Source organism: Streptomyces capitiformicae, assembly GCF_002214185.1.
Taxonomy (GTDB): domain Bacteria; phylum Actinomycetota; class Actinomycetes; order Streptomycetales; family Streptomycetaceae; genus Streptomyces; species Streptomyces capitiformicae.
The window spans coordinates 9,163,660-9,279,002 of record NZ_CP022161.1 but is presented as its reverse complement, the minus strand read 5'-3'; the positions used below and the strand labels follow the sequence as shown (position 1 = coordinate 9,279,002).

Genomic DNA, 115,343 nt, shown 5'->3' with positions numbered 1-115,343 from the left:
GCGACCCGTGACGCGGGTGCGCACGCGCACCATGCGGTCAGTGCGCCGTCTCGGCCATGTCGCAGGTGTGGCACACCACCCTGCGTGCCGGGATACGGCCGGACGCAGCGCCCATGCCGACCTGGCGGGTGACCTGTACCTGACGTACGCGGGCGTGGTTCTCGCAGGTGGCCAAGCCGCAGCGCGAGCACACACCGATGCCGGTGGTGTCGCTGCGTGCCTCCTGGAGGCAGTCGTAGCACCTCATGTCCAACTCCGATTTCAGCAAGGGCCGGGTGTGGCGGCCGACCAAGACGAACAAAACCATCCAGGCCGCGCACACCTGCTCAAGGAGCTTGAAAAGTAGGCTCCAGTTTAGACTTTGTCAAGATTAAGATTCGATCGTGATCGTATGGCCGGTGGCGATGCGGTGCAGCAAACGCCGGCACGGTGCGGACTGCGCCGCCGAGGTGCAACTCCGACCCGTCCGCCAGGAGCGTTGAGGGCCGACGAGCCGCCGGCCGATCGACGAGAACAGACGACTCGGCGAGACCCTGGGGCAGTGCCGCGAGGCGTTCCCGGCCTACCGCGAGCCCGGACGCGCCGGCATCAAAGCCGCCGCCAACGACCCCGAACCCTCAAGCAGGAGGCGCCACTCAGACCTGGCCTCAGATGGCCTATGAGTACGTGAGCGGTGCAAGTCAGTTCTGGTGTCCGTCGAGGGAGGTGAGGCGTCCTCAGGGCAGTCGTCGTCGGCGGGCCGGTAACCGCAAGGTCGAGGGAGCGGGCACTTCGTGGCTTCGCCCTGGCTGCCCATGGCGGGCAGTTGCCTCCGGGTTCTGGCCGGCCTGGCCTACCGCACACCGGCGCTTCGCCCAGCGGGCCGAACCAGGGGCAGAACCGGTGGTGGCGGTGACCTGCCTGGATGGCCCCCGGCGCGACATCGTCACCAGCCGGCGCTGTGCAGACCGGTTCCTGCACTCACGCGGCCCGCGCGGCATGGAGCCGGAGATCCACGCCCTGCCGACGACACCCAGCTGAAGTTTTTCCCGGGGTGATCGAGCGCACCGGAGTCGACGCCGACTGCGCCGCGGGAGAAGCCGCGCGTATGCAGGAGGCCGCCACAACCCGCCGTCCCCTGGAAAAACGGACCCGCCCGCGCAGCTAGCCGCGCAGCCGTAAACGCCCCGTCGCCCCTAACCACCGTGCCGGCGGTCGGCAACCGCAACCGGCAACCGGCAACCGGCAACCGACAACCGACAACCGACAACCGACACTCAAGATTCGCTACAAGATCGCGTCGACAGTGCGAGCTTGATCCTCGACTTTTCGGCATGAGTCTGCAACGTCACCGTGGCGAGCCGGCTCGGACACGTCACGCACGCCGGCATGGCCTCATGCATGCCGGGGCGCGCGTTCCCCCGGATCTGCCGTCTGGGCCCCCAGCCCCATGGGGAAATGGGCAGCCAGTTCCTGGCGGAACGCGTCCGTGTCGCCTCCCAGGGCGACGGCGGCCAACCTCTCGTGCTCGACGACCAACTGATGCGGGTCGTCGCTGTAAGTGCGGTGATCGACGCTGAGGTGGAGGCGCAGCTTGGTCTCCCAGCCGTTCCAGAGACTCTGCAGGACGCCGTGGCCCGAGAGATCGTAGAAGAGCCTGTGGAAGCGGAGGTGCGCGTCGATGCTGGCCGGGATGTCGTCCTTCTCCATTGCCCGGCGGAGATCCTCGACGGTTTGCAGCAACTGGGGCCGCTCAGGACCGCGCAGTGCTTCGGCCGAGAGCTCGGCGGCGTACGGCTCGACACGTAGCCGGATCGAGTCGATCTCGGCGACCTCACGAGCACTCACCTCTACGACGAACGCCCCGCGGTAGGGGATCTTGACGACGAGCCCTTCCTCCTCCAGCTTGGTCAGCGCCTCGCGCAGCGGGGACCGGCTGATCCCGAGATCGGCGGCGATGTGCGCCTCGCGCAGCTGGCCACCAGGAGGTACGGTCCCATCGAGGATGGCGGCACGCAGTGTGCGGTAGACGCCGTCCGGTGTCGTCGTCCGCCGCTCCTGCCACTCGAACTTGTGGTCCACCCCGTTGCCCTCCCTCGACACTTGTCGACCATTTGGTCGTTTGTCGACTATACCTCTGCTGTTTTGCATCCACACGTCAAGTCGCTTGCCAGGCGTGGAACTCACCGAATTCACGGCGGTGTCCCATCCGGCTCACGGGTCGCGGTGACAGGTTGGTGTCTCGGGTGGTGCGTTTGGTTGTCAGGCCGATGCCGGTCCGGCGACGCGGGAGCTTGTGGACGTGAAGCGGGACACAGCCGACCAAGGGGAGGAGCGCGGTGGTCTATGGCTCGGCGGCCCAGGGCGCGCGACGCAGCACCCTCGCGTCTCCGGACGCCGGCTCTTCGGCCATCTTCGCCCAGTCGGTACCAGGTTTTACGTGAGAAGCCGAGCACCTGGCCGGCCGGTGACATTGCCGTTTGCCGATCCTCGCAGCCTGCTCGATGAGCCACACCCGGCGCTCGCACACCCTGTCCTGGCGGGTCACGGGATCGCCTTCTGCTACTCCACGCCGAACCTGCGCATGGTCCGTTCCAGAGTGTGGACCACGACCTGATGGAAGGGCTCGCACTCGCCGAGGCGCTCGTCGATCCGGTACTGGTTGCCGGTCCGCTCGAACTCGGAGGCGACCTCGGCCGAGAGCCGATTGCGCCCGACCCGGCGGATCACCTCATTCATCCGGAAGTGGATCAGCGCCGGATCTGTCCGAGGCGCTCCTCTGACGCCTGTTGACAGCCGAGACCTAGTTAGTCGACAATCGACCAACCAGATGGTCGACAATCGACCAGAGCGCCAGGCTGCTCCACTGAAACACTAGGAGGACCAGTGGGATTCGACGTCAAGCCCAAGTTCGTGACGTTCGACATGAACGGAACGCTGATCAAGTTCAGCATCAACGACACCATGCGTGAGGTCCTGGGCGACCGACTGCCGGCCGAGGCCGCCGATGAGTACCTGCGGATCTGCAAGGCGTACCGGATCGACGAGTGCACGGGCGCCTACCAGCCGTTCCACCAGGTCGTCGCGCGTTCCATGGAACGCGCCTCGCGCTACGTCGGTCTCGAGTACCGCGAGGACGAGGCGCGGGCGGTGTACGAGCGCATCCCCACCTGGGGCCCGTACCCCGGTGTCACCGAGGCACTGAACCGCCTGGCCGAAGAGGTCCCGTTGGTGATCATCACGAACAGCGACACCGCGCACGCCGTGCGCCTCGCGGAGAACCTCAAGGCCCCGTTCGAGGTCGTCATCAGCGCCGAGGAGATGGGCGTCTACAAGCCACGACTCCGCGCGTTCGAGTACATGTTTGACAAGCTCGGTGTGACACCCGACGAGCTCGTGCACGTCTCCGCGAGCCCCATGTACGACCATCGCCCCGCGGCGATCATGGGCATCGAGAACAAGGTGTACATGGACCGCGGCTGGGAGCACGACGAGCACTGGCTCGGCTACGAGCGGATCACCGACATCGCCGACCTCCCCGTCCTCTTCGGCCTCCCGCGCCCCTGACGCCTGAGCCTGAGCGGAGAACTGAGGAAATGATCCACAGCAAGACGGTGGCGGCATGACTCAGCCCCTGCCTCAAACCGTCAAGGGTGACTCGGCTTCAGAAAGGCTCCAGGCCCTGGGACTGAAGCTACCCGTCCTCGCCGGCACCACGTACCTCGTGCCCCACCGGATGGTGGGCTCCACCATCCACCTCTCCGGCCAACTCCCCTTCAAGGACGGCGAGCTGCTGGGTCAGGGCGTTGTCGGCCGGGACGTGGAGCTGGAGACCGCGCAGGAGCTCGCACGCCATGCCGCGCTCAACGCGCTCGCTGCCGCTGTGCAGGCGGTGGGCGATCTCGACCGGGTCAGGATCGTGCAGATGCTGGTCTTCGTGGCCAGCACGCCGGACTTCGGTCAGCAGTCGAACGTCGCCAACGCGGCCAGCGAACTGCTCATCGAGGTACTGGGTGAGAACGGACGCCACGCCCGCACCGCGATCGGTGTCGCCGGGCTGCCTCTCAACACCCCTGTCGAGATCCAGGTCATCTGCACCGCTGTGTAGCGGCGAGCCCATCATGAGCAGTGCGGCGGTGGCCCGGCTTCAACAGGCACTCGACGCCCTCGGCCAGCACGATCGACACCCCGGTGCAGATCCTGCTGGCCGACGCGACGCAAGACAGCGTCGACCGAGTCATCGAGGCGTCCTTGCGGCGAAGGTCCGACCCCGAGGCCACCCGCCGTGAGCGTGCGGGGCAGATCCAGCTCAGGCGTCTCGCCCCTCCCGAAGAGATCGCCGACGCCGTCCTCTTCCTCGCGTCGCCGGAGTCCTCGTACATCCCCGGGGCAACGCACCCCGTCGACGGCGGCCACACCGCCTTTCAGCAGCGGCCCACGCGGTTCCCAGAGACAGATGAAGGACACACCATGAACGCCCTTGCGGCACCACCCCGAAACGGAGAGCTCGGCTTCTGGGTGGCCCAACTGGCCGACAAGAGGCCCTCGTTCCCCCGCTTCACCGGCCAGGACTCCGTCGACTTGGCCATTGTCGGCGGCGGCTATACCGGCCTGTGGGCGGCGTACTTCGCCAAGAAGCTCGAGCCGTCGCTCTCGGTCGCCGTCTTCGAGGCCGAACAGGTGGGCTACGGCGCGTCAGGGCGCAACGGTGGCTGGCTCTCGGCGATGCCTCCGGGAAACCGTGCCACCTTCGCCCGCGCCGGGGGAGGGCTGGAAGCGAGCCGGGCACTGCAGCAGGAGTTCGTCGCCGGCGTCGACGCGGTCCTGGACATCCTCCAGGCCGAAGGCATCGATGCAGATCAGCACAAGGGCGGCGCGCTCGTCGCCGCTCACACTCGGGCGGGGCTGGGCCGGCTTGTCACCAGGCGTGATGCCGACCTGAAGTACGGGCTGACCGACGACGAAGTCCACATGCTCGACCGGGACGAGTTCCGCAGCCGGATCAACATCTCCACCGTCCACGGCGGGCTCTTCTACCAGCACTGCGCAAGGATCCACCCCGCGAAGCTCGCCTACGGCCTCGCCGACACCCTGACGTCCATGGGGGTCAGGATCTACGAGGGCAGCCGAGTGGACAGTGTCGCGGACAAGGCCCTCACCCTGGCCAACGGACGCGTCACCGCGGCGAAGACGTTCATCTGCACCGAAGGCTATTCGGGACAGCTGCTCGGCCGCCGGACCCTGATCCCGGTCAACTCCTCGATGATCGTGACCAAGCCCCTGCCGCAGGAGGCCTGGCAGCAGATCGGCTGGGACGGGCCGCAGTGCCTCAACGACTCCGCGCACACGTTCATCTACGCCCAGCGGACGGCGGACGGCCGTATCGCCATGGGGGGCCGTGGTGTCCCCTACCGCTTCGGGTCCGGCACCGGGGGAGCCGGTGCGACCGCCCAGTCCACCATCGACCTGATCTCGCACAAGCTCAGTACCTTCTTCCCGGACATCCCCTTCGAGGTGGACCACGCCTGGTCGGGAGTCCTGGGCGTCACGCGGGACTGGAACGGCGGCGTGCACTGGGACCCGGCGTCCGGGATCGGATCGTCCTCCGGCTACGCGGGACACGGCGTCACGGCAGCCTACGTCGGCGGCAGGACCCTCGCTGAGCTCGCCTTCGAGCAGGAAACCGAACGGACCACTCTCCCCTGGGTCGGCTACCGGGCACGGAAGTGGGAACCGGAACCCATTCGCTGGCTGGGTGTTCACGCCATGTACCGGCTCTTCGGTATCGCCGACCACTGGGAAGAGCGCAGGGGCTCTAGCAAGACCTCACTCCTGGCCAGATTCGGCAGCCGCCTCGCCGGACTTCACGAGTAAACGAAAAGGGAACTGCTGTCATGGACGCAAAGCTCGCAGTCATCGGCCTGGGCAGCATCGGGAGCATGGCCCTGTGGCAGGCCTCCCGGCTGTCCGACTCGGTAGTGGGCTTCGAGGCCGCCACCCCGGCCCACGGCCGCAGTGCCGTCGGCGGGGACACCCGCCTGTTCCGCATGATCTACCTCGGCAGGCCCGAGTACTACCCCATCATCGAACGCTCCCGCGGCCTGTGGGCCGAGCTCGAAGCGGAAACCGGGCAGGACATCCTCACCACTACCGGCGGCCTGTCCATCGGGACCGCGAACGGCAGCTACATCACCAGCCTCCTCGAGGCAACACGCATCACCGGAGCCGAGCACAGCGTCCTCAGCCGGGAGGAGATGGCCGAACGCTACCCCCAGCACAACCTCCGCCCCGACGACTGCGCCGTCTACGACCCCCGCGCCGGCGTGCTGCGCACCGACCGCGCCGTCAGCGCCGCCGTAGCGGCGGCCCAGGCGAACGGCGCCACCGTCCTTCAGAACACATCCGTGGACCACATCACCGAAACCGACCACGGCGTGGTCGTCACCTCGGGCGACAGAACCTGGACGTTCGAGAAGGTCATCGTCGCCTCGGGCGGCTGGTCCCGAAAACTCATGCCCGACCACCTCAAGGCCGTCACCGAAACCCATCGTCTCGTCCTGACCTGGTTCATCGCCCAGGACGGCACCCAGTTCTCGCCGGAGAACTTCCCCGCCTTCAGCCGGTGGTACGAGGATCGCTCCATGTACGGCGCACCCGCCGTCGACGGCGTGACGGTCAAGGCATCGGTGGACGGACCGCTGGCCGGGCGCGCAAGGGCAACCCCCGACCCGGACGCCGTGCCCAGAGAACTCACCCGGGAAGAAATCGAAAAGGTCACCGAGATCGTCACCGAATTCTTCCCCGGCCTGATCCCCACCATCGCGCGCTCCGACGCCTTCCCCGACCTCTTCACCCAGGACAGGCATCCCCTCATCGGCTGGCTGGATCAGAACAGCAGCATCTACTGCGCCACCGGATTCTCCGGAAAGGGCTTCAAAATGGCCACCGGCTACGGCCACATCGCCGCACACGAGGCGCTCGGCAAACAGACCATCGAAGGCCTGGACTTCGTGCGTCCGGACCGGTTCAAGACCAGGTAGCCCACCCACTTCCGCCGCCTCGGCGCAGTAGCGCCGGTATCGCCATTCGGCTGACGGTCGTTGCGGGACTCATCTCTTGATGTCCCGCCGCCTTGCGCTCGTAGCGGCGGTGCAGGCGTAGGCAGCCGGCGAGCCAGGACGTTGGGGCGGCCGCGCGGCAAGGTGCCTGCCGGGGCAGGTCCTGTTCCGCGCGGCCTCCCGCCGAACCGGACATGACGGTTTCCGTCTTCGCTCTGACAGACGCTCGGGCAGGGTGGCGTCCCGACTGTGCCCAGCGACGAGTGACGGCACGTACTGCGTGTGGGTGCCGGGAGTCACGGCACTTGTCGGCTCTCATCTGTGTGGTCCCATCGACGTGGAGGAGTTCGGCGAACTCACCGACGCTCTGCGCCGCACCCTGTACCTGTGACCGGCACCTGCGGTGGCCCCGTTCGGCGAGGCCGGCGACAGCAGGCAAAACAGAGATCCGGGCCCGGGCGGTTCAACCGCCCGGGCCCGGAAGCTCGGTGTCAGGCCCGTATGAGCCGCGCGATGGCCTGGGATGTCTCGCTGACCTTCGCCTGGGCCTGTTCGCCGCCCTCCATGATGGTCTCTGTGACGCGGCCGTTCAGGTACGAGGGACGTCGGACGATGTCGTCCTTCTGGGCGTGGTATCCGGTCACGGTGGTCTCGCTCTCCTGGTGGGCCACTCAGCGGTCGGCGGGCTGGAAGCCGCGCAGGCGCAGACTGTTGCCGACGACGAAGACCGAGGAGAAGGCCATGGCCGCCCCGGCGATCATCGGGTTGAGCAGGCCGGCCGCGGCGAGCGGCAGGGCGGCGACGTTGTAGGCGAAGGCCCAGAAGAGGTTGGACCTGATGGTGCCCAGCGTCTTGCGGGCCAGGCGGATGGCGTCCGCCGCGACCCTCAAGTCGCCTCGTACGAGTGTCAGGTCGCCCGCCTCGATCGCGGCGTCCGTACCCGTGCCCATCGCCAGTCCCAGGTCGGCCTGGGCCAGTGCGGCGGCGTCGTTGACGCCGTCGCCGACCATCGCGACCGAACGGCCCTCGCTCTGCAGGCGCTTGACCACGTCGACCTTGTCCTGCGGCAGGACCTCGGCGATCACGTGCTCGGGTGCGATGCCCACCTCGGCGGCGACCGCCTCGGCGACAGCCTTGTTGTCACCGGTCAGCAGCACCGGCGTCAGGCCGAGGGCGCGCAGCCGCTTGATGGCCTCCGGGCTGGTCTCCTTGACGGCGTCGGCGACCTCGAGGACCGCGCGGGCCGCGCCGTCCCAGGCGACCGCGATGGCGGTACGTCCTGCCGCCTCGGCTTCGGCCTTGGCGTGCCGTAGCTCCTCCGGCAGGGAGATGACCCTCCCCCACTCTCGGCTTCGCTCGAGCGGGGGGACCCCCATGTCCAGCAGCTTCTCGCGGCCGACGAGGACCGCGTGGCCCTCCACGATGCCCTGGACACCGAGGCCGGCGATGTTCGCGAAGTCCTCCGGCGTGGGCAGCGTACCGACCCGGGCGGCGGCGCCGGAGGCGACGGCCTGGGCGATGGGGTGCTCGGAGGCGTGCTCCAGGGCGCCCGCGAGGCGCAGGACCTCGTCCTCGTCCGTGTGGTCAGCGGTGTGCACGGCGAGCAGCGTCATCTTGCCGGTGGTCACGGTGCCGGTCTTGTCCAGGACGATGGTGTCGACCTTGCGCGTCGACTCCAGGACCTCGGGTCCCTTGATGAGGATGCCGAGCTGGGCGCCGCGGCCCGTACCGACCATGAGCGCGGTCGGGGTCGCCAGTCCCAGGGCGCACGGGCAGGCGATGATCAGGACGGCGACCGCGGCGGTGAAGGCGGCGGTCAGGCCCGCGCCGTTGCCGAGCCAGAAGCCCAGGGTGCCGAGCGCCAGGGCGATCACGACCGGGACGAACACCGCGGAGATCTTGTCGGCGAGCCGCTGGGCGGCGGCCTTGCCGTTCTGCGCGTCCTCCACCAGCTTGGCCATGCGGGCGAGCTGGGTGTCGGCGCCGACGCGGGTGGCCTCGACGACCAGGCGGCCGCCGGCGTTCAGCGTGGCGCCGGTGACCGCGTCTCCGGTGCCGACCTCGACCGGCACCGATTCGCCGGTGAGCATGGAGGCGTCCACAGCGGAGGCGCCTTCGACGACCACACCGTCGGTGGCGATCTTCTCGCCGGGGCGTACGAGGAACCGGTCGCCGACCTTCAACTCGCTGACGGGGATGAGTTCCTCGCGGCCTCCGCGCAGCACTGTGACTTCCTTGGCGCCCAGCTCCAGCAGGGCCTTCAGTGCCGCCCCCGCCTTGCGCTTCGACCGCGCCTCGAAGTACCGCCCGGCCAGGATGAAGGCCGTGACACCCGCCGCGGCCTCCAGATAGATGTTCCCGGCGCCGTCGGTCCGGGCGATGGTCAGCTCGAAGGGGTGTGTCATGCCGGGCGTACCGGCCGTACCGAAGAACAGCGCCCACAGGGACCACAGGAACGCCGCCGATGTACCGACGGAGATCAGCGTGTCCATGGTGGCTGCGCCGTGCTTGGCGTTGGTCCAGGCGGCCTTGTGGAAGGGCCAGGCGGCGTACGTCACCACGGGCGCCGCCAGCGTGAGCGACAGCCACTGCCAGTACTCGAACTGCAACGCCGGGATCATGGCCATCGCGATCACCGGCACGGCCAGGGCCACGGCGGCCGTCAGGCGCTGGCGCAGCGGCCGTAGTTCCTCGTCCTCCTGTTGCGCGGTGCCGTCGCCTGCTTCCGGATCGGCGCGTACGGGCTCGGGCTCGGGCTCGCGCGCCGTGTAACCGGTGGCCTCAACCGTGGCTATCAGGTCGGAGACGGTGACGTCCTCGCGGTAGGTGACCTTGGCCTTCTCGGTCGCGTAGTTGACGGTGGCCTCGACCCCGTCCATGCGGTTGAGCTTCTTCTCGATGCGAGCGGCGCACGAGGCGCAGGTCATGCCGCCGATGGCCAGTTCGACCTCGGCGGCACCGGGTGTGGTGGTGGTCATGTCTGCTCCTCGGAACTCACGGGCACGATGTGCGACGGCGGGGACAGGGGGCCGCGAAGAAGGCGCGGCCCCCTCCCGGCGGGTGGGTCAGGCGGCCACGCGGCCGGCGAAGTCGTAGCCGGCCTCGTCGACGGTCTTGGCGATCAGGGCGTCGAGCGCCTCGTCGGGCTCGGTGGCGGTGGTCACAGTGACCAGGCCGGTGCCGATCTCGACGTCGACCGCGGTGATCTCGTCCAGGCCTTCCACGGCCTTGGTGACGACGCCCTGGCAGTGGGCGCTGCCGACGCCGTCGACCTTGTAGGTGGTCTTGATCTGCGCGCTGGTGTTGCAGCTTCCGTCAGGGGTGCAGCAGTTCGACATGGGATTCTCCACAGTTGGTGAGCAGATACCGGGTGGGGGTATCGGGCAACGGCTCATGTATACCCCCCTCCCGTATCTGCCGCAAGGGGTGACTGCACTTCGTTATACCCCTATGGGGTATGTCGACGTGCGTGTCGGTGTCGATCGATACGAGGTGAAACTCGATGGCGACCTGACCGCCGGCAAGGCTGGTGACGTGACGCTGACGGGCATGCGCACTGAGGCGCGCGGCCCTCACCGGGCTCCGGTGCGGGCCGCGCCCGAAGGCTCCTTCCGGAGGCTGCCGCGGCATGCTCGCCGCAGCAAACAAGCCATTCGCTTGACGAGTTAACCCAGTGTTTCGGGACTGGTGGTCGATCACTGCCGACGAGCCGCTAGGATCACGGCATGGTTACGGCTTGGTCGCTCCGGCGCATCGTCAGGACCCGCTCCGGTGCGGGTCCGCTGCTGCGTGTGCTGGCCCTGGCCGTGCTCCTGTTCGGCTTCCTCGTGACGCACGGCGTCCATGTGGAGAGTGTCCAGGGACACCTCTCCACCAGCGCAACCACCCCCGCCGCACTGCAGGCCGATGGCGTTCACCATGCGGCCGGCGAGCCTGCGCGGCTGTTCGCCGCCGATGCCGACGATCACCATGGCGGCCATGAGACGTCACACCCTGGCGAGCACTGTGCATCCGGGCAGCCGCAACAGGGTTCCGCCCTGGTTTCGCCCTGCTTTGCAGCGTCGGTTCGTGAATCGACCAGTGCCTACGACGACTCAACCGTGCGCGGGCCGGCCACTGGTAGGCCCATGGACGGTGCGTCTCCCGTGGCTCTGAGAGCGGTCTCCGTGGTGCAGCAGGTCTAGGAGTACGAACTCCTCAAACTGGCCTGCCGACTGTCATCGGTTCGGCTGGTATCGCGCGACGAGCGTCCTGTCCCGTGCTCATGATGGGACCTCACGTTCGTCGAAGCCGTCCTGCCCCACCCATGTCTGCGCCGCTCTCCGACGTTGCCGGAGACGTGGCGGCAGCGCGGAGGACCTGTGCCGACACATTCCCGTACGCACGCGCACGCCCCATGGGCCCCATACGGCCCACCCCTGTGGCGCCGACTCGCCTCGGCGATCCGCGGCGCCTTCGTCATGGCGCTCATTCTGTGCGCCGTCATGCATGGCGCGTCTGAGGAGACGCACGCGTCGGCGTCCGTGCCTGCCGGATTCTCGGCGATGGCAGCAGACGAGGACCCTCACGGCCCCCACGCTCCCCACGGGGCCGAGGCCTGCGCGGCGGACGTGATCGTGCGTACCGCGGCTGAGTCGAGTGAGGATCTTCCCCTCGGCGCGCTGGCCGTCGTCGTACTCCTTGCCGTGTCCCTGTCTCTGGGACGACCCCTCGTACGGCATGAACGCCGTAGACGTCGCAGCGCACGCACCGGCCGCATGGCGCTCGTCCGTACGTCGCGGTGGCGGATCTAGACCACTCGCTCGCAGCCGACAGACTTCGCGGCTGCCGCGTGCCCATGCCTGAGCGCGGACTCTTGGTCTGCCTGACGGCCGTGACACGCGAGATGAACCCGCACCCGGTATTCATCGAGCGAGAGTGAACACACAGACATGCAGTCATTGACCAAGGCCACGGTCGACCCGGGCCGGTCCGCCCTGTCCGGCCTGGTGGGCAACACCCCACTGCTGCGGGTGTCGGAGCCGCTGGCCCCGGCCGGGCGCGGCTTCTGGGCCAAGCTCGAGGGCTTCAACCCCGGCGGCATCAAGGACCGTCCGGGCCTGCACATGGTGGAGCGGGCCCGGGCCCGGGGCGATCTGCGGCCTGGCGGACGGATCATAGAGTCCACCAGCGGGACCCTGGGCCTGGGGCTGGCGCTGGCCGGGATGGTGTACGGCCACCCGGTGACCCTGGTCACCGATCCGGGGCTGGAGTTGTCCATGACCCGGTTGCTGACGGCGTACGGCGCCCAGGTCAACGTCGTCTCCGAGCCTCATCCGACGGGCGGCTGGCAGCAGGCCCGCCGTGAGCGCGTGCAGCGGCTGCTGGAGCAGCACCCCGACTCCTGGTGCCCGGACCAGTACAACAACCCTGACAACGTGGCCGCTTACACTCCGCTGGCTCTCGAACTCGCCTCCGAGATGGGCCACATCGACGTGCTGGTGTGCAGTGTCGGCACCGGCGGTCATTCCGCGGGCGTCTCCCGGGTGTTGCGTCAGCTCTACCCGGAGCTGACCGTCGTGGGCGTGGACACGACCGGTTCGACGATCTTCGGCCAGCCCGCGCGGCCTCGTCTGATGCGCGGACTGGGCTCCAGCATCTATCCCCGCAATGTCGCCTACGAGAACTTCTCGGAGGTGCACTGGGTGGCCCCGGCCGAGGCGGTGTGGACGTGCCGCCAACTGGCCGCCTCCCACTACGCCACCGGCGGGTGGAGCGTCGGCGCGGTCGCGATGGTGGCCGGCTGGCTGGCCCGGACGATGCCGGCGGACGCACGGATCGTCGCCGTCTTCCCCGACGGCCCGCAGCGTTACCTGGGGACGGTCTACGACGACGACTACTGCGCCGCCCACGGCCTGCTGGACTCCCCACCGGCACCCGAACCGGAGCTGATCGGCCGCCTGGACGAGAAGGAGGTCACGCGCTGGACCCGGTGCACCACCGTGGTCGATCCCCTCACTCTGCAAGGCGCGGAGCACGACGTCGCCGAGGCCGCGCCGGCTGTCGAGTCCGACTCCTCCGAGGAGGGCCGGTGAGAGGGCTGTTCACCCAGGTCCGGTCGTACGAACGCAGCGTCCAGCTGTTGATGGTGAACCAGTTCACCATCAACCTTGGCTTCTACATGCTGATGCCGTACCTGGCCGCCCACCTGTCCGGAACGCTGGGCCTGGCCGGCTGGATAGTCGGACTCGTCCTCGGCGTACGGAACTTCAGCCAGCAGGGCATGTTCCTGGTCGGCGGGACGCTCGCGGACCGGCTCGGCTACAAGCCGATGATCGTCGCCGGTTGTGTGCTGCGTACTCTCGGCTTCGCGACGCTCGGGCTGGTGGACTCGTTGCCCGCGCTGCTGGCCGCGTCCGCGGCCACCGGGCTGGCCGGGGCGCTGTTCAATCCGGCCGTACGGGCGTACCTCGCGGCCGACGCGGGGGAACGCAGGGTCGAGGCGTTCGCCCTGTTCAACGTGTTCTACCAGGCCGGCATCCTGCTGGGCCCCCTCGTCGGTATGGTCCTGACCGGGGTCGACTTCCGCGTCACCTGCCTGGTGGCGGCCGGGATCTTCGCGCTGCTGAGCGTCGTACAGATCCGCGCGCTGCCCGTCCGGCGGGCCGAGGACGGCAAGCGGCAGGAGAGCGACGGTGGTCAGGGCGTGCTCGCCCAGTGGCGCGGCATCCTCGCCAACCGGCCGTTCATACTGTTCTCCATCGCCATGATCGGCTCGTACGTCCTGTCCTTCCAGGTCTATCTGGCGCTGCCGCTGGAGGTGCGCCGGCTCGGCGGCGACGGGGAGTTCGGTACGGCTGCGGTGGCGGTGCTCTTCGCCGTGTCCGGGCTGAGCACGATCCTCGGCCAGACGCGGGTGACGGCCTGGTGCAAGGCACGGTACGAGCCCGGGCAGGCGCTCGTGCGGGGGCTGGCGGCCATGGGCCTGGCCTTCGTGCCCCTGCTGCTCGCCACCGCCCTGCCCGTACCGGAGTCCGGGATCGGGCTGTGGCTGCTCGCGGCAGTGCCGCCGACGCTCGCCGCGCTGCTGCTGGCCGTCGGCACGATGATCGCCTACCCGTTCGAGATGGACACCATCGTCCGCCTCTCCGGTGACCGCCTCGTCGCTACCCACTACGGGCTGTACAACACGATCTGCGGTATCGGCATCACTGTCGGGAACCTGGGCACGGGCGCCGCCCTCGACGCCGCCCGCGCGGCCGGGATGCCCGCACTGCCGTGGATCACGCTGTGTGTGCTGGGCCTGGCGTGCGCGGCCGCTCTGTACGGCCTGCATCGCACCGGCCGACTGGCGGCGCAGCCCGCCTCCGAGCCGCTCGCCGCGACCGTCTGACCCACCGGCCCACCGGCCCACCGGCCCACCGGCCCACCGGCCCACCGGCCCACCGGCCCACCGGCCCACCGGCCCACCGGCCCACCGGCCCAGGGGCGGGGCACCGCACGGTGCCCCGCCCCTGCTGGGCCTGCCTCTTCCAGGAGCCTTCGATGCCCGCCCCTGCCGTTTCCCTTCCCAAGCCGACCCCGTTGCAACTCCGGCCCTTCCGGGCAGTGCGCTACGAGGCGGACCGTGTCGGCGACCCGTCCGAACTCCTCGCCCCGCCCTACGACGACCTTGACCCAGCCCGGGTCCGCGCGCTCCGGCGCCACCCTCACCACGTGGCCCGCCTGCTGTACGTGGACACACCGCAGGGCGCCGCCCGCGAACTGGGGCGCTGGCTGCGACGCGGCGTACTTCGGCGCGACGAACGGCCCGCCCTGTATGTCTACCAGCAACAGCGCGGCGCCCGAATCCTGCAACGTGGCCTGATCGGCGACCTGTTGCTGCCACGCCAGGCGGGACAACTGCTGCCGCACGAAGACGTCTCGGCCCATGTCGTCCGGCAGCGCGCCGCCCATATGTCAGGGCTTCGCGCCCAACTGGAACCACTGCTGCTGGCCCACCGAGGCGCCGAGTCGACGACTGCCCAACTCGTGGACCACGTCACCCGCCGTACGCCGGTCGCCGTCGCCCGGATCGGACAGATCACGCACACGTTGTGGGTCTGCGATGACCCGGCGGAACTCGCGTTCCTCGTCAGTGGTCTGGCCGTCGGGCAGGCACTCATCGCCGACGGCCACCACCGCCACGCCGCCTGCCTCCAGCTGAGCGGAGACGCGGCAGGGCCGTGGGCCAGCAGCCTCGCCCTGCTGGTCGATACCGTGACGTTTCCTCTGCGGCTCTCCGCGATCCACCGAGTGCTGCCGGCACTGGAACCGGAGAAAGCCGCACGCAACGCGGCCGAAGTGGCCCGCGTCCTCCCGCTCCCCGGAGGCCCGCGTCCGCCCGAGCCCGGCGAACTCATACTGACCGGCGGGGGAGAGGCCTGGAGCATCACCGATCCTGACCCCGGGGCCGTGCGAGCAGCGCTGGCAGATCATCCCAGCCAGTGGGCGCAACTCCCCGCCGGCGTCAGTGACCACCTGCTGCTCCGTCACGCCTGGTCCGTACCCGACTTGCCCGGTGCCATGACGTATCTCCATGACATACGTCAGGCCGCGGCGGCCGTGTCCGCTCCGGGCAGCGGCAGCGCGCTCCTGCTGCCCGCGATCAGTCAGGACACGGTGTGGGAACTGGCCGGTGCCGGAGTGCTGTTGCCCCGGAAGTCCACCTCGTTCGGACCCAAGCCGACGGCCGGTCTGGTGATGCGTGTGCTGGGCCTGTCGTAGCGCCGTTCCGGTGCCCTCGACGCGGATGTGCCGCTATGTGCTCTGTGGGCTGTAGTGCTCCAGGAACATGTCGACGCCGCTGGTGATGAGACGGTCCGTCAGGTCCTCGTCGATATGTGTGCCGTAGGAGCTGAAGACCATGTGAGGGAAGACCAGGAGCCCGTAGAACTGGATGATCGCCACCTGCAGGTCGGGGATGGCGAGTCGGCCCTGTTCGGCCAGGGCGCGCAGGGCGCCCGCGACTGCGGGGTGGTGGCTTTCCGTGCCGCGGTGTCTCCAGGCCTCGCCCAGCTCGGGGAAGCGGTGGAGCTCGGCGGCGACGAGGTTGCGCAGGGCGGTGACCTCGTGGTTGGTGCGGACGGCGTGGACCCAGGTGCGGGCCGCCTCGACGAGGGCGGCCCGCAGGTCCTCGGCATCGGCCAGGCCTTCCAGCGCGGCTGACGACTCCCCAGCGAGCGGCTCGTCGAGTGCGCTCGTGATGACGGCCGTGAACAGGGCTTCTTTGCTGCCGAAGTGGTTGTAGACGGTCACCTTCGACACGCCGGCCTCGGCGGCGATGGTGTCCATTCCGACGCCGAAGCCCTCCCGCAGGAACAGCTCGCGGGCGGCTCGCACGATGGCCTGCCGCTTGAGCTCCGCGCGGGGTCCGCTGGGTGGCTGTTTGACGCTGTCCACGCTCATGAGTCGACCCTAGCACCCACCTGAACTGTACGGTTGAGTTCATATGAACTGAACAGTATGGTTCAGATTGGAGCGTCGGCCGAGCAAGGCCGTGCGCGAGAAAGGGGATCTCGTGCCTTCTGTGACTCATCAGGTGACCGCTTCACCGCAGACTGGCGACCCGCCGGTCCGGCGATGGCTCACCCTCGCCGTCGTAAGCGTGAGTCTGCTGGTCGTCGGGCTCGACACCACCGTGCTGCACGTCGCCCTGCCGACGCTCGTCGATGAACTCGACGCCTCCACCAGTCAGTTGCAGTGGATCGTCGACAGCTACGCGCTGATGTCCGGCAGTTTGGTGCTGTTCTGCGGCAGCCTCGCGGACCGGCTCGGACGCTGGGGGCGCCCCCGGGGCTGCGGCTCGGTCCCGCCGCGCTCGCGCTGCTGGTCGCCGGGCCACTGGCGGGCGTGCTCGCGCCGCGCCTCGGCATGCGCACGGTGTCGGCCCTCGGCCTCGCCCTGCTGTCCGCGTCCGCCGCGGTGCTCGCCACCACCGAGGCGACGGACGGCTACGACCGGGCCCTTGTGGCGATGCTGCTGCTGGGCGCGGGCGCCGGGTTCGTCATCACCGCCACCAGCGACGCCATCGTCGGCTCACTGCCCGAAACCGACCTCGGCGTGGGCTCGGCCACCAACAGCGCCGCCATCCAACTCGGCGCGGCGAGCGGAGTCGCGGTCATGGGCAGCCTGCTGTCCGACCGCTACCGCAGCGGACTCGACGCCCTCCCCGCAGCCGGTGTCGCTCCCGAGCGCCTCCTCGATTCCGCCAAGGAATCCCTGAGGGCCGCGCTCGCACTCGCCGAACGCCTGCCCGGCGAGGCCGGAGCCGCGTTCGCCGAAGCCACCCGCCGCGCGTTCGTCGACGGCATGGGACCGGCGATGTTCGCCGGGTCCGGCGTCACCGCGGCGGGCGTGCTCCTCGCCCTTCTCCTCGCCCTTCTTCTCGCGCCGTCCCGTGGCGCGGACATGACCGGAACAACGCACCAGAAGGACTCACCATGACCCACTCCGCAGCCGGTGCCCCGCACACGGCCGAACACGACCACCACCCGCCCGCCGACCCGCGCCGCTGGGCAGCCCTCGCACTGATCTGCCTCGCTCAGTTCATGTTGATCCTCGACGTCACCGTCGTGAACGTCGCCCTGCCCGACATGGCGGCCGACCTCGATCTCGGCCGGGAGACGCTGACCTGGGTGGTCACCGCCTACACCCTGTGCTTCGGCGGGCTGATGCTGCTCGGCGGCCGACTCGCCGACGCCCTCGGCGCCCGCCGCACCCTGCTCGCCGGACTCGCGCTCTTCACCGCCGCCTCGTTGGTCACCGGGCTGGCCCAGAACGCCCCGACACTGGTCGGCGGCCGGATCGGCCAGGGCGTCGGCGCAGCCCTGCTGTCACCGGCAGCGCTCTCCCTCGTCACCACCACCTTCCACGGTGCCGAACGCAACAAGGCGCTCGGCGTCTGGGCGGCCATCGGCGGCATCGGCTCCGCGGCCGGTGTGCTCCTCGGCGGAGCCCTGACCGATGGCCCGGGCTGGCAGTGGGTCTTCTACATCAACGTGCCCGTCGGGCTGCTCCTGCTGATCGCACTGCCTACTCTCGTCCCGGCCCGCGCGCCGCAGCCCGCGCCACTCGACATCCCCGGCGCGCTGCTCGTCACCACGGGCACCGCCGCCTTGATCTACGGCCTGGTCAAGGCGGGGGACACCGGCTGGGCGGACACCTCGACCCTGCTGCCGCTCTTCGGTGCGGCGGCGGCGTACGCGGCCTTCGCGGCCGTCGAACGAGCAGCCCGGGCCCCGCTGATGGACCTGCGGATGTTCACCCGGCGGCCGGTGCTCGCAGGTGCCTTCCTGATGCTGATCGCCACGGCCCTGCTGATCGCGTTCTTCTTCCTCGGGTCGGTCTACCTCCAGCACCTCCGCGGCTTCAGCCCGCTGAGGACCGGGCTGGTGTTCCTGCCCGTCGCCGTGGCCACCGGTATCGGCGCCCACCTCGGGTCCCGGCTCGTCGGCCGGATCGGCAGCCGCCCGACCGCCGTCGCCGGCATGGCCGTCGCTGCCGCCGGAACCCTCCCGCTGACCCGGCTGTCGGAGACCGGCAGTGTGCATGCCGGGCTCCTGCCGGGCTTCGTGATCGCCTCCCTCGGCCTCGGCGCGGTCTTCGTCACCGCCACGACCACGGCCCTGGCCATGGTGGAACACCGGGAGGCGGGGCTCGCCTCCGGGGTCGTCAACACCTTCCACGAGGTGGGTGGCTCGATCGGCGTCGCCATCGTCTCCACCGTCGCGGCATCCGGCTTCGAGCGAGGCTCGGTAGGCGGCTTCGCCGACGCGTTCACCCTGTGCGCGACAGCGGCCGCTGTCAGCGCCGTCATCGCCCTGGGCCTCGTACCGCGGGGCAAACCGCAGTCGACCGGCGGACCGCACGTCCACTGACAGGGCGGGCCGCCGACCAGGAGCAACCAGCCCGGTTCTTCCTCCGTGTGTCGGGAGCCGCCAGAGCTCACCCGCCTGACAGCTCCCGACCGCGGACCTCCGACTCAGTGGGCGTGCCCGTCCTCCGCGTGGCCGGCTTCTCCTTCGCCTGCGCCACTTCCGGTGCTTCCGGTGCTTTCGGCGCTGGGTGAGGCGTCGGGCGTCTTGGTTCCGGCGTCCTCGGTGTGGCTGTCAGCAGTGTGGCTGTCCTCCGTCACCGCCGTCTCCGAGTCGCTCGTGCCCTCCTCGCCGTGACTGTGGCCGTGGCCGCCACCGCCGGACTCCGCGGCCATGTCGGCTGCGATACCGCGCAGCCCGACGAAGGCCACCGCAGCGGTGACCAGCACCAGCAGCCCGGTCGGGCCGATGATGCTGCGCCAGCGCGCGGCGTCGTAGCGCAGGACGTACGCCACGAAGGACAATGCCAGCCCGAACGGGATCAGCATCGCCGCCCGTTCCGGGAAGTCCTCGAAGTGCTGCAGCCCGCCGCTGAGCATGCCGATACCGAACGACAGCGCCAGCGAGGCCAGCACGATCGCGACCACCGTCGAGGCACTGGGCCGCTGCCGCTTGAGGACGAACTCGTTCAGCAAGGTCGCGCAGAGGAAGACGCCCGCGCCGACCAGCGCGATCACCGTGTACCGGTCAGGGTCCAGCGGGTGGTGCACCACCGCGCCACTGATCAGCCCCGCCCCCACGAACGTCGTGGCATACCCCAGATAGTCACCGATCACCGGTGTCCGCTTCTTCGCCCGCCGACGCGCCCGACGGCCACCGGCCGGGGGAGCGGTGTCGGACTCGGAGGACCGGCTGCGACGGGGCGCGGGCTCCGAGTCCGAAGAGGCCGGGTCCGGGGCCGGCTGGACATCGGGCGTCCCTTGGCTGTCCGGGCGGACATGGACACGGGCCCGTTGGGGAGCCTGCGGGTGGGGCTGATATCCGAGGTGCTGCTGGTACTGCTGCGGGTGAGTCTGGTACTGCTGCGGGTGAGTGGGGTGTGCCTGCGGCTGGGCGGGCATGCCGACGCGGTCGGCGAGGTGGGGCTGGGTCACGAATCGAGGCCTTTCGCGGGTGGGACGGGCACGCGACAGGGCATGCCGGCCCGCCGGGGGCGTGCGTGGCAGGGATGCGTCGGGTCAGCGGCAGGAGTGACGGGTTCTTCGCCCGGGCCGGACCTCGGGGGTGCCGGTCTTCGAGCGATGCCCTGCCTCGTCCTACGACGAGGTACGACGGGGCCACGGCTGCGCGCTGTGACGGCGGCCTAGATCCGCAGGACAGCCGGCTGCGCGATATTGAAGCTTGGCGAATGCCTCGGACGGGGTGGTCGGTACAGGCTGTACCACGAGGCCTGAATGCGCCGCCTGAGCTGCCCGAACAGGGTGACGCGACGCCCTTGGAGCCGCCGACCGCCGACTGCCAGGAGAGCACAACAGCCGATGACGGCAGCACACAGGCCGAATTCCGCCGCGTCCGAAGTGCCGTGACGGCTGTGCCCGTCGGAAGCCGTCGCGAGGGGCGGAGCCGCTCCTTCATCCTGTGCGGTCGGCTCCGGATGAACGGCGTGAGCGTGGGCGACGGTCCCCTGTTCGGGGCGCGCGCCGGCGCTGCCCGCGTGGGCCAGGAGGTGCATCAGGCCGAGAGCGAGGAGCAGCAGGAGGAGCAGTCGGCCGACCGCCCCTTGCCCTGCTCTTGCTCCGTTGCTCATACGCTCCGTCATCTCGCCGTGGCGCCGCCGCGACGCCTCCACAACCGTCGCGGCGCATCAGAGTACCCGTGAGCGATGGTTGAGCGGCAAGCGGTGAGTGACGGAAATCGCTCAGCGGGCAGCACGGGCGGGGTCGCCGCACACGCAGGTTTTCCGGGCCGAAGCCGCTCCGGAATCCATGAGGTGAGAGGCCGCGGCCTGGAGCAGTGCCGCCGCCGTGAGCCTGACGACGGGATGACCGACAGCCCGGCGCAGCGGTTCCGCCCGCCAGGTCACTGGGTCTCTCCGCCCACGAGCTCGTAGCCGGCCTCGTCGACTGCGGCGGCGACGGCGGCGGAATCCAGCGGCTGCTCGCTGGTCACCGTGACCTTGCCCGACGGCAGATCCACCTGGACGTCCTCGACCCCGGGGAGGCCGCCGAGTTCGGAGCTGACGGCCTGAACGCAGTGAGCGCACGTCATGCCCTGGACGTCGTACACCTTCTGAACCATGTGCTGCTCCTTCCCAAGAGAGAGCAACGATGATACCCCCAGGGGGTACGTGCCCGCCGGGCGGGACTGCCGCCGGTGGCTTTGGCCCTGCCTCCAGGGCCTGAACCAGCCGGTCGGCACCGGTCCCTTCGCCGGCGGTCTCAAGCCGGGCGAGCACGCCGTGTCCCGATTCCATGTGCGCGGCAGTCGTGGAGATGTTCCTCTTCCTCGGCATCCTGTTCGCGGCGGTGGCATACGCCTGGCATGAGGGGGCTCTGAGGTGGACCTGAGAGGCGCTCTTCGGCGTACGGCGATGAACCGCCCGGCGGTGCTGGCGGTGACGCTGCCCGGAGCGACGGAACTTCGGCTGGAGGCCGAGGCGGCGTTCGCCAGTGGGAATGGCCCGTCGTAGATGCTCAGGCCGCCGCGGATCTGCTGCTCGGCGGCATCATCGTCGGCGCGGCGGCCGTCTGGCGCTACATCGCCCCGGCCGCCGCCGACGGGCAGGTGCTGGTCGTCCTGGCGGTCACGGTCATGGCGGTGGAGATGGCCATCGGGTTCGCCGTGGTCACCGCGCTGTTCCGATCCCGCGAAGTCGACATGACCGACATGGCAGCGGAGTTGAAGGAGTGAGCGCGCCGCCGTGGGCGCTCGTCGCGCTGCCGCTGACCGTGGGGACGCTGCTCGCGGTCGTCGGCCGCCCGGCGAACCGGTACGCCCCCCGGTGTCGCGGTCGGCACGCCGTCGCCGCGCTCGGCCTCGCCGTCGCGGTGGCGGTGTGTGGGAGCCTGCCGGGACCGGTCGGCAGTTCGCCTTTCCAGGAACCGACTCAGTAGCATGTCCGGCATGTTGCGTGTGAGCGGTCGGCTGCGTGTGGGAGGGGCCTTCGGGTACCTCCTGCTGGTTGCCGCGCTCACACTCGGCGTGTTCGCCATGCACACGATGGGTCATCCGGAGCACTCGTCAGGCCCAGGAACAGGCGGCGCATCCCATGCCGTGGCCGGCTCGCACCAGGGCGACATGGCCCAGGGGCCTGCCGAGACCCGGACCTCCACCGAGCCCGTGGCAATGGCGGACCATGGGGCGGTTGCACCGACCCCACCGACGGCGGACGGGCCCATGACGGGCATGGACGTGCTGTCCGTATGCGTGGCGGTGCTCACCGGCTGGCTGCTGTGGTTGTTCCTGTGTGCGGCGGCTCGTCGGAAGGAGCGCCTGACGGCCCTGCTCGTCCGAGCGATGGCCGTGCTGCCTCCCCTCCCACCACCCCCCAGACCTCTCCTCGCACAGCTGTCAGTTCTGCGGATTTAGGCCGGACCCGCAGCGCGGGCTTCGTCATGCCCGCGCACGCCGCGCGTACCGCCACCTTCACTGACAGAACTGATCAAGCGAGGTATTTCGTATATGACCGCCCACAACTCTGCCCTGCGCCGCCGTCTTCGTCGCCGTATGGCAATCGTGAGCACCGTTGCGGCAGGCGGGCTACTGCTCGCCGCCTGCGGCGGGGACGACATGGAGGGCATGGACCACGGGAGCGGCAGCTCCGCCTCCGCCACGTCCACCCCGACGGCGGGTGACAACCCGGCGCCCGGCGCCTTCAACGACGCGGACGTCATGTTCGCGCAGATGATGATCCCGCACCACGAACAGGCCCTGGAGATGGCCGAGCTCGCGGACGGCCGGGCCTCCGATACGGAGATCAAGAGCCTGGCCGCGGACATCGAGAAGGCCCAGGACCCCGAGATCCAGACCATGAAGTCCTGGCTGAAGGCCTGGGGCAAGCCGGAGTCGGCCGAGGAGAGCATGCCCGGCATGGACCATGGGTCCGGCGGTATGGATCACGGATCCGGGATGTCCGGGATGATGTCCGAAGAGGACATGCAGAAGCTCGAGGCCGCCAAGGGCACCGAGTTCGACCGGATGTTCGCGGAGATGATGATCGAGCACCACAAGGGCGCGATCACCATGGCGGAGGACGAGCAGAAGAACGGCCGTAACGCCACGGCCAAGAAGCTCGCCGCCGACGTCGTGAAGACCCAGTCCGCCGAGGTCGAGAAGTTCGACAAGATCCTCGACCGGCTCTGATCCGCATCACCCACTGACCGCCCAGGGCTCCGGAGCGCGCACCCGAGGGCCCGGGCGGTCATCTCCCCATGCCGCCACGACCGTGATCGGCCGTCGCCGCTCCGGTGCACCCATACGCTCCGAGGAATCATGAACAAGCGCCCTGCCGCCGTGGCAATCACTGCCCTGGCTCTCGCCCTCACTCTGGCCGCCTGCTCCGACAGCGGAGACAGCGGAGACAGCGGAGACAGCGAGGACTCGACCGGCAAGTCCGCAGCCGGGACGACGGTGAGCCATATCCACGGTCTTGGTTTGGACCCCGCCGACCAGCGCCTCTACGTCGCAACCCACGAAGGCGTCTACACCCCCGACGCCAAGGGGAAGCCAGAGCTGGTGGGCGACAGCAAGGACGACTTCATGGGCTTCACCCTGGCCGATGACAAGACCTTCTACGCCAGCGGCCACCCGACCTCCGGCGGAAACAAGGGGCTCATCAGGAGCACCGACGCGGGCAAGACCTGGAAGTCCCTGTCCCTGTCCGGCGAGTCCGACTTCCACGCTCTGGACTTCGCCCACGGCACGGTCTACGGCTACGACTCCACCAACGGCCTGGTCCGTACGACCAAGGACGGCGTCTCCTGGAAGGACGGGGCCCGGCTCGAAGCCCTCGACATAGCAGTCAGCCCCACCGACCCCGGCGTCATCCTGGCCACCACGGCCGAGGGAGTCGCCCGAAGCAGCGACGGCGGGAAGACCTTCACCCAAGGGCAGAAGCCCGTGATGGCCTTCCTCTCCTGGAGCACGAAGGACGCCCTCTACGGCATCGACACCTCCGGTGGCCTGAACCGCAGTACGGATGGCGGCACCACGTGGAAGAAGGTCTCCACCGTGCCGGGCGGCCAGCCACAGGCACTCACCGCTGTCGCCGCCGAGCACGTCCTCGCCGCCACGCAGACCGGGGTGTTCGAGTCGAAGGACGGAGGCAAAACGTTCGAGGAGCGCCTGGCCGTGACGTCGAGCGGCGGCCACTGATCGGTCGAGCGCCGCGACCTGAGCAGCCAGGTGAGACTCTCGGAGCGGGCGTGACGCCGGAGGGACCGCGACGGGCGGTCAGTCAGTCAGGCGGCCATCATGACGACCATGGCGCACATCGTGCCGCCCATGCACGCCGGGAATCCAGAGGGAAGCGATGACAGCACCGGGAGCCTTGGCCCCGCCGACCCGTGCCTCGCACGGCGTCGTCCGCTGGGCTCATGCTGCCGTCATCACTCTCCTTACGGCACTCGCCGTGCTGATTCACCACGAGTCGGCCGCCGTGGCGATCGGCCCGCCTTCTTCGCCCGCCGCGCATGTGATGACGCCCGGCATGGTGATGTCGGGCACCCATGCCGCACCGGCGACGGCCATGTCCGGGCATGGGCACGGAAGCGCCACAGCGCAGACCTCGAAGCCGACTGCGGCCACCGTGCCGACGATGATCCCTGCTGATGGCCCGGCGTGCGACGGCATGGCGATGCAGCACTGCTCGACCGCGAGCCTTCAGGTCGTGAAGCTCGCACCGCCGACCCAGTCCCTGGCGCCGCAGGATCTTGCCGCACACGAAGTGGTCCCCTCCGGGGCGAGGGCCGCCGGGACGGTGGGCCGAGCGCCCCCAGACCTGTCTGTCCTGTCTCAGTTGCGCATTTAGGCCGTGCCCAACGGCTTCCTCGTGCCCTTGTCATGCCGAGGAGCCGTCCCAGCACGCCAACTCCCGTATGCGCACACTGAGATCGAGGACATCCATGCACAGCATCAACCGCCGCTCCGTCCTGCTCGCCGGGCTCGGCGTCGCGGGCGCCGGCGCGCTCGCCGCCTGCAGCAGCGGCTCCGACGCGACACCCGCCCTGGTCAGCCCCTCCGGCTCGGCGGTCGCCGCAGCCGAGAAGAAGCGGAAGGGCACCGGCAGGACGCAGAACGTGACCCTGACCGCAGCGCCGGCCATGCTCGACCTCGGCGGGGGCGTCATGGCCAAGAGCTGGGCCTTCAGCGGCCAGGCTCCCGGCAAGGAGATCCGCCTGTCCGTCGGCGACACCCTGGCCGCCGAACTCTCCAACCAGCTGCCGAACAGGACCACCACGTCCATCCACTGGCACGGCGTCGCCATGCGCAACGACATGGACGGCGTACCCCCGGTGACCCAGCAGGCCGTCCGGGCGGGTGCCAACTTCACCTACCGCTTCATCACCGACGCCCCCGGCACCTACTTCTTCCACCCCCACGTCGGCGTCCAACTCGACCGGGGCCTGTACGCGCCGCTGATCGTCGAGGACCCCAGGGAACCGCTGTCATACGACGACGAATGGGTCGTCGTCCTTGACGACTGGGTCGACGGGGTCACCGGCACCCCCGACGAGGTCCTCGCCGAGCTGCGGCAGGGCATGGGCGGTATGGGCACAGGCGGCCACTCCAGCTCCAGCGGTCACGAGGGCCACGACATGGGTGACATGGAGGGCATGAGCATGGACATGGGAGACGACTCGCCGTCCCCGTCCGCCTCCCCCTCGTCCGGTGGCATGTCGATGAAGTTCATGCTGATGGGCGCCGAGAGCGAGCTGCTCGGCGGCGACGCCGGCGACGTGAAGTACCCGTACCACCTGGTCAACGGCCGTGTTCCCGCCGACCCCGCCGTCTATCAGGGCAAGCCCGGTCAGCGGATCCGACTGCGCCTCATCAACGCGGGCGGCGACACGGCGTACCGAGTGGCGCTCGGTGGCCACAAGCTCACCATCACCCACACCGACGGATTCCCCGTCGAGCATCAACAGGTCGACGCCCTGCTGATCGGCATGGGGGAGCGGTACGACGTCCTGGTCACCCTCGACGACGGCGTCTTCCCGCTCGTCGCGCTGGCCGAGGGCAAGGACGCCACCGGCATGGCCCTCGTCCGTACGGGATCCGGTAGCGCACCGAAGGCGACCGTCCGCCCGAAGGAACTGAACGGCAACATCCTTACGGCGTCCCAGCTGCGCGCGGCCGACGACTTCCGCCTCACTTCCAAGAAGGTGGACCGGGTACACCGAGTCGAGCTCACCGGCGGCATGGACAAGTACAACTGGGCCATCAACGGCAAGGTCTACGACATGGATGACCCGGCCGCGAATCCGCTCACGATCGAGGAAGGGCAGAGGGTCCGGCTGGACTTCGTCAACACCACCGAGATGTGGCACCCGATGCACCTGCACGGCCACACCTACCAGCTCGGGGACAGTGGCCCGCGCAAGGACACCGCCATCGTCCTGCCCAAAAAGAAGCTCTCCGTCACCTTCGACGCCGACAACCCCGGCCAGTGGATGCTGCACTGCCACAACGCGTACCACGGAGAGGTCGGCATGATGGCGCTGGTCGCCTACCAGGACTGATTGTCACCGCTGTGCTCGGTCCGGGGCCGGTTCGTCCGGCCGGCCCCGACACCGGGAAGTGAAGGCGGGCGGAGATCGACAGACTGCGCGAGGAGGTCAGTCGCCTGCGTCGCGAGGTGGAAACCGGCACCCGGCACGCCGACTCCGCCAGGGGTGCCGCTTCACGCCGAACACCCGTGCCTGAGCGAGACCATGGACCTATGGGGTTTTCCTCCCCGTCGTCCAAGGCATCGCAGCGGACGAGCAGCCGCGAAGGAGGGCGTATGACCACCACCGGCCGCAAGGAGCTGCAACACCCGCGCTTCGCCCGCCAGTATCTGAAGATCGCCACCCAGTCCGACCGGCGCGGCGGCGCCGCACACCGCGACCGGCTGCTCGCCTGGCTGGCCGGTCGAGTGCTGGAGGTGGGCGCCGGGCAGGGCCGCAACTTCGGGCACTACCCGGATACCGTGACCCAGGTGGTCGCGCTCGAACCCGACGACACCCTGCGCTCCGTCGCCGAGAATGTCGCGGCCTCGGCACCGGTGCGGGTCACGGTAGTGCCAGGTGAAGCCGCCGAACTACCCGACAAGGACGGCGAGTTCGATGCCGTCGTCGCTTCGCTCGTGCTGTGCTCGGTCGACGACGTGCCCGGCGTTCTGACGGAGATCGCCCGCGTCCTGCGGCCCGACGGTGAACTGCGTTTCTATGAGCATGTGCGCTCGCCCCACCGCTGGGCAGGCTGGCTCGAGGATGCGATCACCCCGCTGTGGAGCCGGGCCGGAGGAGGCTGCCACCCCAACCGGGACACCGAGACCGCCATCCGTGCCGCCGGATTCACCATCACCGACATCGACCGGTTCGGCTTCGCCTTCTCTCCGTTCGTCCCGAAGACCCTGCACATCGTGGGGACAGCCGTACGATCGTGACGGCCGGGTGCCGCAGCGCAGCCCTCGGCCCAACGCCTTCTTGGCCCCTCCGAGGATGCGGCCGGTGCGGCGGGCCGGAGGCTTCAGCCTTTTGTTCTTGTCCGTCATGCTTCTTGCACTCCTGGGCGAGATCCGGGACCGTGGCGCCGGCCCTCTACCGAGCCCGCAGAGACAGCGCCAGCTTGTGCCGCTCGGCGGTCAGCAGGCGCACGCCCGGAGGCGGGCCCCCTGCTCCTGCCCGTGGAGCAGCGGGGATGATGGCGAGAACGGCTGCCAGGGGCCACGGTCCGGGGCGCCGTACCCACGCAGTGCCGTTGCCGTGCCCTGCCGCGCGGCCGGCGACGGTCCGCGGCTCGGATCTCAGTGCGGGTCAGGCTGGGGGAGGGTCTGCGCGCACCAGATGGTCTTGCCGTTGGTGGTGTGCCGGGTGCCCCACCCCTGGGTGAGCTGGGCGACGAGCAACAGGCCCCGGCCGCCCTCGTCGAAGGCGCGGGCCCGGCGCAGGTGTGGAGCGGTGTTGCTGGCGTCGGAGACCTCGCAGATCAGGGACGTATCGCGAATCAGCCGTAGCCTGATCGGCGGCTCGCCGTATCTGATGGCGTTGGTGACCAGCTCGCTGACGACCAGCTCGGTGACGAAGGCCGCCTCCTCCAGACCCCAGGCGTCCACCTGGTCGACGGCGAACTTCCTGGCGCGCGGCACCTGCGCGTGGTCGGGCTCCACGGCCCAGTCGGCGACATGCCGGCGCGCCAGCGCGTGAGTGCGAGCCAGCAGCAGCGCGGCGTCGTCGGTGCGGCGATCGGGGAGCATGGCGTCCATCACCGTGTCGCACAGGGCTTCCACTGAGGTGGCCGAGTGGTTCAGGGCTCGCTGCAGTTCGGCGATCCGCTGGTCGACGTCGCGCTCGCGGCTTTCCACCAGTCCGTCGGTGTAGAGGGCGAGCAGGCTGCCCTCGGGCAGCTCGAGCTCGGCGCTCTCGAAAGGCAGCCCACCGATGCCGAGCGGCGGTCCCGGAAGGGCGGGCACCGGGGTCCTGGTGCCGTCCGGGGAGATGATCAGCGGCAGGGGATGGCCGGCGCTGGCCAGCGTGAGGTGTCGGGAGACAGGGTCGTAGACGGTGTACAGGCAGGTCGCCCCGGACTCGCCGGTCTGCTGGAAGTGGCCGGTGGGCTGGAGGTCGCTGGCGAGGTGGAGGACCAGGTCGTCCAGGTGGGTCAGCAGCTCGTCCGGCGGCAGGTCGACGTCGGCGAGGGTGCGGACCGCCGTACGCAGCCGCCCCATGCTGGCCGAGGCGTGCAGGCCATGGCCGACGACATCGCCGACGACCAGGGCGACCCGGGCGCCCGACAGCGGAATGACGTCGAACCAGTCCCCGCCCACCTCCACGCCGGTCCCGCCGGGCAGGTAGCGGGATGCCACCTCGACCGCCTCCTGGTTCGGCAGCCCCTGCGGCAGCAGGCTGCGTTGCAGGGTCAGCGCGGTCGTGCGCTCGCGCGAGTACCGGCGGGCGTTGTCGATGGCGACGACTGCCTTGGCGGTCAGCTCTTCGGCGAGGATCAGGTCGTCGGCGGTGAAGGCCTCGGGCCGGTCGAGGCGGGAGAAGGCGACGACGCCGAGCAACGCGCCGCGCGCCCTGAGCGGCACGGTGATCCGGCCGGTCAGCCCCTCCGTGGCAAGGGACTCGTCGATCAACGGGTTGCCCGGTGGCCAGTGGGCCGGGTCGGCGGCGAGCCCGGGCCCGAAGGCCCATTCGCCGCCCTGGCCGGGTTCAGCGGCGAGCTCAACCGTGGACCTGCCGGTGGCCATGCAGCGGGCGGCGACGGAACCGGGAGCGTGGCTGACCGGCGTCGTGGGCCCGGGAGCCCGGTCGGTGTCCTCCCTCGCGCTGTGCTGGGCGGCACGACTGAGCACGATGGTCTCGCCGGGGGTGAACGCGGACACGGAGGGCGGCTCCTCTCCGCGCAGCACCTCGTCGAGGAGATCCACGGTGACGAGGTCGGCGAATCCCGGTACCGGGGTCCTGGCCAGTTCCTGGGCGGTGCCGATCACGTCGAGTGTCCGGCCGATGCCGCCGCTGGCCTTGTTGAGGATGAGCAGGCGCTGCCGGGCCCAGTACTCGGCGCTCATGTCGAATCCCCAGTTGGCGACCGCGAGGACCCTGCCCTCGGCATCTCGGACGGGCCATATGCTGGTGGCCCAGGCGTTGGCGTAGTTGCTGCCGAGCGGGCGGAAGACGGTGATGAGACGCGTGGGCTCGCCCGTCCTCGCCACTTCGGCGAGCGCGTCGGTGTAGGGCTTGTCGTCCCTTTCGGGAAACAGCTCGCGGTCGAATTCGGGAAACAGCTCGCGGTACTTCTTGCCGAGCACTTGCTCCTCGGAGTGTGCTATCACCCGGCCCGAGGAGGCGTTGATCCACAGGAACCGCAGTTCAGGGTCGTAAACACCCAGAGCGAAGGGGCACTGCTCGAAGGCCCGGTCGGCGATCACCGGGCGGCGTCCCCAGCGCTGGATGGTCACCACGTGGCCCAGCGCCCGCCTGTCGGGGCCGAACAGCGGGTGAGCCGCCACCACGGCGTCCACCGTGGAACCGTCCCGGTGGCGCAGGGGGATGAACCCCGTGGGGTCGGGGCCGGCGTCGTAGCCCTCGGGGAAGCCGGGGGGCGGGGGATCGACCAGCAGATCGGTCACGGGGCGGCCGACGGTGTCCTCTGCCGTCCAGCCGAGCAGCAGCTGGCACCCCTCGCTCCAGCCGCTCACCATGCCGTCCGGATCCACCACGGCAACGGCAGTCGGCGCGTCCTGCTTGTCGGCCATCTCCACGCGCCACGCCTCCGTCCGGGCATCCGGGCCCGTCAGGGCTGGTTTCCAGCGGCTGCTTCCAGCCTAGATCGGCCCCCGCGCTACGGCGCTCCGGCCGGTGCGTTCGGGGCGCCAGGTGCCGGAGCGACTGGGGCTGGGGCTTGCCCCCCGCTCGACAGCAGCCGCGGCGCGTCCGCTTGGCCCGTCGCTCGACGAGCCCGCCCGGCAGCCCGCCGGCACGGCGGCCGGGCCGCACCGCCGGCGTCCGTCCAGCGCAGCAAGAACCGCCCCGGCCTCCACGGCGGGGCCGCGGCCAGGGGTGAGACCGTCGCCGTCGGCGCGGCCATCACGTCGGCCGTCGCGCCCGCATCGACCGTTTCGCGGAAGGCGCGCAGGTCGTACTCGTGGAGGGTTGTTCGCCGCGCAGGCCGCGGGTGTCCGCGGTGGTGATGGCCGAGGGGAGTTTCGGGTCCTCGGAGTAGCCCTCCTCGCCCCGGCCCCACAGGGGATGGCGCAGCAGAGGTTGAGGCCCACACGGTCGTCGCGGGGCCGCATCGCGCGGGTCTCCGTGGAGACGGCCTCGCCGTCGACCGCCGCGACGCCGCGGTGGTCGACGGCGGGCGTGAACTGGTGCGGGATCCGATCTTTTCGTCGGGGGCGAGCCGCGACAGAAGGTCGTCGATGCGCTTGGCGAACGGCAGTCGCGGATCACGGAAAGGCGGTGGTGTGTGCGGCGTGTGTGTGGAACGTGGGATTTTATTGAAGTGGAAACATCTGGGACACCGACCACCACTACGAGATCATGCTCTGGGTCAACTGCAACGGAGCAGTCGGCCCGATCGGCAGCTATGAGGGCAACGTCACGCTCGGCGGCCACAACCGGAACGTCTACAAGGGCGCCAACGGATCGAACCAGGTGTTGACATCAGGGCCGAGGCCGGTCCGCGTCCTCCTGAGGCGCGGTCGACCTCGGCCCCGGATCAGTAGCCGTAGATCATCTTGTAGGCGACCTCCGGGAGGAACTGTCCGGCCGAGGAGCCGGTTCCCACGCCGCAGTTGCCGTCGGACTCGCCCGGGACCTTGATCCACAAGAGCATCTCGGCGCCTCCGCCCAGCTGGGTGGGGGTGCCGATACGGCGGCCTGAAGGGTTGCACCACTGGCCGTTGGAGCCGTTGCCGTTGCGGCTGGTGTCCACGACGAACGGCTTGGTGTAGCCGTACCGGGCGCCGAGTTCCCTGTTGACGGCGTTGCCGTACGCAGTGTTCTCGGCCGTGGTCAGGTAGTTGGAGACGTTGAGCGAGAAACCGTGGGCCTGCCGGAGGCCCGCTTCGTGAAGGCGCCGGGCCATGGTCGCCGCGCTCGCCCAGGCCGGGTTGCCGGCGTCGAGGTAGACCCAGGTGTTGGGAGCCTGACGGTTGAACTCGGCGAGCGCTCCGGTCAGCATGCTCTCGCGTTCGTCGATCTGCGCCTGGGTCATGCAGCCGTAATCCCCGAGGGAGTCCGGTTCGAGGACGACGACGGCCGGTCGGCTGGCGATCCCGCCCGCGAACTGGGCGATCCAGTTCGCGTAGGCGGACGGCGAGGAGGCTCCGCCTCCGGAGTGCCCGCCGCAGTAGTCGCGGTTGTAGATGTTGTAGGCGACGAGGATGGGCAGTTTGTCGCGGGCGTCCGCGGCGCCCACGTACGCGCCGGTGGCGGTGCCGATGGTGCCGCTCCAGGAGCCGAACCAGCGGGCCGTCGGTGTGTTGGCGATGGAGGCGTTGATCGCGGGCGCCCGGCCGTCGCCGGGGTTGGCGGCGACCCACCGCTTCGCGCTGGAGTCGGGGTCCACGTAGAACCCGTTGGTCATGGTCGTCGGGTCGGCCGCGTGGGCGGCCGGGGCGGCGGCGAGCGCCAGCGGCAGCGAGGAGAGTGCTGCCGCCAGGGCGAGAAGTCTGCGGCGCATGACATTACCTCGGCTTTCTGACAGGGGTGCGTCCGAAGGTCGGCGGCGAGTGTGGGGAGCGCTCCCACCGGAAGCGCTCCCCACGGCACAGTCGGTCAGCAGGTCGAGTTGGTCTGGGTGAGGAGGCCGAGCCGCCACGGGAGCAGGTTGTAGTCGCCGCCCGCGTTGGGGTTCATGCCCTGGTAGAGGTACTGGAGTCGGCAGGAGGGGATGGTCAGTGTCTGGTCGTAGCCGGCGCGGATCATCTCACCGTGGCTGACGTCCCTGGTCCAGGCCCCTGACGGGAAGGTGACGTTGTTGGCCCTGGCGAACGGGTTGCTCTCGGACGCGGCCAGTTGTGTCCAGGAACCGGCAAGGCTGCCCGAGGTCCAGGAGCGGAAGTAGCGTCGGCCGTCCGATCCGATCGCCTCGACGAGGAGCAGGTACTGATTGGAGCCCTGCACCTTGTACACGTTGCTCGCTTCGAAAAGCGCGTACTTGGAGTCCCGGGCGGCGATGACGGTGTTGGTGAAGCCGTTCGGGAACTGGCCGACGCTTGTCTGGGACCGGTAGAGATGCCCGTTGTCGTCGGACGAGAACAGGTAGCAGTTGGCGTTGTCGCAGATCACCCACATGTCGACCCAGTGGCCGTTGCCGATGTTCTGCCGGATGATGTCCGGCATCGACGAGTAGAAGTGGCGCGGTGCGCTCCACCCGTTCGGATTGCTGATGTCGGGATTGGTGGAGTACGACGCGTTGCCGGTCTGGTAGACGAGGTACCACAGGCGTTGCGGCGCGTAGTAGAACACCTGCGGCGCGGCCCGGTAGCCGGCTCCGATGGCACTGCGGTCCAGATAGTGGTGCGTGGCCGAGCCGGCTTGCGACCAGTCGCTGAAGTTCAGGTACACCAGGTTGTATCCGGAGCGGCTGGCGACGCTGGCGAACACGTGGTACTTGCCGTTGTACTGGACGACCGTCGGATCCTTGATGCCGGCGATGTTGTGGGTGGCGTCCGACTTCGGTGAGATCAGCGTCCCGCTGGAACTCCAGGAGAAGCGCGAGGGCAACGCGGCGGCGGACCGGGGCGAAGAGGTGTCGGCCTGCTGTGTCGTGGGCGTGCCGCCCATGGCGGTGAGCGCCGACCGGTACGCCGGCTTCTTGTTGCCACCGCGGTCGAACAGCAGCGGGTTCTCCGACGCCCGCCAGGAATCGCTGTCGCGGATGCCCCAGACGGTGATGCCGGTGCAGCGGGCCACGTTCAAGCAGGCCCGCACCGTGCTCGCGTACGCGTTCGGCGGCGCCTGTGCGATGTCGAGCTCGGTGATCTGGACGTCCACGCCGAGGGCGGCGAAACTCGACAGCGTCGTCTGGAAGTTGGCGGGCGGGCCGCCGGCGCCGAAGTGAGCCTGGAGGCCGACGCAGTCGATGGGCACGCCGCGCGCCTTGAAGTCGCGGACCAGGCGGTAGACGCCCTGGGTCTTGGCCGCGTTCCAGTCCTCGATGTTGTAGTCGTTGTAGCAGAGCTTGGCCGCCGGGTCGGTGGAGCGCGCGGTGCGGAAGGCCTGCTCTATGAAGCCGTTGCCCAACACGTCACGGAAGACCGAGCTGCGGAGCTGGCCGCTGGGGCCGTCGGCGAAGGCCTCGTTGACCACGTCCCAGGAGTGGATCCGGCCCTTGTAGCGGTTCATCACGGTGGTGATGTGGTTGTTCATCACGCCGCGCAGCGTGTTCGCGTCCCTGATGGAGTTGACCCAGCCGGGCAGTTGGGAGTGCCAGACCAGGGTGTGGCCCCGTACGCGCTGACCGCGGGCCGTCGCGCCGTTGACGATCTGGTCGGCGGGGCCGAAGTTGAACCGGCCACGGGACGGTTCGGTCGCGTCCCACTTCATCTCGTTCTCGGGCGTGACCGAGTTGAACTCACGGCCCAGGATCGTGGTGTACGTGCCGTCGCCGAGCCGTCCGGCGGCCACGGCGGTTCCGAAGTAGCGTCCGGACTGGGCGGCTTGGGCGCCCAGAGTGGAGGCTTTGACGGCGTCGGGTGCGCCGGTCGCGGTCCCGGGCGTCACCAGGGTGACCGCGGCCAGCAGGGCTAACACCGAAGCTCGGCGACGGCCGAGTCGTTTCAGCGGGTTCATGGTTCTCCTCATACGGCTGGGTGGGGGGTTGGCTGTGCGATCCTCCGATCGGTCAGGGCGTGGACAGCTCGAACCGCGTGACGCGGACCGCGCCGCCGAGCGCCTGCGTGGCGTGGTTGAAGAGGGCGAACCGGTAGCCCATGAAGAACCGCCAGTCGTTGCCCATGGAGAAGGCGGGCCCGAGGCGGGTGAAGGTGGTGCCGTCGGTGCTGTAGGAGAAGGTTCCGGGGCGTGCTGTGCCGGGGCGGATGTCCGCGGTCGCGCGCAGCCAGATCCGACCGCCGGAGGCGGGTGCGCTCGCGACCTCGGTGCCGGTGCCGGTCGTGTTCCAGTTGCCGTCCATGGTCAGCCTGTTGACCATCACCACCCGCGTCGCGCCGCCATCGCGTTTGACGCCGATCCAGGCGGAGGAGTCACGCAGCAGCGCGAGTCCGGCCCGGTCGCCGTCCCGCATCGCGGAGTGGTCGAGCTGGACCGTGGCGGTGGAGGTGGGTCCCTGGATGCGGTGTGTGAGGGTGTTGCGGGCCCAGTACAGGTCGTTGGTGACGGTCGCGGTCCGCAGTGTCAGGCCGTTGTCCACCGACCACTTGGTGTTGTCCGGGTTGTGGTTCCACTCCCACCTCGGTTTGAGGGTCGTGCCGTCGAAGGTGTCGACGCCGATCAGGGGAGTGACCTGGCGGGGTGGAGTGGGCACGGCCGGGTGGGGATACGAGGTGCCCCATGCGCCGTTGACGAGTTGCACGACGGGCCAGCCGTCCGGGGTCCAGGTGACCGGTGCCAGGGCGGGCATCCGGCCGCCGGGGTACGCGTCGACGAAGGCCAGGTAGTACCAGGCACCGCCCTGCGTCTGCACCAGTCCGCCCTGGTGCGGGACGCCACCGCCGGGGATCGGCCCGCGCAGATCGAGAAGGACCTGCCGCATCGTGTACGGACCGAAGGGGCCGCTCGACGACTTCAGGATGTACTGCCCGTTCGCGGGGCGGGTCAGAAAGATGTAGTACTGCCCGTTGATCTTGTAGAAGCGGGCCCCCTCCAGGGTGCCGACACTCGACGGTGTGGTGAACACCTGTTGCGTGCGTACCTGGTTGCGGCCGTCGGGCGAGAGCTGGGCCACGCTGATGGTGGTGTTTCCGTACGCCACGTACAGGGTGTCGTCGCTGTCCACGAGCAGTCCGGCGTCGTAGTACGGCGTGCTGATCGTCGTCAGCCTGTTCCACGGCCCCTCGACGGCGGTGGCGGTGTAGACATACGTCCGGGCGAAGTCGATCTGGCCCAGCCAGTAGAAGGTCCTGTTGCTCGGGCGGTAGGCCAGCGACGAGGCCCAGATTCCCCGGACGTAGCCACGGGCGCCGTTGAGGTCGTACTTGGCGCCGAAGTCCAGGACGGGCACCGAGTGACCGGCGATCTCCCAGTTCACCAGGTCGTACGAACGCAGGACGGGCGCGCCCGGCGAGTAGTGCATGGTCGAGGCGGAGGCGTAATAGGTGGCGCCGACGCGGATGACATCGATATCCGCGAAGTCCTGCCAGATCACCGGGTTGGTGTACTCCGAGGCGGCCGCGAGGGCCGGTTCCGCGTCGGGAGCGGAAGCGGCGGTTCGGGAGGCCCCGGCCAGAGGCAGGAAGGCACCGGTGACCAGGCCGCCGGCGGCGGTCAGCGCTTGGCGGCGATCCATGTATTGGCGAGAGCATGACATATCCATGTGTCGTTCTCTCTGCGAGGGAGTGCTCCGGTGGCGGGTCGAGCTCGCGCGTTCGAGATTGCGAACGCTGGCTGGCTCGTTGAGCATCCAGGATGATAGGTGTCTGATACATCCCGTCAATAGCCCTCGCAGGATTCGCTGGTAACGTCGAAATATTTCGAAGTCGGCGTCCATGGATGACCGGGGCGTTTCCTGCGATGTTCCGCCATCGCCAGTCAATCGGAGGCTGCAGAAGCAGCTGACGGGGTGAACGGTGTTGACATGCTCGCGAGTCTCTCTAGCATCCATGACGTCGGCGATCCGAAATCGGATCGCAATTTCGAACATTCTGCACGTGTCGTATACGTGGCATGGGCCGACCACGCGCGATTGTCATCCGCTGTCTGCCCACCATGAGCCGCACAAGCCGGTCCCTCCGCGTTCCGCCCGCACCGCACTGGACTTTCACAACACCCCCTAGCGGGCCCGTCGGTGACCAGCCCACGGTGCCCGCCTCCGAAAGGAGCCCCACGGTGCCCAGACGATCAGGCAGACGACTGCTCCGTCTCCTCTCGGCTGCCGCGCTGGCGGTCGCCGCGTCCGTCACGGCTTCAGCCCACTCCACCGCTTCGGCCGCACCGGGCAGCCCGGCGCTCACCCCGCCGCTGGGGTGGAACAGCTGGAACAGCTTCGGGTGCGGGATCACCGAGGCGCAGGTGCGTCAGGCCGCCGACGCGATGGTGTCCTCGGGCATGAAGGCCGCGGGCTATCAGTACGTCGTCGTCGACGACTGCTGGTTCGACCCGCAGCGCGACGCGGCAGGCAACCTCCGCGCCAACCCGACCAAGTTCCCCAGCGGCATGAAGGCGCTCGGGGACTACATCCACAGCAAGGGCCTGAAGTTCGGCATCTACCAGGCCCCCAACGAGAAAACCTGCGCCCAGGGCGTGGGCACCTACCCCGGCTCCACCGGCAGCAAGGGCCACGAGGCCCAGGACGCCGCCACGTTCGCCTCATGGGGCGTGGACTACCTCAAGTACGACTGGTGCTCCGGCAGCGGCACCCTCAGCGAGCAGGTCGCACGGTTCACCATCATGCGCGACGCCCTGCGTACCACGGGGCGGCCGATCGTCTACAGCATCAACCCCAACAGCTTCCACGCCCCCACCGGCGACAAGTACAACTGGGGCGAGGTCGCCGACCTGTGGCGGACGACCGAGGACCTGCTCGACATCTGGCAGAACAACAACACCAACAGCTATCCGATGGGCGTCGGCAACGTCCTGCACAGCGCGTCCGGCCGCCGTTCCCGCCACGGTGAACGTCCCTGGCTGCGCGTACTTCTCGGCCGGTACGGCCTCCCAGGTGATCGGCATGTCGCGGTCGAAGCCGTCGGAGAAGGAGGAGCGGACGGCGGCGGGCAGGGACGGGGCGGTCCCGGTGGTGGTGCGGACCTCGAAGGATGTCCGCGAGAGCTGCTGGAAGGCGGGGATGTTCTCGAACATGCCGGCCACCTGGTCGGGGCTGAGCGCCGAGTGCCACACGGTGAAGTCGTCGATCGCGCCCTTGAACAGCTGATCCGGCCAGAAGGACTTGCCGATGTAACCGGCCGCCGTGGCCGAACTGCCCAGCAGATCCTTGGCGTTCATGCTGGTCTTGGCGGAGGAGATCGCCACGCCGTCGAGGTAGGTGGTGAGCCGGTCGGCGGAGGTGTCGAGGGTGACGGTGACGGTGCGCCACTCGTTCGCGGGAAGCGTCGTGTAGCCGTTGACCTGTGTCTCCGCGCCCCCCTCGCCGGTTGTCATGGACGTGCGCAGTGTCCCGTCGCCGCTGTACGGGGTCGTGTTGAGATACGCGCTGGTGTCGGTGCCCAGATCGAAGAGCCGTTGCCAGGGCGACGTGCTGCCGCTCCACTTCACGCGGGTGGAGACCGTCAAGTCGGTGGCATCGGCCAGCACTTCGCGGGGCAGGCGGACGTACGCGCCGTCGGAGGCACTCGACCCGCCGGGCAGGGCGAGTGCCTTGCCTCCGTCCGTGCCCTCGACGGACTCGGCGGTGGAGCTGTTGACCAGGCTCGCAGTGCGGCCGTTGCCGGAACTGTCGATGATCTTTCCGGAGGAGAGGTCGTCCTGGTCGAAGGTGTAGTGGACGGTGGGGGGAGGCGCCTCGGCAGCCTGCGCCGGGACGGCCGGTGCGGCCAGCAGGCCCGCGCCGAGAGCCGCTGCCACAGCGGTCGGGGCCAGGCGCCGGGCGGATCTGTCAACGGATGACATGGATCGCGTCCTCAATCCTTGTGTACGGGTTCCGGTCGGCCCACATCAGCGACGTGGGCGGGCGGTTCGAACCGGTTCAATCATGTGGCGCCCAGCGGGGGAAGGGTGGATCGGACCCGCGTGGTTGCCGGAAGGATCGCTTCATCGAACCGGTTCGGCGAAGCTAACACCGGGGCAACTGGCCAGCAATCCCCGCGTCGCAAGGAATTGAGCAAGGGGCCGGTGGGTCATCGTCGCGGTCGCGGACGTGCGGCCAGAGGCGTTGACAGGCGTGCGGGTAGTTCCTACCTTCGCTTTACGCGAACCGGTTCGACGACCGGCTCTCGATCCTCCTCCCTCCCTCTACCCTCACGACCGGCGGGCGCTCCCTCCTCCGAGGGTGTCGAACCGGTTCGATCAAGGAGTCGCCGTGAACATCGGTGAGATCGCCCGGCGTGCCGGTGTCTCGCGGAGCACCGTGTCCTACGCGCTGAGCGGCAAGCGCCCGGTGGCGGAGGACACGCGCCGCAGAATCCAGCAGGTCGTCGACGAGTTGGGCTACCGGCCCAGCGCCAGTGCGCGTGCCCTGGCCAACGGGCGGACCAGCACCTTCGGGCTGGTCTTCCCGCCGGCCGGGAACCACTACACAGGGATGCAGCTGGACTTCATCGGCAGCGTGGTGGAGGCCGCCGCGGCCTACGACTACGACGTGCTCATGTCGCCCAGTGGGGTGGACAGCGACCGCTCGTTCCAGCGGCTGCTGGGGGAGCGGCGGGTCGACGGCGCGATCCTGATGGAGATCAGACTGGAGGACGACCGGGTCGATCACCTGGCCGCCCTGAACTTCCCCTCCGTCGCCATCGGTCGCACCGCCCATCCGGAGGGCGGCTGGTGGGTGGGACTGGACCACACCGCGCTGGCCGCGGCGTGCGTCCACCACCTGGCGGATCTCGGCCACCGCAGGGTGGCCTTCGTGAACCGCCCCGAGCAGCTGCTGCGGGCCGGGTACGAGTCCGCGCACCGCGGTCTGGACGGTTTCACGAAGGCCGCGGCCGAGCGCGGGCTGACCGTGCGGACGTACTGCTGCGGGGACGACGCGGCGTCGGGCCAGGCGTGCCTGGAACGGATCCTGTACGACGACCCGTCCACCACGGCCCTGGTCACGCTGAACGAGGCCGCGCTCGGCGGTCTCTACCGAGGGCTCGCCAAGGCAGGCCGCCATGTGCCGCGCGACTTCTCCGTCACCGGGGTCGTGGCCGGCCGCTGGGCGGAGACGGTGACCCCGCAGCTCACCGCCGCGGACGTACCGGCCGCCGAGCTGGGCAGGCTCGCCGTCGAGCTCCTGGTGGAACGCCTGGACCATCCCGACGCGCCGCCCCGGCACCACCTCCTCACGCCCCCCATCTCCCTGCGGGCCAGCACCGGGCCCGCGGGAACCACGCCCGCCATGCCCGCTGCGGACGCCGGACCCGACGCGGCACCCTGACCACACCGCACGGGAAACCCCGCCCCTGCTGCCTCACTCCACCGACGTTCGAACCGCACATCGGTGCCGTTCGCCGTGCCCGCCTTCATCAACCCCCGCTCTCAGCAAACCCCCGCCCTCGGCACCCGCATGCCGGAAACGGCCGGAAACAGCCGAAAACACCGGAACTAGCCGGAAACAAAGGAACCCACGATGAACAGGTTCCCCAGACAGCGCCGTCTGACCGCCGCAGCCCTGACCGCTCTGGCCGTCATCACCAGTGCCACCGCCTGCGGCTCGGGCTCGGGCGGCACCGGCGCGAACGCGGCGGACAGCGGCACGTACACCGTCTGGGACCCGTACCCGCAGTTCGACAAGAGCTCGGCCTGGGCGAAGCTGCTGGACGGCTGCGGCACCGAGGCCGGAGTGAAGATCAAGCGGACCGCCTTCGACACCAGCGACCTGTCCAACAAGGCGCTGCTGGCGGCGCAGCAGGACAACTCCGCGGACGTCCTCATCGTCGACAACCCGGTGGTGTCGACCCTGGCCGAGGCGGGCGTGCTCACCACGACCGACGACAACGAGCTGTACACCTCGAAGGTGGACCCCAACCTCCTCGCGGCCGGCCAGTCGGGCGGCAAGACGTATGGCACGCCGATCGGCGCCAACACCCTCGCCCTCTACTACAACAAGGAGGTCCTGAAGAAGGCCGGGGTGGACATCGCCTCGGTCAAGGACTGGAAGTCACTGACGGCGGCGCTGGTCCGAGGCGAAGGAGAGCGACTCGAGCAGGAGATGGGGCTCCAGACTGGACACATATGTGCCGTCGCCCTGCCAGGTGACCAGGATCCGCATGGCGGTCAGCACTCGGACCGCCTCCCGCAGTGAACCACGCGACAGACCGAACTGACCGGCGAGGTCCTCCTCGGGCAGCCGGGAGCACGGGGCGAGCTCACCGGCCACGATCATCGCCTTGATCTTGTCCATCGCCTCGTCCGTCAGCGCCACCCCGTCTACTCCTGCTTCTCGCCCGAGGCGAAGCGGGAGATGATCAGCGCGACGATGATGATCGCGCCGTTGAGGAACTGGTTCCACAGCGGCGGCACACCCGCCAACGTCATGACGTTCACGACGAGTTGCAGCGTGAGCACACCGGTGAGCGCCCCGAACACCGAGCCCTTGCCGCCGTTGAGGCTCACCCCGCCGATGACGGTCGCGGCGAAGACCTGGAAGATCCAGCCGCCGCCCTGGGTGGCGGAGATCGATCCGTAGTGCCCGCTGTACAGGATCCCGGCGAACGCGGCCAGCACACTGCCGAGGATCAGCACCGCCCACACGATCCGGTCGACCCGGATACCGGCGGTACGGGCCGCCTCCGCGTTGCCGCCGATCGCGTACAGCGCCCTGCCGTGCCGCAGCCAGGCCAGCGCGCTGCCGCCGAGGGCGAACAGCACCACGCAGATCCAGATCGCGGCGGGGACACCCAGCCACGACGCCTTGCCCAGGTAGGTGAAGGAGGAGGGCAGTTCCACGATGGACTGGCCCTCCGACAGGGCGACCTGGAGGCCGCGCAGCATGGTCAGCATGCCGAGGGTGACGATGAACCCGTTGAGGCGCAGCTTCAGGATCAGGAACCCGTTGACGGCCCCGATCACCACGCCCACCAGCAGACAGAGCGGTACGGCCGTCCACTCGGGGAGCAGTCCGAGGCCCGTGAACCGGGCGCCGCTGGTGGGCAGGACGAGCCATACGGCGATGACGGGCGCCACACCGATGGTGGACTCCAGGGACAGGTCCATCCGCCCGGCGATCAGGATCAGCGCGGTGGCCAGCACCAGCAGGCTGAGTTCGGTGGACTGCTGGGCCACTCCGATGAGGTTATCGGCGGTCAGGAAGGCCGGCGAGACGATGAACCCGATCAGCATCAGGACCAGGATGGCCGGGATCAGGGACAGCTCGCGGAAACGGCCGAGGTCGAGCCCGCGCCGGCTGTCCTTGTCGGTCGTCGTCCGCGCCACGTTCGGGGTGGGGTCGGTGACATCAGTGGTGGCGGACATGACTACCTTCCGTGCTCTTCGGTGTCGGATGCCTCGGTTGGGTCGATGAGGCCTTCAGCCTCGGCCCGGTCGCCCACGCCCTCCGCCTCGGCCCGGTCACCCACGCCCTCAGCCTCGGCGCGGTCGCCCACGCCCTCCATGGCGGCGACCATCTGCTCGTCCGTCCAGCCACGGCCGAAGTCGGCGACGGCACGTCCGTGGAACATGACGACGACCCGGTCGCACGTCCTGAGGTCGTCCAGTTCGTCGGAGACGATCAGCGCGGCCTTCCCGCCGTCCGCGGCCTCGCGGATCCGCCGCAGCAGGAACTCCTTGGACTTCACGTCCACCCCGTTGGTGGGGCGGATGGCCACCAGCACATGGGGATCGGTGGCCAGGGCGCGGGCGACGACGACCTTCTGCTGGTTGCCGCCGGAGAGTTCGGAGACCGGGGTTGCCGCGTCCGGCGTCTTGATGTCGAGGTCCCGGATCATGCCCCGGGCGAAGGCCCTGGTCCGGGCGGGCAGCACGGTCCCGTACGGGCCGAGCTGATCGGTGACGGTGAGCGTCGCGTTCTCCGCGACACTGCGGTTGTTGACCAGTCCCTGGAGATGGCGGTCCTCCGGGACGAAGCCCACGCCTACGGCCAGCGCCGAGGGGACGCTCCCGGTGCGTATGCTCCGGCCGGCAACCGAGACGGACCCGGCCTCGGCGCGGTGCAGGCCGGCGACGGCCTCTCCCACCCGTACGTTCCCGCTGGCGGCGGCACCGGCCAGGCCGACCACCTCGCCCGCACGGACCGACAGCGAGAGGTCACGGCAGGCGCCGGACAGGGTCAGGCCCTCGACGGTCAGGAGTTCGTCGGCGTCGGTCTTCACCGCCGTACGGTCGTCGAGGGCCGGTGCCACCGTGCCGGTGGACTCCCCGGTCATGGCCTCCACCAGCGCCTGATGACCGAGTTCGGCCACGGGCGCCGTCAGGATGTGCGCTGCGTCCCGGTAGACCGTGACCGTGGTGCAGAGGTCGTACACCTCCTGGAGGTGGTGCGAGATGAACAGGAAGGCGACGCCTTGCCGCTGGAGGTCGCGGAGTTTGTCGAAGAGCCGGTTGATGCCGCGGGCGTCGAGCTTCGCGGTCGGCTCGTCCAGGATGATGAAGCGCGCCCCGAACGACAGCGCGCGGGCGATCTCGACGAACTGCCGCTGCTCGACGGTGAGATCTTTCGCCCGCGCGGCGGCGTCGACGTCCACGCCGTACTCGCCGAGCAACTCCTCGGCCCGTGCCCGCAGCTGCTTCCAGTGGATGGGGCGCAGCGGGCCGTCGCTCTGCCGGTTCAGGAAGAGATTCTCGGCGACCGTCAGGTCCGGGATGATCGTGGAGCGCTGGTAGACGCAGGCGACCTTGGAGCGCCAGGCATCGATGTCCCCGACGGCGGGCGCCGGTTCGCCGGAGAAGCGCAGGGTGCCGGTGTCGGCGGGCCGCAGTCCCGTCAGGATGGACACGAGCGTGGACTTGCCCGCGCCGTTGCGGCCGACCAGTGCGTGCGCCTCGCCCGGGGCGACGGTGATACGGGCGTCGCGCAACGCCACCGTCGCCCCGAACCTCTTGGTGATCCCGGTGGCCTCCGCCACCGGAACGGAGTTCCCGCCGCCCGGGCGCCCGCCGCCGCTCGCCGGCGCGGTCGCGGTGTCCGCCATGGTGGATACCGTCCTTCGTGGGGTGGATCGTCCTTCGCGTGGGGATACGGGGGTCACTGGCCGACGGTGTTGCCCCACAGGGCCTTGTCGTCCACGTTGTCCTTGGTCACCAGAGGGGCCGGCAGCTGGTCCTCCAGGCCGCCCGGGATCTCGATGATCGTGGAGTCGTGGTCGGTCTTGCCCGGCTCGAACGTCTTGCCCGCGGCCGCGGCCTGGGCGTAGTGCAGCGCGTACTTGGCGTACAGGTCGGCCGGCTGGGAGACGGTGGCGTCGATCTGACCCTTGCGGATGGCGTCGAGCTCCTGCGGAATGCCGTCGTTGGAGATGATCGAGATGTGACCCTTCTCCCCGGCGGGCTTGAGCAGGCCTTTCTGCTCCAGGAGGGCGAGGGTCGGCTGGAGGAAGACACCACCGGCCTGCATGTAGATGCCGTTGAGATCGGGGTGCTGGGCGAGCAGACTCTGCAGCTTGGCGGAGGCCACGTCGCCCTTCCAGTCGGTCGGCAGCTCGAAGACCTGGATGTCCGGGAACTTGTCCTTCATACACGCGGCGAACGCCTCGGAGCGGTCCCGCCCGTTGATGGAGTCGAGGGCGCCCTGCAACTCGGCGACCTTGCCCTTCCCGCCCAGTTGCTCGCCGAGGAACTCGCACGCCTTGGTGCCGTACGCCCGGTTGTCGGCGCGCACCACCATGTAGACGTCGCCCTTGTCGGGCCGGGTGTCGACGCTGACCACGGGGATCTTCTTCGACGCCAGGGTGTCGAGGGTGGAGGCGATGGCGCCGGTGTCCTGCGGGGCCATGACGACGGCCTTGGCACCCGTGTTCTGGAAGACCTGCACGTTGGCGACAAGCTTGGTGATGTCGTTCTGCGAGTTGCTGAGCGGCAGCGCGTTGACGCTCTCCGACTTGATGTCCTTCTTCAGGTAGTCGGCGTAGGAGTTCCAGAAGTCCGAGTCGGAGCGCGGCAGGTCGATCCCGATGGCGGGCTTGTCACCGTCCGAACCGCCCGACGACGAACTGTCGCGGTTGCACGCGGTGACGAGGGTGAGGGCGGTGACGACGGCGCAGGCCGCTACGGCGGTGGAGCGGATGCGAGCGAACTTCATGGCCGGGTTTCTCCTTAGCCAGGACTTAGCCAGGACGGGGAGCCACGCGGGGGGATGCGTGGACCGATCGGCGGGACGGGGTGAGGGTCAACCGGTGTACGAGCAGCGGAGTGTGAACGGCCACTACCTGAAAACACGTGGCGCGATTCCTCCGATGTATCTCGTGCGTCGAGGACGTTACGACGGTGCCGCCGGGCTGACAAGAGGTCGTTCGCCGCGAATTCGATGGGCAGTGGTCCGCGCGCGGGACATGGTCGACTGTCGATGCGTCCCGGTGATTCCCCCTATGTCGCACTCCTGATCTGCCCTTATGCTTTAAGTCGATCAAATACATCCGAGGAATACGTTGTCATGTGGCCGAACTGCCTTTACAGTCACGGTGCGCCATTCCTCCGATGAATGAGTCTCCGAGGCACAAGGGAGCTGCCCCAGTGAAACTGCTACGCGTCGGCGCCCCCGGACAGGAGCGGCCCGCCCTTCGCACCGACGACGGCCGACTGCTGGACCTGTCCTCCATGACCCCCGACATCGACGGCGCCTTCCTCGCCGCCGGGGGAGTGGACCGGGCCCGCGCGGCGGTCGAGGCGGGCACACTGACCGAGCTCCCCACCGAAGGCCTGCGCGTCGGCGCCCCCGTCGCACGTCCCGGAAAAGTCGTCTGCGTCGGGCTCAACTACCGTGACCACGCCGCCGAGACGGGCGCCGACATCCCGTCCCGGCCCGTGATCTTCATGAAGGACCCGAGCACCGTCGTCGGCCCGTACGACGAGGTGCTGATCCCGCGTGGCTCGGTGAAGACCGACTGGGAGGTCGAGCTCGCGGTCGTCATCGGACGGCGGGCCCGCTATCTGGAGGAGCCCGAGGACGCGGCGGAGGTGATCGCGGGGTACACGGTCAGCCATGACGTCTCCGAGCGCGAGTTCCAGCTGGAGTACTCGCCACAGTGGGACCTGGGCAAATCGTGCGAGACCTTCAACCCGCTCGGCCCCTGGCTGGTCACCGCCGACGAGATCGGCGACCCGCAGAACCTGGAACTGCGCCTGAGTGTCAACGGCGTCAAACGCCAGCACGGGCACACCCGCGACATGATCTTCCCGGTCCACCACGTCGTGGCGTACCTGAGCCGGTACATGGTCCTGAACCCGGGCGACGTGATCAACACCGGTACGCCCGCGGGCGTCGCCCTCGGCCTGCCCGGCACCCCCTTCCTCCGCCCCGGTGACACCGTCGAGCTCGAGATAGACGGTCTCGGAGGCCAGCGTCAGACCTTCGGCCACGCGTGAAAGGCACCCCGTGACTGCAACCTCCGCCCGGATCACCGCGGTCGACACCTATGACATCCGGTTCCCCACCTCGCGGGAGCTGGACGGCTCCGACGCGATGAACCCGGACCCCGACTACTCCGCCGCCTACGTGGTGCTGCGCACCGACGCCGGCGACGGGCTCGAAGGCCACGGCTTCACCTTCACCATCGGCCGCGGCAACGACGTCCAGGTCGCCGCGATCGGAGCCCTCAGGCCCCACCTCCTGGGACGCTCGGTGGACGACCTGTGCGCCGACCCGGGATCGGTCAACCGCGACCTGATCGGCGACAGCCAGTTGCGCTGGCTCGGCCCCGAGAAGGGCGTGATGCACATGGCGATCGGCGCGGTCGTCAACGCCGTGTGGGACCTGGCGGCCAAGCGGGCCGGGCAGCCGCTGTGGCGACTGCTCGCCCACGCCGACCCCGAATGGCTGGTCTCCCAGGTCGACTTCCGCTACATCGCCGACGCCCTCTCCCCGGAGGAGGCTCTGGAGTTGCTGCGTGAGCGCAGGACCGGCCTCGCGGACCGGGAGGCGACCCTGCTGGAGCGCGGCTACCCCGGCTACACCACCTCACCGGGCTGGCTCGGCTACTCCGACGAGAAGCTCACCCGGCTCGCGAAGCAGGCCGTCGCCGACGGTTTCACCCAGATCAAGCTCAAGGTCGGCGCCGACGTCGACGACGACATCCGACGACTGCGCACCGCCCGCGCCGCAGTCGGCGACCGCGTACGCATCGCCATCGACGCCAACCAGCGCTGGAACATCACCGAGGCGATCGAGTGGACCCGGGCCCTCGCCGACTTCGACCCGTACTGGATCGAGGAACCCACCAGCCCCGACGACATCCTCGGCCACGCCGCCATCCGCCAGGCAGTCGCCCCGGTGAAGGTCGCCACCGGCGAACACGTCCAGAACCGCATCGTCTTCAAGCAACTCCTCCAGGCCGACGCCCTCGACGTCCTCCAGATCGACGCGGCCCGCGTCGGCGGCGTCAACGAGAACCTGGCGATCCTGCTGCTCGCCGCGAAGTTCGGCGTACCGGTGTGCCCGCACGCCGGCGGCGTGGGCCTGTGCGAACTGGTCCAGCACCTGGCGATGTTCGACTGTCTCGCCCTCTCCGGCACCACCGACGACCGGGTCATCGAGTACGTCGACCACCTGCACGAGCACTTCACCGACCCGGTCGTGATGCGTGAGGGCCACTACGTCGCACCGGTCACGCCCGGTTTCTCGGCCACCATGCACCCCGCATCGCTCGCCGAATATCGTTACCCCGACGGCACGTTCTGGGCCGCCGACCTCGCTGAACGGGAGTAAGTCGCATGACGGAACTGACAGGGCTGCGCGCGATCGTCACCGGTGGTGCGTCCGGAATCGGACTGGCCACGGCCCGGCTGCTGTCCGCGCGGGGCGCCGAGGTCGCCGTGTTCGACCTGAACCCCTCCGGGGCCACCGCGCCGCTGCTGGCTTTCAAGGCGGACGTCACCGACGACGCCTCCGTACGGGCCGCCGTGAGCGACGCCGTCGAACGGCTCGGCGGCCTGGACATCCTCGTCAACAACGCCGGCATCGGCGCCATCGGCACCATCGAGGACAACCCCGACGAACAGTGGCACCAGGTCCTCGACGTCAACGTCCTCGGCATCGTGCGCACCAGCCGCGCCGCCCTGCCGCATCTGCGGAACTCGGAACACGCGGCGATCGTGAACACCTGCTCGATCGGCGCCACGGCCGGACTGCCGCAGCGCGCCCTGTACTGCGCCAGCAAGGGAGCGGTCCTCTCCCTGACCCTCGCCATGGCCGCCGACCACGTCCGCGAGGGCATCCGCGTCAACTGCGTCAACCCCGGCACCACCGACACCCCCTGGGTCGGCCGGCTCCTCGACGCGGCCGGCGACCCCGAGGCCGAGCGTGCCGCCCTCAACGCCCGCCAGCCCATGGGACGCCTCGTCACCGCCGACGAGGTCGCCGCCGCCATCGCCTATCTGGCGAGCCCCGCCGCGTCCTCCGTCACCGGCACCGCCCTCGCCGTCGACGGGGGCATGCAGGGACTCCGGCTCCGTCCGGCGGCCTCATGAGAACGAGAACCCTCGGCCGCACCGGCGTCGAGGTCACCGAACTGGCATACGGCGCCGCGGGCCTCGGCAACCTCTACCGGCCGGTGGCCGACGAGGAGGCCGCCGCCGCGATCGACGCCGCCTGGGACGCCGGGATCCGCACCTTCGACACGGCACCCCACTACGGACTCGGCCTGTCCGAACGCCGCCTGGGCGCCGCGCTCCGGGGCCGCCCCCGGGAGTCGTACACGATCTCCACCAAGGTCGGACGGCTGCTGGTGCCGAACGAGACCGTCGAGGGCGACGACCTGGCAGGCGGCTTCGCGGTCCCGGCGACCCACCGCCGTGTCTGGGACTTCACCGCCGACGGCGTCCTGCGCTCCCTGGAGGCCAGCCTGGAGCGGCTCGGCCTGGACCGGGTGGACGTGGCCCTGATCCACGACCCCGACGACCACGTCGAGCAGGCCCTGCGCGAGGCCTACCCGGCGCTGGAACGGCTCCGGGCCGAGGGCGTCGTAGGAGCGATCGGCGTGGGCATGAACCAGTGCGCCGTACCCGCTCGCTTCCTGCGCGAGACCGACATCGACGTGGTGCTGCTGGCCGGCCGGTACACCCTCCTCGAACAGGAGGGCCTCGCCGAGTTGCTCCCCGAGGCCGCCGCCCGCGGACGCAGCGTCCTGATCGGTGGCGCGTTCAACTCCGGCCTGCTGATCGACCCGAAGCCCGGCGTCACGTACGACTACGCGCCCGCGCCGCAGCCGGTGCTCGACCGCGCCCTGCGGCTGAAGGCCGTCACCGAACGCCACGGCGTACCGCTGCGCGGCGCGGCCCTGGCCTTCCCCTCCGCCCATCCGGCGGTGGCGGCCGTGCTGACCGGCGCACGCTCCGCCGAGGAGGTGCGCGATACGGTCGACCTGCTCAGCCGTCCGTTCCCGGCCGCACTCTGGGACGACCTGCGCGCCGAAGGGCTTCTGCACCCGAACACCCCCGTCCCGCAGCCGAAGGAGCCGTCGTGAAGGCGCCGTCGTGAGGGAGCCGTCGTGAGGGTCGCCCTGCACACCAAGGTCCGCGCCGACCGCATCGAGGAGTACGAGGCCGCCCACCGCGAGGTCCCCGCCGAACTGACCGCCGCCATCCGCGCCGCCGGGGTCTCCGAATGGACCATCTGGCGGTGGGGGTCCCCCCCGCGCGAGCGAAGTCGAGCGTGGGGGAGGCACGGACCTCTTCCACGTCCTGGAGGTCGACGACTACGCGGCGATGATCGCGGAGTTGGAGAAGCTGCCGGTCAACATCGCCTGGCAGGCGAGGATGGCCGAACTCATCGACGTCGTCCACGACTACTCCACCGAGGGAACCGACGCCTCCCTGCCCGAGTCCCGCACAGCACCCAGGGCGCCCGGCACGCACCCTCGCCGCACCGGCCAAAGACCCAAGCAGCTCCGCTACAAGGGCCTTGGCCCGGCCGCCGAGGGCACGCACCGAACACCGCGGGCACCGCACAGGACTCCGTCCTGGAAGCCTTCGGGCCCGGTCGGCTGATGTTCGGCTCCGACTGGCCCGTCCGTCGGCTCGCCGCCGACTACGCCCAAGTCCTCGACGCGGCCCGAGCACTGACGGCCGGGCTGAGTCCGGCCGAACAGGAAGACGTCTTCGCGGGTACGGCGGTTCGGGCCTATGGTCTGCGACTAGCGTGATGACCATGGCATCCCTCGCCGGGAGGGCTTGCTGTGCGATGACGGGAGGAAGCATGACGGACGCGCCGCCGCGTGGACTTGAGGAGAGGCTGCGGGACACCCGGGCGAAACTGGAGACCGACGTCGATCTCTGGCTCGCGTCGGCGGGCTCGCCGGGCGGCGCGCACCTCGTCCCGCTGTCGTACCTCTGGGACGGGACCGCGTTCCTCGTCTCGACGCCGCGCGCCTCGATCACCGGCCGCAACCTGCTGGCGGACGGCCGGGTCCGGCTCAGCCTCGGCCCGACCCGCGATGTCGTCGTGGTCGACGGCACAGCTGAGCCGGTGGACATCGCCGACCTTCCCGAGACGGGCGACGCGTTCGCGGAACACACCGGTTTCGACCCGCGAAAGCTCGACGACTACCAGTACTTCCTGATCCGGCCGCGCCGTGTCCAAGCCTGGCGCGAGGCCAACGAGCTGCGGGGACGCGACCTGATGCGTGACGGCAACTGGCTCGGCTGACCGCCGCACTCAACCCCCGGCCAGGGCGGCAAGCTCCTCCGGAGTGCGCGGACCTGGCGTCGTGTCGGGCAACAGCCCCTGGTGGCGAAGGAGTTGGGTGGCCGCGACTCCCCAGGGCAGCCGCAGCCCGGCCTGGTGAAGGAGGTCCGTGCGGGCGAGCATCGTGGCCGCCGGTCCCGTGCGCGCGCCGGCCGGGGTGAGCAGTGCCGCGTCGTCGGCCCACCGCAGGGCGAGGTCGACGTCGTGCGTGGCCATCACGACCGTGGTGCCGGACCCGCGGAGCCGGTCCAGGGTGCTGAGCAGCCGTTCCTGGCCGTCGGGGTCGAGCCCGGCGGTCGGCTCGTCCAGGATCAGCACGCGGGGCCGCATCGCGACCGCCCCCGCGATGGCGGTCCGCTTGCGCTGCCCGTAGGACAGCAGATGGGTGGGCCGGTCGGCGAGGGCGGTGATGTCGAGCGCGGTGAGCGCCTCGTCCACCCGGGCCCGCACCTGCTCGTCGGGCAGCCCGAGGTTCAACGGCCCGAACGACACGTCCTGGGCGACGGACGCCGCGAAGAGCTGGTCGTCGGGATCCTGGACGACCAGCTGAACGGTCGTACGCAGCCGGGTCAACCCCTTGCGGTCGTACGTGACCGGCTGCCCGTCCACGGTCAACCGGCCCGCGTGGGGCCGGAGTCCACCACTCAGCAGCCGCATCAGCGTCGTCTTTCCGGTGCCGTTGCGGCCGAGCAGGGCCAGCGCGCGACCCTCGCGCACCTCGAAGTCGAGATCGCTGAGCACGGCCGGGCCGTCCTCGTACGCGAAGGACGCGCCCCGCAGGGCGACCAGCACGGGCTCGCTCATGTCAGCGGCCTTTCCAGTACGAAGGTGAGCGCGGCGACGGCCGCGAGGAGGGCGAGGCCCGCGCAGACGAAGCGGACGGAGACCCGGGCCTCGGGCACCAGCACGCGCAGGGTGCCGTCATAGCCCCGTCCGGCGAGCCCCGTCTGCAACCGCGCCGCCCGGTCGAAGGCCCGTACGAACGCGATGGCGCCGAGCCCCGCGAGTGAACGCCAGGTGGCGGCACGGGTGGTGTGCCCCAGCCGGGCCGCCTGAGCCTCCCGGATCCTGCGCACGGAGTCGAGCAGCAGGAAGCTCATGCGGTACGTGACCAGCGCGACGTCCACGACGGGCGCGGGCACCCCGGCCTGCACCAGGCGGGGCAGCAGGTCGGACATGGGTGTGGTGAAGGCGAACAGGAGAACGCCGAGGGAAGCGGCCGACGTACGCAGCAGCAACTCCCCGGCACGCACCAGGCCGCCCTCGGCCAGGGTCACGAACCCGTCCGGCCCGCCGACCTGGACGAGCAGGGGCACCGCGCCGGTGACGCAGAAACCCAGCGGCACCCGGTAGGCGCGCCACAGCCGACGGCCCGGCACGCCCGCCGGGCCCAGCAGCACGGCGAGCGCCGTCACCAGCACGAGGGCGGCGCCGGGCCAGGGCGGTAGGGAGATCGCCAGCACGGTGAGTCCCAGTCCGAGCACGGCCTTGTCCACGGGATGGCGGTGGCGCCAGCGACTGCTGTGCGCCGCCGCGTCGATCGGCAGCACGAGAGTCAGGACCTCTCGGCCATGGACTCCTCGGAGGCGCCACCTGACGCGCTCTCGGCGTCAGGTGGCGTGCCCTCGGCGTCCCGTTCCCGTTCCCGCGCCTGCTGCTCCCCCTGCCGTCGCCCTCGGCGCAGTCCGAAGTAGTACGCGAGGACGCCCGCGCCGAGGGCGGCCTGGAGGGAGAACAGCGCGGACTCGATCTCACCGGACGGCGGCTCGTACAGGGGTGAGAACCACGGCTTGTAGTCCGGCTCGATCTCGGTGATCGCCGTCTCTGCCTCACCGTCGGCGCCGGTGAAGGGTTCCTCCTTGTGGTCGCCGAGGCCCAGGGCCAGCGGTAGTACGGCGAGCGCGGCCACGACGAGCAGCAGCAGGACGTTGATCTTCGTGTTCCGGCTCATCGGGCCACCGCCTCCGTCTCGGTCCGGTTCTGCTTGCCGCTCAGGAGCACGCCGAGCCGGGTCAGTTCGCCCTTGCTCGACTGCACCAGAAGGCGCATCACCAGCACCGTGAGAAGTCCCTCGCTCACGGCGAGCGGGATCTGGGTGACGGAGAAGATGGAGCCGAACTTGCCGAGCGCGCCGAGGAATCCGCTGCTCGGGTCGGGGAAGGCGAGCGCGAGCTGGACGCTGGTGACGCAGTAGGTGACCAGGTCCGCGACGAACGCGCCGAAGAACACCGTGACCATCAGCGGCACTTGGTACCGCCGCAGCAGCCGGTAGATGCCGTAACCGGCCCATGGCCCGGCGATCGCCATCGAGAAGACGTTGGCGCCGAGTGTGGTCAGGCCGCCGTGGGCGAGCAGCAGGGCCTGGAAGAGCAGGGTGATGGTGCCCAGCACCGCCATGATCGGCGGCCGGAACAGGATGGCGCCGAGTCCCGTGCCGGTGGGGTGCGAACAACTCCCGGTCACCGACGGCAGCTTCAACGCGGACAGAACGAAGGTGAAGGCCCCCGAGGCGCCGAGCAACAGTGTGCTCTCGGGGTGCTCTCTGACCTCACGGGTGAGTGACCGTACTCCGTGGACGACGAACGGCGCGGACGCGACGCCCCAGGCGATCGCGTGCGCCGGAGGAAGGAAACCCTCGGCTATGTGCATGGCTCAGCAGACCCTCTCCAGCACCTCGTGGATGGTTGACGTGCCTTGGCCGGTCTCCTGGCTGACGGGTACCACACGCCCGTGCTCCGCCTTCCCGGGGCTAGGGCCCTGGCGTCACATTCCCGTCGTCCGCCCGAAGGGCGGGCCGCGCGGCGTCTGGCGCGTGCGATCGCAAGGCGCCGGAGCGCCCTCGTGGCGGAGCCACGTGGGCGATTCGGCAACGCGGCGAGCGTGCGTGCCAGGCGTCGCGCGGCAGACGGGAATGTGGCGCCAGGGCCCTAGGACCCAGTGGCTGTCCGCGAGGACTGGAGCCGGACTTCCCGATTCACAGTGGCGAGGGCCGCACCGGCATCACACCGGATTTCCCGTTCACCAAGGCGTGGTGACAGTAGTGCCCGCACAAGGCCGCTGACAAGCGGCGTCGGGGGCGCGAAAACGGTGCTGAACAGCACGCGCCCCGGCGCACGCCTCCTCAGCCCCACGCGGCACACACCATTGGGGAGGGGAATCAGCAGCCGCTGGCGGTCCGATCGGCCAGGTGCGGACTCGGCAAACGCTCACTGGGTCACGCGTTCGCCGTGGCCCTCGTCCGTGCCACGGGCAGGATCGAGGGCGGTGCCGTCCGAGGCCACGATATCGGCCAACTCTTCTGCGAAGAGGAAGTCGGGGTCGTGGGAGGCGAGGGCGCGCAGGAGGATGGCGTAGGCGGTGCGCTGGTTGAAGGCTCCGTTGCGGGCGAGCAGAACGGCGAGCCGACGGGCTGCCTCCGTGTCGCCGTCGGCGAGGTGGTTGACGGCTTCGAAGAGAGCGGCAGGGGCACCGGAGACGGGCCCGTCGTGCGCTGCGAGAATGCGGCGCAATGCCTGGATGTCCGCCCGCTCGATCGCCTGGTAGGCCTGTTCGACGGCGGTGCCCTGGTCGACGACGATGGCATAGACCTCGTCGGTGGGCATGACCTCGGAAAGTTCAAGGATGGCCAGGTGCTGGTCGGCGACCTGAGACCGTGCGTGCCTGAGGAGGCCCTTGGCCTCGGGCGAGTGCACAGCGATCTCGGGTTCGTCGAGGAAGTCCTTGGACGTCTGCCAGTCGTCGGTGCCGAGCCAGGATCGAAGCGCGAGGCGTGCGTCGTGTGTACGTCGGCCGCCGGCCAGGATCTGCTCGATGCCGTGTGAGTCGATCGCGTCAAGAAGACCAGTAAGGTTGCCGATCTCCGCGTGCCCCGGGAAGATGGCGGCGGTCACCTGAAGGTCGTGGCGCAGACCGGGAGCCATGAGCTGTTCGCCGTGTGCCCTGAGGAACGCTTCCGCGTGGTGCCAGTCCGATGCGGCGGCCCATTCGTTCACGAGCTCGATGGCCGCGTCGGGCAGAGGTGACGTGGCCCAGTCGGGAAGCCGGTCATCGTCGAGGCCGTGCTCGGCCACCGTGGTGCGGATGGCCTGCCGGGCGCGGCGCAACAAGTGTGGTTCCTCCATGTCGTCGACCAGGGCCGCGTGGACGAGCTGTTCGAGGGCTTTGTCCAGTGCACCGTGTTCGGCGAGTTGACCCGCATAGCGCGCCCGAAGTTCCGCCTGTGGGACGGGGTTCGCCCCGAGGGCGGTGACGGCGTCCGCCCAGACGTCCAGAGTGGCCTGTGTGTCGTGCCTCAGGGCGGTGAAGCGGTTGAGGGCGGTGACGAAGTCGGAGAGGTGAGCTCTGGGGTTGGCCCGCGTGAGACGCCGGAACAGACGTACGGCTTCCGTGGCTGACGAGGCAGCGGCCCGGCCTTGTCCGTCATCCTCCTGACACTGCGACAGGTGAGTCAGGAAGGAGGCGAGGCGCGGCAGGTAGGCGGCGGGGTGGGCGTCCACGAAGGTACGCAGGATGGTCACCGCTTCGTCGACGCAGACCAGTGCGCCCTGGCGATCCCCGGTCTCGGTCAGGCGGTATGTGCGGTTGTTGAGGGCAGTGGCAAGGGCGGGGAGGAAGGCGGTGGGGTTCGTCTCGGCCAACTCTCGGCGCATCTCCACGACTTCCGTGACGGAGGCGAGTGCTGCCTGGACGTCTCCGGCACGGCTCTGCCGGGTGGAGAGGTTGTTGAGGGTGATGGCCAGCAGCGGCAGGTGCGCGGGGTCGTCCTCGGCAAGCGGTCGGAGAATGTCGACGGCTTCGGCGCTGGAGGCCAGAGCGGCGGAGTGGTCTCCGACGGTTCTCTGGTCCACGGAGAGGTTGCTGAGGGCGGTGGCGTGGGCGACGGCGTACACGGCCGGGTGGGCCCTCGCGAGGTGGCGGAGGTAGTTCCACGGCCAGGGCCAGTACGCCCTGCGCTTCGGCCTGGAAGCGCCGACCCCGGGCAGCCTCGGTGAGTCATCGGGGCGGCCGCCGACCGCGTCTCGTACGAGGGTCCGCGCGGCCTGCTGAGCCTCGACGGGCGGCATGTCCGGCAGCGCATCTACCTGGCGGAGGCGGACGGTTACGACTTCAACGTCCTCGCTCAGTTGCGTGCTCCGCACGACCTGCGGTGACTTTGTCCTGATCCGTTGAGGCCCCGTCCTCCAGGCTCCGCGCCAGCCGGTCCAGCAGCAGCTCCAGCCGCTCCCCGGCCCCGTCCTCCTCCGCCAGCAGCGGCGCCAACTCGGCCCAGTCCGCGCGCACTTCACGCGCGAGCAGCTGCCAGCGCCGCATGCCCCGAGGGGTGAGGTGGGCCAGTACGCGGCGCCGGTCGGTGGGGTCCACGCGGCGGAAGACCAGGTTCTGGTCGACGAGTTGGTCGATCAGCTTGGTCAGGCTCGGTGCCGGAAGGAAGGCGTGATCGGCGAGGGCCGTCATGTTGTGACCCCGCCCGTCGGAGAGCAGGTCCAGGACCCGCCATGCCTCGACGGAGCAGTCGAACTCGTCGAGCACGGACCGGACTCGGCGCACGGCGAGGCGCTCGGCCCGGCTCAGCAGGTGGAGCAGTTCCTGGGGCCGCCTCGCCATCGCACTCCTCAACTCGCGTTCGCCCGCCCCCGCGAGGGGGATGTCCCGAGCCTACCTTCGAGCAGTGCCCTCGCCCGTGGAAAGCGGTCATCACCTCCTTTCCACGGGAAGTAATCATTTCCATGGCTCCTCCTCATTTCGTCGCGTAAATACTTTCCCCGGAAACTGTTCTTCAATTGCCTTGAAACGCACGGGAAACAGTTTCCTCGCAGGCTGTGGGCGCAGTCGTCGCTCGTGAAACGCGTCCAAGGAGGAAGTGCATGTCCGGGATCGGTATCAGTAGACGCGGTCTTCTCGCGGGTGCGTCGGCGTTCGGCACGACCGCCGCCCTCAGCGCGTGCGGCGCCAAGACCGGCAGTGCCACTTCGTCCTCCGGCGCCAAGGCGGACACCTCCGGCGACACGGTCAAGGTGGGACTGCTGAACTCGCTCTCGGGCACCATGGCCATCAGCGAAGTGACGGTCCACAACGCGTTGTTGCTCGCGGTGAAGGAGATCAACGCCGCCGGTGGTGTCCTCGGCAAGAAGCTGAAGCCCATCAGTCAGGACGGGGCCTCGGACTGGCCGACCTTCGCCGAGAAGGCCGAAGCGCTGATCACCGACGACAAGGTCGTCGCCACCTTCGGCTGCTGGACCTCCGCCAGCCGCAAGGCCGTCAAACCCGTCTTCGAGCGTTACAAGTCGCTTCTCTTCTACCCCGTGCAGTACGAGGGGCTGGAGCAGTCCCCGTACATCTTCTACATCGGCGCCACCACCAATCAGCAGATCGTCCCCGCCCTCGATTACCTCAAGAAGCAGGGTTTGACGCGGCTGTATCTGGTGGGCAGCGACTACGTTTTCCCGCGCACCGCCAACAAAATCATCAAGGCGTACGCGGAGGCCAACGGCATGACGGTCGTCGGCGAGGACTACGCGCCGCTCGGCTCCACCGAGTTCAGCACCATCGTCAACAAGGTCAAGGACGCCGGCGCGGACGCGGTGTTCAACACCCTCAACGGCGACAGCAACGTGGCCTTCTTCAAGGAGTACAAGTCCGCCGGGCTGTCTGCGAAGAGCCTGCCGGTGCTTTCGGTGTCGATCGCCGAGGAGGAGGTCAAGAGCATCGGCACGCAGTACCTGGAGGGCCAGTTGACAGCGTGGAACTACTACCAGACCACGCCGGGGGCCGCGAACACCGAGTTCGTGAAGGCGTACCAGGCGGCGTACGGCGCGGACAAGCCGACGTCCGACCCCATGGAGGCCGCCTACATCTCGGTCTACCTGTGGAAGGAGATGGTGGAGAAGGCCGGTTCCTTCGACGTGGCGAAGGTGAAGAAGGCCTCCGCCGGCATCGAACTCGACGCCCCTGAGGGCAAGGTCACCGTCGACGGCACGACCCAGCACGTCCACAAGACGGCCCGCATCGGCAAGATCGGCGCCGACGGGCTGATCACGGAGGTCTGGAACTCGGGCAAGCCGATCAAGCCGGACCCCTACCTGAAGGACTATGACTGGGCATCCGGCCTGTCCTGAGCCCGGTGCGGGTGGTCGTCGGTTGCTCGCTCAGTTCCCCGCGCCCCTGAAGGGGCGCGGGGAACTGAGCGACCAGCCACGAACCACCCGCACCCGCCAATGCACCCCCAACCCCCCGAGCTCCAAGGCGAAGCGGGGCCGAAGGGGCAGCCGCGCACACCCACCCCGCACCCCCCGGAGCCGCTACATGACGGTCATCCTCAACCAGTCCTTCACCGGAATCAGCATCGGCGCCGTCCTCCTGCTCATCGCCCTCGGCCTGACCCTGACCTTCGGTCAGATGGGCGTGATCAACATGGCGCACGGCGAGTTCATCATGGCCGGCGCCTACACGACGTACGTCCTGCAGAAGGACATCAGCGGCGCCGGCATCTCCCTGCTCGTCGCCCTCCCGCTGGCCTTCCTCGTCGCCGGAGGCCTCGGCGCGCTGCTGGAGTGGCTGCTCATCCGCCGGCTGTACACCCGGCCCCTGGACACCCTGCTGGTCACCTGGGGTGTCTCCCTGATGCTCCAGCAGCTGGCCCGGGACATCTTCGGCGCCCCGAACGTCCAGACCCACGCCCCGGACCTGCTGACCGGCAACATCTCGGTCGGCGGCATCACCTTCGCCAACAACCGGCTGTTCATCCTCGGCCTCGCCCTCCTGTGCGTCCTCGGCCTCACGCTGATCCTGCGGCTGACGCCGCTCGGCCGCCGCATCCGGGCCGTCGTGCAGAACCGCGACCTCGCCGAGGTGTCCGGCATCGCCACCGGCCGCGTCGACCGTATGACGTTCTTCATCGGCTCGGGCCTCGCGGGCGTGGCGGGCGTCGCGCTCACGCTCGTCGGCCCGATCGGCCCGACGATGGGCACCAACTACATCGTCGACGCCTTCCTGGTCGTGGTCGTCGGCGGTATCGCGCAGCTGAAGGGCAGCGTCATCACGGCCTTCGCGCTCGGCGTGCTCCAGTCCGTCCTGGAGTACTCGACGACGGTCAGCGTCGCCAAGGTCATCGTGCTCGTGGCGATCGTCGCCTTCCTGCAGTGGCGACCCCAGGGCCTGTACACACTGCGCACCCGGAGCCTGGCATGACGACGACCACAACCTCCCCGATCCCGGCCGCCGACACGAAGCGGACCGTGTCACGGTACGAACGCCTCCGCGTCCCCGGCGCCTTCCTCCTCGGCGCCGTCCTGCTCATGGGCGTCGCCCCGCTCGCCCTCACCGACTTCCGGCTCAACCTCCTTGCGAAGTACCTGTGTTACGCGATCGTGGCGGTCGGCGTCAGCCTCGCCTGGGGCCGCGGGGGCCTGCTCGTCCTCGGCCAGGGGGTCTTCTTCGGCCTCGGTGGCTACGCCATGGCCATGCACCTCAAGCTCGCCGACGCCGCCGCCACCGGCCAGACGCTGCCCGACTTCATGCAGTTGTACGGCACCGGCGACGCGCTGCCCTGGTGGTGGCGGCCCTTCGCCAACCCGGCCTTCGCCCTCGCGATGACCGTGCTGCTGCCGATGGCGGTCGCCGCGCTGCTCGGCTTCTTCGTCTTCCGCCGCCGGGTCAAGGGCGCCTACTTCGCGATCCTCAGTCAGGCGCTCGCGGCCGCCCTCGCCATCTGGCTCGTCGGTCAGCAGGCCACCACCGGCGGCACCAACGGCCTGACCGACATCCAGGGCTTCTTCGGCTACGACCTGGGCGACCCCGTCAACCAGCGCACGGTGTACTTCATCATCGCCGCCGCGCTCCTGCTGCTGATGGCCGCTGCCCGCCAGTTGTTCGTCAGCCGCTACGGCGAACTCCTCGTCGCCGTACGTGACTCCGAGGAACGGGTCCGCTTCCTCGGCTACGACCCGGCCAACGTCAAGCTTGTCGCCTACGTCGTCGCCGCGGGCATGGCGGGCCTCGCCGGTGCCCTCTTCGTCCCGGCCGTCGGGATCATCTCCCCGGCCCTGATCGGCATCGTCCCGTCCATCGGCTTCGTCATCGGCGCGGCCGTCGGCGGCCGGGCCAGCCTGGTGGGCGCGGTGCTCGGCGCGATCGCGGTCGCCTGGGCGCAGAGCACGCTCTCCGACGCCTTCCCCGCGGCCTGGACGTATCTGCAGGGACTGCTGTTCGTGCTGGCGGTCGGCTTCCTGCCCGGCGGCCTGGCGTCCCTCGTGACCGTCCTGCGGGGGCGCCGTACCCCCACGACCCCGACCGGAGGAACAACATGAGCGGCGAGGGACTGACGGTCCGCGATCTGCGGGTGACGTTCGACGGCTTCAAGGCCGTCGACGGCGTGGACCTGGACATCCGCCCCGGCGACCTGCGCTTCCTCATCGGCCCGAACGGCGCGGGCAAGACCACCCTCGTCGACGCGGTCACCGGCCTGGTGAAGTCCGCCGGGTCGGTCCGCTTCGGCGGTGAGGAGCTCCTCGGCAAGCCCGTGCACCGGATCGCCCGCATGGGTATCGGCCGTACGTTCCAGACGGCCACGGTCTTCGAGGAGCTGACCGTCCTGCAGAACCTCGACATCGCGGCGGGCGCCGGACGCGGCCCGCTGACGATGCTCCGGCGCCGCAAGGGCGTACCCGAGCAGGTGACCAAGGCCTTGGAGACCACGGGCCTGACCGACCTGCGCGACCGCCCGGCGGGCGTGCTCGCCCACGGTCAGAAGCAGTGGCTGGAGATCGGCATGCTGCTCGTCCAGAACGTGCGGCTGCTCCTGCTCGACGAGCCCGTCGCCGGCATGAGCCATGACGAACGCGAGGCCACCGGCGAGCTGTTGCGACGCGTGAGCGAGGACCACACGGTCGTCGTCATCGAGCACGACATGGACTTCATGCGCTCCTTCGCCCGCAGCGTCACCGTCCTGCACGCCGGCAAGGTCCTCAGCGAGGGCTCCGTCGCCGACGTCCAGGCCGACGCCAGGGTCCAGGAGGTCTACCTCGGCCGCGCCTCCGACCCCGACCCCGTTCCCTCGACCCAGGCACAGGAGGCGTGACGCCATGCTGGAGCTGAAATCCGTCCACGCCGGCTACGACCGCACGACCGTGCTGCACGGCGTCACCGTCTCCGTCCCGGACGACGGCGTCGCCACCGTCCTCGGCCACAACGGCGCCGGCAAGAGCACCCTCCTGCGCGCCGCCATGGGCCTGCTCAAGCCGAGGAGCGGCAGCATCCTGCTGAACGGCGAGGACATCACCCACCTCGCACCGCACCAGCGGGTCGCCAAGGGAATGGCCTACGTCCCCCAGGGCCAGCAGGCCTTTCCGCACCTCACCACCGCCGAGAACCTGCAACTCGTCGCCGACGGCCGCCCCGACGGCAAGGAGGCCGTCGCCGAGGCACTCGACCTGTTCCCCGTCCTGCGCGAGCTGTCCGGCCGCCGCGCGGGTCTGCTCTCAGGCGGCCAGCGCCAGCAACTCGCCCTCGCCCGCGCCCTGATCACCCGCCCGAAACTCCTCCTCCTCGACGAACCGACCGAGGGTATCCAGCCCTCCGTGGTGGCCGAGATCGAGGAGACGATCCTCGCCCTGACCCGCCGCGGCGGCCTCTCCGTGCTCCTCGTCGAACAACACGTCGGCTTCGCCATGCGAGCGGCCCAGCACTACTACGTCCTCGAAGCGGGCCGGGTCACCTCCTCCGGCGACGGTGGCACCGGGGCGGAGGGGACCGTACGGGCGGCGCTCAGCGTCTGACCCCAGGAGCGGGCACCGCCCACGGCACCCCGACGGGGGCGGTGCCCGCGGTGGCGGGCGGCCGCGGCCACAGCCGTACGGCCAGCAGGGCGGCGGACAGGGCGATCGAACCCAGGGCGAGTACCGCCCAGTCGAGCCCGGCCGCCGCCCCGAGCCAGCCGGCCAGGGGGTACGTCAGCAGCCAGCAGCCGTGCGACAGGGAGAACTGGGCGGCGAACGCGGCCGTACGCTCCCCGGGCGGCACCGAGCGCCGGATGAGCCGCCCGGTCGGGGTGAGCACCGCCGAGCACGCGGCACCGAACGCGGCCCAGAGACCCAGCAGCGCGGGAACCCGCCAGCCCCCGCCCGGGGCGGCCGTGACGGCCCCGAGCCCGGCGAAGACGACGGCCGACGCCAGCGCGCCCGGCAGCATCACCGCCCGCTCCGGCATCTTGTCCAAGACCCGCGGCAGGATCAGGGCGACCACCATCGACCCGGCCCCGTACGCCCCGAGCGCCAGCGGCAGGGCGCCCTCCGGCAACCCCAGGACGTCACGGACGTAGACGACGGAGTTGACGGTCACCATCGCACCGGCCGCCGCGACCGCCAGATCGAGGGCGAGCAGGGCGCGGAGCCGCGGCACGGCGAGGAAGAGCCGGGTCCCCGTGCCGGTGCGGCGACCGGTGCCCGGCGCGGTGCGGGCGGCCCGCTCGGGCAGGGCGGTGGACACCACCAGCGCGGCCGAGGCGACGAAGCCGAGCACGGTGCCGGTGAACAGCCAGTTGTAGCTGACGACGGACAACAGCGCGGCCGCGAGCACGGGCGAGAGCAGGCTCTCCAGGTCGTACGCGAGCCGTGACATCGACAGCGCCCGCGTGTACGCGCGCTCCTCGGGCAGCACATCGGGGATGACGGCCTGGAACGTGGGCGTGAACGCGGCCGAGGCGGACTGGAGCAGGAAGACCAGGACGTACACCTGCCAGACCTGGTCGACGAACGGCAGGAACACGGCCACCCCGGCGCGGACCAGATCCGCCGACACCATGAGCCCCCGCCGCGGCAGCCGATCGCCGATCGCGCCCACCACCGGCGCGATCGCCACATACGCCACCATCTTGATCGCCAGAGCGGTCCCGAGCACCGAACCGGCGTCGGACCCCGCGAGGTCATACGCCAACAGCCCGAGCGCGACGGTCGCGAGCCCGGTCCCGACCAGGGCGATGACCTGGGCGGCGAAGAGACGCCGGTAGGCGCGATGACGCAGAACGTCGAGCATACTCAAGAGCATACCCATCATGTGCGCAACTGTGCACATGATGCTTGTGTCGGCGCCCCGTCAGGGGCGCGGGGAACTGCGCGACCGGCCCCAACGGCGCCGCAGCCGACCGACAACCCGTCGCGGCCCCCCAAGCGGAGCGCCTACGCTGGGCCCATGCCTGAACGCCACGCCGTCTCACCTGCACCCGGTGCGCATCTGAGTGCCCCCGACAGGGCGCGGCTCACCGAGGCGACCGGGGTGTTCGCGATGCTCTCCGACGTCACCCGGCTGCATCTGCTCTGGCTCCTCGCGCAGGGCGAGTCCGACGTCGGCTCCCTCGCCGAGCGCTGCGAGGCATCCCGGACCGCCGTCAGCCAACACCTGGCGAAGCTACGGCTGGCCGGCCTCGTGGACACCCGCCGGGAGGGCCGCCACATCCACTACAGCCTCAGCGACGGCCATCTCCGGCGCCTGGTGGTCGAGGCGCTCAGCCACGCGGACCACCGGGTGAGCGGGCAGGCCCCGCACGACTGACACGCGGCGGCCGTACGAGGTGAGAGGCTGGAACGGAGGGCTCACGCATGACCACCCCCTCCAGGATCGGCGTCGTCGGCTGTGGGCTCATGGGCTCCGGTATCGCCGAGACGGTGGCCCGCAGCGGGCTCGACGTGCTGGTGACCCAGGTCGGCCGGCCGGCGGTGGCGGCAGGCGCCGCCGTATCGAGGAATCCCTCGGCAAGGCCGTACGCGCCGTGGAGGACCGCGACCTGAAGTGCGCCCTCTTCCGGGACGTCGACAAGATCCTCGACTCCGGCGCGATTCTCGCCAGCAACACCTCGTCCATCCCATTGACGGACCTCGCGACCGCCGCCGGCCGACCGGACCGGGTCATCGGGCTGCACTGGTCCAACCCCGTCCCCGTACAGGCCCTGAGCTCATCCCGGCCCTCACCACCAGCGCCGACAAAGTTGGGGAAGACGGCCGTCCAGGCCCCGGACCAGGCTCGATGGGCCCGCTGCGGCTGCTCGACCTCATCGGCCTCGACACCGCCCAGGCCGTCGTCGAGTCCCTGTACGAGGAGCACGCCGAACCGCTGTGCGCGCCATCGCCGCTTGCCGCGTCGCATGGTCGAGGCGGGGCACCTCGGCAGGAAGTCGGTGCGGGGGTTCTACGCGTACCCGGCCTCGTGACATCCTGAACCGCTCAGCCCTGCAGCCGCCGCAACCGCTCCGCGTCGCATGTGCGGGGACAGGTGGAACACGCTTCGCCCGGCCGGATCGTGTAGTAGAGGCAGCACCCGATGCGCGTACGCGTCGGGTGCTCGCGGCCGTCGGCCGTGCGCAGGGAACGGAAGTCGGCGCCGCCGGGGAAGGGCGCCCGGGCGGAGGGCAGTACCTCCGTGGCGGCCCGTACGCCGGCGGCCTCCTCGCCGCGCATGCGGCCCAGGTACCAGAGGCCGGAGACCAGGTCGTCGGAGACCATGCCCCACAGCGCCCGTGAGCCCCGCCGGACGTACGGGCCTATCGCGTCCAGCACCGGCGCCATGTGGTCCGCGACGGCGACCCTCAACTCGGCTCGCAGATCCTCCTGTCGGGCCACGGGTCGGGTACCCGGCAGCGCCGCCACCGGGTCGTCGGCCAGACAGACGAGGTCGGTGCCGGGGGTGATCTCGTACGTGCCCGACGCGAGGTCGACCCGTATGTCCTCGGGGGCGATGCGCGGCACACGCCGCTCCAGGTACCAGGCGCCGCTCATCAGGAGGCCGACCGACCACGCGTAGTCATGCAGGGCACGGGAGGCCGCGACATGCCGGGGCGCGGCGTGGTCGTAGCGGTCCTGGATGCGTGCGGTCTCAGCCTCCACGAAGGCCTCGACGCTCTCCTGACCATCCGTCAACAGGACTGTGTCCTTGGTGATGTGGGGTGACGGCGTGGATTCGCGGCCGGGTTCCACGACTCGGACGGCCAGCGCCTCGCACACCGCGTCCAGACGGCGGTAGGCGGCGGCGAGGAGGCCGGGGACATGTGGGGCGGTGCCGGGTCGGGCGGTCTTCGGGGGTGCCGCGATCATCGGCAACTCCAGAGCGTGAGGGCGTTTGGTGGTGCAGGAAAGCAAGGCTTACCTTAGCCGCAAGATCGTGTCCCGATGGCCAAACGGGGTGTGCATCGGTGTGTTGCCGTACTGGCCAGCCGAGTTACTCGCGGGTTGATCCAGGGCGGTGTGCGTCACAGGGATTGCGCAGCCTTGATAACTAAAGCATGCCTAACCTAAGCTCACGTTTCGTGACTGTGACCGAACGGGCCGCGCCGTCCGGCGTACCCCTGCGTGCCTTCCGGCACCTGCCCCTGCTCCTCGGCGGCATCGCCGCACTGGCGCTGTGTGCCGCGCTGAGCCTCGCCCTCGGTGCCCGCTCCGTACCACTGTCCACCGTGCTCGACGCGCTGTCGGGTCACGGACAGGGGCGTGACGCGCTGGCGGTGACGGGGCTTCGGGTGCCGCGCACGGTCATCGGCCTCGCGGTCGGTGCGGCGCTCGGGGCCGCGGGAGCCGTGGCCCAGGGCATCACCCGCAACCCGCTCGCCTCACCGCACACCCTCGGGATCAACGCGGGTGCCGGTTTCGCGGTCGTCGTCGCCATCTTCGCCCTCCGGCTCACCGACCCGGTCGAGTACGTGTGGTTCGCCTTCGCCGGAGCCGCCGCTGCCGCCGTCTTCGTCCAGGCGCTGGCGCAACGGGCCGGAGACATCGACCCGGTTCGGCTCGCCGTCGGCGGCACGGTCCTCCATCTCGTCCTGCTGTCCTGGACGTCGGCGGTGATGCTGGCCAGCCAGCGCACCCTCGACGAGGCACGCTTCTGGCTGGCCGGATCCATCGCCGGACGCCCACTCGACACACTGTGGCCGGTACTGCCGACCCTGGTCCTCGGTCTGCTGCTCGCGCTGGCCGTGACGCCGGCACTCAACGCCCTGGCCCTCGGCGACGATGCGGCCCAGGCACTCGGTGTCCCGGTCGCCCGTGTCCGGCTGGTCGGCGGCATCGCGGTCGTCCTGCTCGCCGGTTCCGCGGTGGCCGTGGCCGGCCCCGTCGCCTTCATCGGACTCGCCGCCCCCCACCTCGTACGCCCGCTCCTCGGCGGCGACCACCGACTGCTCGTCCCCGGCTGCCTGATCGCCGGCCCCCTGCTCCTGCTCACCGCCGACGTCCTCGGCCGCCTCGTCATCCGCCCGGCGGAACTCGAAGTCGGCATCGTCACCGCCTTCCTGGGCGCCCCGCTGCTGGCCCTGCTCGCCCGGAAGGTCGCCCGATGACGCTGACGTACAAGGCGGTCGTACGACGGGACGCGCGCCGCACGCCCGGCCGCGGCCGCCTCCTCGCCTACGGCACGACCGGCCTCCTCGTCCTGCTGGTCCTGCTCACGGTCTCCGTCTCCACCGGGGAGATGGGCATGCCCGCGTCCGTCGCGCTCCGCGCGCTGGCCGGGCTCGGCGATCCGGGAGATGTGCTGGTGGTGCAGGAGTTCCGTGCGCCGCGTGCCGTCGCCGCCATCGTCGCCGGGGCTGGTCTCGGCGCGGCGGGCTGCGTCCTGCAGCGGCTCTTCCGCAACCCCCTGGCGTCCCCGGACGTGATGGGCGTGACCGGCGGGGCCTCGTTCGGCGCGGTCGCGCTGCTGGCGGCCGGCGCCTCCCAACTGCTCATCCCTGTCGGCGCGTTGGCGGGCGGTCTGCTGGCCGCCCTGCTGCTCGGCGTGTTCGCCTGGCGCTCCGGGCTCGCCGTCACCCGGCTCGTCCTCACCGGCCTCGCCGTCCAGGCGGGCCTCGCCGCCGCGGTGAACCTGATGATCGTGCGCTTCCCGGCCGAGCTCGCCGGCTCGGCGTTCCAGTGGACGACTGGGTCCGTGTACGGGCGGACCTGGACCGAGGTGTGGGGCGCGGCCGCGGCCGTGCTGCTCGCCCTCGCCGCCGCCCTGGTCACCAACCGCCGCCTGGCCGTGCTCGACCTGGGCGACGACTCGGCGGGCGCCCTCGGCCTCAACACTTCCGCCGCCCGCCTCCAACTCCTCCTCATCGCTGTCGCGTTGGCCTCGCTGGCGGCCGCCCTCGCCGGTCCCGTCACCTTCGTCGCCCTCGCCGTACCGCACATCGTCCGCTTCCTCACCGGCCCGCCCGCCGCCACGACCCTCGCCCTGGCCGCCCTCACCGGAGCCGTCCTGCTGCTCGGCGCCGACCTGGTCGTCCAGCACCTGCTGCCGATCGAGGGCCTCCCGGTCGGCGCCGCCACCGCCACCCTCGGCGCGCCCTGGCTGCTGGTCCTGATGCTCCGGCAGAGCAAGCCGGTGCGGGGGAGTGGCGCATGAGCGGCCTCAGCGATCCGAACCCGAACCCGAACCCGATCCCGGCCGGACGGCCGGAGCCTCGCCCCGCTCGTCCCCAGGAGCCCCATATGCCTCCCACCAACCAGCTCTCCACCCAGGGGCTCGACCTGCGCTACGGCGAGCGCCTCGTGGTCGGCGGGCTCGACCTGACGCTCCCCGGCGGTGCCGTCACAGCCATCGTCGGCCCCAACGCCTGTGGGAAATCGACCCTGTTGAGGGGCCTGAGCCGACTGCTCGCGCCCACCGCCGGCTCAGTCACCCTCGACGGTGCCGACATCCACCGCATGTCCGCCCGGGCGCTGGCACTCCGGATGGGCCTGCTGCCGCAGCAGCCGGTCACCCCGGAGGCGATCACCGTCGAGGCGCTCGTACGACTCGGCCGGTATCCCCACCAGCGGCTGCTGAGCCCCTGGTCGGCCGCCGACCAGCGGGCGGTGGACGAGGCGCTGGAGCGGACCGGCACGGCGGCGCTGCGGGACCAGCCGGTCGACCGGCTCTCCGGCGGCCAGCGCCAACGCGCCTGGATAGCCCTGGCGTTGGCGCAGGACACCGAGTTGCTCCTGCTCGACGAACCGACCACCTTCCTCGATCTGCGGCACCAGCTCGACGTCCTCGACCTGGTCGCCGCCCTGCACGCCGAGGCCGGCCGCACCGTGGTGATGGTGCTGCACGACCTCGGACAGGCCGCCCGTTACGCCGACCACATGGTCGTGCTCAAGGACGGTCGCCTCGCCGCCGCCGGCGCGCCGGGCGAGGTCCTCGACGCGGACCTCGTCAGATCCGTGTTCGACGTGGAATGCCGGGTCATCCCCGACCCGGAGACCGGCACACCGCTGGTCGTCCCGAAAGGCAGCGCGGCACGGCACATCACCGCGTCCGCCTGACCGCTCATCGCTCACATCCGGTATGTCCCTGGGCCCCAGGTGCCTCCGATTCATCCCGTACATCCCGTACATCCGTACGTCGACGAGAAAGTACTCCTCATGCTCAAGCGATCTCCCCTGCGCGGAATCGGCCGGCCCGTCGCCGCGCTGCTCGCCGTCGTGCTCGGTACGGGCGTCCTGGCCGCCTGCGGCAACGGCGACTCCACCAAGACGACCGACACCACCCAGGCCGGCGCCGACAGCGCCGCCTTCCCGCGCACCCTCAAGACGGTGATGGGCGACGTCAAGATCCCGTCCCAGCCGAAGAAGGTCGTCGTCCTCGACACCGGCGAACTGGACGACGTCACCCTGCTCGGCATCGACCCGGTCGGCGCCGTCGCCCCGCACTTCAAGACCGAGGGCGGCTTCCCGGCGTATCTGGAGGCCGACCTCAAGAACACCACGGACGTCGGCCCGCTCCTGGAGCCGAACCTGGAGAAGATCGCCTCCCTCAAGCCCGACCTGATCCTGTCCTCCAAGGTCCGCCACGAGAAGGTCTACGACAAGCTCAGCGCCATCGCCCCGACCGTCTTCACCGAGACCACCGGCGGTGTGTGGAAGGAGAACCTCAAGGTCCACGCCGAGGCCCTGGGCCTGGAGGACGAGGCCGAGGCCAAGCTGAAGGCGTACGAGACGCAGGCCAAGGCGCTCGGTGAGGCCATCGAGAAGAAGGACGGCGCCATGCCGACCGTCTCCGTGGTCCGCTTCGTCGCCGGCCCGACCCGTCTGTACGCCTCCAACTCCTACAGCGGTGTCGTCCTGAACGACATCGGCTTCCAGCGCCCGAAGTCGCAGGTGTCCGACGATCCGGCCGTGACCATGAAGGACGTCAGCCCCGAGGAGATCGACCAGGCCGACGCCGACCTGATCTTCGTCACCACCGCCGACACCCCGGACAAGACCCAGCAGAAGCAGGTCACCTCCAACCCGGTCTGGAAGGACCTGCCCGCCGTCAAGGATGACAAGGTCTTCGAGGTCGCGGACGAGACCTGGATGTCCGGCATCGGCGTCCAGGCGGCCGAGGAGATGCTCGCCGACGTGGCCAAGGCCACCGGCGTCGAACTGCCCAAGCAGTAACCGCCGCAGTACCCGGGGCGGGCCCCACTACGAGGGCGGCCCGCCCCGCCCACCCCCCCACCCGCCAGCGGAAGCCGTGCACCCTCCCATGCGCCTGTACCTGCTCGCCCTGAACCCCACCGACTCCGTCACCGAGGGCTTCCTGCCCGCCGCCGCCCGGCTCGGCCTCGACGTCACCGTCCTCACCGACCAGCCCGACGCCCACCGCAGCACGTACACGCGGTACCCGGACATCGAGATCCTGGAGTGCGACGTACGCGACTTCCGCGCCGTCGTCACCCGGATCTCCACCCACGACCGCCCCGACGCGGTCTTCACCAACAGCGACCACCTCCAGACCCAGGCCGCCCTCGCCGCCCAGTACTTCGGACTTCCCGGCAAGGACTGGCGGGCCACCCTGCGCACCAAGGACAAGGGCGAGATGCGCCGCCATCTGTCCGCCGCCGGCGCCGACACCGTCTGGTCCGCCGAGATCACCGACCCGGCCGACCTCACCGGCCCGGTCGTCCGCGACGCGCCCTACCCCTGTGTCGTCAAGCCCCGCGAGGGCGTGGCCAGTGAGGACGTCGTGCTGGTCGACACCCCCGGGGACCTCGTGGCGCGCGGCAAGGACATCCTGGCCCGCCGCCCCGGCGTCACCCTGGTCGTCGAGGAGTACCTGCCGGGCGAGCTGTACACCCTGGAGACCCTCGGCGACGGACGCGTTCGGCACGTCCTCGGCGGCTTCCACACCGAACTGTCCCCGCCGCCCTACTTCATCGAGGAGCGGCTGACCTTCGTGCCGGCCCACCCCGAGCCGGTCGTCGCCCAGATCCTCGCCCAACTCGACGCGCTGGGCGTCGGCTTCGGCGCCTGCCACACCGAGTTCGTCGTGCACGAAGGCCGGGCCCGCATCATCGAGGTCAACTACCGCGCCATCGGCGACCAGTGCGATCTGCTGCTCGCCCAGCTCCTCGACCTCCCGCTCTTCGAGAACATCCTGCGCACCCACCTCGGCGAGGCACTCCCCGCGGACCTGGAGTTCCGGCGCGACGGCGCGGCCCGCCTGGAGTACCCGTGCGCCGACCGCGCCGGAACGCTCGTCGCGGCCCCCGCGGCCACCGAACTCACCGTGGACGGCGTGCACCTGACGTACCGTCCGCTGCGCCCCGTCGGCGAACGCCACGAGCTGTACCAGACCAACCGCGACTACCTGGGCGTACTCCGCGCGACCGGCACCGGCCAGGAGACCGTGGACCGGGTGGTCGCCGACTTCCTCGCCGCCCAGCGCTGGGAGATCCAGCCGTGACCGCCGTCGCCACAGCCGTGGCACCCGAGACCACGGACACCGCCGAAGCAGAACTCCTCACCCGGGTGCTCGGCGCCCTGCTCCGTGAGGACGTCGTCGGCCTCCGCAGCCGCAGCACGCTCGTCGAACGCCCGGACGGCCCCTGGCTGTGCCTGCCCGTCGACGGTGACGACGCCCTGCTGCTGCCCGTCACCGAGGACGGCTTCCAGTCCGCGTACGCCGCCCGACTGCCGCTGCTGCTACGGGAGTCGGACGGCACGCACCTCACGACCTGCGACACCGTCCTCGCCGAGCTGCGTGCCCTGGCCGACCCCGTCGACCGCGACGGCTTCGACGCCTTCACCGAGGAGTGCCGCCAGACCCTCGCGACGATGCGGCTGCACGACGCGACGGGGCGGGACGTGGCGGACGGACTCATCGCGCTCTACGGCCCCGACCTCGCCGACTGGACGGGCCTGCGCGGCGGCCTGGCGTACGAGACCCTCGCCGCGCGCCTCGACCACCCGGTCTACCCGACCGCGCGCGGCCGCTCGGGTCTCGGGGAGAACCAACTACGGGACCACGCCCCCGAGTTCCACCCGAGCTTCGCACTCCAGTGGCTCGCCCTGCCCCGCGAGTCGGTCACCGTCGCCGGACCCCTGCCGGACGGCTGGCCGACCCCCTCCGCCCTCGGCCTCGCGGACCTCGACCACACCCATGTCGCCCTGCCCGTCCACCCGTTGACCGTCGGTGAGCCGCTCGACGCGGCACTCCGGGAGACCGGACTCGCGGACCGCGCCGTCCTCGCCGACTGGGCGTACCTCGATGTCGTCCCCACCCTCTCGATGCGTACGGTCGCCCCCGTCGCCGCCCCCTCGCTGCACCTCAAACTGCCCCTGGCGACAGCCACGCTGGGCCTGCGCAACAAGCGCTCCATCAAACCCGGCACCCTCGTCGACGGCGCCGCCGGACAGCGGCTGCTGCAAGCGGTGATCGACCGCGAGCCACGCTTCAAGGACACCGTCCTGCACGCCGACGAGACCGTGTACGCCCACGCCGGACACGAACTGCTCGCCGTGCTCTGCCGCCGTTACCCGGCCGGCCTCGACGACTCGGTCGTCGTCCCCCTGGCCGCCCTCCTCGCCGAGGCCCCCGGCGGCGGACTGGTCGTCGACCACCTCGCCGACCGCTTCCACGGCGGCGACGTGACCGCCCTGCTGGACGCGGTGCTCACCCTGCTGTTCGACTGGCAGACCACGCTCTTCGGCTACGGCATAGCGCTGGAGTCGCACCAGCAGAACATCTCCCTGGTCTTCGGCCCCGAACCCGGCGACCTGCGCCTGCTGCTGAAGGACAACGACGGGCCGCGCGTCAACACCGCCCGCCTGGTGGCCGGACTCGGCGAAGGTGGGGGGACCTGGGGCTTCGACGACGCACGGACCTTCGGCCCCGACGACCGCGCCGTGGCCGACGTGTTCACCACCATCACCCTTCATCTGTGCGCCGGCGCCTACGCGTTCGGCCTCGCCCGACACGGCCGCGCCCCCCTCCCGTCGCTGCTGGACCTCGTACGGACCCGGCTCACCGAGGCCGTCGACCGGCTCGGCGGCGACGCGGCGGCCGTACTGCGCCGACGGGTGCTGCACGCGCCCGAACTGCCGGTGAAGGCGATGGTGACCGCCGGGACCCTGCTCAGCAAGGAGCGCTCGGGCGCCGCCGACATCAACAAGCACTACACCACCGGACCCAACTACCTGCTTCCGGGCGGTGGTTCGGCATGACCGCCGAGGCGCTCCCGATGCCGCGCCCCGCGTTCGGCCGGCGCCAGGTGCACGCCGTGGCCGCCTGCTACTTCGTGGCGTCGTTCGCCGCGCTGGGGCTGCCGCCGTTCTTCACCGAGATACTGCCCGGGTTGGGTGACCGCACGGCCCGCTGGGCGGGGGTGCTGTACGTGGTGCCGACCGTGTTCAGCGCGATCGCGGCACCCCTGTGGGGGCGGCTCGCCGACCGCTTCGGACGAAAACGGCTGCTGCTGCGGGCCCAGTTGGGCCTCGCCGTCTCCTTCCTGCTCGCCGGGTGGGCGGACTCACTCACCATGTTCACGGTGGCGCTGGTGCTCCAGGGCGTCCTCGGCGGCACGTTCGCCGCCTCCAACGGCTACCTGGGCGCCGCGCTGGAGGGCGCCCACCTGTCGAAGGCCCTGACCCTCATGCAGGGCAGCGCACGGGCCGCGCTGGTGTTCGCCCCGATCGTCGTCGGCGCGCTGTCGCCGTGGATGTCACCGCATCGCCAGTACGCCCTCCTCGCCCTGCTCCCGCTCGCCGCGGCCCTCCTCCTGGCCGCGCTGCCCGAACCGGGCGAGACCGCCACGGCGGAGCGGGAACAGGAGGCGGAGACCACCGACATCGCCCCGGCGACGGCACTGCGCAGGCTGTACGCGCTGGAGTTCGCCTTCGTGTTCTCCACGGTCATCTCCTTCCCCTACCTGATCTCCCTCGTCGAAGAGCGCCTCCCGAACGCCTCCGCCGCCCTCTCCGGCCTGCTGTTCGCCCTGCCCCACCTCTGCTACCTGGTCTCGGCGATGGCCGTGCACGGCGTGATACGCACCCGCCCCCGGCACGGCGTGGCCCTCGGCTTCGCCCTGATAGCCCTCGGCCTGGCCGGGCACGGCGTCGCCGGCACCCTGCCCGCGCTGATCGCCGTACGGCTGCTGCTCGGCGCGGGCCTCACGCTCGGCATGGTGGGCCTGTCGGTCCTGGCCGCCGAGTGCGCCCGGGGCCGGGCCCCCGGCGGAATGTTCGGCTCGCTGGAGTTCTTCTCCAAGGCCGGCGCCGTCGCCGCCGGAGTGACCGCCGCCGTGGGCAGCGCCCACTTCGGGCCCGCCGCACCCGTGCTCATAGGCGGCGCCATAGCCGCCCTCACCACCCTCGCGACACTCCTGCCCCCACATCCGCGTACCCGCTGGAGCCACTGAATGCCCCCGCTCGCCGACTCGCTCGGTACCACCCAGCTCCCCACCGCCGACGACGCGGTGGCCCACACCCTCCTCAACTGCCTGCTGCGCGAGGTCTCCGGCCCCGAACACCAGACCGCCGTCATCGACGGCCATCTGCTGCTCCGCCTGCCCCGCCGCGGCCTCCTCCTCCGTGTCGCCCTGCGCCGTACGTCCCTGCTGGGCGCCCACCGCTTCACCGGCCCGGTGCGGGAACAGTCCGACACCGGCTGGACGGAACTCCACTGGCGCCGCCTCGCCGAGTACACCCGCGACGAACTGTCGCTGCGCACCGGTGTGTGCAACGACGAGTTCCTGGACCAGATCGACTCCAGCCACCGCACCCTCGCCACCGCGCTCGCCACCCGTGAGGCCGGGGCCGAGGGCCTGCCCGACTACCTCGCCTCCGAGCAGTCCCTGCTGTTCGGCCACCGCTTCCACCCCACCCCCAAGGCACGCACCGGCGACGTGGCCGCCTGGCAGTCGTACGCCCCGGAGGCCGCCGCCTCCTTCCCGCTGCGTCACCTCGCCGTGCGCGAGCACCTGATCGCCGAGGAGAGCGCCGAGCCCGGCGCCACCGCCGTCCTCGACGGGGCCCGCGGCGACGTTCCCGACGGCTACCGTCTGCTGCCCGCACACCCCTGGCAGTACGAGATGCTGCGCGAACACCGGCTGCTGCGCGAGGCCCTCGGCCGCGGCGACATCCTCGACCTCGGCCCCGGCGGCCGGGAGTACGCCGCCACCGCCTCCGTACGGACCCTCTTCGACGGCGACGCCTTCCTGAAGTTCAGCCTCAACGTCCGTATCACCAACTGCCTGCGCAAGAACGCCAGTTACGAACTCTCCGGTGCCGTCGCCCTCACCCGCGTCCTCGCCCCGGCCCTCGCCGACCTGGAGACCCGCTTCCCCGGCAGCGCGATGCTCCGCGAGCCCGCCTACCGCAGCCTCGCCGTCCCCGGCCCCGACGGCACCCCTGAGCGCTCACTCCTCGAAGGCTTCGGAGTGATCATCCGCGAGGGCCTCTCCCGACGGCTGCTGCCCGGCACGACCCCGCTGCTCGCGGCCGCCGTCGCCGACGAGTACCCGACCAGCGCCGCCCACATCTCCCGCCTTCTCTCCGGAGCGGGTCCCGAGGCCGCCCTGGCCTGGTGGAAGGCGTATCTGCGCCTCCTCGTCCCGCCCGTCCTCGCCGCCTACTTCGACCACGGCCTCGTCCTCGAACCGCACCTCCAGAACGTCCTCATCTGCGTTGACAGCGACGGCATGCCCGCCCAGGTCCTCTTCCGCGACCTGGAGGGCACCAAGCTCGTCCCCGACCACCACGACGACACCCTCGCCGCACTCCCGCCCGAGGTCGCCGGCCCCATGTCGTACGACGCCCGGCGCGGCTGGGACCGGGTCGTGTACTGCCTGCTGGTCAACCACGTGGCCGAACTGCTCGCCGCCCTCGCCGACCTGCACCCCGAGACCGAGGCCGACCTCTGGGCGGAGGTCCGCGCCGTCATCAGGACGTACGCCGACGAGGAGGGCTGCCCGCCCCGCCTCGCCGCCCTGCTCGCCGGGGTCCCCCTGCCCGCGAAGGCCAACCTCCTCACCCGCTGGGACCGCAAGGCCGACCGGGAGGCCGGCTACGTCCGCCTGCCCTCGCCTCTCGCGGAGGACATCCTCCGCTGGGGCACCCGATGAGCCAGGAGCGCCCGATGACCGACCCCACGCTCGCCGTACGCGACCGCGTCCTGTCCCTTCCTCCCATCGAACTCCCCGCATACGTCTACGACTTGGCTGCCCTGCGCGAGCACGCCGCGTACGTACGGTCCGTCCTGCCCGAGCGGGTCGAGTTGTACTACGCCGCCAAGGCCAACCCCGAGCCGGAGATCCTCGCCGCGCTCGGCCCGTACGTCGACGGCTACGAGGTGTCCTCCGGCGGCGAACTCGCCCATGTCGCCAAGGCGGTACCGGGTCGGCCGCTGGCCTTCGGCGGGCCCGGCAAGACCCCGGACGAGATCCGGGCCGCCCTGGAGCAGGGCGTCGAACGCTTCCACGTGGAGAGCGCACACGACCTGCGCATGCTCGCCGGACTGGCCCGCCAGGTGGCGCCGGACACGCGGGTCGGCGTGCTGCTCCGCTTCAACCTCGCCGTGGCCGACGGCTCGCTGGCGGGCAGTTCCCTCGCGATGGGCGGCAGACCCACCCCGTTCGGCCTGGACCCGACCCAGGCCCCGGACATCATGCGGATCCTCACGGACGGGACCTACCCCCACCTCGAACTGCGCGGAATACACGCCCACTTGGCGAGCGGACTCGACGCCCCCGAACAACTGGCCGTCGCCCGCTCGATCGTGGACTGGGCGACCGGTCTGGGCGTACCCCTCGCCGAAGTGAACGTCGGCGGCGGCATGGCCGTGGACTACACCGACCCCGACAGCCGCTTCGACTGGCGGGCGTACGGCGAAGGAATGGCCCGACTCGCCGACGCACACCCCGAACTGACGCTCCGTATCGAACCCGGGCGAGCACTGACCGCGTACTGCGGCTGGTACGCCACCGAGGTGCTGGACGTGAAGCACAGCCATGGCGAGGAGTTCGCGGTGGTCCGGGGTGGTACCCATCATCTGCGCACTCCGGCGACCAAGGGGCACGACCAGCCCTGTTCCGTGCTGGCGGTGGGGGAGTGGCCCCACCCGTGGCCGCGCCCGGCGGCCGACGGGGAGCGCGTCAGCCTCACCGGACAGCTGTGCACCCCGAAGGACCTCCTCGCCCGGAACGTCCACGCACCGGGGCTGCGGGCCGGGGACCGCGTGGCCTTCTCCCTCGCGGGCGCCTACGCCTGGAACATCTCGCACCACGACTTCCTCATGCACCCGAGGCCGAGCTTCCACTTCCTGAACTGACCTTTTCGGAGGAGTCGGGGGAGTGTGACCGTTGACAGGCGGGCGGAGCGGGCGCAGACTCACTCGTACAACTTGGTGAAGTGAATTTCACCTGACGAACAAGACGAACAAGGTCGGCGCCCGGGGACGGGACGCGGCTCGTCCTCAACGACGAGGGAGTACTCATGCACACCACCGTCGGCATCATCGGCGGCGGCCCCGCCGGTCTGCTGCTGGCCCGTCTGCTGTACAACGCGGGAATCGACAGCGTGGTTCTGGAACGCAAGGACCGCGCGTACGTCGAGCAGCGGCAGCGCGCCGGAATCCTGGAGCAGGCCACCGTCGACGTCCTGCGCTCCGCCGGCGCCGGTGCGCGGCTGGACGCCGAGGGTATGCCCCACGACGGTATCGAGCTGCGCTTCGACGGGCGCGCCCATCGCGTCGACTTCCCCTCCCTGACCGGCGGACGCCGGGTGTGGGTCTACGCCCAGACCGAGGTCGTCAAGGATCTCATCGCCCTCCAGCTCACCGACGGCGGGCCCCTGCTGTTCGAGGCCGAGGTGCACGCCGTGGAGGGCGCCGACACCGAGCAGCCGGTGATCCGCTACACCCACGAGGGCCGCGAGCAGACCCTGACCTGCGACTACGTGGTCGGCTGCGACGGCTTCCACGGCGTGGCCAGGAACGCCGTCCCGGACGGGGTACGGACCACGTACGAGCGGACGTACCCCTACTCCTGGCTCGGCATCCTCGCCGACGCCCCGCCCGTCTACGACGAGCTGATCTACGCCCACTCCGAGCGGGGTTTCGCGCTGGCGAGCATGCGGTCGCCGTCCGTGAGCCGCCTCTACCTCCAGGTTCCGAACGGCACCGACCCGGCCGACTGGTCCGACGAGCGGATCTGGGACGAGCTGGACGCCCGCTTCGCCCTCACCGCCAACCCTGGCTGGCGGCTCAAGCGCGGGCCCGTCACCGCCAAGTCCGTGCTGCCCATGCGCAGCCACGTCACCGAGCCGATGCGGTACGGCCGTCTGTTCCTGGCCGGCGACGCCGCCCACATCGTGCCGCCCACCGGCGCCAAGGGGCTCAACCTGGCCGCCACCGACGTCATCGTGCTGGCCCGCGCCTTCGCCCAGCTCAAGGAGACCGGTTCGACCGAGCTCCTCGACGCCTACTCCGACACCTGTCTGCGCCGGGTGTGGCGGGCCGAGCACTTCTCCTACTTCATGACCACGACCCTCCACGCGGACCCGGAGCAGTCCCCCTTCGAGACCAGGCTCCAGCTCTCCCAGCTCGACCGCGTCGCCACCTCCCCGCACGCCGCCGCCGAACTGGCCGAGAACTACACGGGGTTGTCGCTGGACGCGAATTCCTGACAACGACGGGCGAGCCGGCAACCGACCGGCTCGCCCACCCGCGACACCCCCTAGGTGCGGTCGCCCTTGGGCTTGCCCCGCTGATCCGGAGTCCCGTGCGGCGGCGGGCTCATCGGCTGTGGCGAGGTCGTCGGAGAGACGGGCGAGCCGGAACTGCTGCTGTGCTGTTCGGGCCGTACGCCGCCGGGGTCTCCGGAGGTCGGTTCGGCGCCCGCGTGCAGCTGGTCCAGGCGGGCCGTCAGCACTTGGGTCACCGCCAACCGATCGGCGTGGGCACGCTCGTACACGAGCAGCTCCTCCACCTCCTCGGCGGTGAGTGCGCGGACGCGGCCCTCCAGGCCGCCGAGCGGCAGATGGTCGTAGTCGGGCAGCGGCAGTGTGCTGCGCTCTGCCATCGGTCTCACTTCCCTCACGTACGTGGTGCTGGGCGGCTCAGGCGGTGTCGAGCGCGACCTTCGTCCAGCCCTGCTCGCGCCGGTCGAAGTGCTCGTACGCGGCGATCGCGCCCTCGGTGTCCGCCCAGCGCGTGATGAACGGCGTGGTGTCGAGGACTCCCGAGGCGACCATCGACACGAGCCGTGGGATGTAGCGGCGGTGGTGGCAGTTGCCCATCCGCAGCGTCAGGTTGCGCTGCATGGCCGCGCCGAACGGGAAGCGGTCGGCGTGCGGCGGATACACACCCGTCACGCCGATCGTGCCCGCCTTCGCCACCAGGTCCACCGCCCAGCGCATGGCCTGGCTGGGCGCGTCCCCCGGCCGCCAGGTGCCGTGCCGGTCGGGGTTCTGCACGGGGGCCGCGAGGTCCCCTTCCTCGTCGAAGCGCCGCTTCTCGCTCTCCCCAACGGCGGCGGGCCCGCGCTCGGGGTGCTCGGCGTCCACCCCGACGGCCTCGATCACCCGGTCCACGCCGATCCCGCCGGTCATCTCGCGGATCGCCTCGACCGGATCCTCGGCGTTGAAGTCCACCGTCTCGGCATGCTGGTCGCGGGCGAGCGACAGCCGGTCCGGGACCCCGTCGACGACGATCACCCGGCCCGCTCCCTGTAACCGCGCGGCCACGGCCGCCAGTTGCCCGACCGGGCCCGCGCCCAGCACCGCGACCGTGTCGCCGCTGCTCACCTCCGCGAGGCGGGCGCCGAACCAGGAGGTCGGCATGATGTCGGACAACAGAATGGCGCTCGCGTCGTCCACGGAGTCGGGCAGCGGCACGAGCCCCGTGTGAGCGAAGGGCACCCGGGCGAACTCGGCCTGCAGCCCGTCGAGTCCACCCGCCGCCTCCGGCCCGCCGAAGAACGTCGTACTGCCCTGTTTGCCGTTCGGGTTGGCGTTGTCGCACTGGGCGTAGTAGCCGGCCCGGCAGTAACTGCAGACTCCGCACGCGACCGTCGACGGAACCACCACCCGGTCGCCGGGCCGGAAGTTCCGTACCCCCGTGCCCGTCTCCTCCACGATCCCGACCGCCTCATGGCCGAGGATCCGTCCTTGCGCCAGGCCGGGTACGGTGCCTCGCACGAAGTGCAGGTCCGTGCCGCAGATGGCCGATGTGGTGATGCGGACGACCGCGTCGTGGCGGTCCTGGATCTTGGGCTCGGGTACGTCGTCCAGGCGGATGTCTCCCACGCCGTGCCATACGACGGCCTTCACTGGGTCTTCCTCCCTCATGGGTACGCACACCGCAAGGCTGGTCGCTGTGTGTAAGTGCCCGCGGGCGCCTGTCCAAGCGCGTGCCGGAGGCCTCTCCGGGTCAGTGGGCGCCGAGGCCGCCGCTGCCGAAGGAGCCGCTGCCGCCCTTGCTCCAGCGCGGCCGCTTCTTCTCCTGGCTGGGCCGGGAACCCAGGTTTCCGTGCACCTGGTAGGGCAGCAGTCGAAGGTCGCTCTTCGGTATCTCGTCCGGTTCGCGGTTCTCCAGCTCCTCATGAACCGGGCCCCCCTCCGGCAGCCGCGGCTGCTCCTCGGGGAGCGGACGGCGCGGCCCACGGGCACGTCGGCGCGCGTCCAGAAAGACAGCGCCGATGAGCAGCGCCACGACCACCACACCGACTATGAACGGTGCGATACCGCCCAGCACACTGCGCTCTGCTACGAAAACAGCCCATTCTGTATTCATATAGGATTAATACCCCCAAAGGGTCGGGTGAAATCGAGGTCGGCTCGGTTTGAAAGGCGCTCGGTAACCGCAACCACCTCCACCGTGCCGGGGGTGTGCACGGGTGCCCTCGCCCGTCTGCGGAAAACAGCATCGCGTTTGACGGGGTCCCCTCCGGCTACCCGCCCGTCGTGACCTCGACGACGACATCCCAAACATCCCAACAGGAACTCGTTCGCTTCCTGGAGGACCGCTTCGCATGTGCGCAGGCGTGCACCGAGTGCGCGCGTGCGTGTGCCCTGCGGGCGAGCCTCGCCGACCCGGACGGGCCCGAAGACCAGGAACGCATGCGACGCAAGGGCATCATGTGCGCGGAGGTGTGCGACGCCACCTGCCGTGTGCTGTCCGAGCAGAGCCTCCTCGACGAAGCCGGTATCCGCGTCCAGGTGGAGTGGTGCCGAACCGTCTGCCTGGAGTGCGCCCGCGTCTTCGACGAACAGCCCGGCGCGGAGGAAGGCGCCAAGGCCTGCCGCGACTGCGCCCGGGCCTGTACGGACTTCCTCGCCGTCCTCGACTGAATGTGTTGCCATGAATGTGTTCCCAATTACTGGAACACGTTCTAGCGTGTGCGCCGTCAGGTCCGCCCTGGGGAGCCTGGAGGCGCCGTGCACCTCGAATACACACCCGAGCAGCAGCGGTTGCGCACCGAACTGCGCGCCTACTTCGCCGTTTTGGTGCCGACGGGTGCCCACACCCGCCACGCCGACCCGGCGGCGCAGAAGCGCTTCTACCGCGAGACCATCCGCCGCCTCGGCACGGACGGCTGGCTGGGCGTGGGCTGGCCCAAGGAGTACGGCGGACGCGGCCTCACCGCCATCGAGCAGTTCATCTTCTTCGACGAGGCCGCCCAGGCGGGCGTCCCGCTGCCCCTGATGGCGCTCAACACGGTCGGCCCGACGATCATGCGGTACGGCACCGAGGAGCAGAAGTCGTACTTCCTGCCGCGCATCCTCTCCGGCGAAATCGACTTCGCGATCGGCTACAGCGAGCCCGACGCAGGCACCGACCTGGCCTCACTGAAGACCCGCGCGGTGCGCGACGGGGACGAGTACGTGGTCAACGGCCAGAAGATCTGGACGACCAACGGCGACACAGCGGACTGGGTGTGGCTGGCCACCCGCACCGACCCCGACGCCCCGCCCCACAAGGGCATCACCATGCTCCTCGTCCCGACCACCGACCCCGGCTACTCCTGCACCCTCATCAACACCCTCGCCTCGCACGACACCACCGCCAGCTACTACGAGAACATCCGCGTCCCCGTCTCCCGCCGCGTCGGCGAGGAGAACAAGGGCTGGCGGCTGATCACCAACCAGCTCAACCACGAGCGCGTCACCCTCGCCGCCCACGGCACCATGGCCATCCGCTCCCTGCACAACGTCCAGCACTGGGCCATGGAGACCAAGCTCGCCGACGGTCGCCGCGTCATCGACCTCCCCTGGGTACGCCGCCGCCTCGCCCAGACCCACACCAAGCTCGACGCACTCAAACTCCTCAACTGGCGTATGGTCAGCGCCGTCCAGGACGGCACCCTCACCCCCCAGGACGCCTCCGCCGTCAAGGTCTACGGCTCCGAGGCCCGCCGCGACGCCTACGCCTGGCTCATGGAGATCGTCGCCACCGCCGGCGCCCTGAAAGAAGGCTCCGCCGGCGCCGCCCTCCACGGCGAACTGGAACGCGGCTACCGTTCCGCCGTCATCTTCACCTTCGGCGGCGGCAACAACGAGATCCAACGCGAGATCATCTCGTGGATCGGTCTGGGGATGCCCCGGGTCCGGCGTTAGTTCGGTGTGACCACCGACGTTAGTTGTCACATGCCGAGGACGGTTGTCACCGAGAACCAACGGGATCGCGATGGCGACGAAGTTGTGACATGACAGCTGGCACCTTGCCACGAGAACTGAAAATTGCCGTTTAGTACTGCAACGGTGCTTGCCGTGACTGCTGGCCAGCTCAGTCGTTGGTGTGGTTATGGGTGGGGACCTTGCTGATGTCAGACGAGTCGGGACGACAGGATTTGAACCTGCGACCCCTTGACCCCCAGTCAAGTGCGCTACCAAGCTGCGCCACGTCCCGTTGCGCTTTCACGGTGTTGTGTGTGAACTCGCAGGTGAAGCCTACCCTATGTGCTCTGTGATGCCGTGACGAGGTCGGCCTGGACGCGGGCCCGGATGTGCAGGATCAACGCGGTCAGGTCGGCACAGTAGACCGAGGGGTTGCGGAAGCCGGTTCCGGAGGCGTACCGGTGCGCGAAGAGCCCACCCCCGCACACGCCGAGGAGGGGGCAGCGTGTGCACGTGGGTCCCAGACCCCCTACGCCCGACTGGCGTTGACGGAACAAGTGATGCCCGAGGACGTCGTCGAGGCTGTAGCGGAAGACGTCGAGTCCTGTCTCCGGCGCGCCTTCGTAAGCGACCTTGAGTGAGTCGGACTGCTCGATGGAGCCGTCGGTCTCGATGACGGCCAGCGTCGCCGGGGCCAGGCCGACGGACTCGGTGCGTACGGAGCCGCCGAGGACACCCGCCATCAGTTCCTCGAAGAGCCGGATGCCCGTCTCCCTCTCGGGGGAGTCGTACCAGCGGTCGAAGACTCGCCGCAGCCAGTCGGCGTACGGGGTCTCCCCTCGGTGAGCCATCACCCCGTCGACGGTCACCGGGGCGGCGGTGGGGAGCCGGTGCCGCCGGTCTCCGAGCCCTGGGGGCGGTGTGTCCCATGTGCCGTGCGGGAGCAGGAGGTCGACGCGGGGGGGACGTGCGGCCAGGAGTGCCTCGTAGGTTTCGACGGGGTCGTTGGCCAGGTCGATCGTGCACAGCAGGCCCGCGTACAGCAGGCGGTACTCGGGCGCGTTCAGACGGTCGAGTCCTCCCATCACCTGCCCGTGACTCCCCGCGCCGTGCGGAAACCGGCGATGCCGGTCATGGCCCGCTCGGGTGCCGTCCAGGCTCACACTGACGCCGACCCGATGCCGTCGAAGCACGTCCAGGATGTCGGGGGTGAGCAGTACGCCGTTGGTCTGCAGGGAGAAACGGACGGGTACCGCCGTCTTCGCCAATCCTCGGCGGAGAACGGTGAGCAGTTCCTCCAGCCGTCCGGCCCCCAGAAGCAGCGGCTCACCGCCGTGGAGCACGATCCGAACGTCTGGCAGATCATGGGCCGCGGCATGCTCGGCGATGCGGTGGGCCACCTGCTTCGCGACGGACGCGTCCATGACACGTGGTTTGTCGCGCCAGCTGGTGTCGGCGGAGTGGTAGACGTAGCAGTAGCCGCAGTCCAGGTTGCAACGGCTGTGCACCTTGAGGATGAACTGCCGCAAGGAAACGGGAGTTGACGGAACCCGCGGGAAGCTCACCGCACCTACGCCTCGAAATCGATCGAAGATTCGAAAGCCGCGAGGTGTGCGACATCCGGATTCGCGGCCTCCTGTTCGAGGCGGCGCAGTACATGACCAAGGGCACTGTTCGCGGTGACGGTACGAGGACGGTCCTCGGCAGGCCGGGTGAGGCCCACACTAAGAATGACGGAGCCTGTAAGCACGTCTGTCGAGGACAAAGAGGGTGACACCGGTCTCCTAGAGTCAAAGCCGATACAGAGCATCCACTCAACAGGACGTACCCGTATCCGTGTGCGGAGGATAGCAGCGGCGGCCTAAATAGAGCGGCAAGAATACGCACAAAGCACCGCACAGAAAACTTCGCCGCACCACATGGGCCCCACACTGCTTCGTGGCACCGAATCAGAAGGTGAAGGGTGGTTCGATGTCCGCGTCCAGTCGCAGCCCGCTCTTCACCGCCTCGTGGGTCGGATGGTGGTCGCGCAGGGTTCGGGCAGCGAGCCGCAGGGCCTCATCGCGCTGCTCCTTCGACTCCTCCGACGCACCAGTCGAGGCGAGATCGACCGCGAGGTTGGAACGCAGCGTGATGATGTCGTAGTGGTCGGCGCCCAGAGTCTCCAACGCCCTCGCGAGCGCCTCGCGTTCGAGGGATATGGCAGCCTCCGGCTGACCGGCGTCGGCGAGACAGTTGGCGTAGTTGATCATCGCGTCCAAGGTGTAGGGATGCCGCTCCCCGAGGGTCTCGGTCAGCGCCCGCAAGGCCCGTTCGGAGGCGGCGCGGGCGGCGTCCGTGTGGCTGCCGAGCCGTAGATAGATCGCCAGGTTGTTCTGGCATCCCAGCGTGTGGGGGTGCGATTCCCCCAGGGTCTGCCGCTGACGCGTCAGTATGTGCTCGGCGTGGTCACGGGCGCTGCGGACTTTATCAAGGGCGGCGAGCACATTGGCCAGGTCGGCGCGGGCGGCCAGGGTGTCCGGGTGGTCACGGCCGCGGTCCTCCGCGTAGACCAGATGGACGGACGCGATGAGTTCATGGGCCTCCGAGTAATAGCCGGCCCGGCGCAGTGCCACCGCGTAGTTGCGCTGGGTGAGCAAGGTCTGGGCGTGCCTCGGACCAAGCTGTTCCACCTTCTGGCAGGTCTCTTCCAAGAGGTGGAGAGCGGTCTTGAGATAGCCGGTCTCGCGCAGATCGCGGGCGTAGTTGGAGGCCGCGCTGAGGGTGTAGACGTCCATGGCGCCCCTACGGGCGACCCGGTCGTGGTACACCCTTTTGTGGATCTCCAGTGCCGCACGCCGGTCCCCGCACAGGTACTCCGAGACACCGAGGTTACTGGCGTGCATGGACAGCCGGAGTTGGTCAGGGCTCCAAACCGCCTTGCTGGCCTCATACGTGGCGCGGTCCCATTCCCGAGCTTCGGCGTAACGACCCAGCGCGTTGAGGTCGGCGGCCACATTCGCCGCCGCGATCAGTGTGCGTCGGCGATCAGGATTCGTGTGCGCGGCGAATCGCCGGTGGACGTCGACGTCGTTCGCCCAGGCCTCACGTGAAGCACCCTGGGAACGCAGGATGTTGCCGAGCTGGGTGCGCAGCCGCAGTACCTGGATGTCATCCGGCCCCAGGCGCTCGGTCCACTGCTCGAGGACGCGTTGGGCGGTGTCCCGCCCGGAGGCGAGCAGATTACGGCGCCACAGACAGCGCACCGTGTCGATGATCCACTGCTGCACGTCCGGATCGTCGCTGCCCGCTGCACGGCTGGGCAACAGATGAGGCAGCAACTGCGCATAGCGCGGCCACTTCTCGGGGTCGACAGGGGCCCCGGGGTTGCCCGCGGCGAGCGCGGCATGCACCACCGAGCGCAAGTGCCGGCACCGTTCCTCGGGTAGCGAGTGCCTGACCTCCGCCTGCACCAGCCGGTGGATGACGAGCGTGCCCTCCTCCTGGTCCGCCTGGGCCAGCCCGAACCGGTTGATCTCCTGGAAGACCTTGCCGATGGTCACCTCGTCCCGGGGGACGCCCTCGTCGAGCGTCAGAGCGTCCATCAGAGAAGGGGTGTACAACAGGTCCATGGGGATGGGGTCGGCGCCGAAGAAGGAGCAGATCTCCAACAAGTCCGCGGCGGCGGGGCTGTTGGCCCGGATCTCCTCCAACGACACCAGCCAGCCCGCCATCTCCAGCGGTCGTTTCTCGGTGCGCTTGAGCAGTTCCGTGGTCTGTGTACGCAACAGGTGCAGATAGCGGTCGACGGGCATGGCCGTGGCGCTCAGCCACACCGCGGCCTGGTGGACGGCGAGGGGGAGGTCACCGAGTTCGTGCGCGATCTGCTGCGCGCTGTCCGGGTCGAGGCCCGGGTTGTGCCGACCCAGGAGAGCCACACTCTCGGCCCGGCTGAACACCTCGACCGGAAGCACGTTTCCGGCCTCTTCCCACGTACGGTCGCGGGAGGTGACAAGCACATGCCCACCCTGCGACGTCTGGGCGGGGAGCCACTCGGCCGTCTTGCCCGGGGCACCCGCGCTGTCGAAGACGAGCAGCCAGTTGCGGTACGGCGTTCCGCCGGCCAGAGCCCTGAGCACCCGCTGAGCGGTGAGCGCGGTGTCCTGCCCGTGTTCGATGCCGAGTCGGGGTGCGAGGCGAGCCAGTTCGGAGGCGATGGCCGCGGGCTCAGCGGCCGGGACCCACCACACCACGTCGTACGCAGCGCGATAACGGTAGGTGTACTCCAGTGCCGTCTGGGTCTTGCCCACTCCGCCGAGACCCACCAGGACCTGCGGCGACGAGGACCCCTCGGTGGAGGTCAGCCGGTCCCGCAACTCGTGGAGCAGCGCGTTCCGGCCGGTGAAACCGACATTCCTCGGTGGCATCGACTCCACGGTCGGATCGGCGCCCGGATAGCGCGGGGGTTCCGTGGTCAGCAGGACGGGTGCACCGCGCACCGGGGCCGAGGGCGGCGGGCCGACGCTCTGCCTCAGCCGCCGTACCGCGTTCACAGCCGTGAGGTGGGCGATGCTGGGCGCGGCAGCGAGGTCGAAGGGCGGCTCAAGGGCCCGCTCGGCACCCTGAACGCGAACCGCGACGAGTTCGGGGGCCAGCGCGCGCTCCCTGACCGTCAGCGCCCGCCAGAGCACGACGGACTGCGGCACCGCGATGTACTCCTCGGACAGCAGGGCGAGGACCCTGCCTTCCTCCGCCAGGGCACGCACCACCTCCGGAGCGGTCTCGCCCGGCTTGATCTCTGTGATGTCGTGCAGCGTGACGCGGAAACCGGCGGACCCCAGATGCCAGGCCGCCCACTCCGCCCAGATCCGGTCCTCCGGCGCGTAACTGACGAAGAGACGGGCGCTGGTGGCCCTGCTCTTGTTCATGTACGCGGTCAGCAGCCGTTGCCGCTCCTCGTCCGGCAGGGGAGCGGCGCGCCGGACCTCACCGTCGGTGATCCAGTCAGTGAGCCGTTCGCAGGCCTTGAGTACGGTGCCTTCCTGCAACGGGCGGTCACCGACGGGTGCGACGATCTCCTCGTACGCGTAGAACGTCTTGTACGGGATCTCCACGTCGCCCCAGTACCGTTCGACGTCGCCCTCGTCCACCCACGACAGATGGCCACCGAATACCTCCCGGGCGCGGTCTCGGCTGATCTCGAGCCGCTCCCGCTCCGCGTCCTCGACCCGCATGGGCACCGGCATCAGCCGGATCGGCCGTCGGGCGCCCCTGGTCACGGCGCGGGCGACGTGCGCGGAGCCCCGGATGTTCTGCAGGTTGTAGACGAAGCCGAGGACGAGGTGGTCGGGTAAGAGGACCGTGCAGATGCCCGAACTGTCGGTGACGCCCGTACGGCTGTCGATCAGGACGTAGTCGTAGCGGGCGGCCATTTCCTCACGCATCGCCAGCAGGAACGATCCCCCGCCGAGCCGTTCATAGAAGGAATGCCAGTCGAAGGACGTGACGGAGTCCGAGTACACGGCGCTCTGCCGTCCGGCGGGCAGGAAGTCCAGCCGTCCGCCGCTCGCGAACTTCAGATCGAGGCCGACCACGTAAGGCGTCAGGTCCAGCGTCCGGCGGAACCATCCGTCGTCCTGTGGTGCCTCCTCGTGGCCGGGCAGCAGTACCGCCTGCTGGTAGGCGCGCAGCAGGTCGATCAGCCCGTCGGTGTCACGCAGTTCGGGGTCGGTGAGCAGCGGGTGGAAGTAGCTGTGCAGGCCCGGGGCCTCCAGGTCCCAGTCGACGGCCAGGACGCGCTTGCCCCGACTGGCCAGGATCCATGCCACGTTCGCCAGGGCCATCGTGCGTCCGACACCGCCCTTGAAGGAGTAGAAGGTGACGACCTGGCCGCGGCCGTCCGGTTCGCTGGATGTGCTCATCCGGTCTCCTGGGCAGTCGTGGTCGACGGATCACAGCCGGGGCATCGCCCCGGGTGGGGCGCCCGGTGGCAGTCGCCGGACATGGCCGCTGACGGCGATTCGGTTCTGGGTCACGGCCACGGCCCTGGCCAGCATCTCGTCGAACTCGTGCTGGTCGACGGGCGCCCAGAACACCGGGTCACGGGGGTCGTTGCGGCGCAGCCAGTTCCGTGGGAAGACATCTCTGACCGCGTCCCACAGGGCCGCGTTGTGCGTACCCGACTCCATGTCGTTCTCGTTGCAGGGTACGAGTACCGCGGTCGTCGGGTGGTGCGTCTTGTCGTAGCTGACGAGTGGACCTCGGTACCGTTCGTCGCGCGCCGACCAGGCGTCCACGAGCAGGACACACACCTGGTTGAGGTGGCGGGCCCGCTCCAGCTTGCTGTTCAGCTCGCGGTTCACCGCCTCCGCGCTCGCGGTATGTCCCTCCAGGGAGAGGACCTGCGCGGCCCGCTCCACCACGGTCGGGTCGCGCGGCGGACTGTACGGCGTCCACTTGCATGGGCCCTCCCCGTAGTACGTGGTGTGTGAACGTCCGACCGGAAGCTTCGACTCAGTGCCGGCCGCGACGAAGATCCGGACGTGGCCGGTGAGTTTTCTTGCCTCGGCGAGCGGGAAGCAGCCCCGGACCTTCGACAGGTCGAACGCCGGGGGTCTGTCGACAGGCAGGTTGAACGGCTCCGCCGCCCTGCGCACCCGCTCGGCCAGCTCCGCGACGACGTGCTGGTACGCGGGCCCGCCGGGGTCGGACTGCATCAGATGCAGCAGCCCGTGTCTGAGGTACTTCTCCCCCAGTCCCGCCTCGGTGTACTGGATGGCCCGGACCTCGAGGGGCATCCGGCTCTGCGGGACGGGTTCCCATATCACCGGGACCAGTGCGCGGGGCTGTACGGAGGTCAGTTGGTGGTAGCGCTCCACGCGGGCGGCGAAGTGGGTCCACTCCTTGCCGCAGTACTCGCTCCGGAAGTAGGCCGGGGAGTAGAGCGCGACCATGGCCCGGCACGAGCCCACCGCACGGCTCAGTTCAAGAAGCCACTGGTCACCGAGCATGATGTTCTTGACGTCACGGAAGGCGGGCTGCCGGGCCGATCCCGTCACCGGCATGGCGAGGGCTTCCAGCAGGTCGTCGTAGAACCGCCCCACATAAGCCGCCCGGTCGTCCCGCCTGGCGTAGCTGAGAAAGAAATACGGCTGCTCCAAGGTGCCCCCCACCGTGCCGCGCCGCACCGACGGCATCGAGGTCCTACCCTGCCGCCGCCGCTCTCAGACATGCTGCCGAATGGCGAATGAACGTTTCGGCGACTGCTGTTCCCGTGACAGGGGCTCCCGCGAGGATCCGTGGTGCCGGGTTCGGCCACGTGACAGCCACGTGGGCCCTGCGGACAGGATCGCCCGCAGGGCCTGCCTCGGCCGGCCGTCAGGTCAGGTGACCGCCGGTTCGATGTCCGCGTCGATGGGCTGCCAGCGGGTGACCGCCCGGGTCATGGGGTGGTCACCGCCGAGTTCCCCGCTGTCGACGGCGCGGCGCTCCGCCTCGCCGTGGAGCCGGCCCGCTTCCTCGTGGAGCCGCTCGGCGTCCTCCGAATCATCGCCGCGCAGTTCGGCCGCGAGGTTCGAGGCGGCGGCGATGGCGAGATAGTGGTTGGGGCCGAGTACCTCGCCGAGGCCCTCGTACGCTTCCCGGCCCACCATCACGGCTCGTGCGTGGTCACCGCTCTCGGACAGGTCCGTCGCGTGGTTCAGCATGCAGGTGAGGGTGTAGGGATGGCTCGGTCCGAGAAGTCGACGGAAGCGGTCGACTGTGTGAGTCGACAGTTCCAGCGCGGCTCCCTGCTCGCCGGTCAGCCGGAGCAGGATGGCGAGGTTGTTGGCGCAGGCGAGCGTGAAGACGTGATCCGGACCGAACCGGTGCTCGTAGCGGTTGAGGGTCTCCTTGGCGAGTTCGCGGCCCCGGACCGACTCTCCCCGGTCGTAGAGGTCCGCGCTCAGGTTCGTCGCGATGGCCAGGGTGTCGTGGTGATCCGGGCCCAGCTGCTTGAGTGCCTGTTCGTAGGTGTCGTTCGTCAGTGCGTACGCCTTCTCGTACTCGCCCTGCCTGCGGTACAGGATCGCGGCGCCGAGGGAGGCACGGAAGGTGATCAAGTGGTCGGGCCCCAGCGCGTGCCGGCTGCGCTCCAAGGTGTCCTCGGTGAGCTTGAGCGCTTCGCGGAACGCCCCGGCAGCCCGTAGGTCCCGGGCGTAGTTCACGGCGGAGTTGAGTGTGGAGCGATGGTCGGACCCCGAGATCTCCCGCCACTGTTTGAGCATCTCCCGGTTGGTGTCGCGGGCCGCCTGGCGGTTGCCGGACAGGAACTCGGACACGGCGAGGTTGTTGGCCGCCATGAGCGTACGCGGATGGCTGTCGCCGAAGACCCGCCGGGTGCGGCGCAGGTTCTCGCGGTCGCTCTCCATGGCGTCGGCGTACCGGCCGACACCGCGCAGGTCGGCGCCGAGGCTGGAGGCCGCGCCGAGGGTGTAGGGGTGGTCCTCGCCGAGGACCCGGCTGCCCCGCTCGTGGGCGTCGCGGGTCACGTCGTACGCCTCCGCCAGGCGGCCCTGGTCGCGCAGCGCGTTGCCGAGTTCGGTGCGCAGGCGCAGCACCAGCGCGTCGTCCTCGCCGAGGCGGGGCAGCCAGGCGGCGAGCACCCGTTCGGCTGTCCGGTTGGCCGTGTCGGCGTCGCCGCTGCGCCACAGATAGCGGACGGTGTCGCAGATCCACTGCCGTACCGGGAGGCTGTCGCTCTCCTCGGCCCGGGTGGGCCACAGGTGCGGCAGCAGGGCGGCGTAGCGTCGCCAGTTCTCGGACTCGTCGGGGTCCTTGGGGTTGGCCTGGCCGAGTACGGCGTGGGCGCGGTCCCGCATGGCGGTCTGCTCGTCGACGGTGAGCTGATCGCGGAGCACGCGTTGGATGAGGCGGTGCAGCGTCAGGGTGTCGGTCCGCTGGTCCACCTGGGCGAGTCCGTTGCGGACGATCTCTCCGTACAGCCTGCTCATCAGCAGGGGGTCGGACAGGCTCGGGTCGTGGCGTTCGAGGAGTTCGAGGGCGGGCCGGCTGCTGAGCATGTCCCGTGGGATCGGGTCGGGCCCGAAGAACGCGCACAGTTGGAGCAGGGCGGCCGCGGCGGGCGTGCGGGTCTTCAGCCGGTCGAGTGACCAGCTGGCCGCCGCCGACGTCGGGTAATCGGGAGCAGACTGGCTGCGCAGGATGTCGGTCATCTGAGTACGGAGCATCTCCACATAGGTGTCCACGGGCATCGCCGACTCCTGGAGTGACGCGGCGGCGAGGCTCACGGCCAGCGGGAAGTCCCCGAGTTCCTCGGCCACCCGAGCCGCCTCGGCGGGTTCGAGGGCCTGGTTGTAGCGGCGCAGCAGGGCGACGCTCTCGTCACGGGTGAAGAGATCGACCTCGATGCGTGCGGCGCGTTCGGCCCAGGCCGGGTTCCGCGAGGTGATGAGGATGTGGTGACCGGGCCCGCTGACCGGAACCAGACCGTCCAGGTCGGCCGGCTTCTCGGCGTTGTCGTACACGAGCAACCAACGCGCGTGGGGGGTGCCGCGCCGTAGCTTGTCCAGAACCTCGTTGCATACGGCCGTCAAGTCCTTGCCACCGAGGGGCACACCGAGATGCCCGGCCAGCGTGTTCAGGTCCTGGCGGATCTGCGTCGGCTCTGCGGCGTTGATCCACCAGACGAGATCGTAGTCCGATTCGAAGCGGTACGCGTACTCGAGCGCGACCTGTGTCTTCCCCACACCTCCGAGGCCGTAGAGGGCCTGGGGCAGAACGGCAGTGGTACCGGCGAGCAGGCTGTCGCGCAGCCGTTCGATGAGCGTCCGGCGGCCGGTGAAGGCGACGTTGCGTTGCGGCCGCCCGCCGATGACCTGCGGTGGAGTGCCGGGCAACCGGGCCGCGGCGGTCAGTCCCCCGGTGGCCGGGCGGGAGGCCGGGTCCGTCGAGCCGCTGCGGTCGACGCTGGTCAGCAGTCGGGCCACGGCCTCCTCGGCGGAGACCCCGGCGAGACTGACCGTCGAGGGGGGCGCGAACTCCGGCGGTGGCGGGGAGTCGCCGACACGGAGGGGAACGGCCATGCCGATTCGGCCGACCGGGTCACGGCGGCTGATCTGCTGCCAGATCTCCCGTGCCCGCGGATGGGCGGTGTACTCCGGCGAGAGCAGCACCACCATGCGCCCCTCGCCGGCGAGCGTGCGATCGAGGCCGGTCGGTGCGGGGGGCGTGTCGGCGAGTCCGTCCGTCTCGATCGGAGCGAGCGTCGCCTCGTAGCCGGCGGCTCGCAGCACGCTGACGGTCCAGTCCGCCCAGAGCCGGTCAGTCGCCGTGTAACTGACGTAGAAGTCCTTGCGCAGGGTCGGCGAGGTGCGCTCGTACTCCGCGCGCAGGGTACGGCGGTAGGGCTCGGGCAGGTTGCTCAGGCGGGTCACCCGGTTGTCGGTGAGCCGGGCGGTCAGCCGTTCGAACGCGGCGAGGAGGGTGCCGTCCTGCCGTCGCTCTCCGACGGTCGCGGGGATCTCCTCGTACGCGTAGCTGGGTTTGTACGGTATCTCGACGCTGCTCCAGTACTGGTCCTGCTCCTCGGGCGGCACCCAGTCCAGGAAGGGCGCGAACAGGCTCCGCGCCTGGTAGCGGCCGGCCTCCAGGCGGTCGCGCCCGGCGTCCTCGACGCGCATGGGGACGGGGACGATACGGATGTCGCGTCGGGCGTGGGAGTTGAGGCGGATGGCACGTGCCACGTGGGCGGCGCCGTTGATGCCCTGTCGGCTGAGGGTGAAGCAGTCCACGACGATGTCCGGCATGACGATCGTGCAGATGCTCGCGGTGTCGCTGAGGCCGGTCCGGCTGTCGATGAGGACGTAGTCGTACCGCGCGGCCATGTCGTCGCGCAGGGCAGTGAGGAAGTCGGGGCCGCCCATGCGGTAGAACGCGCCCCAGTCGAAGGTGCTGACCTTGACCGCGTAGGTGTCGGCGTCCTGCACGCCCGCGGGCAGGAGGTCGAGTTTTCCGCCCGCTGGCAGGCGCAGTTCGGTACCGACGACGTAGCGGTCGACGCGGGCCTGCTCCCGGTGGCCGGGGGCGTCGGGCAGGTCGCCCTTCGGCGGGGGCGGTGCGCTGGCGCCCGCGTCGGACACCCCCGAGCCCACCCGCTGCGCGACGGCATGCCGTGCGAAGGAACTGACCATCTCTATGACGCCGGCGCTCTCGGTGAGCTCGGGGTCGGCCAGCAGGGGCTGGAGGTAGGTGTGCAGTCCGGGCGCTTCGAGGTCCCAGTCGACGACGAGGACGCGCAGACCGTTGCTCGCGAGGATCCAGGCGGTGTTGACGAGCGCCATGGTGCGGCCCGTGCCGCCCTTGAAGGAGTAGAAGGTGATGATGGTGCCCCGGCCACGGTCGTCATCGGTCATCTGTCCTGCTCCTGCTCTAAGAGAATCGGATCGGAGGCGGGGCGGGCAGGTGTCGGCGGAGCGGGCTTCGTCTGGTCGGGTGGGACGGCCACTGTGCTCAGGACGGGGAGCGATGTGGACGTGATCTGGTCGCTCTCCAGGGAGCTGAGCTTGAGCGTCTCCTGGAAGGAGAAGAGATGGTTCTGCACCTTTACCACAACGGCGTGGAGTGCCCCGTCGAACTGGTCCGAGCCGATCCCTGATTGGAGCAGGGGCAGGGGATCCCCGGCTCCTTTCGACCAGTTGAACGGGAAGACGCCCCGGACCGCCTCCCAATAGGCCTTGCTCTGGGGTCCGTCACCCGCCTCGTCCTGACCGCACGGAACCACGGCCGCGCTGCCCGGATGGTTGCTCCGGTCGTAGGCGCGGAGGGCTCTTCCGAACGGTTCGTCCGCGGCGGCCTGCGCCTCCACCAGGAGGACCGCGACCTGTCCCTGCCCACGGGCCTCGTCCAGGGTGGCGCCAAGCACATCCGAGACGACCTCGGTCCGTACGGTGAAGCCGCGCTCCTCCAGGAGCTGGCTCGCTCTCCTGGCCACTGGCTCTGCGGATTCGGCGTGGTAGGGATTCCAGTCGGTGGGGCTCTCCCCGTGGCACCCCGGGTCCTTTGGCCACTTGTGGGCGCTCGCGGAGGTGCGGGCGGCGACGAGCAGCAGGGCGTGGCTGCCAGGCTCCGCCCGGTCGGCGGCGGACGGGAACGGACCGGCGGATTCCGGTGCGGTGAGGTCCAGACCGCTTACGGCCGGTATGCGGAAGTGTTCGGCGGAGACGAGGATCTGCCGCGCGAGGAGGTTGACGATACGACGGTACTCCCCGCCGCCCGGGTCGGCCGCCAGGATGCGCCGCAGCCCTGATTGCGCGTAGTTCTCGCCGAACGCGAGGTTGTCGTACTGGATGTGGGCCGCGCCGGGCGGAATGCTCTGTACGGGCTCCCACAGGACGGGGATGAGAGCCTTCGCATCCACTCCCGCCACTTCTCTGTGACTGCGCTGCCGGTCCTCGAAGGCCTTCCATTCGCGGCCGCAGAAGTCGCTTCTGAAGTAGTCGTTCGTATACAGGGCCACCATGGTGCGGCAGTTGCCGAGAGCATCGCCGAGGGCCGCGTTCCAGTCCTGGCCCACCTGAATGGACTGGACGTCGAGAAACGGTCGGTCGGAGGGCATGGGATTGCCCTTGCGTAATCGCCGCAGTTCCGCGCACAGATCGTCGTAAAACCGCTTGACGAGGACCCGCGGTCCGCGCCTGCGCGCATAGCTCAGGAAGAAGTATGGTTCCAACGAGCCCCCGACGTGCCGCGTTCACGGGGTCCCTATCGCGGGGTGAATGGGTTCTCGCGCCTCGGAAGGTGGCCGATTCCGGCGGAAGTGCACACGCTTCGGCTGCCTCCCACACCTCCTCACCCCCCAACCGGTACCCCTCAGCCATAGCCTTGGTTGAGTCGTGCCGAGACAGAGAACGATACCCCTGTCCGGCCGGACGGGCCCCCTTCAGGCAGGGCCCGAATCCATGCTTCCCCCGATCTCCACGCCCAACTCCTGTTCACCGTGTGCTTGTTCATGGGGTGCCGCATTGGCCATGCCCCCGCCCCCGAGTCGCACCCCGGCTCAGGACGGAGCTGACGGATGGTGCGGCCCGAGTGCCTCCGGCGTTCCGTCGGGGTGCGCCAGCGCCGTGCTGAGCCGGGAGCGGACGTGGGTGATGAAGTCGGCGAGATCACGGCAGTAGACCGAGGGATTGGCGAAGCCCTCGGTGTGGTGATGGCGGTGCGTGTAGAGGCCACCGCCACAGACCTGTACGAGGGCGCATGCGCGGCAGACCTTGCCGAGGCCGAGGAGCCCGGCCTGTCGGCGCCGTACGGTCTCGGTGGTCAGCGCGTCCGAGAAGGAGTGCCGGAATATGTCCAAACCCGTTTCGGGTGCCCCCTCCGCCACGACCTTCAGTGAGTCGGAGTGCTGCATGGTCCCGTCGGCATCGACGACGACGAGATCCACCGGAGCGAGCCCGAACGCCTCGGTGTGCACGGCGCCCCCGAGCACTCCTGAGATGATCTCCTCGAACATCCGCACCCGGGTCTCCTTGCGCGGCGCGTCGAACCACCGGTCGAACGCGGCGGCCAGCCACTGGGCGTACGGTGTCGGCTCGTCCGGTGGCCCGTCGGCCGGGGGCCGCGCCGGAGGAACCTCGCGGTGTCCGAGGCCCGGTGGCGGATACTCCCAAGTGCCGTGCGGCAGAAGGAAGTCGACGCGGGGTGCGCTGAACTCCAGCAGTGCCTCGTAGGTCTCGACGGGGTCGTTGGCAAGGTCCACGGTGCACAGCAGCCCGACAAACAGTTCCCTGTGGCGAGGGTTGTTCAGCAGCCGCAGCGCCCCGGCCACACGTGCGTGGCTGGGGCGGCCGTTGGCGAATCTCCGGTGCCGGTCGTGGGCCACGGGGGAACCGTCCAGGCTGACCGCCACGCCGACCCGATGGCGGAGCAGCAGTTCGAGGAAGTCGTGGTCGAGGAGGGTGCCGTTCGACTGGAGCGAGCAGCGCACCTCCACTTCCGGGGCGAGGCGCTCGGCGAGGACGGTGAGCAGTTCGCCGAGGTGCGCCTTGCCGACCAGCAGGGGTTCACCCCCGTGGAGGATGATCCGCACCATGGGGAGCCGGTGCTCACGGGCGTGTTCGGCGATGCGGTCCACGGCCTGCCGCACGGTGTCGAGAGCCATCACTCCGGGGCGTCTGCGCCAGCTCTGGTCGGCGGCGAAGTACACATAGCAGTAGTCACAGGACAAATTGCATAAACTATGTATTTTCAGAAGGAATTGCCGGAAAGGGACTTGAGGTAAGCCCCCGGCCCCGGCTTCCACCGTGATCACAGCGCGCTGTTGAAGACGATGCCCGTCGTCCTGGACGAGCCGTCTTGCTCCTGGAGGTGGCGTCGCACGGCATGACCCAGCACCGTGTCCTTCCCTGCCACCGCGTCCAGCAGAGCTGGCGATATCTCGGAGATATCGACCAGCCGCATGCTGTTGTGGCTGTTCTGAGGCGCGTCCATGCCTTGCTGCCTCCCTGAGAGCCGCTGAGTGCGGAGAAGAAGCTGTCCCGCCCAGATACATTCCCTGTCCATGCTCTGTCAGTGCTCTTCGCATGTCCACAAGACAGTTGGCCTCATGTGGGCCCCTACACATGACGGGAACGCCGGGCGCTCTCCCCTCCTTCTTCGCCGGTCTGGCCGGATCATGTGGGCGACCGCCCCGAAATGAACAGGACCTGAACGGATATCGACCGGCCCCTGTGCTTCTAGTCCGGCGGAGTCGGGGTGTCGTGGGTGCGGTACATCGCCTGGACGTCCAGTTCCAGCTGGATGGTGGGGCCGACGACGGCGATGCCGCGCGCCAGCATCGAGCGCCAGTTGAGTGTGTAGTCCTCGCGGTGCAGTTCCGACTTGGCGAGGGCCGCGCAGCGCAACTCCTCGCCGTAGCCGCCGTTGACCGTGCCCAGGTAGGTCGTGTCCAGGGCCACCGACCGGCTCACGCCGTGCATGGTCAGGCTGCCCAGCAGGGTCCACTTGCTGCCGCCGCGGTAGGCGAAGCGGTGGCTGGTGAAGTCGATGTACGGGAAGCGTTCGACGTCCAGGAAGTCGGCGGAACGCAGGTGCGTGTCGCGGGTGTTGTTGCCCGTGGTGATGCTGGACGCGTCGATGCGGACATGGACGCGGGACTGGGACATGTCGTGCTCGACGCGCAGGCCGCCCTCGAAGCGTTCGAAACGGCCGTGCACATGGGCCATGCCGACATGCTTGGCGATGAAGCGGATCGCCGTGTGCGGCGGGTCGAAGAGCCAGGTTCCGGGAGTCGGGAGTTCGAGCTGCCGGGCCGACTGGAGCCACACGCGCTCGGGGGCCAGGCCGGCGTCCGCGACGACGGCTATGGTCTCGCGGTGGGGTTCCAGCCCCTCGGCCACGATCAGCAGGCTGTAGTCGCCGGGCGGCATGACGGCCATGAAGAAGCCGTACGGGTCGGTCGTACCGCGTGCGGTGACCCGGTGGGTACGGATCTCCGTCACCGTCACCTCGGCCCCGCCCATGGGCTCGTTCACGGGGTCCAGGACCTCGCGGACGACGACACCCGCGCCGGCCGGGACCGGGAACACGGGTCCCGCGCCGCCTCCGGAGGCCCTCGTGAATCGCCGCCGGAGCAGTCCGAGGGGCATGCTGTTCACCTTTCGGTTCTCGTCGTTCGGTATCGGTGATCGACGTCGGTTTCGGGAAGTCGGTTTCGGGAAGTCGGTTTCGGGAAGTCGGTTTTCGGAAGCCGGTTCTCGGAGTCAGGGCGTTCGTGAGGGCCGGTCGCCCTCGTACGCGGACTTCAGTACGCCCAGTACGCCCTCCACCGTGACGTCGCGCGGGTTGGCGTACGCCTGCCCGGTGGTCTGCGCCGCGGCCAGGGCCAAGTCGCCCTCCTTCAGGCCGAGTTCGGCGAGGGAGCGGGGCGCGCCGAGGCGGCCGGACAGCTCCCACAGGGCGTACGGGGCGTCGTCGGTGTCCAGGGCCCGGCCGAGCGCCTCGATGGCCTCGGGCGCGGCGGGCGCGTTGAAGGCCAGGGCGTACGGGAGGACCACCGTGTGGGTCTCGGCGTGCGGCAGGCCGAAGGTGCCGCCGAGCACGTGGCACAGCTTGTGGTGCAGACCCATGGTCGTCGCGCCGAGCGCGGCACCGCACAGCCAGGCCCCGTACAGGGCACGGCCGCGGGCGTCCAGGTCCTCGGGATCGTCCGCGAGCGTGGGCAGGACGCCCGCCATCGCCCGTACGCCCTCCTCCGCCATCAGCGACACCAGCGGCGTGCCGTCCGGCGCGTACAAGGCCTCCGCCGCGTGCGCGACCCCGTTGATGCCGCTGGTCACGGACAGGGCGACGGGGAGCGAGAGGGTGAGGTCGGGGTCGTAGACGACGCTGCGGGGCAGAACCGACGGGTCACGGCCGGTGCGCTTGACGCCGTGCTCGGTCAGGCCCCAGACAGGGGTCATCTCCGAGCCGGAGTACGTCGTCGGTACGGCGATGAGCGGCAGCCCGGTGCGCAGGGCGATGGCCTTGCCGAGGCCGATCGCCGATCCCCCGCCGACCGCGACGCACCCGTCGGCGCCGGCGGCCCGTGCTGCCTCCACCGCGCGATCGGCGACCTCGACGGGCACATGCATACGGGCCTCGGCGTGCAGTCCGACGCAGGTGTCGCCGAGGGAGTCGGCGACGGCTCGGGCCGGTTCCGTACCTCGCGGGCCGCACACCACCAACAGCCGTCGCAGGCCGAGCAGTTCGGCCTCGCCCGCCACCGCGGTGACCGAGGCGCCGGATCGCAGGACGACCCGCATGGGCTGGGTCTCGTGGATGAACTCCATCACGGCCGCTCCGAGTCGAGCGTGTTCGGGTCGAGTGTGTTCGGGTCGAGTGTGTTCAGTACGAGGTCGAAGCGCGCGTGCCGGAACGGGTTCGGGATGCCGAACTCCCGTGCCAGCACGGGGTCGTCGGTCTCGGTGAAGTCCTGGACGAGGCTCTTCTTGACGGCGAACACCGCGTCCGAGTCGAGGTGGTCACTGCCCGCCACGAAGATGTGCGTGGTGACCGGCGCATGCCCCTCGGCCGAGACTATGAAGTGGATGTGGGCGGGACGGTAGGACTCCCGGGCCGTCGCCCGGAGGAGGTCCCCGACAGGGCCGTCCGTGGGAATCGGGTACGGGCTCGGTACGCAGGTGCGGAACCAGAATCGGCCCTCGTCGTCCGCCGTGAACAGCCCGCGCCCGTTGCCCGCCGGCTGGACCTCCGGCTGCTGGACGTCGTAGTAGCCCTCCGCGTTCGCCTGCCAGACATCGAGGACCGCGCCGGGCAGCGGGGTGCCGTCCCGGGACAGTACACGCCCGCTGACCACGCACGGCTCGCCGCTGCCGACCAGGTCGATGTCCGCGCCGAGCGCGCGGGCCGGGGACTCGGTCATGTGGAACGGGCCGAGCACCGTCGACTCCGTCGCGTCCCCGCCCCGGTCGCCGTTGATCGTCTCCACGAGCATCGACACCCCGAGCACGTCCGACAGCAGGACGAACTCCTGCCGGGTGTCCGTGCAGGTCTGCCCGGTCGCCGTCAGGAAGTCGATGGCCCGCTCCCACTCCGCCATGGTCGGCTCGGTCTCGCGGACAAACGCGTGGAGGTGCCGGGTGAGGGAGCCGAGCAGCTCCCGCAGCCGGGGGTCGGGCGTGCCCTCGAAGCTGTCGACGACCGCCTCGGTGAGGTCGGTGGTGATTTCGGTGGTCATGCCACGCTCCTACCTACGGCTGGTTCCGCGGCTCTTCCTGTCCGTCATGCCCGAGGATCCGTCGCACCGCCTCGGTCAGCAACCCCGCGGCGTCCGTACCGGCTGGCGCCGCCGTCGCGTGCCGGAAGGCGACATACCCGTCCGGGCGGACGAGCAGGGCTCCTCCGTCGGCGATGTCACTGATCCGCGCCCAGTCCCCGTACGGGTCCTCGTAATGCCGGCCGGGTCCGATGACGACGGTGGTGATCTCCAGGTCCTGGGCCTCGGCCGCCCGCACCCAGTCCGTCCCACCGATTCCGGTGATCAGGGTGAAGCGGCCCTTTCCGACGGTGTCCAGCGTGGACAGGGTGCGCGTGCCGGAGGTGATCCAGGCGTGCGGGAGCTTGGCGCCGGGGCGGGAGCTGGGCTGGTGGTACAGCTCGGGGTCGCGGTCGAAGCCGGGGTCGGCCGTGCCGTCCGGGACGATGGCGGCGGAGGTGTAGCGCTGGTTGAGGTCGACGCCGTGCGCGTTGAACTCGTACACCTTGAACGCGATCGCCTCACGCAGCCTCGCCCGCTGCTTCTGGGCCGCCTCGGTGTCCTCCTTGCGGGCGGCGATGTTGGCCCACAGCTGCTCGGGGGTCTGCGGGGAGAGCCCGTCCAACGCCTCGAAGATGGGGGCGGTCTCGCCGATGGACTTGTTGGCCCGGGTGACGATCTGCCGGCCGATCGGGGCGCGCTCGGCGGTGTAGGTGTCCAGCAGCTTCGGGGAGGCCGTGCCGTCGAGGACGAGCTTGAGCTTCCAGGCCAGGTTGTAGGAGTCCTGGATGGAGGTGTTGGAGCCGAGGCCGTTGGACGGCGGGTGGCGGTGCGTGGCGTCCCCGGCGCAGAAGACACGGCCATGGGAGTACGTCTCCGCGTACATCTCGTTGACGGTCCAGGCCGAGGACGACTTGATGGTCACCGGGATCTCGTCGTCGCCGATCAGCTTGCGGACGACCGACTCGGCGTACTCGGTGGTCAGGTCGGGGGCGCCCGCGGTGACGTCGTACCCCCAGACGATCAGCCACTCGTTCCAGGGCCGCACACAGCGCACGAGGCCGGCACCGATGCCGCCGACGGTGGCGCCGGGGGCGAGCACCCAGTAGAGGGTGGACGGCCGGTGCGCGGTGTACTTGCTCAGGTCGGCGTCGAAGACGATGTTGATGCTGCCGGCCACGCCCATCTGGCCGCCCATCGGCAGTCCGGCGTCCTCGGCGACCTGGGAGCGGCCGCCGTCGGCGCCGATGAGGTACTTGGCGCGGATGGTGTACTCGTCGCCGCGCAGCCGGTCCTCGACGGTGACCGTCACCCCGTCGGCGTCCTGGACGAAGGACTTGTAGACGGTACTGAAGCGCAGGTTCGTGCCGCGCGCGACCGCCGCGTCGACGAGCACCGGCTCCATGAGGTGCTGGGGCATGTCGCACATGCGGGTGGGGCTGGCGAGTTCGTGCGCGGCCTGGACGAGCGGGTCGTTGCCCCAGGAGCGGACCCGGCCGAGTTCCTCACCGGCGAGGCTGGTGCAGAAGGTCGTGTCGCCCATCAGATGCTGCGGCGTGGCCTTCGCGACGACCTCGTCCTCGACTCCGAGGTCGCGCAGCACCTCCATGGTGCGCTGGTTGGTGACGTGCGCCCGGGGTGTGTCGGCGAGGCTCGCGTAGCGGGTGACGACGATGTTCGGTACGCCGTAGGTGCTGAGCGCGAGCGCGGCGGAGGCGCCCGCGGGGCCACTGCCCACGATGAGTACGTCGGTCACGACATCGGGCTCGACGGTGTGCACGGGGGACGCTCCAGGGAATGAGAACAGGCACCGACCGTCCAAGATCATGAGGGGTGGCGAGGGAGCGTGGGTGTCTCAATTCGAGACACTGTGGGGTACGGTGCCGCCGCGTACAGGACTACGGTTCCCGGGGGCGTTGTTGTTCATTCAGCTTGAACCGGTACGGTGAGGGGCGCCGTGACAACCGCAGAACATCACCCCGTCCGCCCCACCCCCTCCCTCATCTCGCTGCGCAGGGCCCGTGAGCTGTTTCTGAGGGGGCATCGACTCCCGGACGACGTACCGGAAGAGGTCGTCGCCGCGTGGAAGCGTGCCCGGTTCTTCGGCGTGCGGCACACCGCGCCGCATGTCGTACGGCAATCCCCGCGCCCTGCGGACTCCGCCCTGTTGGCGGCGGCCCTGCCCGTGCTCGAACGGCTCGCTCCGACCCTCGGCGCCGAGGGGACGGCGCTCGTACTCACCGACGAGCGGCTACGGGTGCTGTGGGCGGCCGGGAGCGCGCCCGACGACGCCACTTGCCGGCTGGACCTCTCCGAGCAGGTGGTCGGGCCCAACAGCGCGGCCCTTGCCCTGCGCACCCGCCGCCGGGCCGAGGTGCACGGGCCGGAGCACTTCCTCGATCTCTGGCAGGACGTCTCGGCGGTCAGTGTGCCGGTACTGGCACCGGAGACCGGACGGACGCTGGGGACGGTGACGGTCGCCTCCGGGCTCTGCGTCGAGTGCCGGCCTCATCCGGGGGCCTCTCTCGCCGAGGCCGCGGCTTTCGCCGTCGAGGCGGAGCTCGCCGCACGGTCACGAACGGCGGAACGCGCGCTGCTCGACGCGTACTCACGGGCCGTACGGGACCAGGGCGCCCTCGAGGGCCAGACCCCCGGGACCCGGGGGCGCGCGGTCGTCGCCCTCGACGGACGCAATCGGCTCGTGAGCGAGGCCGCGGGGCGGCTGCTGTCGGGGGAGGCGTTGGAGGTGCTGGAGCGGGGCGCGCTCGCGTTGCTGGAGGGCGCCGGTGACAAGGTGCCGCCTCCCCGGAGCGGCGCGTCGGCGGACTCGTATCGCGTGCGGCTACCGGACGGCGCGGGGTGCTTCGCGACCGTCACCGCTGTACCGCATCTGGGTTCCGTCGTGGGTGTGGTCGCCGTGCTGGAGCCGGTGGCGCGGAGCGCCGTCACGTCTTTCACATCTGGCACGTCTGGCATCACGTCTGGCATCACGTCTGGCACATCTGGCACGTCTGGCACGTCTGGCACGTCGGCCGAGCCTGGCGCCGAGGCGCCTGACGAACGGGATGTCGCAACGTCGCCCGGACCGGAGGTAGTCGCACTGGCCGGGCGTTCCGTCCCCTGGCGGCATGCGGTCGGGCGTGCGAGGGAGTTGGCCCGCACGTCCGAGCCGTTGCTGCTCGTCGGCGAACGTGGCAGCGGGAAGACCGCGCTCGCGCGGGAACTGGCCGCGAACCCGTTGATCGTGGACGCGGCGATGGAGGGTGAAGTCCGCCCGGCGCTCGACGCGTTGACGGGCGGTCGGCCCCTCCTCGTCCGGCACGCCGAGCGCCTCGCGCAGCCCGACGTGGCCGCCCTCAACTCGCTCATCGACCCACATCCCGGCGCACCCCTGCTGGTCACCTACACCCCCGGAGCGCCTCCGGGCCCATGCCTCCAGCGCCTCCTGGACACCCTGGCCGCACGCTCGGTCACCCTGCCCGCGCTGCGTGAACGGACCGAGGACATCAGGGAGTTGCTCACCGCCCTGGCCCCCAGCCCCGCCCCGGGACAGCCCCCGCTGACCTGGACACTGGACGCGCTGCGCGCCCTGGAACGCCACCCGTGGCCCGGCAACGTCACCGAACTCCTCCACGTGGTAAGGGCGTTGGCCGAGCACCGTCGCACGACGGGCCCCGTCCGGCGCGCCGAACTGCCGGACCTCGTACGCGAAGGTCCCGCTCCCCGGCGGCTCAGCCCGATGGAGCACGCCGAGCGCGCGGCGATCCTGGACGCCCTCCACCGCCACGGCGGCAACAAGGCCCGCACAGCCGCGGCCCTGGGCATCGCCCGCGCCACGCTGTACCGGAAGCTGCGGGGCTATCGGGACTGAGCGTCGGGCGCCGACCGGTGGCCGAGGTGCACGGGCGGGATTATGCGAGCCGTGTGTCAACACCCAGCACGTTCGCCACCGCGCACACCGCGTGGTCCCCAGCTGGTCCCCGGAGAGCCGCTCGGAACGAGCGGATTGTCGTAGTCAAGTTCGATCTTGCCGAAGGCTGTGCCCGGGATCGGCCTGTAGGTACGCAGCCGCGCCGTGTTGATCACTTCCACGCCACCGACCGCGAGGTGATCCGCGAGCGCCTGCACACCTCCGACTGGAGAGCGCCCGGCCCACAACCAGCGGCGCCATCAGCTTACGGCGGCCCGATGGCAGAAAAGGATGTGCACATATCGGCGGCGTGATCGCCTGTTGGAGGGTGCGGATCTGCCCCAGATCCAGGGTCGGCGCGCGCGTTCGCTGCCTGCGGGGATTCGGGTCGTCGGCGTACCCCAGGCCCGCTGCCCGCCGACGCGGTCTCCCGCCGTAGGACGGCAGTGGTCGGCGGGATGCGGGGGGCGGGATGCGGGGGGCGGCTGGGGCGAGGGGCAGCCGCCCGGCACGGCGTCAGGCGTGACCTGTGGCTGCGGCGAGGGCCGGGATGTCGTCCTCGTAGGTCAGGTAGCGGCCGGTGAGTGGGTCGGCGTCGCCTCGGATCAGGCGCAGCAGGTTGACGACGGCCTCGTCGAGCGGGACGTAGCGGCCGGCCTCGCGCTGTGCGTCGAGCCAGGACGAGAGGCGGCGTTGCCAGGGGTTGTCGCTGTCCCGGGTCTCGGGTGCGGGTGCTCCGAGGCCGACGTTCACGATCCCGGGGTGGTAGCTGAACGCGGTGATCCCGTGCGGCAGCAGTTCGATGGCGAGGTTCTCGGTGAGCTTGTTCACCGCCGCCTTCGAGACGGAGTAGGCGCTGACGTGCGGCCAGCGGGTGTGCCCCGCGTGGCTGGAGATCGTGACGACCCGCCCGTGGCCGCGCTCGATCATGCCGGGCAGCACCGCCCGGCAGGCGGCCAGTGGGCCCTCCAGGTTGACCTCCAGGGTGTTCCGCCACTCGGCCGGGGAGTTCTCCCAGGCCGGCCCGACCGGTCCGGACACACCGGCGTTGTTGACCAGGACGTCGATCCCGCCGAGCCGTTCGGTGGCCAGTTTGACGGCCGCGGCCAGTTCGGCGTCGTTGGTGACATCGGCAACGGCCGTGACGACCTCGGGGGGCCCGTCGAGCCCGGCGGCGGCGCCGGGCAGTGAGTCGGCGGTCCGCGTGGTAAGCACAAGGTGCGCGCCGGCCGCGTGCACGGCCTCGGCGAGGGCCCGGCCGAGCCCGCCGGCCGCCCCGGTCACCAGGACCCGCAGGCCGCTCAGGTCCATCGTGTCTTGAGACATCACAACCTCCATGGAGAGTTTCTGGGGTTTTGCCGAGGCATCGCCGACAGGTCGGTGGGGTGGCGGGTGCGGCCCCGCGTCTGGGGACCGCACCCGTCGCCCCTGCCTTCAGGCGCCCGGCTCCGCCGGGGTGGTCAGCACCTGGTGGAGGTGATCGGCCAGGGCCTGCGGCGCGGGGTGGTCGAACACCAGCCTGGCGGGCAGCCGCAGACCGGTCAGGGCGCTCAGCCGGTTGCGCAGTTCGACCGCGGTCAGCGAGTCCAGACCGATGTCGTGCAGGCTCCGGTCCGGGGACACAGCCTCGGCGTCCTGGTGGCCGAGGAGTTCGGCGGCGGCCGCGCGCACTGCGGCCAGCAGCCGTTCGGCCCGCTCTGCGGGGGGCAGGTCGCGCAGGTGTACGGCTGGTGCGGAGGGGGCCGGTCCGGCGGGTACGAGGCCGCGCAGCAGCGGGGGCGCCCCGCGGGTGCGCAGCTTGGCGACGTCGAACCTGGCGAGCGTGAGGACCGCGTCGTCCTGCCGCAGCGCCTCGTCGAACAGGGCCAGCGCGAAATCGGTGGGCATGGGCAGGGTGTCGTCGGGAGAGCCGCCGTCCCGGACGGTCTCCCGCAGCACCTCGGTCATACCGGAGATCTCCTCCCACATGCTCCACGCCTGGGACTGCGCGGGCAGCCCATCGGCCCTGCGGTGCTCGGCGAAGGCGTCCAAGAACGCGTTCGCGGCGGCGTAGTTGCCCTGCCCCGCACTGCCGAGCACCCCGGCCACCGAGGAGAACAGCACGAAGGCGGCCAGGTCGGTGCCCTTGGTCAGCTCGTGCAGATTCAGCGCGCCGTCGACCTTGGGGCGCAGCACCCGCTCCAGCTGCTCGGCGGTCAGCCCGGTCACCACGCCGTCCGCGAGCACCCCGGCCGCGTGCACGACCCCGACCAGCGGGTGCCGGGCGGGCACCTGGTCGAGGGCGGCGGCGAGGCTGTCCCGGTCGGCGACATCGCAGGCGGCGACAGTGACCTCGGCGCCCAACCCGGTCAGTTCGGTGAGCAGAGGGCCGGCGTCCCGTGCTCCCCCGCGGCTGGTGAGCAGGAGGCTGCGGACGCCGTACTCGGTCACCAGGTGCCGTGCGAGCAGCGAGCCGAGGGTGCCGGTGCCGCCGGTGATCAGTACGGTGCCGCCGGTGAGGTCCGGCCGGGCGTTCCGCCCCGGGGTGACCCGGGCCAGTTCCGGTGCCTGGAGCCGTCCGCCGCTGAGGCGTACATGGGGCCGTCCAGCGGCGACCACGTCGGCCAGTCGTGCCGAGGAGCGGAGGTCCTCGTCCGTCTCGACCAGCAGGAACCGTCCGGGGTGCTCGGACTGCGCCGACCTGACCAGGCCGCGCGCCGCCGCGTGGGCCAGGTCGTCACCGCGGGTCAGTACGACGAGCGGGACGTCGGCCGGGCGGTCGGCCTCCAGCCAGTGCCGCAGGTGTGACAGCGTGTCGAGTGTCGCCGCCCGTACGTCGTCGAGTGGCGGGGTGCACAGGACCGCGTCGGCGTCGGCGAGTTCGACCGGGTCGAGGGGCACACCGAGGTGGTCGGTCCCCAGCAGGGCCCATTTCGGCGCGGGTGCCGCCACCGGGTCGGAAAGTTCGGTCCATCGTGTCCGGTACACCGAATCCGTCGGCACCGCGCCCGTCAGCTCGCGCAGGGCCACCGTACGGATGCCGAGGGTTCCCCGGAAGAACGGTTCGCCGTCGGTGGTGGCGATGGTGACGGTGACCTCGTCCCGACCGGCCGGTGCCAGGTGGGCGTAGGCGTGGGGGGCTTGGCGGTCGCCGACCCACACGTCGTGCCAGACGAAGGGCAGTCCGACGTGGCCGTCGGGGCGCTCTTCGGTGAGGGCGAGGGCGTGCAGGGCAGCGTCGGCGAGGACGGGGTGGAGTCCGGGGCCGGCGAAGCCGCCGGGTGCCTCGTCGGGCAACCGTAGTTCGGCGAACAGTTCTCCGCCGCGCCGCCACAGCCGGCGTACGGCCCTGAACGCGGGACCGAACTCGTAGCCGCGTTCGGCGAGCGAGGTGTAGTCGAAGGGGATCTCCTCGGCGTCGGGCAGAGGCAGGGGGGCGGTGAACGCCCCGGCCGGAGGCGGTACGTCGGCGAGCACTCCGGCCGGGAGCGGTGCCCCGGCGGATGCGGCGTCCTGGAGGGTTCCCTGGGCGTGGCGTCGCCACGGGCTGCCGGGCCGTTCGGGCCTGCTGAACACCTCGATCGTGCGCCGGGCCGGGTCCGCCACGACCTGAAGCTCCGCCGTGCCCTGTTGGGACAGGGCCAAGGGCGCCTCGATGACCAGTTCGCCGATGCCGGTGCCTCCGCCACGCTCGGTTTCGCTCGCGCGGGCCGCCCCGGAGGTGCCGTGTGCGGCGCGCAGGGCGAGGTCGAGCAGGGCGGTGCCGGCCAGGATGCAGGTGCCGTTCACCGCGTGGTCGGCCAGCCACGGCTGCTCGGTCGGCGCGACACGGCCGGCGGCCACCAGCTCACCGCTGCGGGCGGACTCGACGAACGTGCCGAGCAACGGGTGGCCGGTGCTCGCCCTGGCCGAGGTGGTCGTGGTGAGCCAGAACCGCCGCCGCTGAAACGGTGTGGTCGGCAGGGGTGCCGACCTCCCGGTGCCGGTGACGAGGCGCACGCCGTCCCTCCCCCGCGTGTACAGCCGTGCGGCGGAGGTCAGGAACCGTTCGAGACCACCGTCGTCGCGGCGCAGGGTTCCGGTGACCACTCCGGTCGTGCCGCTCTCCTCCAGCGTCTGTTCGATCTCGGAGGTCAGCACCGGGTGCGAGCTGGACTCCACGAAGACCCGGAACCCCTGGTCGACGAGTCGCTCGACGGCCGAGTGGAACCGCACGGGCTGCCGGAGGTTGCGATACCAGTACGCGCCGGTCAGCGTGGAGTCGCCGACCCAGTCCAGGTCCACCGTGGAGTACATGGGCACCGACGGCTTGCTGGTGCGCACCTCCCCCAGCCGGGCCGTCAGCTCCTCGTGCAGTACCTCCACCCTCGGGCAGTGCGAGGCGTAGCCGACACGGATGCGGCGGGCGTGCACGCCGTCCAGGGCGCACTCGGCGAGCAGCCCGTCGATCGCCAGGTCGTCACCGGCGACCACGGTGGTGGACGGGCCGTTGAACGCGGCGATCCAGAGCTGGTCGGGCCAGCGCTCCAGCAGCCAGTCCAGCTGTGCGCGCGACGCGGTCACCGACGCCATGCCGGCGCCGACCCCGAGCTCGGCGATGACCTGGCTGCGCACCGCGACGATGCGGGCGGCCTCCTCCAGCGACAGCGCGCCCGCGACGCACGCGGCGGCGATCTCGCCCTGGGAGTGACCGAGCACCGCGTCCGGTTCGACGCCACGGGAGCGCCACAGGGCGGCCAGCGACACCATCACCGCGAACAGCGCGGGCTGCACGACGTCCACCCGCCGCAGACGGTCGGCGCCGCCGGCCAGCACCTCGGTGAGCGACCAGTCCACGTGGGGTGCGAGCGCCCGTTCACAGGCGGAGAGGGATGCGGCGAACACCGGTTCGCTCATCAGGCCGGTTGCCATGCCCACCCACTGTGTGCCCTGCCCCGGGAAGACGAACGCCGTCTTCCCCTCCACGTCGGCCGCTCCGAAGACCACGTTCCGCGCCGGCTTCCCCTCGGCGACGGCCCGTACCCCGGCCAGCAGCTCTTCGCGGTCGCCGCCGACCACGACGGCGCGGTGGGCGAAGTGGCCGCGGGACACCACGAGCGAGTGCGCGAGGTCCACCGGCGCGACATCCCCGGCCACGGGGAACAGTCGGGCCGCCCAGTCTCGTAGCCGCTCGGGAGTCCTGCCGGACAACGTCCAGGCGACGACGGCCGGCTCATCGGCGGGCGTCGGCGCGGGTGTCTGCGGTGGTGCCTCCAGGATCAGGTGCGCGTTGGTGCCGCTGACCCCGAAGGAGGAGACGGCCGCGCGCGCCGGCCGGTCCCGCTCGGACCACGGCATGCTCTCGGTGAGCAGCCGGACGTCTCCCGACGCCCAGTCGACGTGCGGCGACGGCTCGTCCACATGCAGGGTCTTGGGCAGAGTGCGGTGCCGCATGGCCTGTACGACCTTGATCACACCGCCCACCCCCGCAGCAGCCTGGGCGTGCCCGATGTTGGACTTCAGCGAGCCCAGCCACAGCGGGGTGTCGCGGTCCTGCCCGTAGGTGGCCAGCAGCGCGCCGGCCTCGATCGGATCGCCGAGCCGGGTGCCGGTGCCATGTGCCTCGACGACGTCCACGTCGGCCGGTGTCAGACCGGCGTCCCGCAGGGCGAGCCGTATCACCTCCTGCTGGGCCGCCCCGCTCGGCGCCGTCAGGCCGTTGGAGGCGCCGTCCTGGTTCACCGCGGAACCCCGGATCACGGCCAGCACCGGGTGCCCGGCGCGGCGGGCGCTGGACAGTCGTTCGAGGACCACCATCCCGACGCCCTCCGCCCAGCCGGTGCCGTCCGCCGCCGCGGCGAACGCCTTGCACCGGCCGTCCTCGGCCAGCGCGCCCTGCCTGCTGAACTCCACGAACGACCGGGGTGTCGCCATGACGGTCACACCACCGGCCAGCGCGAGGTCGCACTCGCCCCGGCGGATCGACTGCGCCGCGAGGTGGATGGCCACCAGTGACGAGGAGCATGCGGTGTCGAGGGTGAGCGCGGGACCGTGCAGCCCCAGCACATAGGCGATCCGCCCGGAAGCGACGCTGCCGGCCGTGGCCGTGCTGATGTAGCCCTCCAGTTCGCGGGGTACCCGGTCCATGTCGGTGACGTAGTCCTGGTCCATCAGTCCTGTGTACACGCCGACCCGGGCACCGCGCAGGGACGTCGGGTCGATGCCGGCGTGCTCCAGCGCTTCCCAGGAGGTCTCCAGCAGCAGCCGGTGCTGCGGGTCCATCGCCAGCGCCTCACGCGGCGAGATCCCAAAGAACTCGGGGTCGAAGTCGGCCACCTCACGGAGGAACCCGCCCCACCGGGTGTGAGAGGTGCCACTGCGCTCGGGGTCGGGATCGAACAACCGGTCGAGGTCCCAGCCCCGGTCCTCGGGAAACTCGGAGGCGACGTGGACCTCGTCAGCCACCAGCTGCCACAGCTCGTCGGGGGAAGTGACCCCGCCGGGGTAGCGGCAGCCGATACCCACGAGTACCACGGGATCGTCGTCGGTTCCGGTCGATGCGGCAGTCGTGGCCTGTGGCTCGGGTGACCCGGTGCGTTCGGGTGCACCGGTGAACTCGCCTTGCAGATACCCGGCGATCGCCCGTACCGAGGGATGGTCGAACGCGAGCGTCGTGGGCAGGCGCAGCCCTGTGGCGGCGGCGATCCGGTCCCGCAGCCGGACCGCGCCCACCGAGGTGAGCCCGTACTCACGCAGGGCCCGGTCCGGCTCGATAGCACCGGTGTTGCCGAGCACCTCGGTGACCTCGCCCACGACAAGGTCGACGAGTGTCCTGAGCAGGTCGGTCCCGGTGAGCCCGGACAGGTCCGCTCTGGCCGGCAGCCGGTCCGCTCCGGCGGCCGGCACCGACCGCACGGCCGCGACCAGCGTGCTGCCCGGCCGGCTCAACGCGACGTCCACGGCGTTGCGGATCCGGTGGTCGGTCAGTCCTTCCGCCAGCACGAGGGTGGTGGGCGCGGACTCGTCGACGGCGATCGTCACGGTGGAGCCGGTGACGGTGACCGTGACGCCGTGCTCCGTGCCGTTCCGCCCCACACGCCGGGCCTCGTGACCGGCCACGAGGTGGTGGGCGATCCGGTCCGCGAGTTCCCCGGCGTCTCCCGCCAGGGCCACGTCGCGGCCGGCGAGCGGACTGACCGCGGGCAGTTCGGTAGCCGGGAGCGGGGCCGGCTCACCGTCGGCTCCTATCAGGTGCAGGCCGTCGTGGTAGCCGGTGACCGCGAGCAGCCGGCCGGGCAGCTCGGCCAGCGGCTCGCGCGCGACCTTGCCCGTGGCCGTCCTCGGCAGCGCGGCCACGGCGCGGACCTCCACCGGCACCTTGAAGTAGGCGAGTTCCCTGCGGCACCGTGCGAACAGCTCCGCGCAGTCGACACCGTCGGGGCCGGGCACCGCCAGCGCCACCGGGACCTCGCCGAGTTCCTCGTCCGCTCGTCCCGTCACAGCGGCGTCGCGCACACCGGGCACCCGGGCGAGCACGGCCTCGATCTCGCTGGGGTGCACATTCTCCCCGCCCCGGATGATCACGTCGTTGCGCCGGCCGGTGATGAAGAGGTAGCCGGCGTCGTTGCGGCGGGCGAGGTCGCCAGTGCGGTACCAGCCGTCGCGGAGCGCCTGTGCGGTGGCCTCCGGCTGGTTGTGGTAGCCCAGCATGACGCTCGGGCCGCTGACCCAGATCTCGCCGACCTCGCCAGTCGGCACGTCCACACCGGTGTCCGGGTCCACCACGCGCAGGCCCAGTCCGGGCACCGGCAGACCGCACGAACCGGGCACCCGCTCACCGCCCGGCCGCATGGTGGCCATCGGCCCGCTCATCTCGGTGCAGCCGTAGTTGTCGGTGAGCGGGATACCGAGGGCGGCCTCGCACGACTCGGCGAACGCGGCCGAGGTGACCGCACCCGCGACGATGGCCACGCGCAGCGCGGGCAGCGTGAGTTCTTCCGTCGCGGCGGCCTGGAGCAGGTTGTGGTACACCGTCGGCACGCCGACCAGGAAGGTGTAGGGCCGGGAGTTCAGTTCGCGGAGCACCTCGGCGGCGGAGAAGCCAGGGATCAGATGCGCCGTGGCGCCGACCGCGGTCACGGCCATCACGCACAGGTTGTAGCCGAAGGTGTGGAACAGGGGTAGCGGCCACAGCAGCGTGTCCGCCTCGGACAGTCCGATCATCGGGGCGTAGCAGCTGGCGGCATTCCACAACACGGCGCGCAGCGCGACCAGCACGCCTTTGGGGCGGCCCGTTGTTCCCGAGGTGTAGAGCAGGTAAGCCGGTTCGTCCAGACCGAGGTCGTCGCGGGCCGGGACGGCCGGTTCGCGGGTGACCAGGTCCTCGTACGACACCGCGTCCGGGTGGCCGCCGACCACGACGAGATGCCGTGGTCCGGCCGGCAGCAGCGCACGGACCTGGTCGGCGTGCGCGGTGTCGGTAATCACCGCCTGGGCGTCGCTGTCAGTGAGCACGTGCAGGAGTTCCGCGTCGGAGGAGTGCGGGTTGACCGGCACGCCGACGCAGCCGGCGCGGTTGACGCCAAGGTAGCTCTCCACCATCTCCACGCGGTTGCCCAGCAGGAGCACCACCCGCGCGCCCCGGGGCAGGCCGAGTGCGACCAGGTGGCCGCCGAGCCAGGCCGTACGCCGTTCCAGTTCCGTGTAGGTCACGGCCCGCCGGTCGTCGGAGTACGCGACCTTGGTCCCGCGCAGCGCGGCGTGCGTGCGCAGCAGTTCGGGCAACGGGCGGATCAGATCGGCACGGTGTGTCGCGGACATGCCTGTCTCTTCTCGCGAGGTGCTAATGAGAGGGCTCCTATCACTGACTCGGCCGCGGCGAGAACAGCGCCTGAGCCGACGAACTCGACCGTGTCGGCGAAGAGACGAGCTCCTCCACCGCGGCACGGCTCGTCCGGACGAAGGAGAGCGGGCCGGTCCCGGCCGTCACGGTGTGACACGGCGTGCTCATCCGCTTGGCCGGCCTGGACCAACAGGGGACCGGCTGCTGTCCTTGCCGAGCACGGAAAGGGGGGCACAGATCTCATACCGCATCAGATCTCTTACCCTCCTCGGACGGAGAACGTGGTACCGGACTGTCGCTAGGAGATGGTCTGGAACGTTCTTATGTCACCCCTCCGTGCCGCGTGGCGGCACAGCGGAGGTGGGGCGTGGGCGGGTAGGAGAAAACGCACGTTCGGGTGTGCCCGTCGAACGTGCCGCACCGCGGCACACGGGTATTTCCACAGACCTGAGAATCCATGAGGCTGAGCGCATGACGCGGACAACGGAAGCCCTCATCCCGAAGCTCCAGGAGTACGTGGCGGCGCACAGCACCGCGCCGGACGAGATCCTGCGCGACCTCGCGGCCGAAACCGAGCAACTCTTTCCCGAGGACAATTTCATGCAGATCGGCCCCGAGCAGGGGACGTTCATGACGCTCCTCGCCCAGATCGCAGGGGCCAAGCACGCGGTGGAGATCGGCAGCTTCACCGGCTACTCGGCCATCTGCCTGGCCCGCGGTCTACGGCCCGGCGGCACACTGTTGGCGTGCGACATCAGCGAGGAGTGGACCTCGGTCGCCCAACGGTACTGGAAGCGTGCCGAGTTGGACGACACGATCACACTCAAACTCGGACCGGCGCTGGACACGCTGCGTGTGCTGCCGGCGGAGCCGCAGTTCGACCTCGCTTTCATCGACGCCGAAAAGGAAGACTACGTCGACTACTGGGAGGAGTTGGTTCCGCGGATGCGTCCCGGTGGCCTGCTGCTCGCCGACAACACCCTCCACCACGGGCAGGTTGTCGACCCCGCGGAGAACGCCACCAACGTGCAGGGGATCCGCGCGTACAACGCCCGTGTTCGCGATGACGACAGGGTGGAGCAGGTGCTGATTCCGATCGGCGACGGCCTGAACTTGGCCCGGAAGAAGTAGGCACGGCGAAGAAGGCGCAGAGCGGCCAGGCTTTACGGGCACGAGGGACGAGGTTTCGGAGGGCGACCCCGTGGGGGGCGGGGCCCCTCGCTGACGCAATGTCGGCTCCCCTTCCGAGCTGGCCGCTTCGATTGACCGGTACCTCGGCGACGCCGACCAGGACGCCGCCATGCCGCAGGCCGCCGACGGCGACCCACTACCGATAGCGGCCCTGGCTCGCCAGGGCCGCTATCGGCATGTTCGCGACAACTTGCAGGTCAAGGAAGTCCACCTGGACTCCGGCCTGCACCGACGCTGAAACGCACGCCGGAGCCGTCGACGCGGTGCACCGCCAAGCCGAGTGCGCACTGCGCGACCACCCCGGCCTGGGGCTCTGGCTCCATCTACGTCGACAAACGCTGGGCCGGATCCACCCGGCGCACCCTCAGGGCCGGACTCGTCAGTGGTCGGAGGCGAGGGCGGCTTCGAGATGGCGCACGAGGGTGAGGACATCAGAGGGGGTGCCGACCGAGATCCGTATCCAGCCGGGCATGCCCATGTCCGTGGCGTCCCGCACGTGGACGTGGTCGGCGAGCAGCTGCCGGGTGACCTCGGGGGCGCTCCCAGACAGGTACACGGTGACGAAGTTGGTCTGCGAGGGCAGGTAGGTGATGCCGAGCCGGTCCAGGCAACTGCACAGCGCCATGCGCGCCGTGGCGGTGCGAATCCTCGTCTGTTCCAGGAATGCCTGGTCCTCCAGAGCCGCACAGGCCGCCGCCTGCGCGAGCCGGTTCACGTGGTACGGCATGGCGTCCTGCACGGTCTCGATACGAGAGACGACGTCAGGGCAGCCGATCAGCGCACCCACGCGCAACGAGGCGAGGCCGTACGCCTTGGAGAACGTCCGCAGCACGCTGACGCCACCACCCTCCCGTGCCCAAGGCAGCGCCGAGGTGAAGGAGTCGTCGGCGAACTCCGCGTACGCCTCGTCGAAGACGATGTGTGACCCCGTGGCGCGAGCCGTCTCGCACAGGCTCCGCACGGCGCCGGCGTCCAGGACGGACCCGGTGGGGTTGTGCGGATTACAGACGAAGACGAGGGCCGCGCCCTTGCCCATCTCCTCCCTCAGCGCCGCGGGGCCCACGCGGTAGTGCTCGAGGGGGACCTGCACGATACGCAGGCCCACGGCCTCCAGCGTCTTCCGGTAACCCTGGTAGGTGGCCTCGTTGACCACGGCGCGGCCGGTGTCGCGCAGCGCGAGGGCGAGCAGCATGATGATCTCGTCCACCCCGTTGCCGACGGCGACCCTGTCGGTGGTGACGCGGTAGTGAGCGGAGAGGGCGTCGATGAGCGCGGTGTGCCGCGGGTCGGGGTAGCGGTGAACGCGCAACAGCTCAGCGCGCGCCGCTTCCACCGCCTTGGGGCTCGCACCCCAGGGGTTCTCGCTCCGGTGCAGCAGGAGCGGGGCCGCAGGAGAGCCATCGGCGACACGGTGGGCGGTCGGTGTCCTGGTGCGCATCAGCGGCCCCCCTCGCGCGAGGCCACCGGTTCTGTCGGCACGACCATGACGAAGGGGTTCTTCTGCCCGCGCAACAGCTCGGGCAGCGGTCGGACCAGGTCGGTCCGGTGTCTTGCGGACATGCCTGCCCCTTCTCGTGATTCGGTCATGAGTGAGCTCCCGTCACTGATGCGTCCGGCCGTCCCGGCCGGCTGAGGAATGTGCGAGGGGGAGACGTCCACGTACGGCGCTGGGTCGGGCGGGATAGGCCGCCGGCTGCGTCCCCTTCTTCCCTGGGGTGATGGACCGTTGCCACCGGGCCGCTACCAGGAAATGACCTTGAATGCTCCTATGTCATCCCCCCGTGCCGAGCAGCGGCACGGGGGGAGGCCATAGGCGGGCGCGCGAAGGACAACGCCAGGGCTTCCGGCGAGGGGCGTCAGAGGCCGAACTCCTTGTCGCGGGTCTCGGGCAGGGCGAGCACGCAGGCCAGGCTGACCAGACAGAGGGTGCCCGCGTAGGCGCCCAGGACGAGCGGTGACTGCCAGTGGGAGTTCAGCCAGGTCGCCACCAGGGGGGCGAAGCCGCCACCGAGGGTGTTGGCAAGGATGAAGGCCGCCGAGGCTCCCGTGTAGCGCAGCCGGGCCGGGAACAGTTCGGGCAGGAAGACCGCGATCGGACCGAACATCAGCACGAGCAGGACCAGCCCGACCGTGAAGGCGCCGCCGATGAGGAGGCCGTCGCCGGTGTTGAGGGAGCCGAACATGGGCAGCGCCCACAGCGCGGACCCGGTGGCCCCGGCGAGGATCACCGGCCGCCGGCCCACCCGGTCGGCCAGCCGGGCCACCGGGATCACCGCGGCCGCGGCGGCACCGGCGGCCACGCTGGCGGCGGCCAGCATCGTGTTCTGCGGGATGCCGAGCGACTTCGGGCCGTACGACAGGCTGTAGACGATCACCAGGTAGTAGACGGCCGAGCCGCCCACCGCCGCACCGATGCCGAGCAACAGCCGCCCCGGGTACTGGCTGACCAGGGCGCCCAGCGGAAAGCGCGGGGCGGCCGGGCGGGCCGTGGCCGGCCTGTCGAACACCGGGGACTCCTCGACCCGGGTGCGCACCCAGAATCCGACGGCGATGAGCAGTGTGCTGAGGATGAACGGCACCCGCCAGGCCCAGTCAGCGAAGGCCTCCCTGCCGGTGATCCCGATCGTGGGCAGGATGACGGCGCTGGAGAGCAGGAAGCCCAGCAGCGGGCCTATCTGGGG

89 protein-coding genes, 1 tRNA gene, 12 pseudogenes and 1 riboswitch (1 of these 103 running past the window's edge) are annotated in these 115,343 nt (G+C 70.2%); of the genes and pseudogenes, 55 read left to right on the top strand and 47 right to left on the bottom strand.

The genetic code is table 11. From position 1 onward, the window contains the following. Positions 1–37 precede the first annotated feature (37 nt). From CES90_RS41615 to CES90_RS41605, 3 genes are all read right to left on the bottom strand, one after another. Positions 38–247 (bottom strand): DUF2180 family protein, encoded by a 210-nt coding sequence (locus CES90_RS41615; protein WP_232791365.1) that lies wholly within the window; start codon positions 245–247, stop codon positions 38–40. A 1,127-nt stretch (positions 248–1,374) separates the two neighbouring features. Further along, positions 1,375–2,061, bottom strand: a complete 687-nt coding sequence (locus CES90_RS41610) for a GntR family transcriptional regulator (protein WP_189788093.1) — start codon at positions 2,059–2,061, stop codon at positions 1,375–1,377. 480 nt (positions 2,062–2,541) lie between these two features. Next, a complete protein-coding gene (locus CES90_RS41605; protein ID WP_189788092.1) occupies positions 2,542–2,718 on the bottom strand; it encodes a hypothetical protein in 177 nt (58 codons plus the stop codon). 147 nt (positions 2,719–2,865) lie between these two features. Between CES90_RS41605 and CES90_RS41600 the strand changes: the two genes are divergently transcribed. The 5 genes from CES90_RS41600 (at position 2,866) to CES90_RS41580 (ending at position 7,428) form a co-directional block, all read left to right on the top strand. Then, positions 2,866–3,546 carry a haloacid dehalogenase type II gene (locus CES90_RS41600; protein WP_189788091.1) on the top strand — a complete coding sequence of 227 codons (681 nt, stop codon included), beginning with the start codon at positions 2,866–2,868 and terminating at the stop codon, positions 3,544–3,546. A gap of 55 nt (positions 3,547–3,601) precedes the next feature. Beyond that, positions 3,602–4,087, top strand: a complete 486-nt coding sequence (locus CES90_RS41595; protein ID WP_189788090.1) for a RidA family protein — start codon at positions 3,602–3,604, stop codon at positions 4,085–4,087. Positions 4,088–4,170: 83 nt separating this feature from the next. Then, positions 4,171–5,853 carry an FAD-binding oxidoreductase gene (locus tag CES90_RS41590; protein ID WP_232791364.1) on the top strand — a complete coding sequence of 561 codons (1,683 nt, stop codon included), beginning with the start codon at positions 4,171–4,173 and terminating at the stop codon, positions 5,851–5,853. A gap of 20 nt (positions 5,854–5,873) precedes the next feature. Beyond that, positions 5,874–7,019: an N-methyl-L-tryptophan oxidase gene (solA, locus tag CES90_RS41585; RefSeq protein ID WP_189788088.1), complete on the top strand. Its 1,146-nt coding sequence runs from the start codon at positions 5,874–5,876 to the stop codon at positions 7,017–7,019. A gap of 253 nt (positions 7,020–7,272) precedes the next feature. After that, entirely contained in the window at positions 7,273–7,428 is a 156-nt protein-coding gene (locus tag CES90_RS41580) for a hypothetical protein (RefSeq protein ID WP_189788087.1), read from the top strand. A gap of 100 nt (positions 7,429–7,528) precedes the next feature. On the opposite strand, the gene CES90_RS41575 is transcribed toward CES90_RS41580, so the two are convergent. From CES90_RS41575 to CES90_RS41560, 4 genes are all read right to left on the bottom strand, one after another. Beyond that, positions 7,529–7,681, bottom strand: coding sequence for a hypothetical protein (locus tag CES90_RS41575; protein WP_189788086.1), 153 nt, complete (start codon positions 7,679–7,681; stop codon positions 7,529–7,531). Between the two features lie 27 nt (positions 7,682–7,708). Beyond that, positions 7,709–10,015, bottom strand: coding sequence for a heavy metal translocating P-type ATPase (locus CES90_RS41570; protein ID WP_189788085.1), 2,307 nt, complete (start codon positions 10,013–10,015; stop codon positions 7,709–7,711). Between the two features lie 87 nt (positions 10,016–10,102). Beyond that, positions 10,103–10,375: a heavy-metal-associated domain-containing protein gene (locus CES90_RS41565; protein WP_189788084.1), complete on the bottom strand. Its 273-nt coding sequence runs from the start codon at positions 10,373–10,375 to the stop codon at positions 10,103–10,105. Positions 10,376–10,732: 357 nt separating this feature from the next. Continuing rightward, on the bottom strand, positions 10,733–11,017 hold the full coding sequence (locus CES90_RS41560) for a hypothetical protein (protein ID WP_189788083.1): 285 nt from the start codon (positions 11,015–11,017) through the stop codon (positions 10,733–10,735). Positions 11,018–11,581: 564 nt separating this feature from the next. Between CES90_RS41560 and CES90_RS41555 the strand changes: the two genes are divergently transcribed. From CES90_RS41555 to CES90_RS41540, 4 genes are all read left to right on the top strand, one after another. Next, positions 11,582–11,830 (top strand): hypothetical protein, encoded by a 249-nt coding sequence (locus tag CES90_RS41555; protein ID WP_232791363.1) that lies wholly within the window; start codon positions 11,582–11,584, stop codon positions 11,828–11,830. A 138-nt stretch (positions 11,831–11,968) separates the two neighbouring features. Further along, on the top strand, positions 11,969–13,111 hold the full coding sequence (locus CES90_RS41550) for a PLP-dependent cysteine synthase family protein (protein WP_189788082.1): 1,143 nt from the start codon (positions 11,969–11,971) through the stop codon (positions 13,109–13,111). Continuing rightward, entirely contained in the window at positions 13,108–14,409 is a 1,302-nt protein-coding gene (locus tag CES90_RS41545; RefSeq protein ID WP_189788081.1) for an MFS transporter, read from the top strand. The genes CES90_RS41550 and CES90_RS41545 overlap by 4 nt, the downstream gene beginning before the upstream one ends. Positions 14,410–14,561: 152 nt before the next feature. Continuing rightward, positions 14,562–15,782 carry a DUF1015 family protein gene (locus CES90_RS41540; protein WP_189788080.1) on the top strand — a complete coding sequence of 407 codons (1,221 nt, stop codon included), beginning with the start codon at positions 14,562–14,564 and terminating at the stop codon, positions 15,780–15,782. A 33-nt stretch (positions 15,783–15,815) separates the two neighbouring features. On the opposite strand, the gene CES90_RS41535 is transcribed toward CES90_RS41540, so the two are convergent. After that, entirely contained in the window at positions 15,816–16,463 is a 648-nt protein-coding gene (locus CES90_RS41535; RefSeq protein ID WP_189788079.1) for a TetR/AcrR family transcriptional regulator, read from the bottom strand. A 444-nt stretch (positions 16,464–16,907) separates the two neighbouring features. Between CES90_RS41535 and CES90_RS41530 the strand changes: the two genes are divergently transcribed. After that, entirely contained in the window at positions 16,908–17,501 is a 594-nt protein-coding gene (locus tag CES90_RS41530; protein ID WP_189788078.1) for an MFS transporter, read from the top strand. Beyond that, positions 17,498–18,934: an MFS transporter gene (locus CES90_RS41525; protein WP_189788077.1), complete on the top strand. Its 1,437-nt coding sequence runs from the start codon at positions 17,498–17,500 to the stop codon at positions 18,932–18,934. The genes CES90_RS41530 and CES90_RS41525 overlap by 4 nt, the downstream gene beginning before the upstream one ends. A 104-nt stretch (positions 18,935–19,038) precedes the next feature. Here the strand turns inward: CES90_RS41525 and CES90_RS41520 are convergent, their stop codons facing one another. Together CES90_RS41520 and CES90_RS41515 are read right to left on the bottom strand one after the other, a co-directional pair. Next, the gene (locus CES90_RS41520) at positions 19,039–20,025 is read right to left on the bottom strand and encodes a DMT family transporter (protein WP_189788076.1); all 987 of its coding nucleotides are present in this window, start codon (positions 20,023–20,025) and stop codon (positions 19,039–19,041) included. 925 nt (positions 20,026–20,950) lie between these two features. Next, the gene (locus CES90_RS41515; RefSeq protein ID WP_189788075.1) at positions 20,951–21,169 is read right to left on the bottom strand and encodes a heavy-metal-associated domain-containing protein; all 219 of its coding nucleotides are present in this window, start codon (positions 21,167–21,169) and stop codon (positions 20,951–20,953) included. Between CES90_RS41515 and ndhC the strand changes: the two are divergent. The 9 genes and pseudogenes from ndhC to CES90_RS41475 all read left to right on the top strand — a co-directional run bounded on the left by ndhC (position 21,168) and on the right by CES90_RS41475 (position 27,518). After that, a pseudogene (gene ndhC / locus CES90_RS52200) lies at positions 21,168–21,438 on the top strand (NADH-quinone oxidoreductase subunit A). The gene CES90_RS41515 and the pseudogene ndhC overlap by 2 nt on opposite strands. Then, positions 21,429–21,560 carry a hypothetical protein gene (locus CES90_RS51450; RefSeq protein ID WP_269802002.1) on the top strand — a complete coding sequence of 44 codons (132 nt, stop codon included), beginning with the start codon at positions 21,429–21,431 and terminating at the stop codon, positions 21,558–21,560. The pseudogene ndhC and the gene CES90_RS51450 overlap by 10 nt, the downstream one beginning before the upstream one ends. 20 nt (positions 21,561–21,580) lie before the next feature. Next, positions 21,581–21,781 (top strand): annotated as a pseudogene (locus tag CES90_RS41505) (NADH-quinone oxidoreductase subunit NuoK); the annotation flags it as partial. Next, the gene (locus CES90_RS41500; RefSeq protein WP_189788074.1) at positions 21,778–21,984 is read left to right on the top strand and encodes a hypothetical protein; all 207 of its coding nucleotides are present in this window, start codon (positions 21,778–21,780) and stop codon (positions 21,982–21,984) included. The pseudogene CES90_RS41505 and the gene CES90_RS41500, both read left to right, overlap by 4 nt. A gap of 568 nt (positions 21,985–22,552) precedes the next feature. Next, complete coding sequence (locus CES90_RS41495) at positions 22,553–23,233, top strand: DUF305 domain-containing protein (protein WP_189788073.1); 681 nt, start codon at positions 22,553–22,555, stop codon at positions 23,231–23,233. A 129-nt stretch (positions 23,234–23,362) separates the two neighbouring features. Further along, positions 23,363–24,244, top strand: a complete 882-nt coding sequence (locus CES90_RS41490; RefSeq protein ID WP_189788072.1) for a F510_1955 family glycosylhydrolase — start codon at positions 23,363–23,365, stop codon at positions 24,242–24,244. A 157-nt stretch (positions 24,245–24,401) separates the two neighbouring features. Next, the gene (locus CES90_RS41485) at positions 24,402–24,899 is read left to right on the top strand and encodes a hypothetical protein (protein WP_189788071.1); all 498 of its coding nucleotides are present in this window, start codon (positions 24,402–24,404) and stop codon (positions 24,897–24,899) included. A 94-nt stretch (positions 24,900–24,993) separates the two neighbouring features. Continuing rightward, the gene (locus CES90_RS41480) at positions 24,994–26,610 is read left to right on the top strand and encodes a multicopper oxidase family protein (protein WP_189788070.1); all 1,617 of its coding nucleotides are present in this window, start codon (positions 24,994–24,996) and stop codon (positions 26,608–26,610) included. A 263-nt stretch (positions 26,611–26,873) separates the two neighbouring features. After that, the gene (locus CES90_RS41475; RefSeq protein ID WP_189788069.1) at positions 26,874–27,518 is read left to right on the top strand and encodes a class I SAM-dependent methyltransferase; all 645 of its coding nucleotides are present in this window, start codon (positions 26,874–26,876) and stop codon (positions 27,516–27,518) included. A 360-nt stretch (positions 27,519–27,878) separates the two neighbouring features. On the opposite strand, the gene CES90_RS41470 is transcribed toward CES90_RS41475, so the two are convergent. Both CES90_RS41470 and CES90_RS50575 read right to left on the bottom strand, forming a co-directional pair. Then, positions 27,879–30,332 (bottom strand): SpoIIE family protein phosphatase, encoded by a 2,454-nt coding sequence (locus CES90_RS41470; RefSeq protein WP_229914456.1) that lies wholly within the window; start codon positions 30,330–30,332, stop codon positions 27,879–27,881. A gap of 323 nt (positions 30,333–30,655) precedes the next feature. Beyond that, a pseudogene (locus tag CES90_RS50575) lies at positions 30,656–31,072 on the bottom strand (sugar hydrolase); the annotation flags it as partial. An 8-nt stretch (positions 31,073–31,080) separates the two neighbouring features. Between CES90_RS50575 and CES90_RS50570 the strand changes: the two are divergent. Next, positions 31,081–31,242, top strand: a pseudogene (locus CES90_RS50570) (GH12 family glycosyl hydrolase domain-containing protein); the annotation flags it as partial. Positions 31,243–31,297: 55 nt separating this feature from the next. Here CES90_RS50570 and CES90_RS41460 read toward each other — a convergent pair. The 3 genes from CES90_RS41460 to CES90_RS41450 form a co-directional block, all read right to left on the bottom strand. Continuing rightward, on the bottom strand, positions 31,298–32,263 hold the full coding sequence (locus CES90_RS41460) for a glycoside hydrolase family 6 protein (RefSeq protein ID WP_189788067.1): 966 nt from the start codon (positions 32,261–32,263) through the stop codon (positions 31,298–31,300). Positions 32,264–32,358: 95 nt separating this feature from the next. Beyond that, positions 32,359–34,377 carry a non-reducing end alpha-L-arabinofuranosidase family hydrolase gene (locus tag CES90_RS41455; protein WP_189788066.1) on the bottom strand — a complete coding sequence of 673 codons (2,019 nt, stop codon included), beginning with the start codon at positions 34,375–34,377 and terminating at the stop codon, positions 32,359–32,361. A gap of 52 nt (positions 34,378–34,429) precedes the next feature. Continuing rightward, the gene (locus CES90_RS41450) at positions 34,430–36,052 is read right to left on the bottom strand and encodes a glycoside hydrolase family 43 protein (RefSeq protein WP_189788065.1); all 1,623 of its coding nucleotides are present in this window, start codon (positions 36,050–36,052) and stop codon (positions 34,430–34,432) included. A 539-nt stretch (positions 36,053–36,591) separates the two neighbouring features. Here CES90_RS41450 and CES90_RS41445 point away from each other — a divergent pair. Next, positions 36,592–37,348 (top strand): annotated as a pseudogene (locus tag CES90_RS41445) (glycoside hydrolase family 27 protein); the annotation flags it as partial. Between the two features lie 65 nt (positions 37,349–37,413). On the opposite strand, the pseudogene CES90_RS41440 reads toward CES90_RS41445, so the two are convergent. Beyond that, positions 37,414–38,331 (bottom strand): annotated as a pseudogene (locus CES90_RS41440) (LamG-like jellyroll fold domain-containing protein); the annotation flags it as partial. A 409-nt stretch (positions 38,332–38,740) separates the two neighbouring features. Here CES90_RS41440 and CES90_RS41435 point away from each other — a divergent pair. Next, on the top strand, positions 38,741–39,796 hold the full coding sequence (locus CES90_RS41435) for a LacI family DNA-binding transcriptional regulator (RefSeq protein ID WP_189788137.1): 1,056 nt from the start codon (positions 38,741–38,743) through the stop codon (positions 39,794–39,796). A gap of 192 nt (positions 39,797–39,988) precedes the next feature. Continuing rightward, positions 39,989–40,543 (top strand): annotated as a pseudogene (locus CES90_RS41430) (extracellular solute-binding protein); the annotation flags it as partial. Here the strand turns inward: CES90_RS41430 and CES90_RS41425 are convergent. From CES90_RS41425 to CES90_RS41410, 4 genes and pseudogenes are all read right to left on the bottom strand, one after another. Next, positions 40,529–40,783: pseudogene (locus tag CES90_RS41425) on the bottom strand (FadR/GntR family transcriptional regulator); the annotation flags it as partial. The pseudogenes CES90_RS41430 and CES90_RS41425 overlap by 15 nt on opposite strands. A 5-nt stretch (positions 40,784–40,788) precedes the next feature. After that, complete coding sequence (locus CES90_RS41420) at positions 40,789–41,832, bottom strand: ABC transporter permease (RefSeq protein WP_189788136.1); 1,044 nt, start codon at positions 41,830–41,832, stop codon at positions 40,789–40,791. A gap of 2 nt (positions 41,833–41,834) precedes the next feature. Next, positions 41,835–43,508 (bottom strand): sugar ABC transporter ATP-binding protein, encoded by a 1,674-nt coding sequence (locus CES90_RS41415; protein WP_229914458.1) that lies wholly within the window; start codon positions 43,506–43,508, stop codon positions 41,835–41,837. Between the two features lie 53 nt (positions 43,509–43,561). Next, a complete protein-coding gene (locus CES90_RS41410) occupies positions 43,562–44,614 on the bottom strand; it encodes a sugar ABC transporter substrate-binding protein (protein WP_189788135.1) in 1,053 nt (350 codons plus the stop codon). Positions 44,615–45,045: 431 nt separating this feature from the next. Between CES90_RS41410 and CES90_RS41405 the strand changes: the two genes are divergently transcribed. From CES90_RS41405 to CES90_RS41375, 7 genes and pseudogenes are all read left to right on the top strand, one after another. Beyond that, positions 45,046–45,897 carry a fumarylacetoacetate hydrolase family protein gene (locus tag CES90_RS41405; protein WP_189788134.1) on the top strand — a complete coding sequence of 284 codons (852 nt, stop codon included), beginning with the start codon at positions 45,046–45,048 and terminating at the stop codon, positions 45,895–45,897. 10 nt (positions 45,898–45,907) lie between these two features. Then, complete coding sequence (locus CES90_RS41400) at positions 45,908–47,236, top strand: L-fuconate dehydratase (RefSeq protein WP_189788133.1); 1,329 nt, start codon at positions 45,908–45,910, stop codon at positions 47,234–47,236. A gap of 5 nt (positions 47,237–47,241) precedes the next feature. Beyond that, positions 47,242–47,997, top strand: coding sequence for an SDR family NAD(P)-dependent oxidoreductase (locus CES90_RS41395; protein WP_189788132.1), 756 nt, complete (start codon positions 47,242–47,244; stop codon positions 47,995–47,997). Beyond that, entirely contained in the window at positions 47,994–48,992 is a 999-nt protein-coding gene (locus CES90_RS41390; RefSeq protein ID WP_189788131.1) for an aldo/keto reductase, read from the top strand. The genes CES90_RS41395 and CES90_RS41390 overlap by 4 nt, the downstream gene beginning before the upstream one ends. 24 nt (positions 48,993–49,016) lie before the next feature. Beyond that, positions 49,017–49,347, top strand: a pseudogene (locus CES90_RS41385) (L-rhamnose mutarotase); the annotation flags it as partial. A gap of 131 nt (positions 49,348–49,478) precedes the next feature. Continuing rightward, positions 49,479–49,670 (top strand): annotated as a pseudogene (locus CES90_RS50565) (amidohydrolase family protein); the annotation flags it as partial. Between the two features lie 53 nt (positions 49,671–49,723). Beyond that, positions 49,724–50,173, top strand: a complete 450-nt coding sequence (locus tag CES90_RS41375) for a pyridoxamine 5'-phosphate oxidase family protein (protein ID WP_189788130.1) — start codon at positions 49,724–49,726, stop codon at positions 50,171–50,173. A gap of 9 nt (positions 50,174–50,182) precedes the next feature. On the opposite strand, the gene CES90_RS41370 is transcribed toward CES90_RS41375, so the two are convergent. From CES90_RS41370 to CES90_RS41355, 4 genes are read right to left on the bottom strand one after another with little or no spacing between them, the layout of a single operon-like run. Further along, the gene (locus CES90_RS41370; protein WP_189788129.1) at positions 50,183–51,016 is read right to left on the bottom strand and encodes an energy-coupling factor ABC transporter ATP-binding protein; all 834 of its coding nucleotides are present in this window, start codon (positions 51,014–51,016) and stop codon (positions 50,183–50,185) included. Beyond that, the gene (gene cbiQ / locus CES90_RS41365) at positions 51,013–51,762 is read right to left on the bottom strand and encodes a cobalt ECF transporter T component CbiQ (RefSeq protein ID WP_189788128.1); all 750 of its coding nucleotides are present in this window, start codon (positions 51,760–51,762) and stop codon (positions 51,013–51,015) included. Before cbiQ ends, CES90_RS41370 begins: the two co-directional genes overlap by 4 nt. Before the next feature lie 5 nt (positions 51,763–51,767). Then, positions 51,768–52,163: an energy-coupling factor ABC transporter substrate-binding protein gene (locus tag CES90_RS41360; RefSeq protein ID WP_189788127.1), complete on the bottom strand. Its 396-nt coding sequence runs from the start codon at positions 52,161–52,163 to the stop codon at positions 51,768–51,770. Further along, a complete protein-coding gene (locus CES90_RS41355) occupies positions 52,160–52,861 on the bottom strand; it encodes an energy-coupling factor ABC transporter permease (RefSeq protein ID WP_189788126.1) in 702 nt (233 codons plus the stop codon). Before CES90_RS41355 ends, CES90_RS41360 begins: the two co-directional genes overlap by 4 nt. A gap of 292 nt (positions 52,862–53,153) precedes the next feature. Continuing rightward, positions 53,154–53,267, bottom strand: a riboswitch (cobalamin riboswitch). Between the two features lie 1,868 nt (positions 53,268–55,135). Here CES90_RS41355 and CES90_RS50560 point away from each other — a divergent pair. Next, positions 55,136–55,362 (top strand): annotated as a pseudogene (locus CES90_RS50560) (hypothetical protein); the annotation flags it as partial. Here the strand turns inward: CES90_RS50560 and CES90_RS41345 are convergent. Further along, positions 55,319–55,816 (bottom strand): MarR family winged helix-turn-helix transcriptional regulator, encoded by a 498-nt coding sequence (locus CES90_RS41345; protein WP_189788124.1) that lies wholly within the window; start codon positions 55,814–55,816, stop codon positions 55,319–55,321. The pseudogene CES90_RS50560 and the gene CES90_RS41345 sit on opposite strands and share 44 nt — an antisense overlap. Before the next feature lie 260 nt (positions 55,817–56,076). On the opposite strand from CES90_RS41345, the gene urtA reads away from it, so the two are divergent. The 5 genes from urtA to urtE all read left to right on the top strand — a co-directional run bounded on the left by urtA (position 56,077) and on the right by urtE (position 60,984). Next, the gene (urtA, locus tag CES90_RS41340) at positions 56,077–57,327 is read left to right on the top strand and encodes an urea ABC transporter substrate-binding protein (protein ID WP_189788123.1); all 1,251 of its coding nucleotides are present in this window, start codon (positions 56,077–56,079) and stop codon (positions 57,325–57,327) included. 187 nt (positions 57,328–57,514) lie between these two features. After that, complete coding sequence (urtB, locus tag CES90_RS41335) at positions 57,515–58,399, top strand: urea ABC transporter permease subunit UrtB (protein ID WP_189788122.1); 885 nt, start codon at positions 57,515–57,517, stop codon at positions 58,397–58,399. Continuing rightward, complete coding sequence (urtC, locus tag CES90_RS41330; protein ID WP_189788121.1) at positions 58,396–59,517, top strand: urea ABC transporter permease subunit UrtC; 1,122 nt, start codon at positions 58,396–58,398, stop codon at positions 59,515–59,517. Before urtB ends, urtC begins: the two co-directional genes overlap by 4 nt. Next, positions 59,514–60,287, top strand: a complete 774-nt coding sequence (gene urtD, locus CES90_RS41325; protein ID WP_189788120.1) for an urea ABC transporter ATP-binding protein UrtD — start codon at positions 59,514–59,516, stop codon at positions 60,285–60,287. Before urtC ends, urtD begins: the two co-directional genes overlap by 4 nt. A 4-nt stretch (positions 60,288–60,291) precedes the next feature. Further along, complete coding sequence (gene urtE / locus CES90_RS41320; protein WP_189788119.1) at positions 60,292–60,984, top strand: urea ABC transporter ATP-binding subunit UrtE; 693 nt, start codon at positions 60,292–60,294, stop codon at positions 60,982–60,984. On the opposite strand, the gene CES90_RS41315 is transcribed toward urtE, so the two are convergent. Next, positions 60,974–62,239, bottom strand: a complete 1,266-nt coding sequence (locus tag CES90_RS41315; protein WP_189788118.1) for an MFS transporter — start codon at positions 62,237–62,239, stop codon at positions 60,974–60,976. The two genes, urtE and CES90_RS41315, sit on opposite strands and share 11 nt — an antisense overlap. A 156-nt stretch (positions 62,240–62,395) precedes the next feature. On the opposite strand from CES90_RS41315, the gene CES90_RS41310 reads away from it, so the two are divergent. The 4 genes and pseudogenes from CES90_RS41310 to CES90_RS52185 all read left to right on the top strand — a co-directional run bounded on the left by CES90_RS41310 (position 62,396) and on the right by CES90_RS52185 (position 63,418). Further along, on the top strand, positions 62,396–62,755 hold the full coding sequence (locus CES90_RS41310) for an ArsR/SmtB family transcription factor (protein ID WP_189788117.1): 360 nt from the start codon (positions 62,396–62,398) through the stop codon (positions 62,753–62,755). Positions 62,756–62,802: 47 nt separating this feature from the next. Further along, positions 62,803–62,991: a 3-hydroxyacyl-CoA dehydrogenase NAD-binding domain-containing protein gene (locus CES90_RS52195; RefSeq protein WP_373313616.1), complete on the top strand. Its 189-nt coding sequence runs from the start codon at positions 62,803–62,805 to the stop codon at positions 62,989–62,991. Next, positions 62,973–63,092: pseudogene (locus CES90_RS52190) on the top strand (3-hydroxyacyl-CoA dehydrogenase NAD-binding domain-containing protein); the annotation flags it as partial. The gene CES90_RS52195 and the pseudogene CES90_RS52190, both read left to right, overlap by 19 nt. Positions 63,093–63,226: 134 nt before the next feature. Continuing rightward, complete coding sequence (locus tag CES90_RS52185) at positions 63,227–63,418, top strand: 3-hydroxyacyl-CoA dehydrogenase family protein (protein WP_373313615.1); 192 nt, start codon at positions 63,227–63,229, stop codon at positions 63,416–63,418. A 5-nt stretch (positions 63,419–63,423) separates the two neighbouring features. On the opposite strand, the gene CES90_RS41300 is transcribed toward CES90_RS52185, so the two are convergent. Continuing rightward, entirely contained in the window at positions 63,424–64,290 is an 867-nt protein-coding gene (locus CES90_RS41300) for a (2Fe-2S)-binding protein (protein ID WP_189788116.1), read from the bottom strand. A gap of 218 nt (positions 64,291–64,508) precedes the next feature. On the opposite strand from CES90_RS41300, the gene CES90_RS41295 reads away from it, so the two are divergent. The 10 genes from CES90_RS41295 (at position 64,509) to CES90_RS41250 (ending at position 77,097) form a co-directional block, all read left to right on the top strand. Continuing rightward, positions 64,509–65,528 (top strand): FecCD family ABC transporter permease, encoded by a 1,020-nt coding sequence (locus tag CES90_RS41295; protein WP_229914460.1) that lies wholly within the window; start codon positions 64,509–64,511, stop codon positions 65,526–65,528. Continuing rightward, complete coding sequence (locus CES90_RS41290) at positions 65,525–66,574, top strand: iron ABC transporter permease (protein WP_189788115.1); 1,050 nt, start codon at positions 65,525–65,527, stop codon at positions 66,572–66,574. The genes CES90_RS41295 and CES90_RS41290 overlap by 4 nt, the downstream gene beginning before the upstream one ends. An 86-nt stretch (positions 66,575–66,660) precedes the next feature. After that, positions 66,661–67,476: an ABC transporter ATP-binding protein gene (locus CES90_RS41285; protein ID WP_189788114.1), complete on the top strand. Its 816-nt coding sequence runs from the start codon at positions 66,661–66,663 to the stop codon at positions 67,474–67,476. 99 nt (positions 67,477–67,575) lie between these two features. Then, a complete protein-coding gene (locus CES90_RS41280; RefSeq protein ID WP_189788113.1) occupies positions 67,576–68,592 on the top strand; it encodes an ABC transporter substrate-binding protein in 1,017 nt (338 codons plus the stop codon). Between the two features lie 88 nt (positions 68,593–68,680). Then, on the top strand, positions 68,681–69,880 hold the full coding sequence (locus CES90_RS41275) for an ATP-grasp domain-containing protein (protein WP_189788112.1): 1,200 nt from the start codon (positions 68,681–68,683) through the stop codon (positions 69,878–69,880). Beyond that, entirely contained in the window at positions 69,877–71,640 is a 1,764-nt protein-coding gene (locus CES90_RS41270) for an IucA/IucC family protein (RefSeq protein WP_229914457.1), read from the top strand. Before CES90_RS41275 ends, CES90_RS41270 begins: the two co-directional genes overlap by 4 nt. Next, the gene (locus CES90_RS41265) at positions 71,637–72,833 is read left to right on the top strand and encodes an MFS transporter (protein ID WP_189788111.1); all 1,197 of its coding nucleotides are present in this window, start codon (positions 71,637–71,639) and stop codon (positions 72,831–72,833) included. Before CES90_RS41270 ends, CES90_RS41265 begins: the two co-directional genes overlap by 4 nt. After that, on the top strand, positions 72,834–74,537 hold the full coding sequence (locus CES90_RS41260; protein ID WP_189788110.1) for an IucA/IucC family protein: 1,704 nt from the start codon (positions 72,834–72,836) through the stop codon (positions 74,535–74,537). A gap of 14 nt (positions 74,538–74,551) precedes the next feature. Further along, positions 74,552–75,742 (top strand): type III PLP-dependent enzyme, encoded by a 1,191-nt coding sequence (locus tag CES90_RS41255; RefSeq protein WP_189788109.1) that lies wholly within the window; start codon positions 74,552–74,554, stop codon positions 75,740–75,742. A 164-nt stretch (positions 75,743–75,906) separates the two neighbouring features. Then, complete coding sequence (locus tag CES90_RS41250; RefSeq protein WP_189788108.1) at positions 75,907–77,097, top strand: 4-hydroxybenzoate 3-monooxygenase; 1,191 nt, start codon at positions 75,907–75,909, stop codon at positions 77,095–77,097. Positions 77,098–77,147: 50 nt separating this feature from the next. On the opposite strand, the gene CES90_RS41245 is transcribed toward CES90_RS41250, so the two are convergent. The 3 genes from CES90_RS41245 to CES90_RS41235 form a co-directional block, all read right to left on the bottom strand. Further along, positions 77,148–77,492: a hypothetical protein gene (locus tag CES90_RS41245; RefSeq protein WP_189788107.1), complete on the bottom strand. Its 345-nt coding sequence runs from the start codon at positions 77,490–77,492 to the stop codon at positions 77,148–77,150. 37 nt (positions 77,493–77,529) lie between these two features. Then, on the bottom strand, positions 77,530–78,741 hold the full coding sequence (locus tag CES90_RS41240) for a zinc-dependent alcohol dehydrogenase (RefSeq protein WP_189788106.1): 1,212 nt from the start codon (positions 78,739–78,741) through the stop codon (positions 77,530–77,532). A 100-nt stretch (positions 78,742–78,841) separates the two neighbouring features. Next, the gene (locus CES90_RS41235; RefSeq protein ID WP_189788105.1) at positions 78,842–79,204 is read right to left on the bottom strand and encodes a DUF6479 family protein; all 363 of its coding nucleotides are present in this window, start codon (positions 79,202–79,204) and stop codon (positions 78,842–78,844) included. A gap of 170 nt (positions 79,205–79,374) precedes the next feature. On the opposite strand from CES90_RS41235, the gene CES90_RS41230 reads away from it, so the two are divergent. Further along, positions 79,375–79,761 carry a ferredoxin gene (locus tag CES90_RS41230; RefSeq protein WP_189788104.1) on the top strand — a complete coding sequence of 129 codons (387 nt, stop codon included), beginning with the start codon at positions 79,375–79,377 and terminating at the stop codon, positions 79,759–79,761. An 87-nt stretch (positions 79,762–79,848) separates the two neighbouring features. Then, positions 79,849–81,027, top strand: coding sequence for an acyl-CoA dehydrogenase family protein (locus CES90_RS41225; RefSeq protein WP_189788103.1), 1,179 nt, complete (start codon positions 79,849–79,851; stop codon positions 81,025–81,027). Between the two features lie 218 nt (positions 81,028–81,245). Here the strand turns inward: CES90_RS41225 and CES90_RS41220 are convergent. The 12 genes from CES90_RS41220 to CES90_RS41165 form a co-directional block, all read right to left on the bottom strand. Further along, positions 81,246–81,319: transfer RNA gene (locus CES90_RS41220), tRNA-Pro, on the bottom strand. Between the two features lie 46 nt (positions 81,320–81,365). Continuing rightward, entirely contained in the window at positions 81,366–82,556 is a 1,191-nt protein-coding gene (locus CES90_RS41215; RefSeq protein ID WP_229914462.1) for an FxsB family cyclophane-forming radical SAM/SPASM peptide maturase, read from the bottom strand. 420 nt (positions 82,557–82,976) lie between these two features. After that, on the bottom strand, positions 82,977–86,927 hold the full coding sequence (gene fxsT / locus CES90_RS41210; protein WP_189788143.1) for an FxSxx-COOH system tetratricopeptide repeat protein: 3,951 nt from the start codon (positions 86,925–86,927) through the stop codon (positions 82,977–82,979). Between the two features lie 30 nt (positions 86,928–86,957). Continuing rightward, on the bottom strand, positions 86,958–88,202 hold the full coding sequence (locus tag CES90_RS41205; RefSeq protein WP_189788144.1) for a TIR-like protein FxsC: 1,245 nt from the start codon (positions 88,200–88,202) through the stop codon (positions 86,958–86,960). Between the two features lie 186 nt (positions 88,203–88,388). Next, positions 88,389–92,420: an FxSxx-COOH system tetratricopeptide repeat protein gene (gene fxsT / locus CES90_RS41200; RefSeq protein WP_189788145.1), complete on the bottom strand. Its 4,032-nt coding sequence runs from the start codon at positions 92,418–92,420 to the stop codon at positions 88,389–88,391. Further along, positions 92,417–93,736, bottom strand: a complete 1,320-nt coding sequence (locus tag CES90_RS41195) for a TIR-like protein FxsC (RefSeq protein ID WP_189788146.1) — start codon at positions 93,734–93,736, stop codon at positions 92,417–92,419. Before CES90_RS41195 ends, fxsT (CES90_RS41200) begins: the two co-directional genes overlap by 4 nt. 327 nt (positions 93,737–94,063) lie before the next feature. After that, positions 94,064–95,308 (bottom strand): FxsB family cyclophane-forming radical SAM/SPASM peptide maturase, encoded by a 1,245-nt coding sequence (locus CES90_RS41190; protein WP_268257075.1) that lies wholly within the window; start codon positions 95,306–95,308, stop codon positions 94,064–94,066. A 5-nt stretch (positions 95,309–95,313) separates the two neighbouring features. Continuing rightward, the gene (gene fxsA, locus CES90_RS41185; RefSeq protein ID WP_189788147.1) at positions 95,314–95,496 is read right to left on the bottom strand and encodes an FxSxx-COOH cyclophane-containing RiPP peptide; all 183 of its coding nucleotides are present in this window, start codon (positions 95,494–95,496) and stop codon (positions 95,314–95,316) included. Positions 95,497–95,741: 245 nt separating this feature from the next. Then, positions 95,742–96,653: a YceI family protein gene (locus CES90_RS41180; protein WP_189788148.1), complete on the bottom strand. Its 912-nt coding sequence runs from the start codon at positions 96,651–96,653 to the stop codon at positions 95,742–95,744. Positions 96,654–96,767: 114 nt separating this feature from the next. After that, positions 96,768–97,835 (bottom strand): maleylacetate reductase, encoded by a 1,068-nt coding sequence (locus CES90_RS41175; RefSeq protein WP_189788167.1) that lies wholly within the window; start codon positions 97,833–97,835, stop codon positions 96,768–96,770. Next, entirely contained in the window at positions 97,835–98,743 is a 909-nt protein-coding gene (locus tag CES90_RS41170; RefSeq protein WP_189788149.1) for a dioxygenase family protein, read from the bottom strand. The genes CES90_RS41175 and CES90_RS41170 overlap by 1 nt, the downstream gene beginning before the upstream one ends. A gap of 13 nt (positions 98,744–98,756) precedes the next feature. Then, positions 98,757–100,541: an FAD-dependent oxidoreductase gene (locus CES90_RS41165; protein ID WP_269801977.1), complete on the bottom strand. Its 1,785-nt coding sequence runs from the start codon at positions 100,539–100,541 to the stop codon at positions 98,757–98,759. Between the two features lie 177 nt (positions 100,542–100,718). Here CES90_RS41165 and CES90_RS41160 point away from each other — a divergent pair, with 177 nt between their 5' ends. Then, positions 100,719–102,632: a helix-turn-helix domain-containing protein gene (locus CES90_RS41160; RefSeq protein ID WP_189788151.1), complete on the top strand. Its 1,914-nt coding sequence runs from the start codon at positions 100,719–100,721 to the stop codon at positions 102,630–102,632. 555 nt (positions 102,633–103,187) lie between these two features. Here the strand turns inward: CES90_RS41160 and CES90_RS41155 are convergent. Both CES90_RS41155 and CES90_RS41150 read right to left on the bottom strand, forming a co-directional pair. After that, positions 103,188–103,997, bottom strand: a complete 810-nt coding sequence (locus CES90_RS41155; protein ID WP_189788152.1) for an SDR family oxidoreductase — start codon at positions 103,995–103,997, stop codon at positions 103,188–103,190. A gap of 108 nt (positions 103,998–104,105) precedes the next feature. Beyond that, on the bottom strand, positions 104,106–111,449 hold the full coding sequence (locus tag CES90_RS41150; protein WP_189788153.1) for a type I polyketide synthase: 7,344 nt from the start codon (positions 111,447–111,449) through the stop codon (positions 104,106–104,108). Between the two features lie 493 nt (positions 111,450–111,942). Between CES90_RS41150 and CES90_RS41145 the strand changes: the two genes are divergently transcribed. Further along, entirely contained in the window at positions 111,943–112,602 is a 660-nt protein-coding gene (locus tag CES90_RS41145) for an O-methyltransferase (protein ID WP_189788154.1), read from the top strand. A 439-nt stretch (positions 112,603–113,041) separates the two neighbouring features. On the opposite strand, the gene CES90_RS41140 is transcribed toward CES90_RS41145, so the two are convergent. From CES90_RS41140 to CES90_RS41135, 3 genes are all read right to left on the bottom strand, one after another. Continuing rightward, positions 113,042–114,100, bottom strand: a complete 1,059-nt coding sequence (locus CES90_RS41140) for a pyridoxal phosphate-dependent aminotransferase (RefSeq protein WP_189788155.1) — start codon at positions 114,098–114,100, stop codon at positions 113,042–113,044. After that, positions 114,100–114,222 (bottom strand): hypothetical protein, encoded by a 123-nt coding sequence (locus CES90_RS51445; protein ID WP_268257074.1) that lies wholly within the window; start codon positions 114,220–114,222, stop codon positions 114,100–114,102. Before CES90_RS51445 ends, CES90_RS41140 begins: the two co-directional genes overlap by 1 nt. Before the next feature lie 296 nt (positions 114,223–114,518). After that, positions 114,519–115,343, bottom strand: partial view of an MFS transporter gene (locus CES90_RS41135; protein WP_189788156.1) — the 3' portion only. 516 nt of this gene lie beyond the right edge of the window; 825 of the gene's 1,341 nt are visible here — the last part of the coding sequence; its start codon lies beyond the right edge, outside the window — the gene reads right to left on this strand; its stop codon occupies positions 114,519–114,521.

Coding starts and splice junctions, on each gene's coding strand:
- solA (WP_189788088.1), top strand. CDS start 5,874: ATGGACGCAAAGCTCGCAGTCATCGGCCTGGGCAGCATCGGGAGCATG.
- CES90_RS41420 (WP_189788136.1), bottom strand. CDS start 41,832: ATGTCCGCCACCACTGATGTCACCGACCCCACCCCGAACGTGGCGCGG.
- CES90_RS41250 (WP_189788108.1), top strand. CDS start 75,907: ATGCACACCACCGTCGGCATCATCGGCGGCGGCCCCGCCGGTCTGCTG.
- CES90_RS51445 (WP_268257074.1), bottom strand. CDS start 114,222: ATGTCCGCAAGACACCGGACCGACCTGGTCCGACCGCTGCCCGAGCTG.
- CES90_RS41475 (WP_189788069.1), top strand. CDS start 26,874: ATGACCACCACCGGCCGCAAGGAGCTGCAACACCCGCGCTTCGCCCGC.
- CES90_RS41535 (WP_189788079.1), bottom strand. CDS start 16,463: ATGAGCGTGGACAGCGTCAAACAGCCACCCAGCGGACCCCGCGCGGAG.
- CES90_RS41150 (WP_189788153.1), bottom strand. CDS start 111,449: ATGTCCGCGACACACCGTGCCGATCTGATCCGCCCGTTGCCCGAACTG.
- CES90_RS41360 (WP_189788127.1), bottom strand. CDS start 52,163: ATGAGCCGGAACACGAAGATCAACGTCCTGCTGCTGCTCGTCGTGGCC.
- CES90_RS41300 (WP_189788116.1), bottom strand. CDS start 64,290: ATGATCGCGGCACCCCCGAAGACCGCCCGACCCGGCACCGCCCCACAT.
- CES90_RS41570 (WP_189788085.1), bottom strand. CDS start 10,015: ATGACCACCACCACACCCGGTGCCGCCGAGGTCGAACTGGCCATCGGC.
- CES90_RS41495 (WP_189788073.1), top strand. CDS start 22,553: ATGACCGCCCACAACTCTGCCCTGCGCCGCCGTCTTCGTCGCCGTATG.
- CES90_RS41245 (WP_189788107.1), bottom strand. CDS start 77,492: ATGGCAGAGCGCAGCACACTGCCGCTGCCCGACTACGACCATCTGCCG.
- CES90_RS41315 (WP_189788118.1), bottom strand. CDS start 62,239: ATGCTCGACGTTCTGCGTCATCGCGCCTACCGGCGTCTCTTCGCCGCC.
- CES90_RS41145 (WP_189788154.1), top strand. CDS start 111,943: ATGACGCGGACAACGGAAGCCCTCATCCCGAAGCTCCAGGAGTACGTG.
- CES90_RS41155 (WP_189788152.1), bottom strand. CDS start 103,997: ATGTCTCAAGACACGATGGACCTGAGCGGCCTGCGGGTCCTGGTGACC.
- CES90_RS41455 (WP_189788066.1), bottom strand. CDS start 34,377: ATGAACCCGCTGAAACGACTCGGCCGTCGCCGAGCTTCGGTGTTAGCC.
- CES90_RS41275 (WP_189788112.1), top strand. CDS start 68,681: ATGCGCCTGTACCTGCTCGCCCTGAACCCCACCGACTCCGTCACCGAG.
- urtD (WP_189788120.1), top strand. CDS start 59,514: ATGAGCGGCGAGGGACTGACGGTCCGCGATCTGCGGGTGACGTTCGAC.
- CES90_RS41175 (WP_189788167.1), bottom strand. CDS start 97,835: ATGGAGTTCATCCACGAGACCCAGCCCATGCGGGTCGTCCTGCGATCC.
- CES90_RS52195 (WP_373313616.1), top strand. CDS start 62,803: ATGACCACCCCCTCCAGGATCGGCGTCGTCGGCTGTGGGCTCATGGGC.
- CES90_RS41255 (WP_189788109.1), top strand. CDS start 74,552: ATGACCGACCCCACGCTCGCCGTACGCGACCGCGTCCTGTCCCTTCCT.
- CES90_RS41355 (WP_189788126.1), bottom strand. CDS start 52,861: ATGCACATAGCCGAGGGTTTCCTTCCTCCGGCGCACGCGATCGCCTGG.
- CES90_RS41415 (WP_229914458.1), bottom strand. CDS start 43,508: ATGGCGGACACCGCGACCGCGCCGGCGAGCGGCGGCGGGCGCCCGGGC.
- urtB (WP_189788122.1), top strand. CDS start 57,515: ATGACGGTCATCCTCAACCAGTCCTTCACCGGAATCAGCATCGGCGCC.
- CES90_RS41480 (WP_189788070.1), top strand. CDS start 24,994: ATGCACAGCATCAACCGCCGCTCCGTCCTGCTCGCCGGGCTCGGCGTC.
- CES90_RS41490 (WP_189788072.1), top strand. CDS start 23,363: ATGAACAAGCGCCCTGCCGCCGTGGCAATCACTGCCCTGGCTCTCGCC.
- CES90_RS41605 (WP_189788092.1), bottom strand. CDS start 2,718: ATGAATGAGGTGATCCGCCGGGTCGGGCGCAATCGGCTCTCGGCCGAG.
- CES90_RS41550 (WP_189788082.1), top strand. CDS start 11,969: ATGCAGTCATTGACCAAGGCCACGGTCGACCCGGGCCGGTCCGCCCTG.
- CES90_RS41515 (WP_189788075.1), bottom strand. CDS start 21,169: ATGGTTCAGAAGGTGTACGACGTCCAGGGCATGACGTGCGCTCACTGC.
- CES90_RS41205 (WP_189788144.1), bottom strand. CDS start 88,202: ATGCCGTCGGTGCGGCGCGGCACGGTGGGGGGCACCTTGGAGCAGCCG.
- CES90_RS41265 (WP_189788111.1), top strand. CDS start 71,637: ATGACCGCCGAGGCGCTCCCGATGCCGCGCCCCGCGTTCGGCCGGCGC.
- CES90_RS41280 (WP_189788113.1), top strand. CDS start 67,576: ATGCTCAAGCGATCTCCCCTGCGCGGAATCGGCCGGCCCGTCGCCGCG.
- CES90_RS41290 (WP_189788115.1), top strand. CDS start 65,525: ATGACGCTGACGTACAAGGCGGTCGTACGACGGGACGCGCGCCGCACG.
- CES90_RS41370 (WP_189788129.1), bottom strand. CDS start 51,016: ATGAGCGAGCCCGTGCTGGTCGCCCTGCGGGGCGCGTCCTTCGCGTAC.
- CES90_RS41470 (WP_229914456.1), bottom strand. CDS start 30,332: ATGGCCGACAAGCAGGACGCGCCGACTGCCGTTGCCGTGGTGGATCCG.
- CES90_RS41485 (WP_189788071.1), top strand. CDS start 24,402: ATGACAGCACCGGGAGCCTTGGCCCCGCCGACCCGTGCCTCGCACGGC.
- CES90_RS41235 (WP_189788105.1), bottom strand. CDS start 79,204: ATGAATACAGAATGGGCTGTTTTCGTAGCAGAGCGCAGTGTGCTGGGC.
- CES90_RS41560 (WP_189788083.1), bottom strand. CDS start 11,017: ATGGCCGCCATGGTGATCGTCGGCATCGGCGGCGAACAGCCGCGCAGG.
- CES90_RS41140 (WP_189788155.1), bottom strand. CDS start 114,100: ATGCGCACCAGGACACCGACCGCCCACCGTGTCGCCGATGGCTCTCCT.
- CES90_RS41345 (WP_189788124.1), bottom strand. CDS start 55,816: ATGGCGAGGCGGCCCCAGGAACTGCTCCACCTGCTGAGCCGGGCCGAG.
- fxsT (WP_189788145.1), bottom strand. CDS start 92,420: ATGACCGATGACGACCGTGGCCGGGGCACCATCATCACCTTCTACTCC.
- CES90_RS41170 (WP_189788149.1), bottom strand. CDS start 98,743: ATGACCACCGAAATCACCACCGACCTCACCGAGGCGGTCGTCGACAGC.
- CES90_RS41410 (WP_189788135.1), bottom strand. CDS start 44,614: ATGAAGTTCGCTCGCATCCGCTCCACCGCCGTAGCGGCCTGCGCCGTC.
- CES90_RS41595 (WP_189788090.1), top strand. CDS start 3,602: ATGACTCAGCCCCTGCCTCAAACCGTCAAGGGTGACTCGGCTTCAGAA.
- CES90_RS41460 (WP_189788067.1), bottom strand. CDS start 32,263: ATGCGCCGCAGACTTCTCGCCCTGGCGGCAGCACTCTCCTCGCTGCCG.
- urtE (WP_189788119.1), top strand. CDS start 60,292: ATGCTGGAGCTGAAATCCGTCCACGCCGGCTACGACCGCACGACCGTG.
- CES90_RS41540 (WP_189788080.1), top strand. CDS start 14,562: ATGCCCGCCCCTGCCGTTTCCCTTCCCAAGCCGACCCCGTTGCAACTC.
- fxsA (WP_189788147.1), bottom strand. CDS start 95,496: ATGGACGCGCCTCAGAACAGCCACAACAGCATGCGGCTGGTCGATATC.
- urtA (WP_189788123.1), top strand. CDS start 56,077: ATGTCCGGGATCGGTATCAGTAGACGCGGTCTTCTCGCGGGTGCGTCG.
- CES90_RS41450 (WP_189788065.1), bottom strand. CDS start 36,052: ATGGATCGCCGCCAAGCGCTGACCGCCGCCGGCGGCCTGGTCACCGGT.
- CES90_RS41390 (WP_189788131.1), top strand. CDS start 47,994: ATGAGAACGAGAACCCTCGGCCGCACCGGCGTCGAGGTCACCGAACTG.
- CES90_RS41565 (WP_189788084.1), bottom strand. CDS start 10,375: ATGTCGAACTGCTGCACCCCTGACGGAAGCTGCAACACCAGCGCGCAG.
- CES90_RS41555 (WP_232791363.1), top strand. CDS start 11,582: ATGGCAGCAGACGAGGACCCTCACGGCCCCCACGCTCCCCACGGGGCC.
- CES90_RS41285 (WP_189788114.1), top strand. CDS start 66,661: ATGCCTCCCACCAACCAGCTCTCCACCCAGGGGCTCGACCTGCGCTAC.
- fxsT (WP_189788143.1), bottom strand. CDS start 86,927: ATGAGCACATCCAGCGAACCGGACGGCCGCGGCCAGGTCGTCACCTTC.
- urtC (WP_189788121.1), top strand. CDS start 58,396: ATGACGACGACCACAACCTCCCCGATCCCGGCCGCCGACACGAAGCGG.
- CES90_RS41260 (WP_189788110.1), top strand. CDS start 72,834: ATGCCCCCGCTCGCCGACTCGCTCGGTACCACCCAGCTCCCCACCGCC.
- CES90_RS52185 (WP_373313615.1), top strand. CDS start 63,227: ATGGGCCCGCTGCGGCTGCTCGACCTCATCGGCCTCGACACCGCCCAG.
- CES90_RS41180 (WP_189788148.1), bottom strand. CDS start 96,653: ATGCCCCTCGGACTGCTCCGGCGGCGATTCACGAGGGCCTCCGGAGGC.
- CES90_RS41525 (WP_189788077.1), top strand. CDS start 17,498: ATGACCCACTCCGCAGCCGGTGCCCCGCACACGGCCGAACACGACCAC.
- CES90_RS41615 (WP_232791365.1), bottom strand. CDS start 247: ATGAGGTGCTACGACTGCCTCCAGGAGGCACGCAGCGACACCACCGGC.
- CES90_RS41310 (WP_189788117.1), top strand. CDS start 62,396: ATGCCTGAACGCCACGCCGTCTCACCTGCACCCGGTGCGCATCTGAGT.
- CES90_RS41395 (WP_189788132.1), top strand. CDS start 47,242: ATGACGGAACTGACAGGGCTGCGCGCGATCGTCACCGGTGGTGCGTCC.
- CES90_RS41375 (WP_189788130.1), top strand. CDS start 49,724: ATGACGGACGCGCCGCCGCGTGGACTTGAGGAGAGGCTGCGGGACACC.